The 115,343-nt window shown below is 31.7% G+C and carries 116 protein-coding genes (2 of these 116 running past the window's edge); 47 read left to right on the top strand and 69 right to left on the bottom strand.

What is annotated here, in order from left to right; translation table 11 throughout:
• The 4 genes in view from ACXAG4_RS05960 to ACXAG4_RS05945 are tightly spaced (at most 57 nt apart) and all read left to right on the top strand, a layout consistent with a single transcriptional unit that may run on beyond the window.
• A protein-coding gene (locus ACXAG4_RS05960) for an MORN repeat-containing protein (RefSeq protein ID WP_475295159.1) crosses the window boundary here: on the top strand, positions 1-445 show its 3' portion. 2,000 nt of this gene lie to the left of the window's left edge; 445 of the gene's 2,445 nt are visible here — the last part of the coding sequence; its start codon lies beyond the left edge, outside the window; the stop codon is at positions 443-445.
• 37 nt (positions 446-482) lie between these two features.
• Complete coding sequence (locus ACXAG4_RS05955; protein ID WP_475295158.1) at positions 483-1,442, top strand: hypothetical protein; 960 nt, start codon at positions 483-485, stop codon at positions 1,440-1,442.
• A gap of 10 nt (positions 1,443-1,452) precedes the next feature.
• Positions 1,453-2,454, top strand: a complete 1,002-nt coding sequence (locus ACXAG4_RS05950) for a hypothetical protein (protein ID WP_475295157.1) — start codon at positions 1,453-1,455, stop codon at positions 2,452-2,454.
• 57 nt (positions 2,455-2,511) lie between these two features.
• Entirely contained in the window at positions 2,512-3,132 is a 621-nt protein-coding gene (locus tag ACXAG4_RS05945) for a hypothetical protein (RefSeq protein WP_475295156.1), read from the top strand.
• Positions 3,133-3,196: 64 nt separating this feature from the next.
• On the opposite strand, the gene ACXAG4_RS05940 is transcribed toward ACXAG4_RS05945, so the two are convergent.
• From ACXAG4_RS05940 to ACXAG4_RS05930, 3 genes are all read right to left on the bottom strand, one after another.
• Positions 3,197-3,373, bottom strand: coding sequence for a hypothetical protein (locus ACXAG4_RS05940; RefSeq protein WP_186826852.1), 177 nt, complete (start codon positions 3,371-3,373; stop codon positions 3,197-3,199).
• A gap of 143 nt (positions 3,374-3,516) precedes the next feature.
• Positions 3,517-4,212: a YiaD family glycine zipper/OmpA-like lipoprotein gene (locus ACXAG4_RS05935; protein WP_475295155.1), complete on the bottom strand. Its 696-nt coding sequence runs from the start codon at positions 4,210-4,212 to the stop codon at positions 3,517-3,519.
• A gap of 13 nt (positions 4,213-4,225) precedes the next feature.
• Complete coding sequence (locus tag ACXAG4_RS05930; RefSeq protein WP_475295154.1) at positions 4,226-4,696, bottom strand: lipocalin family protein; 471 nt, start codon at positions 4,694-4,696, stop codon at positions 4,226-4,228.
• A gap of 481 nt (positions 4,697-5,177) precedes the next feature.
• Here ACXAG4_RS05930 and ACXAG4_RS05925 point away from each other — a divergent pair, with 481 nt between their 5' ends.
• Positions 5,178-5,405 carry a T9SS type A sorting domain-containing protein gene (locus ACXAG4_RS05925; RefSeq protein WP_475295153.1) on the top strand — a complete coding sequence of 76 codons (228 nt, stop codon included), beginning with the start codon at positions 5,178-5,180 and terminating at the stop codon, positions 5,403-5,405.
• Between the two features lie 5 nt (positions 5,406-5,410).
• Here ACXAG4_RS05925 and ACXAG4_RS05920 read toward each other — a convergent pair whose 3' ends face one another.
• Together ACXAG4_RS05920 and metG are read right to left on the bottom strand one after the other, a co-directional pair.
• On the bottom strand, positions 5,411-6,874 hold the full coding sequence (locus ACXAG4_RS05920) for a hypothetical protein (RefSeq protein ID WP_475295152.1): 1,464 nt from the start codon (positions 6,872-6,874) through the stop codon (positions 5,411-5,413).
• 83 nt (positions 6,875-6,957) lie between these two features.
• A complete protein-coding gene (gene metG / locus ACXAG4_RS05915; protein WP_475295151.1) occupies positions 6,958-9,024 on the bottom strand; it encodes a methionine--tRNA ligase in 2,067 nt (688 codons plus the stop codon).
• Between the two features lie 205 nt (positions 9,025-9,229).
• Between metG and ACXAG4_RS05910 the strand changes: the two genes are divergently transcribed.
• Positions 9,230-10,255, top strand: coding sequence for a S66 peptidase family protein (locus tag ACXAG4_RS05910; RefSeq protein WP_475295150.1), 1,026 nt, complete (start codon positions 9,230-9,232; stop codon positions 10,253-10,255).
• A gap of 45 nt (positions 10,256-10,300) precedes the next feature.
• Complete coding sequence (locus ACXAG4_RS05905; RefSeq protein ID WP_475295149.1) at positions 10,301-10,555, top strand: hypothetical protein; 255 nt, start codon at positions 10,301-10,303, stop codon at positions 10,553-10,555.
• Between the two features lie 78 nt (positions 10,556-10,633).
• Here the strand turns inward: ACXAG4_RS05905 and ACXAG4_RS05900 are convergent, their stop codons facing one another.
• The gene (locus tag ACXAG4_RS05900; protein ID WP_475295148.1) at positions 10,634-11,401 is read right to left on the bottom strand and encodes a TerB family tellurite resistance protein; all 768 of its coding nucleotides are present in this window, start codon (positions 11,399-11,401) and stop codon (positions 10,634-10,636) included.
• A gap of 141 nt (positions 11,402-11,542) precedes the next feature.
• Between ACXAG4_RS05900 and ACXAG4_RS05895 the strand changes: the two genes are divergently transcribed.
• From ACXAG4_RS05895 to ACXAG4_RS05875, 5 genes are all read left to right on the top strand, one after another.
• A complete protein-coding gene (locus tag ACXAG4_RS05895; protein WP_475295147.1) occupies positions 11,543-11,953 on the top strand; it encodes a BrxA/BrxB family bacilliredoxin in 411 nt (136 codons plus the stop codon).
• A gap of 101 nt (positions 11,954-12,054) precedes the next feature.
• Complete coding sequence (locus ACXAG4_RS05890) at positions 12,055-12,465, top strand: hypothetical protein (protein WP_475295146.1); 411 nt, start codon at positions 12,055-12,057, stop codon at positions 12,463-12,465.
• A gap of 48 nt (positions 12,466-12,513) precedes the next feature.
• Complete coding sequence (locus ACXAG4_RS05885) at positions 12,514-13,251, top strand: lysophospholipid acyltransferase family protein (RefSeq protein WP_475295145.1); 738 nt, start codon at positions 12,514-12,516, stop codon at positions 13,249-13,251.
• A gap of 10 nt (positions 13,252-13,261) precedes the next feature.
• On the top strand, positions 13,262-14,254 hold the full coding sequence (locus ACXAG4_RS05880; protein ID WP_475295144.1) for an acyl-ACP desaturase: 993 nt from the start codon (positions 13,262-13,264) through the stop codon (positions 14,252-14,254).
• Positions 14,255-14,266: 12 nt separating this feature from the next.
• The gene (locus tag ACXAG4_RS05875) at positions 14,267-14,920 is read left to right on the top strand and encodes an HD domain-containing protein (RefSeq protein WP_475295143.1); all 654 of its coding nucleotides are present in this window, start codon (positions 14,267-14,269) and stop codon (positions 14,918-14,920) included.
• A 1-nt stretch (position 14,921) separates the two neighbouring features.
• Here the strand turns inward: ACXAG4_RS05875 and ACXAG4_RS05870 are convergent, their stop codons facing one another.
• Entirely contained in the window at positions 14,922-15,797 is an 876-nt protein-coding gene (locus ACXAG4_RS05870) for an AraC family transcriptional regulator (RefSeq protein WP_475295140.1), read from the bottom strand.
• Between the two features lie 205 nt (positions 15,798-16,002).
• On the opposite strand from ACXAG4_RS05870, the gene ACXAG4_RS05865 reads away from it, so the two are divergent.
• The 3 genes from ACXAG4_RS05865 (at position 16,003) to ACXAG4_RS05855 (ending at position 18,628) form a co-directional block, all read left to right on the top strand.
• Positions 16,003-16,587: a hypothetical protein gene (locus tag ACXAG4_RS05865; RefSeq protein WP_475295139.1), complete on the top strand. Its 585-nt coding sequence runs from the start codon at positions 16,003-16,005 to the stop codon at positions 16,585-16,587.
• 449 nt (positions 16,588-17,036) lie between these two features.
• Positions 17,037-17,633 (top strand): hypothetical protein, encoded by a 597-nt coding sequence (locus ACXAG4_RS05860; RefSeq protein WP_475295138.1) that lies wholly within the window; start codon positions 17,037-17,039, stop codon positions 17,631-17,633.
• 395 nt (positions 17,634-18,028) lie between these two features.
• Entirely contained in the window at positions 18,029-18,628 is a 600-nt protein-coding gene (locus ACXAG4_RS05855; RefSeq protein WP_475295137.1) for a hypothetical protein, read from the top strand.
• A 68-nt stretch (positions 18,629-18,696) separates the two neighbouring features.
• Here the strand turns inward: ACXAG4_RS05855 and ACXAG4_RS05850 are convergent, their stop codons facing one another.
• Positions 18,697-19,770 carry a PA0069 family radical SAM protein gene (locus ACXAG4_RS05850; RefSeq protein WP_475295136.1) on the bottom strand — a complete coding sequence of 358 codons (1,074 nt, stop codon included), beginning with the start codon at positions 19,768-19,770 and terminating at the stop codon, positions 18,697-18,699.
• 143 nt (positions 19,771-19,913) lie between these two features.
• On the opposite strand from ACXAG4_RS05850, the gene ACXAG4_RS05845 reads away from it, so the two are divergent.
• Together ACXAG4_RS05845 and ACXAG4_RS05840 are read left to right on the top strand one after the other, a co-directional pair.
• On the top strand, positions 19,914-20,498 hold the full coding sequence (locus tag ACXAG4_RS05845) for a Crp/Fnr family transcriptional regulator (RefSeq protein WP_475295135.1): 585 nt from the start codon (positions 19,914-19,916) through the stop codon (positions 20,496-20,498).
• Between the two features lie 67 nt (positions 20,499-20,565).
• The gene (locus tag ACXAG4_RS05840) at positions 20,566-21,366 is read left to right on the top strand and encodes a type 1 glutamine amidotransferase domain-containing protein (protein ID WP_475295134.1); all 801 of its coding nucleotides are present in this window, start codon (positions 20,566-20,568) and stop codon (positions 21,364-21,366) included.
• A gap of 75 nt (positions 21,367-21,441) precedes the next feature.
• Here the strand turns inward: ACXAG4_RS05840 and ACXAG4_RS05835 are convergent, their stop codons facing one another.
• From ACXAG4_RS05835 to ACXAG4_RS05805, 7 genes are all read right to left on the bottom strand, one after another.
• On the bottom strand, positions 21,442-22,224 hold the full coding sequence (locus ACXAG4_RS05835; RefSeq protein ID WP_475295133.1) for an enoyl-CoA hydratase/isomerase family protein: 783 nt from the start codon (positions 22,222-22,224) through the stop codon (positions 21,442-21,444).
• Positions 22,225-22,229: 5 nt separating this feature from the next.
• Positions 22,230-22,649, bottom strand: a complete 420-nt coding sequence (locus ACXAG4_RS05830) for a hypothetical protein (protein WP_475295132.1) — start codon at positions 22,647-22,649, stop codon at positions 22,230-22,232.
• Positions 22,650-24,137 (bottom strand): sensor histidine kinase, encoded by a 1,488-nt coding sequence (locus ACXAG4_RS05825; RefSeq protein ID WP_475295131.1) that lies wholly within the window; start codon positions 24,135-24,137, stop codon positions 22,650-22,652.
• A 188-nt stretch (positions 24,138-24,325) separates the two neighbouring features.
• Entirely contained in the window at positions 24,326-24,874 is a 549-nt protein-coding gene (locus ACXAG4_RS05820) for a CopD family protein (RefSeq protein WP_475295130.1), read from the bottom strand.
• 5 nt (positions 24,875-24,879) lie between these two features.
• The gene (gene hemH, locus ACXAG4_RS05815) at positions 24,880-25,899 is read right to left on the bottom strand and encodes a ferrochelatase (RefSeq protein ID WP_475295129.1); all 1,020 of its coding nucleotides are present in this window, start codon (positions 25,897-25,899) and stop codon (positions 24,880-24,882) included.
• A gap of 61 nt (positions 25,900-25,960) precedes the next feature.
• Positions 25,961-26,122: a hypothetical protein gene (locus ACXAG4_RS05810; RefSeq protein WP_475295128.1), complete on the bottom strand. Its 162-nt coding sequence runs from the start codon at positions 26,120-26,122 to the stop codon at positions 25,961-25,963.
• Positions 26,123-26,337: 215 nt separating this feature from the next.
• Positions 26,338-27,234, bottom strand: a complete 897-nt coding sequence (locus ACXAG4_RS05805; protein WP_475295127.1) for a helix-turn-helix transcriptional regulator — start codon at positions 27,232-27,234, stop codon at positions 26,338-26,340.
• Positions 27,235-27,425: 191 nt separating this feature from the next.
• Between ACXAG4_RS05805 and hemA the strand changes: the two genes are divergently transcribed.
• The 15 genes from hemA to ACXAG4_RS05730 all read left to right on the top strand — a co-directional run bounded on the left by hemA (position 27,426) and on the right by ACXAG4_RS05730 (position 43,613).
• Positions 27,426-28,688, top strand: a complete 1,263-nt coding sequence (gene hemA / locus ACXAG4_RS05800) for a glutamyl-tRNA reductase (protein ID WP_475295126.1) — start codon at positions 27,426-27,428, stop codon at positions 28,686-28,688.
• Entirely contained in the window at positions 28,681-30,255 is a 1,575-nt protein-coding gene (gene hemC, locus ACXAG4_RS05795; RefSeq protein WP_475295125.1) for a hydroxymethylbilane synthase, read from the top strand. The genes hemA and hemC overlap by 8 nt, the downstream gene beginning before the upstream one ends.
• A gap of 83 nt (positions 30,256-30,338) precedes the next feature.
• Positions 30,339-31,364 carry a uroporphyrinogen decarboxylase gene (gene hemE, locus ACXAG4_RS05790; protein WP_475295242.1) on the top strand — a complete coding sequence of 342 codons (1,026 nt, stop codon included), beginning with the start codon at positions 30,339-30,341 and terminating at the stop codon, positions 31,362-31,364.
• A 149-nt stretch (positions 31,365-31,513) separates the two neighbouring features.
• Positions 31,514-32,272 (top strand): EI24 domain-containing protein, encoded by a 759-nt coding sequence (locus tag ACXAG4_RS05785; RefSeq protein ID WP_475295124.1) that lies wholly within the window; start codon positions 31,514-31,516, stop codon positions 32,270-32,272.
• Complete coding sequence (locus ACXAG4_RS05780) at positions 32,262-32,798, top strand: GNAT family N-acetyltransferase (RefSeq protein ID WP_475295123.1); 537 nt, start codon at positions 32,262-32,264, stop codon at positions 32,796-32,798. The genes ACXAG4_RS05785 and ACXAG4_RS05780 overlap by 11 nt, the downstream gene beginning before the upstream one ends.
• A gap of 5 nt (positions 32,799-32,803) precedes the next feature.
• Positions 32,804-33,487 (top strand): hypothetical protein, encoded by a 684-nt coding sequence (locus ACXAG4_RS05775; RefSeq protein WP_475295122.1) that lies wholly within the window; start codon positions 32,804-32,806, stop codon positions 33,485-33,487.
• A complete protein-coding gene (gene hemF / locus ACXAG4_RS05770; protein WP_475295121.1) occupies positions 33,487-34,389 on the top strand; it encodes an oxygen-dependent coproporphyrinogen oxidase in 903 nt (300 codons plus the stop codon). The genes ACXAG4_RS05775 and hemF overlap by 1 nt, the downstream gene beginning before the upstream one ends.
• Before the next feature lie 52 nt (positions 34,390-34,441).
• Positions 34,442-35,431, top strand: a complete 990-nt coding sequence (hemB, locus tag ACXAG4_RS05765) for a porphobilinogen synthase (RefSeq protein ID WP_475295120.1) — start codon at positions 34,442-34,444, stop codon at positions 35,429-35,431.
• A 78-nt stretch (positions 35,432-35,509) separates the two neighbouring features.
• A complete protein-coding gene (locus ACXAG4_RS05760) occupies positions 35,510-36,622 on the top strand; it encodes a CNNM domain-containing protein (protein WP_475295119.1) in 1,113 nt (370 codons plus the stop codon).
• 7 nt (positions 36,623-36,629) lie between these two features.
• Positions 36,630-37,103, top strand: coding sequence for a methylated-DNA--[protein]-cysteine S-methyltransferase (locus ACXAG4_RS05755; protein ID WP_475295118.1), 474 nt, complete (start codon positions 36,630-36,632; stop codon positions 37,101-37,103).
• A complete protein-coding gene (locus ACXAG4_RS05750) occupies positions 37,104-37,625 on the top strand; it encodes a DUF4442 domain-containing protein (RefSeq protein WP_475295117.1) in 522 nt (173 codons plus the stop codon).
• A 61-nt stretch (positions 37,626-37,686) separates the two neighbouring features.
• Positions 37,687-38,838, top strand: coding sequence for a serine hydrolase domain-containing protein (locus tag ACXAG4_RS05745; protein ID WP_475295116.1), 1,152 nt, complete (start codon positions 37,687-37,689; stop codon positions 38,836-38,838).
• Positions 38,835-39,548 (top strand): 3'-5' exonuclease, encoded by a 714-nt coding sequence (locus tag ACXAG4_RS05740; protein ID WP_475295115.1) that lies wholly within the window; start codon positions 38,835-38,837, stop codon positions 39,546-39,548. The genes ACXAG4_RS05745 and ACXAG4_RS05740 overlap by 4 nt, the downstream gene beginning before the upstream one ends.
• Before the next feature lie 36 nt (positions 39,549-39,584).
• The gene (locus ACXAG4_RS05735; protein ID WP_475295114.1) at positions 39,585-41,264 is read left to right on the top strand and encodes an ABC transporter ATP-binding protein; all 1,680 of its coding nucleotides are present in this window, start codon (positions 39,585-39,587) and stop codon (positions 41,262-41,264) included.
• Between the two features lie 390 nt (positions 41,265-41,654).
• Positions 41,655-43,613 (top strand): acetoacetate--CoA ligase, encoded by a 1,959-nt coding sequence (locus ACXAG4_RS05730; protein WP_475295113.1) that lies wholly within the window; start codon positions 41,655-41,657, stop codon positions 43,611-43,613.
• 30 nt (positions 43,614-43,643) lie between these two features.
• Here the strand turns inward: ACXAG4_RS05730 and ACXAG4_RS05725 are convergent, their stop codons facing one another.
• From ACXAG4_RS05725 to trhO, 6 genes are all read right to left on the bottom strand, one after another.
• Positions 43,644-46,004, bottom strand: coding sequence for a penicillin-binding protein 1A (locus tag ACXAG4_RS05725; protein WP_475295112.1), 2,361 nt, complete (start codon positions 46,002-46,004; stop codon positions 43,644-43,646).
• A gap of 43 nt (positions 46,005-46,047) precedes the next feature.
• Entirely contained in the window at positions 46,048-46,542 is a 495-nt protein-coding gene (locus ACXAG4_RS05720) for a gliding motility lipoprotein GldH (protein WP_475295111.1), read from the bottom strand.
• Positions 46,529-47,806, bottom strand: a complete 1,278-nt coding sequence (locus ACXAG4_RS05715; protein ID WP_475295110.1) for a PSP1 domain-containing protein — start codon at positions 47,804-47,806, stop codon at positions 46,529-46,531. The genes ACXAG4_RS05720 and ACXAG4_RS05715 overlap by 14 nt, the downstream gene beginning before the upstream one ends.
• Positions 47,807-47,994: 188 nt before the next feature.
• On the bottom strand, positions 47,995-48,225 hold the full coding sequence (locus ACXAG4_RS05710) for a ferredoxin (RefSeq protein WP_475295109.1): 231 nt from the start codon (positions 48,223-48,225) through the stop codon (positions 47,995-47,997).
• A complete protein-coding gene (locus tag ACXAG4_RS05705; RefSeq protein WP_475295108.1) occupies positions 48,225-49,469 on the bottom strand; it encodes a peptidase U32 family protein in 1,245 nt (414 codons plus the stop codon). The genes ACXAG4_RS05710 and ACXAG4_RS05705 overlap by 1 nt, the downstream gene beginning before the upstream one ends.
• 4 nt (positions 49,470-49,473) lie before the next feature.
• A complete protein-coding gene (gene trhO / locus ACXAG4_RS05700; protein ID WP_475295107.1) occupies positions 49,474-50,547 on the bottom strand; it encodes an oxygen-dependent tRNA uridine(34) hydroxylase TrhO in 1,074 nt (357 codons plus the stop codon).
• Between the two features lie 303 nt (positions 50,548-50,850).
• Between trhO and recA the strand changes: the two genes are divergently transcribed.
• From recA to ACXAG4_RS05680, 4 genes are all read left to right on the top strand, one after another.
• Entirely contained in the window at positions 50,851-51,849 is a 999-nt protein-coding gene (recA, locus tag ACXAG4_RS05695) for a recombinase RecA (RefSeq protein WP_475295106.1), read from the top strand.
• A 116-nt stretch (positions 51,850-51,965) separates the two neighbouring features.
• Positions 51,966-52,379, top strand: coding sequence for a hypothetical protein (locus ACXAG4_RS05690; RefSeq protein WP_475295105.1), 414 nt, complete (start codon positions 51,966-51,968; stop codon positions 52,377-52,379).
• A 30-nt stretch (positions 52,380-52,409) separates the two neighbouring features.
• A complete protein-coding gene (locus ACXAG4_RS05685; protein ID WP_475295104.1) occupies positions 52,410-52,952 on the top strand; it encodes an RNA polymerase sigma factor in 543 nt (180 codons plus the stop codon).
• Between the two features lie 3 nt (positions 52,953-52,955).
• Positions 52,956-54,437 (top strand): hypothetical protein, encoded by a 1,482-nt coding sequence (locus ACXAG4_RS05680; protein ID WP_475295103.1) that lies wholly within the window; start codon positions 52,956-52,958, stop codon positions 54,435-54,437.
• A 96-nt stretch (positions 54,438-54,533) separates the two neighbouring features.
• Here the strand turns inward: ACXAG4_RS05680 and ACXAG4_RS05675 are convergent, their stop codons facing one another.
• The gene (locus ACXAG4_RS05675; RefSeq protein WP_475295102.1) at positions 54,534-55,277 is read right to left on the bottom strand and encodes a lysophospholipid acyltransferase family protein; all 744 of its coding nucleotides are present in this window, start codon (positions 55,275-55,277) and stop codon (positions 54,534-54,536) included.
• Positions 55,278-55,353: 76 nt separating this feature from the next.
• Here ACXAG4_RS05675 and trpS point away from each other — a divergent pair, with 76 nt between their 5' ends.
• Positions 55,354-56,322 carry a tryptophan--tRNA ligase gene (gene trpS / locus ACXAG4_RS05670; RefSeq protein WP_475295101.1) on the top strand — a complete coding sequence of 323 codons (969 nt, stop codon included), beginning with the start codon at positions 55,354-55,356 and terminating at the stop codon, positions 56,320-56,322.
• Here the strand turns inward: trpS and dprA are convergent.
• On the bottom strand, positions 56,319-57,425 hold the full coding sequence (gene dprA, locus ACXAG4_RS05665) for a DNA-processing protein DprA (RefSeq protein ID WP_475295100.1): 1,107 nt from the start codon (positions 57,423-57,425) through the stop codon (positions 56,319-56,321). The genes trpS and dprA overlap by 4 nt on opposite strands.
• A 104-nt stretch (positions 57,426-57,529) precedes the next feature.
• Here dprA and ACXAG4_RS05660 point away from each other — a divergent pair, with 104 nt between their 5' ends.
• From ACXAG4_RS05660 to ACXAG4_RS05650, 3 genes are all read left to right on the top strand, one after another.
• Positions 57,530-58,474, top strand: coding sequence for an HU domain-containing protein (locus tag ACXAG4_RS05660; protein WP_475295099.1), 945 nt, complete (start codon positions 57,530-57,532; stop codon positions 58,472-58,474).
• 106 nt (positions 58,475-58,580) lie between these two features.
• The gene (locus tag ACXAG4_RS05655) at positions 58,581-59,090 is read left to right on the top strand and encodes an acyl-CoA thioesterase (RefSeq protein ID WP_475295098.1); all 510 of its coding nucleotides are present in this window, start codon (positions 58,581-58,583) and stop codon (positions 59,088-59,090) included.
• Between the two features lie 323 nt (positions 59,091-59,413).
• Positions 59,414-59,632, top strand: a complete 219-nt coding sequence (locus ACXAG4_RS05650; protein ID WP_475295097.1) for a DUF6515 family protein — start codon at positions 59,414-59,416, stop codon at positions 59,630-59,632.
• Positions 59,633-59,634: 2 nt separating this feature from the next.
• Here the strand turns inward: ACXAG4_RS05650 and ACXAG4_RS05645 are convergent, their stop codons facing one another.
• The 22 genes from ACXAG4_RS05645 to ACXAG4_RS05540 form a co-directional block, all read right to left on the bottom strand.
• A complete protein-coding gene (locus tag ACXAG4_RS05645) occupies positions 59,635-60,864 on the bottom strand; it encodes a murein hydrolase activator EnvC family protein (protein ID WP_475295096.1) in 1,230 nt (409 codons plus the stop codon).
• Positions 60,864-61,631: a lipoprotein insertase outer membrane protein LolB1 gene (lolB1, locus tag ACXAG4_RS05640; RefSeq protein WP_475295095.1), complete on the bottom strand. Its 768-nt coding sequence runs from the start codon at positions 61,629-61,631 to the stop codon at positions 60,864-60,866. Before lolB1 ends, ACXAG4_RS05645 begins: the two co-directional genes overlap by 1 nt.
• Positions 61,631-62,929, bottom strand: coding sequence for a tetratricopeptide repeat protein (locus tag ACXAG4_RS05635; protein ID WP_475295094.1), 1,299 nt, complete (start codon positions 62,927-62,929; stop codon positions 61,631-61,633). Before ACXAG4_RS05635 ends, lolB1 begins: the two co-directional genes overlap by 1 nt.
• A 58-nt stretch (positions 62,930-62,987) precedes the next feature.
• Positions 62,988-63,302 (bottom strand): antibiotic biosynthesis monooxygenase family protein, encoded by a 315-nt coding sequence (locus ACXAG4_RS05630; protein WP_475295093.1) that lies wholly within the window; start codon positions 63,300-63,302, stop codon positions 62,988-62,990.
• 9 nt (positions 63,303-63,311) lie between these two features.
• Positions 63,312-64,331 (bottom strand): sugar nucleotidyltransferase, encoded by a 1,020-nt coding sequence (locus ACXAG4_RS05625; RefSeq protein WP_475295092.1) that lies wholly within the window; start codon positions 64,329-64,331, stop codon positions 63,312-63,314.
• Between the two features lie 40 nt (positions 64,332-64,371).
• Positions 64,372-64,686 (bottom strand): GIY-YIG nuclease family protein, encoded by a 315-nt coding sequence (locus ACXAG4_RS05620; RefSeq protein WP_475295091.1) that lies wholly within the window; start codon positions 64,684-64,686, stop codon positions 64,372-64,374.
• Positions 64,687-64,837: 151 nt separating this feature from the next.
• Positions 64,838-65,272, bottom strand: coding sequence for a dUTP diphosphatase (gene dut / locus ACXAG4_RS05615; protein ID WP_475295090.1), 435 nt, complete (start codon positions 65,270-65,272; stop codon positions 64,838-64,840).
• 1 nt (position 65,273) lies between these two features.
• Complete coding sequence (locus tag ACXAG4_RS05610) at positions 65,274-66,731, bottom strand: lipopolysaccharide biosynthesis protein (RefSeq protein WP_475295089.1); 1,458 nt, start codon at positions 66,729-66,731, stop codon at positions 65,274-65,276.
• 64 nt (positions 66,732-66,795) lie between these two features.
• Positions 66,796-67,293, bottom strand: a complete 498-nt coding sequence (locus ACXAG4_RS05605) for a hypothetical protein (RefSeq protein WP_475295088.1) — start codon at positions 67,291-67,293, stop codon at positions 66,796-66,798.
• 143 nt (positions 67,294-67,436) lie between these two features.
• A complete protein-coding gene (atpG, locus tag ACXAG4_RS05600) occupies positions 67,437-68,303 on the bottom strand; it encodes an ATP synthase F1 subunit gamma (protein WP_475295087.1) in 867 nt (288 codons plus the stop codon).
• 96 nt (positions 68,304-68,399) lie between these two features.
• A complete protein-coding gene (atpA, locus tag ACXAG4_RS05595; RefSeq protein ID WP_475295086.1) occupies positions 68,400-69,980 on the bottom strand; it encodes a F0F1 ATP synthase subunit alpha in 1,581 nt (526 codons plus the stop codon).
• 42 nt (positions 69,981-70,022) lie between these two features.
• Positions 70,023-70,553: an ATP synthase F1 subunit delta gene (gene atpH, locus ACXAG4_RS05590; RefSeq protein WP_475295085.1), complete on the bottom strand. Its 531-nt coding sequence runs from the start codon at positions 70,551-70,553 to the stop codon at positions 70,023-70,025.
• Between the two features lie 52 nt (positions 70,554-70,605).
• Entirely contained in the window at positions 70,606-71,106 is a 501-nt protein-coding gene (locus tag ACXAG4_RS05585) for a F0F1 ATP synthase subunit B (RefSeq protein WP_475295084.1), read from the bottom strand.
• Between the two features lie 104 nt (positions 71,107-71,210).
• Positions 71,211-71,399 carry an ATP synthase F0 subunit C gene (atpE, locus tag ACXAG4_RS05580; protein WP_004569351.1) on the bottom strand — a complete coding sequence of 63 codons (189 nt, stop codon included), beginning with the start codon at positions 71,397-71,399 and terminating at the stop codon, positions 71,211-71,213.
• Between the two features lie 40 nt (positions 71,400-71,439).
• Entirely contained in the window at positions 71,440-72,573 is a 1,134-nt protein-coding gene (gene atpB / locus ACXAG4_RS05575; protein ID WP_475295083.1) for a F0F1 ATP synthase subunit A, read from the bottom strand.
• Positions 72,574-72,676: 103 nt separating this feature from the next.
• Positions 72,677-73,057 carry a DUF6168 family protein gene (locus ACXAG4_RS05570; protein ID WP_475295082.1) on the bottom strand — a complete coding sequence of 127 codons (381 nt, stop codon included), beginning with the start codon at positions 73,055-73,057 and terminating at the stop codon, positions 72,677-72,679.
• Positions 73,050-73,289: an AtpZ/AtpI family protein gene (locus tag ACXAG4_RS05565; protein WP_475295081.1), complete on the bottom strand. Its 240-nt coding sequence runs from the start codon at positions 73,287-73,289 to the stop codon at positions 73,050-73,052. Before ACXAG4_RS05565 ends, ACXAG4_RS05570 begins: the two co-directional genes overlap by 8 nt.
• Positions 73,252-73,659, bottom strand: coding sequence for a bactofilin family protein (locus tag ACXAG4_RS05560; RefSeq protein ID WP_475295080.1), 408 nt, complete (start codon positions 73,657-73,659; stop codon positions 73,252-73,254). The genes ACXAG4_RS05565 and ACXAG4_RS05560 overlap by 38 nt, the downstream gene beginning before the upstream one ends.
• Positions 73,660-73,669: 10 nt before the next feature.
• The gene (gene porW, locus ACXAG4_RS05555; protein WP_475295079.1) at positions 73,670-76,198 is read right to left on the bottom strand and encodes a type IX secretion system periplasmic lipoprotein PorW/SprE; all 2,529 of its coding nucleotides are present in this window, start codon (positions 76,196-76,198) and stop codon (positions 73,670-73,672) included.
• A gap of 144 nt (positions 76,199-76,342) precedes the next feature.
• Positions 76,343-77,038 (bottom strand): ABC transporter ATP-binding protein, encoded by a 696-nt coding sequence (locus ACXAG4_RS05550; protein ID WP_475295078.1) that lies wholly within the window; start codon positions 77,036-77,038, stop codon positions 76,343-76,345.
• 12 nt (positions 77,039-77,050) lie between these two features.
• The gene (locus tag ACXAG4_RS05545; RefSeq protein ID WP_475295077.1) at positions 77,051-78,532 is read right to left on the bottom strand and encodes a DUF5687 family protein; all 1,482 of its coding nucleotides are present in this window, start codon (positions 78,530-78,532) and stop codon (positions 77,051-77,053) included.
• Between the two features lie 3 nt (positions 78,533-78,535).
• Positions 78,536-78,943 carry a DUF2059 domain-containing protein gene (locus ACXAG4_RS05540; RefSeq protein ID WP_475295076.1) on the bottom strand — a complete coding sequence of 136 codons (408 nt, stop codon included), beginning with the start codon at positions 78,941-78,943 and terminating at the stop codon, positions 78,536-78,538.
• Positions 78,944-79,060: 117 nt separating this feature from the next.
• On the opposite strand from ACXAG4_RS05540, the gene ACXAG4_RS05535 reads away from it, so the two are divergent.
• The 4 genes from ACXAG4_RS05535 to ACXAG4_RS05520 all read left to right on the top strand — a co-directional run bounded on the left by ACXAG4_RS05535 (position 79,061) and on the right by ACXAG4_RS05520 (position 88,720).
• Positions 79,061-80,116, top strand: coding sequence for a 2Fe-2S iron-sulfur cluster-binding protein (locus ACXAG4_RS05535; protein ID WP_475295075.1), 1,056 nt, complete (start codon positions 79,061-79,063; stop codon positions 80,114-80,116).
• A gap of 585 nt (positions 80,117-80,701) precedes the next feature.
• Entirely contained in the window at positions 80,702-83,710 is a 3,009-nt protein-coding gene (locus tag ACXAG4_RS05530; RefSeq protein WP_475295074.1) for a SusC/RagA family TonB-linked outer membrane protein, read from the top strand.
• 35 nt (positions 83,711-83,745) lie between these two features.
• The gene (locus ACXAG4_RS05525; RefSeq protein WP_475295073.1) at positions 83,746-85,260 is read left to right on the top strand and encodes a RagB/SusD family nutrient uptake outer membrane protein; all 1,515 of its coding nucleotides are present in this window, start codon (positions 83,746-83,748) and stop codon (positions 85,258-85,260) included.
• 133 nt (positions 85,261-85,393) lie between these two features.
• Positions 85,394-88,720, top strand: coding sequence for a VCBS repeat-containing protein (locus tag ACXAG4_RS05520; protein WP_475295072.1), 3,327 nt, complete (start codon positions 85,394-85,396; stop codon positions 88,718-88,720).
• Here the strand turns inward: ACXAG4_RS05520 and ACXAG4_RS05515 are convergent.
• The 3 genes from ACXAG4_RS05515 to ACXAG4_RS05505 are packed head-to-tail and all read right to left on the bottom strand — an operon-like array spanning position 88,717 to position 90,983.
• Complete coding sequence (locus tag ACXAG4_RS05515; protein WP_475295071.1) at positions 88,717-89,313, bottom strand: transglycosylase domain-containing protein; 597 nt, start codon at positions 89,311-89,313, stop codon at positions 88,717-88,719. The two genes, ACXAG4_RS05520 and ACXAG4_RS05515, sit on opposite strands and share 4 nt — an antisense overlap.
• A 6-nt stretch (positions 89,314-89,319) precedes the next feature.
• Positions 89,320-90,336, bottom strand: coding sequence for a glycosyltransferase family 9 protein (locus ACXAG4_RS05510; protein ID WP_475295070.1), 1,017 nt, complete (start codon positions 90,334-90,336; stop codon positions 89,320-89,322).
• A gap of 41 nt (positions 90,337-90,377) precedes the next feature.
• Positions 90,378-90,983: a DUF4254 domain-containing protein gene (locus ACXAG4_RS05505; RefSeq protein WP_475295069.1), complete on the bottom strand. Its 606-nt coding sequence runs from the start codon at positions 90,981-90,983 to the stop codon at positions 90,378-90,380.
• Between the two features lie 69 nt (positions 90,984-91,052).
• On the opposite strand from ACXAG4_RS05505, the gene upp reads away from it, so the two are divergent.
• The gene (upp, locus tag ACXAG4_RS05500; protein ID WP_475295068.1) at positions 91,053-91,712 is read left to right on the top strand and encodes a uracil phosphoribosyltransferase; all 660 of its coding nucleotides are present in this window, start codon (positions 91,053-91,055) and stop codon (positions 91,710-91,712) included.
• Here the strand turns inward: upp and ACXAG4_RS05495 are convergent.
• Positions 91,683-92,624, bottom strand: a complete 942-nt coding sequence (locus tag ACXAG4_RS05495) for a DUF6427 family protein (protein WP_475295067.1) — start codon at positions 92,622-92,624, stop codon at positions 91,683-91,685. The two genes, upp and ACXAG4_RS05495, sit on opposite strands and share 30 nt — an antisense overlap.
• A 71-nt stretch (positions 92,625-92,695) precedes the next feature.
• Between ACXAG4_RS05495 and ACXAG4_RS05490 the strand changes: the two genes are divergently transcribed.
• Positions 92,696-92,923 (top strand): DUF6341 family protein, encoded by a 228-nt coding sequence (locus ACXAG4_RS05490; protein ID WP_475295066.1) that lies wholly within the window; start codon positions 92,696-92,698, stop codon positions 92,921-92,923.
• Here ACXAG4_RS05490 and purD read toward each other — a convergent pair.
• On the bottom strand, positions 92,918-94,192 hold the full coding sequence (gene purD / locus ACXAG4_RS05485; RefSeq protein WP_475295065.1) for a phosphoribosylamine--glycine ligase: 1,275 nt from the start codon (positions 94,190-94,192) through the stop codon (positions 92,918-92,920). The two genes, ACXAG4_RS05490 and purD, sit on opposite strands and share 6 nt — an antisense overlap.
• An 84-nt stretch (positions 94,193-94,276) precedes the next feature.
• On the opposite strand from purD, the gene ACXAG4_RS05480 reads away from it, so the two are divergent.
• Positions 94,277-95,587, top strand: a complete 1,311-nt coding sequence (locus ACXAG4_RS05480) for a phenylacetate--CoA ligase family protein (RefSeq protein WP_475295064.1) — start codon at positions 94,277-94,279, stop codon at positions 95,585-95,587.
• On the opposite strand, the gene ACXAG4_RS05475 is transcribed toward ACXAG4_RS05480, so the two are convergent.
• The 19 genes from ACXAG4_RS05475 to ACXAG4_RS05385 all read right to left on the bottom strand — a co-directional run.
• The gene (locus ACXAG4_RS05475; protein WP_475295063.1) at positions 95,568-96,350 is read right to left on the bottom strand and encodes a glycosyltransferase family 2 protein; all 783 of its coding nucleotides are present in this window, start codon (positions 96,348-96,350) and stop codon (positions 95,568-95,570) included. The two genes, ACXAG4_RS05480 and ACXAG4_RS05475, sit on opposite strands and share 20 nt — an antisense overlap.
• A gap of 1 nt (position 96,351) precedes the next feature.
• Positions 96,352-97,707 (bottom strand): undecaprenyl-phosphate glucose phosphotransferase, encoded by a 1,356-nt coding sequence (locus tag ACXAG4_RS05470; RefSeq protein ID WP_475295062.1) that lies wholly within the window; start codon positions 97,705-97,707, stop codon positions 96,352-96,354.
• Positions 97,708-97,772: 65 nt separating this feature from the next.
• Positions 97,773-98,738 carry an NAD-dependent epimerase/dehydratase family protein gene (locus ACXAG4_RS05465; protein ID WP_475295061.1) on the bottom strand — a complete coding sequence of 322 codons (966 nt, stop codon included), beginning with the start codon at positions 98,736-98,738 and terminating at the stop codon, positions 97,773-97,775.
• A gap of 3 nt (positions 98,739-98,741) precedes the next feature.
• Positions 98,742-99,902 (bottom strand): glycosyltransferase family 4 protein, encoded by a 1,161-nt coding sequence (locus tag ACXAG4_RS05460; RefSeq protein WP_475295060.1) that lies wholly within the window; start codon positions 99,900-99,902, stop codon positions 98,742-98,744.
• A gap of 228 nt (positions 99,903-100,130) precedes the next feature.
• A complete protein-coding gene (locus tag ACXAG4_RS05455) occupies positions 100,131-101,207 on the bottom strand; it encodes a glycosyltransferase family 4 protein (RefSeq protein ID WP_475295059.1) in 1,077 nt (358 codons plus the stop codon).
• Positions 101,197-102,423, bottom strand: a complete 1,227-nt coding sequence (locus tag ACXAG4_RS05450; RefSeq protein ID WP_475295058.1) for an O-antigen ligase family protein — start codon at positions 102,421-102,423, stop codon at positions 101,197-101,199. Before ACXAG4_RS05450 ends, ACXAG4_RS05455 begins: the two co-directional genes overlap by 11 nt.
• Positions 102,411-103,829: an O-antigen polysaccharide polymerase Wzy gene (wzy, locus tag ACXAG4_RS05445; protein ID WP_475295057.1), complete on the bottom strand. Its 1,419-nt coding sequence runs from the start codon at positions 103,827-103,829 to the stop codon at positions 102,411-102,413. The genes ACXAG4_RS05450 and wzy overlap by 13 nt, the downstream gene beginning before the upstream one ends.
• Complete coding sequence (locus ACXAG4_RS05440) at positions 103,826-104,899, bottom strand: glycosyltransferase family 4 protein (protein ID WP_475295056.1); 1,074 nt, start codon at positions 104,897-104,899, stop codon at positions 103,826-103,828. Before ACXAG4_RS05440 ends, wzy begins: the two co-directional genes overlap by 4 nt.
• Complete coding sequence (locus tag ACXAG4_RS05435) at positions 104,896-106,059, bottom strand: CapA family protein (protein ID WP_475295055.1); 1,164 nt, start codon at positions 106,057-106,059, stop codon at positions 104,896-104,898. The genes ACXAG4_RS05440 and ACXAG4_RS05435 overlap by 4 nt, the downstream gene beginning before the upstream one ends.
• An 11-nt stretch (positions 106,060-106,070) precedes the next feature.
• Entirely contained in the window at positions 106,071-107,405 is a 1,335-nt protein-coding gene (locus tag ACXAG4_RS05430; protein ID WP_475295054.1) for a phenylacetate--CoA ligase family protein, read from the bottom strand.
• 22 nt (positions 107,406-107,427) lie between these two features.
• The gene (locus ACXAG4_RS05425) at positions 107,428-108,750 is read right to left on the bottom strand and encodes a flippase (RefSeq protein ID WP_475295053.1); all 1,323 of its coding nucleotides are present in this window, start codon (positions 108,748-108,750) and stop codon (positions 107,428-107,430) included.
• Entirely contained in the window at positions 108,740-109,828 is a 1,089-nt protein-coding gene (locus tag ACXAG4_RS05420) for a GDP-L-fucose synthase family protein (RefSeq protein ID WP_475295052.1), read from the bottom strand. The genes ACXAG4_RS05425 and ACXAG4_RS05420 overlap by 11 nt, the downstream gene beginning before the upstream one ends.
• A gap of 4 nt (positions 109,829-109,832) precedes the next feature.
• Positions 109,833-110,951, bottom strand: a complete 1,119-nt coding sequence (gmd, locus tag ACXAG4_RS05415) for a GDP-mannose 4,6-dehydratase (protein WP_475295051.1) — start codon at positions 110,949-110,951, stop codon at positions 109,833-109,835.
• The gene (gene rfbD / locus ACXAG4_RS05410; protein WP_475295050.1) at positions 110,944-111,747 is read right to left on the bottom strand and encodes a dTDP-4-dehydrorhamnose reductase; all 804 of its coding nucleotides are present in this window, start codon (positions 111,745-111,747) and stop codon (positions 110,944-110,946) included. Before rfbD ends, gmd begins: the two co-directional genes overlap by 8 nt.
• Complete coding sequence (rfbC, locus tag ACXAG4_RS05405) at positions 111,744-112,292, bottom strand: dTDP-4-dehydrorhamnose 3,5-epimerase (RefSeq protein WP_475295049.1); 549 nt, start codon at positions 112,290-112,292, stop codon at positions 111,744-111,746. The genes rfbD and rfbC overlap by 4 nt, the downstream gene beginning before the upstream one ends.
• A 5-nt stretch (positions 112,293-112,297) precedes the next feature.
• Positions 112,298-113,155, bottom strand: coding sequence for a glucose-1-phosphate thymidylyltransferase RfbA (gene rfbA / locus ACXAG4_RS05400; protein WP_475295048.1), 858 nt, complete (start codon positions 113,153-113,155; stop codon positions 112,298-112,300).
• 1 nt (position 113,156) lies between these two features.
• A complete protein-coding gene (gene rfbB, locus ACXAG4_RS05395; protein ID WP_475295047.1) occupies positions 113,157-114,164 on the bottom strand; it encodes a dTDP-glucose 4,6-dehydratase in 1,008 nt (335 codons plus the stop codon).
• Between the two features lies 1 nt (position 114,165).
• Complete coding sequence (locus ACXAG4_RS05390) at positions 114,166-115,248, bottom strand: hypothetical protein (RefSeq protein WP_475295046.1); 1,083 nt, start codon at positions 115,246-115,248, stop codon at positions 114,166-114,168.
• Positions 115,249-115,250: 2 nt separating this feature from the next.
• Positions 115,251-115,343 carry the final stretch of a DUF6909 family protein gene (locus ACXAG4_RS05385; protein ID WP_475295045.1) on the bottom strand. 1,605 nt of this gene lie beyond the right edge of the window, so only the last 93 of its 1,698 coding nucleotides appear in the window; the start codon falls outside the window, past its right edge; its stop codon occupies positions 115,251-115,253.

Here is a 115,343-nt window from a genome sequence, read left to right as displayed (position 1 = left end):
AAGCTACGGAGAGTTTAAAGAAGGTAAATTAGTGCTTGATTATGCCAATGGACATACATCCGAAGCCACTACAACAAATAACAGTACTGCCTCAAAACAAGCAGAAGAAGCTATGTTAACCGCAGCAAATTCATTAATAAGCTTATACTACAAAAGTAATTCTGAGTTTAAGAAAATTGTAGTTAAACAACATAATAATAACACACAAACAATGAGCATTGATAAATTAAATAAACTACACGCATTATTTTTTAAACACCTATTTCAATTAGATAAAGTAGTCGCTCATAGATATTTATTATACTTACCAAACCCTTATGCAAATGCGAATACAGGAAAAATATTAGTCGAATTAAGTAATGAAGAACAAACTTTCATAAGAGAAGAATCTAAGAGGTTTTCTAGTCAATATAAATTAAAAAAACAATATGTACCTAAAAATTAAAATCCTTTCAGCTAGCTTATTTTTAAGCTTAAATGCAATGGCTCAATCCTTACCACAAATAAATGTTAAGGATTATGGATTTGAACCAAACACCAATCAAGTTGAAATTACCACCTACAATGTTAAAAATGATAGTGCAGTGGCGTTAGAAATTAGTAGCTACAGCTTTAACAATGAAGGTGCTATGAAAAGCTATGAGTACCGAAATAAGCAAAACAAGTCTTGGAAAAAAGAAAAAAACACTTATAAAAAAGGGAGATTACACAAAAGAAACTTTAAGTATAGCAATTCTACTTTAAACACAAACCATAATTACACCTACGATAGTAATGGTAACTTAATCAATGAGCAAATTCATTTAAATAACGGAAATACCAATACTGTAAAATTCGAATATAAAGACAATTTGCTTTACAAAATTAGCAGTAATGTAGATGAAACTGTAATCACACATCACTATACCCAAAAAGGACATTTATTTAAAAAAGTAGTTTCAAAAAAACAAGTAGACAAACCCAATGTTATTTCCAATCATTTTTATTTAGAAAATGAAGAAATTTTCTTTTACACAGCACCAAAAAACCATTATAAAGCACATATCTATAATGAAAACGTGTACATTGGTTTTAAGCTTATAGACGATGAGCGTATTAAAAGCAAACTAGATAGAGGTATACAACGATTTAATAAAGAAGCCCCAAAGGACAACCTTCCGTTTAATTTACAAAAACATTGTAACCAAACTTGGCAGTTTTACGATAAAAATTTAGATAAAGTAATCCCTTTCGAAATAAAAATTTACAAGTATAAAAAAGATGCTTCGGGTAATAAAATAAAATATGCTGAAGCCATAATTGATATAAAAACTAAAACCATTTCTAGCGTTAGTTTTTATAAAACAACTTTTAAAAATAATACTATTGTAGGTAGTACAGCTTTTGATAGTAAAGCATTTTCAGAAATTAAAGAAGATATTAAGTTTATAAATATTCCATAACATTTATAAAATGACAACTACCAATTTTGAAATAAAACCACTATCCTCTCAAGACAGAAATAAACTTAGAAAACAGTACTTATTTGCTGTTTTCTTCATACTTGTTGCAAGTGCTATATTTTCTTTTATCTATTTTTTTGTTATAAAACCAGATAACTTTAGTACTATTCCTATAGTAATGTTTTCAATATTTCTGTTATTCTTTGTGGGTATTTTTTCTTACATATTTTGGAATACCTATATCGATTTAAAACAAGGTATTAAGCACTGTTACACTGGTATTATTACCGATAAGCGTGTAGACAAACACACTACCAAATCAAGAAGTTATAATACCAGAATGGGCACAAATACAAGACACAAGTCTAGTAGAACCTATTATTATATAAGTATTGATAATAAAGAGCACAGCGTGCCTTATTCAAAATACGCAAAAGTAAGAGTAAACGATAAAGTATATTTAGAATCTAGCCCTAAAAGCAAAGAAGTTTTATTGTTTACTGTTTTAGAAAAACATTTAAATTTAGCTACTAATACTACCAATTCCTCCCATTTTATTCCTTTTAAAAGTAAAAGTATTACCAAGCCTATGCGCCAACAAGACATTGAATTAGTGAGAAAAATAGTCTTCAAAAAAATTAGAAAAAACACAATCTATTTTCTGCTAAGTGCTATGTTACTTTTTGTGCTTTGGACGGGTTTTATTTTGTTCCAAATTCCATTAATAATTGCATTTATTTATTATGCCATTAAAGCACTGATTTTGCTAAACCAATATGCTAAATTTAAACGGAATGGATGTTTAAAAACAATTAGTAAAGTACAGGTATTAGATAAATTAAAAACAACCTCAAACAGACATTCTACGGGTTTTCAAATTAAAACTAATAACGGCACTATTGATGTTACAGCACTTATTTATAATAAAATACAAACCTCACAATATATAAATTTACATAAAGCATCTATTATAAATATTTTATATGATGTAAGTTTTGATAAACATATATAGATAGAAAACAGTACAAAAACAGCATTTTAAATTTTACCAACAGAAAATTTTAACCTTATGAATAGTTTTTTTTCTCTGATAAATAAGCCATTAAAACATTATGCTCAATGGGATTTTTTAGTGTTTATACTACTTACTGCTTTATCAATTGGAAACGGACAAACCACTGTGTTTTATGTTATTTTCTTTTTTTGGTGGAATGAACTTATTAGATTAATAATTGATAGAATACTTTATAAAACAAACAAAAACGCTGTAATTATAAGTAACAAAACATCTATTATAAGTTCATTATTTCAAATGGGTGTTTATTTTGTTTTTATTGTAGTTTTCTTTGCGTTTATGGCTAATTGGAATAACGAAGTACTTATTTTCACTAATATGAAAATATTATTTTTCAGAAATTGGTTCTTTAATATTAATCTTTTATTTCTTCTTGCAGAACGTATTACACTTCACCGTACGCAACAACCTTTAAAAATAAGTTTTGGAGTTTTTACACCAAACATGTTAGTTTTACATGCTTCCATAATTTTAGGTGTAATTATTATGTTGTTTGTGGTTCGTAATTTTCCTGAAACATTTACACCAACAAATTTATTGGGTTCAGTACTTATAATTTTACCTTTTTTATTTATTAGAGGTATGGTTCAATATTTTAAATCAAGGTATAGTTAAGTGTCATTTTCTTGAACATAGGAAATAAAAACTGTTTCAGAAAACGAAGTCCTCTATATACTTTTTAAGCTACTTTTTTAAGCAAATCAAAACAAGGGCATTTGCCACAACGCTTTTTCTCGCTTTTTTTATACTTTTCGCAGCACTTACTTTTTACTTTTTTGGCATTAATAATACCAGCTTCATGCAAACTTTTAAGTGCTTTTTTTTGTTGCTTCTTGTCTAATTTATTTTTACCCAAAACTTATATTGTTAAAATACAAACCATTGCAAAGATATATTGTTTTTAATAAATCTAAATAAGATTAATTGTTAAAATTACATTTAAGCAAAAAAGAGGTGTTATTTAACACCTCCCTTTTCATAATAAATCAATTAAATCTATTACCCCTTAACCTGATTTTCTGCTTCTTTAATCATTTTTTCATTTGGCAAAATAGCCACATTAACTCTACGGTTTTTTGCTCTACCTTCGGCTGTACTGTTATCATGTACTGGTTGCGTTTCTCCAAACCAATTGGTTGTTAAACGCCCATTGCTAATACCATTTCCAGCTAAATAATTTGTTACTGCGTAGGCTCTGTTTTTTGAAAGTATCATGTTATAATCTTCAGCACCTTGGCTATCAGTATGTCCAACTACTAAAATATTTGTATCTGGATATTCTTTAAAAACACCAATTAACTTATTTAAAGTAGCTTGAGATGCTGTGTTAATATTATACTTATTAGTATCAAAATATACACCACTTGATTCATCAAAAGTTACAACAATACCATTATCTACACGTTCAACCTCAGCACCAGGTATTTCTTCTTCAATTTTTTGAGCTTGCTTATCCATTTTGTTACCAATAAGCACGCCTGCACCACCACCAATAACACCACCAATAACAGCACCCAACTCGCCGTTACCGCCTTTACCAACATTATTACCTATTATGGCTCCTAAAATAGCGCCACCGGTAGCACCAATTACAGCGCCTTTTTGTTTATTATTTGCATTTTGAACCGATTTACAGTTTGTTAAACCAAAGGTTAACACTACTGTAAACAGAAGTATTGATATTTTCTTAATCATAATTTTTTAGTTTTTATTGTTTAGTAAAATTCATTGAAATTGTAAACGGCTCACCTTTTACATTAACCGTTTGCTGCCACTGCATCATAGTATCAGACAATGCTGTTAAACTTAACCTAAAACCTGTGTTAGTTTCAGATTTATACTTTTCTGAAGTTGGTTTTAAAAGAAAATCATACAAACCAGTTTCTTCATTTACCTCATCAATTGTAAACACAAAGTATCGCTCACCAGATGCACAACTTAAACCGTTAATTGAATATATACCTGTATTATTATTTGGTACAAATTGCCATGTACTACCCTCAAAACATGTCTTTGATACATCATTTAAAAGTGTAACATTATAAGAGCCTGTTTTACTGTAATTTATGCTGTTTAAGACCCAATTTCCTTTAACTGCTCTTTTTGAAGTTCTAACTGTTTTTGAGGTCCCGCAAGAAAGCACAGTTATTGAAAGACATAGTAAAATTAGTTTTTTCATTATACTATTTTGTTTTTGGTTATATAATTATATACGCTAATAGCTTAATTACAGATTGTAATTTTTAATACTTTGCGTTTTAACATTATTTTTAGAAATGTATTTAAAGCAATACATTACAATCTCTTACAACAAAAAACAACTGTATTTTAATTTCAATATTTAACAAACATTAACAAAAAGTGTTTTATAAATAATTTAAAGTAGGAAAGACTCGAGATGAGTCTGAAAAAACGAAAAAGTAGGCTTTAATTGATATAGAGTTTATTCCTTCTGGAGAATTGACTCCGTTACTATTTATACACACATTCGGAATTAAATAGAGGGTCCGTTAGAGCCCAACCTGAATAGCTAAAGAGGCTTTCTAATAAGTAATTTTTATACAGCCTCTTTTTATATAACATTTCTATAAGCTATTTTCTTTTATAATACCGCATATACTAAACAAAATAACAATAGTTTAGTTTTAGCAATCTCTTAGGTGTTTAAGTACCATCCTAATCCGGCGGAAAATGATTTTATTTATTGTAGTACTCTCAAAATTAAAAGTGCAGAACTCATTGATGTTTTAGGGAAACGAGCTGCCATTTACCTTTTTAATAAAAGCATTATTAAACTAGATGTACCTTACCTTAAAAGTGGCATTTATTTAATTCTGGTTGTAGATGAATATGGTAAGGTTAAGACTAAGAAACTGGTTGTGAAGTAATAAACTTAATCATCAAACTTGCTTAAAACATATATTTTATATTGTGGTAAATAACTACCTAAGATATAGTATTCTTTATATTTAAAAATTGTTTTACCATCCTCAAGATTATTGTTCGAATCGAAATCCATGAGTTTGTCAAAAGCATTGTTTTTAATTTTGCCCTTTATGTGGTTAAAGTTGTTATCCATTAAAGATTTGAAATAGGTAGATTTAGAGTATGAATAAATATCATACATTAAATTTGTAGGATTAAAATATATATTGAATGCACCTCCAGATGGGGAAAATGAAACCCCCATATTTATAACATCACTTACGGACAAAACATCCTTAACAGAACCTATTGATATTACGTATTTTTCCTTTTCCGAATAGGCTGAAACACCAATTCTCCCAGACATTATCTTTCTTAAAAATTTATTATTATCCTCTAATTCTCTGTACTTGTCAATCTTTCCAATTCCAATAGAATTATTCAATGATTCTTTTTCTTGTATAAAAGAGGTATTCTTAAAAAGAATAGGTTCATTCTCTTTACTAAAAAATTCTTTAATCAAATCTCCAGATTCTAAATGATGAATGCGGAGCTTTATGCCTCCATTTGTAGCCCCCACCAGCAAAAGCTTATCTTCCAGAATAAATGAATTGCTCTTCTTTTGGAGGTAATCAACTTCAAAAAATGGTTTGTTAAAATGCTTAATATCATAGCTGTAGTCCAACAAGTCAATGGTTAGCATTAATAACGTATTTCTGTTTTGATCAAAGGTAAAAATTAGCCTATTCTCTTTAATATAAAATTTTAAATTTTCAGATGTTACATCTATTGGTGTGTGTGAATTTTCTTCAATCTTTACAACTTCTTGTCCAGTTGATGATTTAGACAGAATTCCAGATAAGGTTACTATTTGACCATAAGAACCTTTAAGTTGTTCTTTAAAGTCGATGTGCTTTACTATTTGATGTCCTTCGGAATCAAAATTATAAATATTCAAAACTGAAGAACCACTATTTACCGTTAGTAAATAAAATGAATTATTTACAACGGCAGTTTGAACAAGCTCTTCTTCCTTGTTAACAAGCTCAAACTCGTTTAATATTGAAGTATTTGTTTTAAAATTAAAATGCTCAGATGCAAATTTATTTTTTTCTAAATTGGTTAAATACAAAGTAATACAATCTTTGTTATTTATTGAATATCCAACTACCTTCTTGTATTTTCTACTTCTAGTATTCGATGCTAGTTTACTAATTACCTCAAATTTATCACTTAGTAAATATCCATAAATTTTCTTTGCCTCTAATAAAAACAACGCAATGTCTCCCGTATTTTTATTTACCACAGGAAATACATCTTTTAAAACCGAAGAACTAGTTTTTAAGTCATTATTAAATTGTACTAATTTTTCTTGAGAAAAACAATTAAACCCCATCAAAAGGGCAATTATAAGGCATAAAATCCTATTCATAATATACTATTTTTCTTAGCGAGAAAATTAAGAAAAAAAGTATTAAATAAAGGCCTTCTTAAACGTTTTTTAAATGAAAAAGTCTAACTTATTTGCAACCCATTATTTACCGAAGCATCATCAGGGTTTACAAACACTAATTTACCTTCGGGCGTTTCAGTCATTAAAATCATGCCTTGGCTTTCAACACCACGTAAAGCTCTTGGTGCTAAATTTACCAAAACGGTTACTTTTTTACCTATAACCTCTTCAGCAGTAAAACTTTCTGCAATACCTGATACTATAGTACGAGTATCAATACCGGTATCTACTTTTAACTTTAAAAGCTTTTTGGTTTTAGGCATTTTTTCTGCTTCTAAAATTGTACCAACACGTATATCAAGTTTTGTAAAATCTTCAAAAGTAATGGTATCTTTTTGTGGTTCTACTTTTTTATTGGCAGCTTCATTTGCTTTTTTACTAGCTTCTAGTTTATCTAACTGTTCTTGTATGGTTTTATCTTCAATTTTAGAGAATAACAATTCTGCTTTTCCTATTTTATGACCTGCTGGTAATAACACATCTTTATTAGGGATATCATTCCATTGTGATTCTGAATCAAGTTCAGAATGACAAAGTATATTTTTAAGTTTTTCAGCAGTAAATGGTAAAAACGGCTCGCATAAAGTAGCCAAAGCACTTGCAATTTGAAGCGCAACGTACATTACGGTTTGTGTTCTAGCCTCATCTACCTTAATTGTTTTCCAAGGTTCTTCATCAGCTAAATACTTATTTCCTAAGCGTGCTAAATTCATTAACTCTTGGCCCGCTTCTCTAAAACGGTAACGTTCAATAGAACTTGCAATTACATTAGGATACGCTTTAACAGCAGCCAGAGTTTCTTTATCTACAATATTAAACTCACTTGGTGTTGGTGTAACGCCTTCGTAATATTTATTAGTTAATACTACCACACGGTTAATAAAGTTACCAAAAATGGCAACTAACTCATTATTATTTCTTGCTTGAAAATCTTTCCAAGTAAAATCGTTATCCTTTGTTTCTGGTGCATTTGCCGTTAACACATAACGCAAAACATCTTGTTGGCCAGGGAAATCTTTTAAATATTCTGGTAACCAAACCGCCCAATTTTTTGAGGTTGATAGTTTATTACCTTCTAAATTTAAAAATTCATTAGCAGGCACATTTTCGGGTAAAATATAACTTCCTTCTGCCTTTAGCATACTTGGAAAAATAATACAGTGAAACACAATATTATCTTTACCAATAAAATGTACTAGTTTAGTATCTTCATCTTTCCAATACGGTTCCCAATTCTTCCCTTCGCGTTCTGCCCACTCAATAGTTGATGATATGTAACCAATTGGCGCATCAAACCAAACGTAAAGCACTTTGCCTTCGCCACCTTCAACAGGTACCGGAATGCCCCAATCTAAATCGCGTGTTACGGCTCTTGGACGCAAACCATCATCTATCCAAGATTTTACTTGTCCGTATACATTTGATTTCCAATCTTTTTTATGACCTTTTAAAATCCATTCTTTTAAAAAATCTTCATGCTTATCTAGCGGTAAAAACCAGTGTTTTGTTTGTTTTAAGGTTGGCGTATTTCCGGTTATTGCAGACTTTGGGTTAATTAAATCGGTGGCATTATGGCTTGTTCCACAATTTTCACATTGATCTCCGTAGCTTTCTTCATTTCCACATTTAGGGCATGTTCCAATTACAAACCTATCGGCTAAAAATTGTTTAGCTTCTTCGTCATATAACTGCTCTGTAGTTTCTTCAATAAATTTGCCTTTATCATATAAGGTTTTAAAAAATTCTGATGCTGTTTTATGATGAATTGGTGCCGATGTTCTAGAATAATTATCATAGGTAATTCCAAAATCTTCAAAAGATTGCTTTATAATAGCATGATATTTATCTACAATATCTTGTGGTGTAACACCTTCATTTTTAGCTTTAATAGTAATAGGAACACCATGTTCATCACTACCACCTATAAAGGCTACATCATTACCAGTTAAGCGTAAATAACGCACATAAATATCGGCTGGCACGTAAACACCCGCTAAATGTCCAATATGTATTGGCCCATTGGTGTATGGTAATGCAGTTGTAACTGTATATCTTTTTGGTTTATTCATAATTCCTATTGTAAATCTATCACTAAGGCGCAAAAGTACACATTTTAAGGGCTTTTTACGAAAAAAAGTGCGTAATAAATACATATTGAAAGCCATCAGAAAATCATGTAAATTTGATAAATTATGGTATTTCAACAGATTTAATTCAATTAACAATTTTTAAGTTTTTTGAGAGAGTTCTTCAAAATTATGTTTCATTAAAAAAATGTACATTTACATTATGTCTAGAAACCTACTATTATACGTGTTTTGTATATTTTTTTTCTTCGGAAGGATTAGTGCAAACACCCAAAACAAACCAATAAAACACCAAGTTAATTTGATACAACCACCTTATTTAAAAGCTGGTGATACGGTTGCCATTGTTGCACCTGCCGGCATTCTAAAAAACAGAACCGCTGAAATTGAAAGCGCTAAAAAACTACTTAAAAGTTGGGGGTTACACGCTAAAGTTGGTAAGCATGTTTTTAACCAAGGACGCCATTTTGCTGGAACTGATGATGAACGTTGTGAAGATTTTCAAAACGCATTAAACAACCTAAACATTAAAGCTATTTGGTGCGCCAGAGGCGGTTATGGTTCTGTTAGAATTTTAGACAAATTAAATTGGTTTAACTTTAAAGAAAACCCTAAATGGATAATTGGCTATAGTGATATTACGGCCATTCACAACCAAGTACATACTTTAGGTGTACAATCTATACACGCCATGATGTGTACAAGCTTACAAGATGCACCAGAAACCCTTAAAGAAACTATAAAAACTTTTAAAGACGCGCTTTTTGGCCAACCGCTAAGCTACACTTTAAAAGGTACAAATTATAACAAAACAGGTAATGTAACGGCGCCAATTGTTGGTGGAAATTTAACTATTTTACATACTATGTTAGGCTCTAAAACTAGTATTAATACAGCCGGAAAAATTCTTTTTATTGAAGAAATTGGCGAATATAAATACCATATAGACCGTATGTTGCAAAGTTTAAAACGTGCTGGGTATTTTAATAATTGTGAAGGTGTTATTATTGGCGATATGACAAAAATTAAACGTAACACAACACCTTGGGGAAGCTCTATTGAACAACTTATTTTAGATGTACTTTCAGAATACAATTTCCCAATTGCCTTTAATATGCCCGCTGGCCATGAAAAGGATAATAGAGCATTAATTTTAGGAAAAACAGCTACATTAACGGTTAAAAAAGAACATTCAACCATTATTTTTAACTAGAAATTAATTTTATCATAGCATTGTGCAGAATTTAAACCCTTATCTATGATGAAAAAATTACAATTATTACTTACAGTTATTATGTTAAGCGCTGTTTTTACAGCAAAAGCAGACACTATTAAAATTGCAAATTTAAACTTAAACAACCCCGATGTTAGAAAATGTTTATTAGAATCTACACAAAGTGAAGGTTGGAAATTAGCATCGGTTTATTTAAACGATGACAACAAATTAGTATATGTTTTTGATAAAAACGATTCAACAAAAATTTATACAAGTAAAGAAGTTTTTACTAAATAAAAACCGTTTTTAAACCACATAAAAAAATCCGTGTAAATGCTTTTACACGGATTTTTTATTTTTTCTAAATATGTGGCGTTAAAACTTCAATTCTTTTTGCAAATGCTCATAAGCATCTTGTACTTGCCTAAACTTTTCTTCGGCACCTGCTTGATGTTCTTTTCCTAAATGAATTACCCTATCTGGATGATATTTTTTTGCCATTTTTCGGTAAGCGCGTTTAATATCATCAACACTAGCATCTTTTTCAATTTCTAAAACTTTATAAGCATTATCACTACTGTTATAAAACATGGCTTTTATACTTTCATAATCTCTAACACTAATACCCAAATATCCTGCTATTATTTGTATTTGTCGTTCTTCATCTTTAGTAACAACACCATCGGCTTTTGCAATTCCAAATAAAAAATGCATCAATTGCAAACGAGACGGATGATCCATCATTTGCTTTATTTGCAAACACACTTGCCTTGTAGATATGTTTTGCTTGCTTATATTTTTAAACAATTGAAACGCATGGTTTGCGCGTTCTTTACCATACATGGTAGAAAACTGTTGGCGTACATAATCTAATTCTCTTTGGTCTTGTTTGCCATCTGCCTTTATAACTATTGATGCTAAAATAAGCAGGCTAACTTCAAAATCGCCCGATTGTGTTTGGGGGCGTTCTGCCCTACCACTGTAGTTTGGTCTTTTACGTTGTTTTCCTTCACCTAAAAAAGTATCTTTACTACCGTTAGACATGGCATCAACAATACTACCTAAAGCAATACCTATAATAGCGCCAATGGGGCCACCAAAAGACCACCCAAGCGCACCACCAATCCATTTTGAAACACTCATAATAATTATAAATTTTATTTATTGGTAAATATAATATTAGTTAGTTGATTGCAGGCGTATTTTGTTACACAATTGATATCTTTGCAATCCAAAAAGTAATTTTTGGCAACTAATAAATTGTTAATTAAAAAATTTTAAAATATGTATCCAGCAGAATTAGTAAAACCAATGCGCGAAGACTTAACAAATGTTGGTTTTGAAGAATTACAAACGGTTGAAGCAGTTGATGCTGCTATAGCTAAAGAAGGTACAACATTGGTAGTTGTAAACTCTGTATGTGGTTGTGCTGCAGCTAACGCACGCCCAGGTGCTAAAATGAGTTTAGAAAACAGCAAAAAACCAGACCACATTGTTACTGTTTTTGCAGGTGTTGATAAAGACGCTGTAACAAAAGCTAGAGAATATATGGTACCGTTTCCTCCAAGTTCACCAAGTATGGCTTTATTTAAAAATGGCGAATTAGTACACATGCTAGAACGTCATCATATTGAAGGAAGACCTGCTGAACTTATTGCAGACAACCTAAAAGACGCTTATAACGAGTTTTGCTAATAACACCTCAAGCTTATAAATTACAAACCGCGAAAATAATCGCGGTTTTTTTATGCTTAAAACGCAACCTTTTTATTAATACATCATCTTCAAAATAAAAAATGATTGCTAATAATACGTTTAAATTTATAAGCTTAATAATTGTTTTATCAATTGTATTTTTTGCTGGGTGTTTAAGTGATGATGATAATCAAGCATCATCATACAACAGTGAATTAGAAACCCTAACGCAATTAAAAAACGATATTGAAACATTAGCTGCAAGCTCTGTTTGTAATGAAACTTCAACATGTAAAATAATTGCCTTTGGCAGTAAACCTTGTGGTGGCCCATGGAGTTATTTGGTGTACTCTACATCAATAGATGTACAAGATTTTGAAACCAAGGTTGAACAATACAACCAACTTGAAAGCATATTTAATGCTAAATGGGGTGTGGTTTCAGATTGCGCCGTTACCCTACAACCCAATGATGTTATTTGTAAAGACAATGTTTGTACTGCCGTGTATTAAATACCTTAGTTTTATTTTACTTCTTTAAAAAATCATGTACTTTTGGGCATGGTAAAAATTTTATCGTACCCAATAACCGTTATTTACTACTTGTGTTTTTTTTTAACACTAGTAATATTTCACCCTATACAATGGTTTTGCTTTAATGTATTTGGGTACAAAGCACATAAATTAAGTGTAGATGCACTTCAGTTTTTTTTAATTAAATGTACACATATTTTAGGCACACGCTTTACATTTATTAATAAGCACAATATACCAACCAATACCCCAATTATTATTGTTGCAAACCACCAAAGCATGTATGATATATCGCCCATAATGTGGTATATGCGCAAACATCATGTAAAATTTATAAGTAAAAAGGAACTTGGTAAAGGTATACCTAGCGTATCATACAATTTACGTCATGGCGGTTCTGCTTTAATTGATAGAAAAAACCCCAGACAATCTTTACCTGCTATTATGAAATTTGGCGAATATATTGAAACCACTAAACGAGCAGCCGCTATTTTTCCAGAAGGCACTAGAAGCAAAACAGGGCAACCAAAACCCTTTCAAACTAAAGGTTTAGAAATATTATTTAAAAAAATACCATCGGCACTTATTGTGCCTATTTCAATAAATAACTCATGGAAAATGTTTAAATACGGAAAATTTCCTATGGGTTTGGGTACACACATAACATTTAAAGTGCATACTCCTTTAAAATTGGCTAATTACCAAGATAAGCACGCACTTATAAATGAAATTGAAACTACCATAAAACAAGATATTCACCATTAAAAAACATAAAATGTCGTTAAAAAATGTACGTTTAGAAGTAATGCAGTTTTTAGAAAAAGATGTTGACGCATTAATTCAGAAATACTTAATTCCCATAGATAAAATTTGGCAACCAACAGATTTTTTACCAAACTCTGAAAGTGATACGTTTTTTGATGAAATAACCGAAATACGAGAACTATCAAAAGAATTACCTTATGATTTTTGGGTAGTTTTAGTTGGTGATATGATTACTGAAGAAGCTTTACCAACCTATGAGTCTTGGTTAATGGATGTTGAAGGTATTGACCAAGTAAATAACCCCGGAGGATGGTCTAGATGGATTAAACATTGGACGGGTGAGGAAAACAGACACGGTGATGTACTAAATAAATACCTTTACCTTTCTGGTAGAGTTAACATGCGCGAAATTGAAGTAACCACACAACATTTAATTTCTGACGGTTTTGATATTGGTACAGATAGAGACCCTTACAAAAACTTTGTATACACCAGTTTCCAAGAACTTGCCACATACATATCTCATAACAGAGTAGCAAAAATTGCAAAAAAATATGGAAATAAACGATTAGCTAGAATGTGCCAAATGGTTTCTGGTGACGAAATGAGACACCACAACGCCTACTCTGAATTTGTGGAGCGTATTTTTAAAATAGATCCTAGCCAAATGATGATGGCATTTCATTACATGATGAAACAAAAAATTACCATGCCAGCACATTTTTTAAGAGAATCTGGTGATAAAATAAGTACTGCTTTTGAAGAGTTTTCAAACACGGCACAACGTATTGGCGTATACACCTCAACCGATTATGTTGATATTCTTAAAAAATTAATTGACCGTTGGGAAATTGATAAAATAACAAACCTAACAGATGAAGCTGAAAAAGCTAGAGATTATTTAATGAAATTACCAGACAGAATGTACCGTTTAGCAGATAGAATGAAAATTCCTGAAAATTCATTTGAATTTAAATGGGTACAACCTGCTATTGCTAAATAATGTTAAGTTTTTATGACTTCAGAAACCATAATACAAAAAACAAAAATCTTTGTAGAAAAAACCCTTTCTGGAGCCGAAGGTGGCCATGATTGGTTTCACACACTTAGAGTTTATAACAACGCCCTTTTAATTGCAAAAAACGAAACTGTAAACACATTTGTTGTTGCATTGGGCGCGTTGCTACATGATATTGCAGATAGTAAATTTCACAACGGCAATGAAACTATTGGCCCTAAAATAGCACGCGAATTTTTATTTAAACTAAATGTAGACTCGGCAGTTATAGAACATGTTGTAAATATTATTGAAAACATATCATTTAAAGGTGGTAATGAAGCACAAAAATTTACATCGGCAGAATTAAATGTAGTACAAGATGCTGATAGGCTAGATGCCATTGGCGCTATTGGCATTGCCCGTACTTTTAATTATGGTGGCTTTAAAAACAGGCAACTTTACAACCCAAATATTCCACCTAATTTAAACATGACCAAAGCCGAGTATAAAAAATCTACAGCGCCAACTATAAACCATTTTTACGAAAAGTTACTGCTTTTAAAAGACCGTATGAATACAAAAACAGGTAAAAAACTTGCGATTGAAAGACATCAGTTTATGGAACTGTACTTAAAACAGTTTTATAACGAATGGAATGGCAAGGTTTAGCTTAACCTATTATTTGTTTAATTTCTTTTCTGTAGTTAGAGGCACTTTTACCAATTATTTCATTAAACTGCTTATTAAAATGCGAAAAGTTATTAAAACCACACTCAAAACAAATATCTGCAATACTCATTTGGCTTTCATTTAAAAGTTTTGTGGCATGCACTATGCGTATTTCATTTACTACTTGTGTAAATGTTTTACCAGTTGTTTTCTTAAAATAACGGCAAAAAGCGGGCACTGTCATACTAACTTTATCTGCAATATCTTCTAAAGCAATATGTTCTTTAAAATTAGCATTTACAAACTTATAAATAGTTTTAATTTTATCTGTGTCTTGTGGTTCAGCTTCAAACACAAAACCATCGGCATTTAAAATGGTATAATCATCGGTAGTTGCTAAATATTGTAAAATTTCTAACAATTTTAAAATTCTATTAAAACCATTATAGTTTTCTAAATCTTCAATTTTAGAGCCCACAACATCTTTAGTTGCTCTATTAAATAGAATACCGTTTTTAGCTTTTTCAAAAAGCGTACCTATTGCATTTGCCTCGGGCACTGCGTTAAAAAAGTCTTCACCTAAAAAATCTGGTCTAAACTGTATGGTTGTTTCAATACCAGCAGCAGTAAGCCTGTCGGTAAATCCGTTATGCGGTAAATTTGATCCTATTAATATAAGCTGACTATTATTAAAGTATGACAAATGGTTTCCAATATGTGTTTTACCTTGGCCTCTATTCACATAAATTAATTCTAACTCTGGGTGAAAGTGCCAAAACATTTCACCTCTATCTAGCTTGTCGTTATGTTGCTTTACAAGCACCGATTCTCCAAATGATGGTGAAAGCTTTTTAAATGTAGGTTTCTTTGTAATCATAGTAGGATGATTTTTATGCAAAATTAATATATATTATGCATACATTATATATTTTATTACCCCAAATATATGCAAAATTAACTTAACAGTGATTTAACATATCCTTAACGGTTAAAATAGCATATAAATAAGCTAAAATTGATGTTTTCCACCCTTTATAACTGCCATATCTTTGTACCGTTATCAAAAAGTAACACCCCAAAACATGAATACATTTTTAAAACATACTAAAAAAGGACTTATAATGGTAGCCATGGCAGCTACGGTTGTAGGTTATGCTTCAGATGATAATACTATAATTAAAGATGCTGCCAAAACAGCTATTACTTTAAATAATGTAAAGGAAGGAAACTTACTTACTATTAAAGACGCTTACGGTATTACATTATATAAAGAAGTTATTGAACAAACTGGTATTTATAATAAAGGTTTTGATTTAACTGCTTTACCTGAAGGAAACTACTTTTTTGAATTAGAAAAAGATGTTGAAATTAAAACAATTCCTTTTTCAGTACAAAACAACAAAGTAAATTTTAAAAGTGAAGATGAAACCATTTATTACAAGCCAGTAACAGTAGTTAAAAATAATTTAGTTTATATAACTAAGCTTGCACTAAAAGGTGAAACTGTAACAATTAGTTTTTATGATACCGTTACAGATGATTTATTACATACAGAAACAATAAAAGGTACTCAAGCTATTGAAAAAGCATACAAGCTTGAGACTGGTAATTATAAAATAGTCTTTAATTCAAATAATAAAGATTTTACAAAATTCATTAATAATTAGTTTAATGTCTTATTTAGTTTAGTTGGTAAAAGTGGGCTGTGGTGGCCCACTTTTTTTTGCTCTATATTTTTTATTCCTCTACTTTTATTAGAGCAAGCATTTTAATTACTGCATTAAAATTTTATTATTTAATAACCTGACCCTGACTTTTATTAATAAAAAAAATCAGTATAAATATTTACTTCGCCAACGCCGAGAGTTAAAATCAATTATTTTTAAAACAAACTATACACACTACCACCAATAAATTTTAAAAAAGAAGGAGTTCACTAAAACAAAAATTTACCACTAAATATATGCTTAATTAACATGCCAATATTCTATATTAACACATGTAGAAAATCAAAATAAAAACAGGGTTAAAATAGCATATAAATTAGTCAAAATCAATGTTTTACCCACTTAAAAACCACCATATATTTGCAGTGTAAACGTTAATAAAACAGATTATGAAAAACGTATTATCACACACAAAAACAGTAATTGTAATGGTAGCAATGTTAGCTGCGGTTATGGCAAATGCAAATGAAATTTCTTTAATTAAATTTGGTAAAGATTTAAGAGGAACTGCATTAACAATTGAAAATGTAAAAGAAGGAAACCTTTTATCTATTAAAGATAATTATGGTATTACTTTATATAAAGAAGTTATTGAACAAAGCGGTTTATACACGAAAGGTTTTGATTTAACAGATTTACCTAACGGAAACTACTTTTTTGAATTAGAAAAAGACATGGAAATTAAAACCATTCCTTTTAACGTAAATGCTGCAAAAGTTACTTTTAATAAAGCTGAAGAAACTACAACTTTCAAACCTTTTGTTAGAGAAAGTAACGGTTTAGTTTATGTAACTAAATTAGCTTTAAACGCTGAACCAATGGAAATTAGCGTATACGGCTTAAATGAAAATGATGCTGAACTTTTATTAGATGAAACTATTGAAAACACAAAAAACATTGAGCGTGTTTATAAATTAGAGTCTGGTAAATACAAAATGGTTTTCAACTTCAACGGTAAAGAATACACCAAATATATCAATAATTAATATAAAGTTTATTAGTTCTTATTTTGTTTAGTTTTGTTAAAGCGAGCCATTTGGCTCGCTTTCTTTGTTTTATATAACCATTATTGTTATAAAAGCTTACTTAGTATAATACTTGGTTAACTTATCACTTTATAAATTGAAAACTATTAAGCAGTAATAAAATGTTTGTAATACTTCAAAAAACAAAACCAATAGCGTATTATTTTAAATTATACCAATGTTTAATTCACAACATAAATATATGCGTTTTTAACACCAAGATGTGGCATATTGACTTAACATAAACTTAGCATACATTTAACAGATAATATAGCATATAAATTAGTCAAAATCAATGTTTTACACACTTAAAAGCCACCCTATATTTGCAGTGTAAACGTTAAATTATCCAAATCATGAAAAACGTATTATCACACACAAAAACAGTAATTATAATGGTAGCAATGATGGCTACGGTTATAGGTTATGCAAATGAGATTTCTCTAATTAAATTTGGTAAAGATTTAAGAGGAACTGCATTAACAATTAACAATGTAAAGGAAGGTAACCTATTATCTATTAAAGATATATATGGCGTGACATTATATAAAGAAGTAATTGAGCAGACAGGTATGTACTCAAAAGGTTTTGATTTAACCGATTTACCTGACGGAAACTACTTTTTTGAATTAGAAAAAGACATGGAAATTAAAACCATTCCTTTTAACGTAAAAGACACTGTGGTTTCTTTTGACAAAAATGCCGAAACTACTAGTTTCAAACCTTTTGTAAGACAAAAAGATAATTTAGTATTAGTTACTAAACTAGCTTTAAAAGGTGAACCATTAAAAGTTAGTATTTATGGTGTTTACAATACAGTAACAGATCTTTTATTTAAAGAAACTATTGAAGATGAAAAAACTATTGAACGTGTTTACCAATTAGAATCTGGTAAATACAAAATTGTTTTCAACTTTGATGGCAAAGAATACACAAAGTACATTAACAAGTTATAATAAGTAATTAAAATTCTTATTTAGTTTAGTTTTGCAAAACGGGTCTTTTTTTAAGACCCGTTTTTTTATTAAAACAGCTTTAACTGTGCACTTTTATTAGCTTCATGCAAATTAACATTCAACTTAGGCATACCTTTATTTTTAAAGTATTTTAACCTAGCTAGTTTAACTAAATTATTAATTTGTTCGGCTATTTTACCTTCTCCATGCATACGCGTTTCGTACCTACTATCATTTAAACTTCCGCCATGGCAACTTTCAATTTGGTGCAACACTTTATCTGCTCTATCGGGCATTGTTTTCTTAATCCAATCTGTAAAAATAGCCCCAATAGCGCCGTTTAACCTAACAATTGTATGCCCAATTGAAAGCGCACCATTTTCTGCAGCTGCTTTTGCCAGTGGTAATATTTCATGACTGTTAATTGACGGAATAATGGGTGCAATCATTACATTAACAGGTATACCATTATCACTTAAAATTTTAACGGTTTCTAATCGTTTTTTTATAGTGGCTGTTCGTGGTTCTAAAACACGCCTTATATCTTCAGATAATGAGGTTATTGACATGTTTACACTAATTAAATTATCTTTTGCAAGTGCCTTCACAACATCTAAATCTCTTAAAATTAGTGTGTTTTTTGTAATAATTCCAACAGGGTGTTTATATTTTAAAAACACCTGTAAACATTGGCGTGTTATTTCAAATTGCTTTTCGGCAGGTTGATAGCAATCTGTATTTCCAGACATTACAATGGTTTTTGCTTGCCAACTTTTCTTTTTTAAAAGAGCCTCTAAAAGCTTAGGCGCATCTTTTTTAACTAAAATGCGTCTTTCAAAATCTAAACCAGCACTGTAACCCCAATATTCATGAGAATTTCTAGCATAGCAATAAATACAACCATGTTCACAACCTTGGTACGCATTCATTGAATAGGCCATACCAACATCTGTACTTTCAACCTTGTTTACAATGGTTTTAGGGAAAACCTCTAAATATTTGGTTTTATTTTTATCGGCTATTTCACCTTCTTTTTGGCAATATTCTAAGAAATCATTACGGGTTTCATGACTAAATTCAAAAAAACGATTAGAGACGTTAAGCTGTGCGCCACGTCCTTTTATAACAGACTTGGGGTTCATTTAAATAATTTATAAAATTGTTGGGAATACCTATATTTTATAAAATTACATATTATTTAAACTTATAAATGTTAAAGAAAAATTGGTTTATTAACAACTATGTATTTTGGTAAGCTTTAACTAACTTACACTAAAAATTAAACATGTGTAATACCAAACAAATAGTACAAAACATATTTAAAAACGTTACACTAACAAATAATGAATTACAAATAATTTCAAACACTTTTGAAAAAGTTTATTTAAAAAAAGATGAAACACTTTTAAAAATAAACACAACGGTAAAAAATCAATATTATGTTTACAGTGGTTGTTTAAGAACTTTTTATATTGATAAAACTGGTAAAGAACACACACTACAATTTGCTATTGAAGATTGGTGGATAAGTGATTATACCGCTTTTTTTACTTCAGAAAAAGCCATAATGAACATAGAATGCATACAAGACGCCACTTTATTTAAATTATCAAGAGTCCAAATGGAGCATTTATTACACAGCATTCCTGCCTTAGAAACATTTTTTAGAAAAAAAATGGAGCGTGCTTTTTCAAGTTTTCAAAAACGTATTTTATCAAACTTGGCATTATCTGCTCAAGAACGCTACGTTGCATTTGTAAACACATACCCAAATATTGAGCAAAATGTAAAAAATTATCATATAGCTTCATATTTAGGCATAACCACCGAAAGTTTAAGCAGAATTAGAAAAGCGTTAGCCAACAATTAATTTATTACCATACATCAATTTTTTTGTGTTCACTGCTTATTAATTTTGTTTAAAATTTAATATAGAAATGAAAAAAGCTCTTTTAATTTTTACAACGGTTGGTGTATTGTTTGCTTGTAATAACAAGTCTGAAAAAAATACAACTACCAAAGAAAAAGAACATAATAACACAGAAAAACACACAAAAATGAAACAAGTATTATTTGTATTAACTAGTCATGATGAACTAGGAGACACAGGACATAAAACAGGTTTTTGGATTGAAGAATTTGCAGCACCATACTATTTACTTAAAGATAACGGTGTACAAATAACTATTGCATCACCAAAAGGTGGGCAACCACCAATAGACCCAAAAAGTAATGAAAAAGATTTTCAAACACCAGCAACTGTTAGGTTTAATAATGATAAAGAAACACAAGCTATTTTAGCTGAAACGGTGAAATTAGAAACAGTAAACCAAACCAATTTTGATGCTGTTTTTTACCCTGGAGGTCATGGTCCATTATGGGATTTAGCCGAAGACAAAAATAGCATTGCCCTTATTGAAGCTTTTTACAATAACAATAAGCCAGTAGCTGCTGTTTGTCATGCCCCTGCGGTATTTAAAAACACCAAAAACACTAATGGAGAGCCTTTAGTTAAAAATAAAAAAGTAACTGGTTTTACAAACACCGAAGAAGAAGCTGTACAGTTAACCAATGTTGTACCATTTTTGGTTGAAGATATGCTTAAAAATAATGGTGGTGTATACTCAAAGAAAGATGATTGGAGCGCTTATGCCGTTGAAGATGGTTTATTAATTACAGGACAAAACCCTGCATCATCTGAACTGGTTGCAGAACTACTTTTAGAAAGATTAAAATAAAAAAACACTATTAAAAAGAAAAACAAAGGCTTTAGTTAAACTAAAGCCTTTATTTTTTTGTAATGTTTTATACAATTATTTACCTGGAAAGTTAGCTTTACGCTTTTCTAAAAAGGCTGTTGTACCTTCAGTAAAATCTTCAGTGCCAAAACATGCGCCAAAAGCTTTAATTTCTATATCAAAACCGTTTACGCCATCTTTATAACTTGCATTAACAGCACTAATTGCCTCAGCAATAGCCACTGAAGAATTATTGGTTATTTTACCTGCTATTTTTTCGCAAAGAGGTAATAAATCTTCTTGGGTAGTTACATGGTTTACTAAACCGTAATTTTGTGCTGTATTAGCATCAATCATACCTGCTGTCATAATCATTTCCATGGCGCGCCCTTTGCCAACCAATTGTGTTAAGCGCTGTGTGCCGCCATAACCAGGAATAACACCAAGAGACACTTCGGGTAAGCCCATTTTTGCATTATCGCTAGCTACTCTAAAATGGCAAGCCATGGCTAACTCTAAACCGCCACCAAGAGCAAAACCATTAACAGCAGCAATAACTGGCGTAGTTAAATTTTCAACAAAATCAAATAATATTTTTTGCCCTTTTGCTGCTAACGCTTCACCTTGCTCTACACTAAAATCTGCGAACTCACTAATATCTGCACCAGCAACAAAAGCTTTTTCGCCACTACCTGTAACTATTATAACCTTAGTTTTAACGTCTAAATTTGCTGCTTTAAAAGCTTCATGCAGCTCTTGTATAGTTTCTTGGTTTAAGGCGTTTAACTTTTTGGGCCTGTTAATAGTAATAGTTGTAATGTTATTACTAGTTTCAGTTAGTACATTATTAAAATTCATGTTGTTTATTGTTTAAATAATTTTAATCCTTTAATATGAAAAGTTTCAGATTCATAAAAAAGTAATGCTGTTTTTACTTTTTCATTTGATTTATCTCGTGATGATTTTGTTATGTATCTCGCTTTTGAATTGTTTAAATTTACAGAGTAGGCTGAATTTACGTCACTAGGGTTGTTTTTAAAACACACCGTTTTGTCTTGTAAAACCCATGAACCCTTACCGTAAAAATTCTCTTTTTTGTTTTTAGGAGAAATTGCCGATATATCTCTAAAAAAGTGATACAAAAAACTACCATCAGAATTCAAGTTTAGTGTCCACTTTATTTTTGTTCCATCACTAAGTTTGGGCTCATAAATATAAATACCGTTTTGTGCGTTACCACAAAGTACAGCTAAATAAACCAAAATTGTAAAAAGATGTCTCATTTATATATTTTCAGGAAATGTTACTTTAAACGTGGTTCCTCTATTTTTTTTAGTTGTAAATGTTATAGAGCCATTATAGTTTTCTACTATATTTTTAACCATAGCCAAACCAAGCCCCATACCGCTTGTTTTGGTGGTAAATTTGGGTTCAAATACTTTATCTATATTTTCTTCGGCAATACCAGTGCCGTTGTCTTCTATTGTTAAAACAATATTATTTTGGTGTGTTGAAACATTTATGGCAATTTTTGGTGTTCTGCCTTCAGGTATTGCCTGTATGCCATTTTTAACCAAATTTGTAACTACACGTATAAGCTGTGTTCTATCAAATTTAGCAATAATTTCTTCGGAATTTGATGAAAAAGCAATGTAATCTTCATTAAAAATATCGAGTGCTAATTTTATAATTTTAACTACGTTAAGTGTTTCATTTTGTTGCGCAGGCATTTTAGCAAAGTTTGAAAATGCCGATGCTATTGAACTCATGGTATCTATTTGTTGAATGAGCGTTTTACTAAATTCATCAACTTTTAAATGAATAGTTTCATCTTCAGGATCAAACTTGCGTTGAAAATTTTGCACCGTTAAACGCATGGGTGTTAAGGGGTTTTTAATTTCATGCGCTACTTGTTTTGCCATTTCTCTCCAAGCTTGTTCTCGCTCGCTTTTAGCTAGTTGTACGGCACTTTCTTCAAGCTCATCAATCATGCTATTATACGAGTTTACTAGTATTGAAATTTCATCACTTGTATCATCTATTTCAATTTTTTTATTGCGCTTTTCTAAACGGGTTGATATAATTTTATCACTAATGGCTTTTAATGATTTTGTTATAAATTTTGAAAGTAAAAATGCAATGGCAATGGCTGTTAAAAATATAACTATAAAGGCAAATGCTAAACGTTTTAAAAACTCTTCTAATTCTTTATTTAAAAAATCGTCGTTTTCTAAATATGGTAGGTTTAAAATAGCAATGGGTTTAGACTGGTTATCTGTTAAAAAGGTGTAAGATGATTGAAATGTTTCACCGTTTTCTACATGTTTATTAACATAGCGGTGTTCTGCTATTTGAGACTCGTTGTTTATTTGTACGGTGTTAAAAATGGCGTTTAGTATTTCGGCATCAATACACGTTGTTTGAGCGTCTTGCAGTAAACCTGCTTTTGATGACATTAGCAAATTCCCTTCTAAATCGTATAAATTTATTTGTAGTTTATGAATATCTGAAACGTTATAAATTTCATATTTGTAGATATAGGGTATGTTTTCGGTTTTAATTTCCCATGTGTTTTGGCGGCCGTTTAAAACGCGCTTTAAGTGGGTTTGTATGTTTTTTTCTTTACGCTCTAAACGCCCTTTATGATAGTCTTCACTTTGTTCTTTATACTGGTAAATTGCTACCGCCGATATTAATACTGATGCCAATAGCACTAGCAATATCATGGCTAAAAATATACGGGTGCGTAATGATAGTTTTTTGAAATTCATTTTAGTTTTGATGTTGCATAAATATAGCAATTATCGCACCAAACAGGCTAAGCCTAATTTAAAAAAACAAAACGGCTTTTGGTTTGTGTTAGGGATTGAGCTATTTGTTTGAAATCCTTTTTGCTTTTTAAAAAAAGTAAAAAGATTAAGTAGCGAAAGCCCGACCCGATAGGGGAACACCCAAATTATTAGGCTTCTGGGTTTTTCTCGCGTATGCGTTTGTAAATTTTAAAGCCTAACATAATTAAAATGCCTAAAATTAGCATACCTACAATGCCCCAAACCCAGTTTATACTGCTTTTTAAAATGACTAGAAATATTACGGCAAAGAGTATAAATGTGGCGCCTTCGTTCCAAATACGCATGTAACTTGATGTTTTTTTTACTACATCATTTTGCAATTGCTTGTAGTAAACATGTGTAAACCAATGATATACAAACAAAAGCAATACAAAAGTTAGTTTTACGTGCATCCAGGGTTGTTGTAACCACGCCGGATTTATTATGAGCAACCATACGGCAAAAATGGTACACAATATTGCTGATGGCCACGTTATTATGTACCACAGCCTTTTGGCCATTAGTTTTAATTGTTTGCCTAGTATTTCTTTTTCGGGCGATGGTTTGTGAAATGCTTCTATTTGGTAAACAAACAGCCTTGGTATGTAAAACAAGCCAGCAAACCATGTGATTACAAATATTAGGTGAAAGGATTTTATGTAGTTATAATAATCCATTTACATTAGTTTTTATACCAATTTGTTATCCATTTTGATAATAGATTTACAAAAGCATCATCGTCATTTAAACATGGTATGGTTGTGAATTGATTGCCGCCTACTTCATGAAAAATTTCTTCGCCTTCCATGGCAATTTCTTCAAGTGTTTCTAGGCAATCGCTCACAAATGCAGGTGTTACAATGGCCATATTTTTTACGCCTTGTTTACCTAAACGCTCAATGGTTCTATCTGTATAAGGTTGTAACCAAGGATCAAACCCTAAACGCGATTGAAATGATGTTGAATATGTACCGTCTTTTAACTGTAATTTTTCGGCAACCAAACGGGTTACTTCTAGGCATTGGTGTCGGTAACAAAACTCATGGGCTTTACTTGGTGTTGCACAACAACTACCATCTATTTTACAATGTGAATTTGTTACATCGCTTTTACGTATATGGCGCTCTGGCACCCCATGATATGAAAACAACAAATGCTCATAAGGTTTGTTTTTTAAATGATTACTTATTGAGTTTGATAACACTTCAATATAATCTGTTTTATTATAAAATGCAGGAACCGATGTTATTTTTAGGTTTGGAAAATGCAGCTCTTTAAGTTCTTCAGCTTTTACTAAAATAGTTTCGGTGGTTGCCATAGCAAATTGTGGGTATAACGGAAACAGCAAAACCTCATCAACACCTTTATCAACTAATTCTTGCAAGCCTTTTTCAATTGTCATACTACCGTAACGCATAGCTAAAGCTACAGGTATATCAACTTGTTTTTTAATTTTATTTTGAAGTCTTTCAGAAATTACAATTAGTGGCGAACCTTCATCCCACCAGATTTTTTTATAGGCTGCAGCCGATGCTTTTGGACGTGTTTTTAAAATAATGCCTCTTACAAGAAGCGCTCTAGCAACGTAAGGAATATCTATAACGCGCTCATCCATTAAAAATTCACCTAAATATTTTTTTACATCTTTAGGTTCTGGGCTATCTGGCGAGCCTAAATTTACAAGTAAAACACCTTTTTTCATGTTGTAAAAATACAACACAAATTATAAAAATGCACTTAGAATTATAGATTTAAATTATGCTTTATTTCTGTTTACTATGGTAATAAACGCTTGGTCTGTTGTCATTATAATCACAATCTTGAAAAATACCACAAGATGTGCTTTGTCTAGCTAATGATTTTGTTTGCGTGTTTTTGTTATGATATTTGTATAACGCTTCAATTTCAGGTGATAAAAACTTCATAATACTTGGGGTTTTGTATTTAAATTTATTGCAAAGTAACTTCAATTTAAAAAAATATTAAAGCTAACACCAAAATAGCTTACAAATTGTAATATTTTAACGTTAAAACACATACTGTTGTAAAGCAAAACACAAAAAAAGGTTAATGTATACATTAACAAATACAACAAAAACCCCTAATTATCAAACAAGTAACCTGTAATTTATTACACTATTTATGATAAAGACATAATGTATTTTTTAGGTGTTGTGCCGTATTTCTTTTTAAAAGCAGCAATAAAATGGCTTGAAGTGCTGTACCCTACTTTTAAACCAACTTCGTTAACGTTGTTTTCACCAGATTCTAAAAGTTTTCGGGCAAATTCCATTTTATAGTCAAAAAGAAAGCTAAAAACCGAATCGCCATAAATTTGTTTAAAACCTTCTTTAAGTTTTTTAATATTTAAGCCTATTTCATCGGCCAATTCTTGTAAAGTTGGTGGCTCTGCCATACGAGATACTATAATATCTTTTGCTTTTCTAATTTTTACAACATTAGCTTCATCAATTAAAAATGGGCACTGCTCAATATTAGCATCTTCACTTCTATTAAAATATAAACTTAAAAGCTCGTAAGCTTTTCCTTTAAAATATATGTGCTTAATAGAACTGTTTAAACTGTAGTTAATTAATTGGTTTAAAACTATGGCCATTGATGGCGAAATTACACCATCTTTATAATATTTTTTATCTCTGTTTTCTTCATTTAAAAACGAAATATAATCGGCTTCTTGAGAAAACAAACCGTGAAATTTTTTTATTGATATAAGTATTGAAACTATCCATGAATTTGGTTCAACCTGCAAGTCTATAGGTAATTCGCGTTGCGGATTGTAAAGCAACAATGAGTTTTCTTCATGAATATCTAAAACATATCTACCCTGATTAAAAACAAACTTAGTGGCACCCTTAATGCAAAAGTGAAATTGTATGTAACTGCTATCTATATCTTTAGCTACATTTTGTATTGTTGCGCCGTCATTTTTATAGGTTAAAACCAAAACACCATCATCTACAATTGTTTCGTTAAAAGTACCTGTAGCGATATTTTTTTCATCTATTTGACTATTCATAATGCAATATTATTTAGATTCATTCTACATTAAAAGCTTTTAAACCCGCTATTTCACTTCAAAAATATGACATTTATCATATTTTGCCTCAAAATAGCTTTAAAAAACTTTTAACGATACTAAAAGTTCTTTGAGCGTTATTTTTTTTTGAGCGATGCTTTTATTTTTGCTCCCCATAGTTAGGTAATTAAATGCAAAAGTATAACATATCAAAAAGTAAAAACTTTTACGCCATTGGTTTAAGTTACAAAAAAGCCGATGCCGTTATACGTGGTCACTTTAGTTTAAGTGATGAATCTAGGCTTAATTTACTTCAACAAGCTAAAGATAATGATATTGAAAGTTTGGTAGTAACATCAACCTGTAACCGTACTGAAATTTATGGTTTTGCAGAACACCCTTTTCAACTTATAAAATTACTTTGCGATAATACCGAAGGCACTGTTGATGAGTTTCAAAAAGTAGCATATGTGTATAAAAACAAAGATGCTATTAGCCACATGTTTAGAGTGGGCTCTGGTTTAGATAGCCAAATTTTAGGCGATTTTGAAATTATAAGTCAGTTAAAATCTAGCGCCATTTTATCTAAAAATAATGCACTTTTAAATCCGTTTTTAGAGCGTTTGGTAAATGCCGTTATACAAGCTAGCAAACGTATTAAAACTGAAACCGAAATTTCATCGGGCGCTACATCAGTTTCATTTGCATCTGTTCAATATATTTTAAAAAATATTGAAAACGTTTCAACTAAAAACATATTACTTTTTGGAACGGGCAAAATTGGCCGAAACACTTGCGAAAACTTGGTTAAACACACCAAAAATGAGCATATAACACTAATTAACAGAACTAAAGATAAAGCCGAAAAAATTGCAGGCAAGTTTAACTTAGTTGTTAAAGATTATGCTAATTTACAAGAAGAAATATCAAATTCTGATATTTTAATTGTTGCCACAGGTGCACACAGGCCAACTATTGATAAGCTTATTATTCAATCTAAAAAACCATTACTTATTTTAGATTTATCTATACCAAAAAACGTTAATGAAAACGTAACCGATTTAGATAATGTTACATTGGTACATTTAGATTATTTATCGCAAATGACTGATGAAACTTTAGAAAAACGCAAAGCGCACATACCGCATGCCGAAGCTATAATTAGCCAAGTTAATACAGAGTTTAATAGCTGGTTAGAAACGCGCAAGTTTGCGCCTACCATTAAAGCGCTAAAATTAAAACTAGCAGATTTTGCAACTGCTGAACTTGATACCCAACGCAAAAAATTATCAGACTTTAATGAAGAACAGGCGGCTTTAATTAGTAAAAATATTATTCAGAAAATAACCAATCATTTTGCGCATCATTTGAAAGACGATAGCAACGCAACTAATGATAGTTTAGAGCTTATTAAAAAAGTGTTTCAGCTAGAAGAACAATCTCAAAATGTCTAAAACCATAAAAATTGGCACACGCGATAGCGAATTAGCGCTGTGGCAAGCCAAAACCGTACAACAACAACTTGAAAATTTAGGGTATAAAACAATATTAGTTCCTGTAAAATCTACTGGAGATATTGTACTAGACAAACCACTTTATGAGCTTGGTATTACTGGTATTTTTACAAAAACCTTAGACATTGCCCTAATAAATAACGATATAGATATTGCCGTACATTCATTAAAAGATGTACCAACCATTTTACCAAAAAGCATTACGCAAGTAGCCGTTTTAAAACGCGGTAACGTTAATGACACGCTTGTTTTTAAAGACAACGAAGAGTTTTTGGGTGCACCAACAGCCACCATTGCTACAGGCAGCTTACGCAGGCGTGCACAATGGTTAAACCGCTACCCAACACACACCGTGGTAGATTTAAGAGGTAACGTAAATTCACGTTTAGAGAAATTAAAAAACAACAACTGGAACGGTGCCATTTTTGCAGCCGCTGGTATTGGCAGAATTGGCATAAGACCAACCGAAGCTATTAATTTAGACTGGATGATTCCTGCACCAGCGCAAGGTGCTATAATGATTGCCGCTTTAAAAGAAAACACTTTTGCTATTGAAGCTTGCCAACAATTAAACCACGAAGAAACCGAAATTTGCACCACTATTGAACGTAAGTTTTTAAATAAACTTGAAGGTGGTTGTACAGCGCCAATAGGTGCTCTAGCAAGAATTAAAGATGACGAAGTAACATTTAAAGGCATACTTTTAAGTAAAGACGGTAGTAAAAAAATTGAAGTAAAGCGTGTTGAAAAACTAGGCAACCATAACGATATTGCAACTTATGCATCAAACTATATTATTGAACGCGGTGGCAAACGTTTAATGGATGATATAAAAAACGAAGACAAAAAAACCAACGTATATTCCACAAAAGCATTAACCGAAGATCAGCGCTTACTTTTAAATGATAAAATAAAAGTAGAAAGCTCAGATTTTATAAAAACCAACCCCAACCGCATACCAAAACACGTAGTAAAAAACAGTATAGACAACGTTATAATTACCAGTAAAAATGCCGTTGATGCGCTGTTAACCAATTTTTCAAAAGAAGAATTACAGTTTAAAAATATTTATTGTGTAGGCCGAAGAACAAAGCGTTTAATTGAAAATAAAATAGGCACCGTAAAACATACCGAAAAAAACGCCAAAGCTTTAGCTAATTATTTAGTGGAATATATTGAAGGTACCACAATTACATACTTTTGTAGTAATTTAAGGTTAGATGATTTACCATCAATTTTAGAAAACAATCATATTAAAGTAAATGAAGTTGAAGCATATCAAACAAAATATGATGCAACAGAGCTTGATGACACCGTAGAAAGCGTTATGTTTTACAGCCCTTCAACAGTACAAAGTTTCAAACAAAAAAACAGCAATAACGTAATAGCATTTTGCATTGGTGAAACCACCGCTAAAGAAGCAAAAAAACATTTTACCGATGTTAGAATAGCCAAAGTACCAACCGTAGAAAGCGTTATAGAGTTGGTTAATGAGCATTATGTCTAAAGTGTCATTATAAAGTATAACAAAGTAATCACATTAAAAAAATTACCACACCGTTACTTCTAACAATGACTAGAAAAAATCATATGATAAAAAACGATTTATTTTTAAGAGCATTAAAAGGTGAAACCGTAGAACGCCCACCAGTTTGGATGATGCGTCAAGCAGGTCGTTACCTTCCAGAATTCATGGAAATTAAAGCCAAATACGATTTCTTTACACGTTGCCAAACACCAGAATTAGCCAGTGAAATTACAGTACAACCAATACGCCGTTACGGTATGGATGCTGCCATTCTATTCAGCGATATTTTGGTAATTCCGCAAGCTATGAATATTGAGGTGCAAATGAAACCAAATTTTGGACCGTATTTACCAAATCCAATTCGTACACAAAAAGATGTCGATAATGTTATTGTACCAGATGTTACCGAAGCTTTAGACTACGTTTACCAAGCCATAAAAGCCACCAAAGAAAAACTTAACAACGAAATACCATTAATTGGTTTCGCAGGTTCACCATGGACAATTCTTTGCTATTGCGTGCAAGGTCAAGGCAGTAAAAACTTCGATAAAGCCAAAAAGTTCTGTTTTACAAATCCGGTGGCAGCGCATCAAATGCTTCAAAAAATAACTGATACAACCATTGCATACCTTAAGGAAAAAGTAAAAGCAGGTTGTAACGCCGTACAAGTATTCGATTCTTGGGGCGGAATGCTTTCTCCTGAAGATTATCAAGAATTTTCATGGAAATACATTCAGCAAATTATACATGCTTTAAAAGACGATGCTCCAGTAATTGCCTTTGGTAAAGGCTGTTGGTTTGCTTTAGATGTTATGGCAAAATCTGGCGCATCTGCTTTAGGTGTAGACTGGACTTGCTCACCAAGAAACGCGCGTTATTTAACCGGTAATAACATTACGCTTCAAGGAAATTTTGACCCAACACGACTGTATTCTTCACCAGAAAAAATTAAAACTATGGTGACAGATATGATTAACCAATTTGGTAAAGACAAATACATTGTAAATCTAGGGCACGGTATTTTACCAGACATACCTCTAGAAAACGCAGAAGCCTTTATAAACGCTGTAAAAAGCTATAAAGCCTAAAATAAATTGGGCGTTACCTACTTTTTTAAGTAACAATTAGTAAAAAAATTCAACTAATAGGCATAAAAAAGTAGGTCGCGCTTTCACTACTCGCTCTCTGCGAGGAGCTCAAACAGACCGTTCAATCGCTAACGCAAAACGAAGAACGCATGCTAAAAAATATCATTTCAGGAATAAAAGCATACTTCGGTGCTTTTGGTTTAATTTCCAAACTAAAACTCTGGAAATACTTTGCTATTCCCATGCTAATTAGTTTTGTAACTGCAATATTAGTTTTTAGTACAGCCTATTCACTATCAGATAATATTGGAGCATTCATTTCCAAAATATGGATTTGGGATTGGGGACACGAAACCTTCACAACAATTAGTAGTTTTATTGGAGGCTTAATCATTATCGTTATTGGTCTTATTCTATTCAAGCACATCATAATGGCACTTTCTGCACCATTTATGAGTCCTGTTTCAGAAAAAATTGAAGCGTATATTACAGGAAAAACCATTCATTACCACCGCAATACCACGTTTAAAGAACAATTGTGGCGAGGTATTCGAGTAAATGTTAGAAATTTAGGCATGGAACTACTCTACACCATTCCTATTTTACTTTTAAAATTAATACCAATAGTTAATATATTTTCAACCATTTTACTCTTTTTAATGCAAGCCTATTATGCGGGTTTTGGTAATATGGATTACACACTAGAACGCCATTTTAAATACAAAGAAAGCATTCAATTTGTGCGTAAAAACCGTGGTTTAGCTATTGGCAACGGCATTGTATTTTTACTGTGTTTATTTGTTCCTGTTGTTGGTGTTATTTTGGTGCTACCACTATCTGTTACAGCTGCTTCTGTTAGAACCACGCAAGCATTAAACCTAAACAATACACCAGAACATGCTGTTTAGTTTTAATAACTTCGAAATACACACGATAAATAAAAAAGATGCTTGGTCTTTATGTGATTTTGCTGTTACAAACGAAGATCGATTAAAACGCTTTTTTCCTATAACCCTTCAACAGAATTTAACCCCAGAACTCTCTGAAATTTTCGCAAATAAAAAGGAAAAAGACTTTTTAAAAAAAGAAGAATTCTTATTCACCATAAAGCCTAATAATTCCCGTAAAATAATAGGCCTTATCTACTTAAAAGAATTAAATTGGAAAACAAAACAAGGTGAATTTGCTTATGCTATAGATTATAATTTTGAAGGCAAAGGCATCATTTCAAAATCTATAAAATTCTTATCTCAATATGCTTTTCAAGAATTTAAGTTAGAAACCCTTCAAATAATAGTTCATAAAACCAATTTAGCTAGTATTAAAGTGGCAAAAAACTGTAATTTTAGTTGGACTAAAACTTTAGAAAAAGCATACACACCTCCTTGTGAAAACCCTCTAAACATGGAGCTTTATCAATTACAAAAGCTATAACCTAAATGAATATTATTGAAAAATATGATAAACCTTTTCAATACGGCGCACTAGCATTAAACCTTATTATGGTCTATCAGTTTTTTATGCTTTGGTACCAACCAACACCAAATGATATAGAAAAAATAAGCTCTTTTATAACCCTTATACTTTTTGAGTTTGTATTGCTACACTCTGGAATTTTTATGGCTGCAATGCCAAAAAAATTATCACTACTCATATTCATACCTTTTTATGGTATTTTTGCTCTGGCTTTTAATAATTTCTCAAAAGACAATACAATTTTAATCCTTTATTGCTTTGTTATTTTAAACCGCATGCGTTTTGCCTTTTCCAATGTATCATCGCATATAAAAGCAAGAGTTCTATTTAATGCCATTATATCAATGATGGTTTATTTTGTTTTAATTTTTGTTGTTTTAATTTTTGAATCATTTATACCTAAACTTGGTTTAACAACCCAATTTATAAACGAAACTAACTTTTATAAAAGCATTGATGCTACTGGCGAGTTTATAGAAAAACCTCATATCTCTATGTGTTTTGGTTTTTTATATTACATTGGTCTTTCTTTTGTTGAAGCCTATTTTTTAAGTAAAAAACCTTCACAACAAACCATTAAAAAATTAAAAACAATAAAAAGTTTCAATGCTTATAAAGCTTTTAAAAACAAAGAACGTATAAGATAATGAAAAAGAAATTCTACCAATATATACAAAATTTACAAGATCGTATTACCGGAAAACTAGGAACCATTGACGGTAAAGCCAAATTTCAAGAAGATATCTGGAAACGACCAGAAGGTGGCGGCGGAAGAACCAGAGTAATTGAAAACGGAAAAGTTTTTGAAAAAGGCGGTGTAAACATTTCTGGAGTTCATGGAAAACTCCCCGACTCTATGCAGAAATATTTTGGCGTAGAAGATGCCGATTTTTTTGCTTGCGGACTAAGTTTAGTTCTGCACCCAAAAAACCCAATGGCACCAACCGTTCATGCTAATTGGCGCTATTTTGAAATGTATGACCAAAAAGGCAATATTGTTGACCAATGGTTTGGTGGCGGTCAAGATTTAACACCCTACTATCTGTTTGATGAAGATGCGAAACATTTTCATCAAGTGTGTAAAACGGCTTGCGACAACCATAATCCAGAATTTTACCCAAAATACAAAGCACGTTGCGACGAGTATTTTTACAACACACACCGTAACGAAGGTCGTGGTTTAGGCGGTTTATTTTTCGATTATTGCAAAGCAACAGAAGAAATGACCATGGAAAACTGGTACAATTTTGTTACCGAAGTTGGTGATAGTTTCCTTAATGCCTACGTTCCTATTATTGAAAAACGCAAAGATTTACCATACACCAAAGCACAACGCGACTGGCAAGAAATACGTCGTGGCCGTTATGTGGAATTTAATTTAGTACATGATAAAGGCACTTTGTTTGGTTTAAAAACAAATGGTAGAATAGAAAGTATTTTAATGAGTTTGCCTCCGCATGTTCAATGGGTTTACAATCATCAACCTGAAGCTGGAAGCGAAGAAGAAAAATTAATTAAAGTATTAAAAAATCCTGTAGATTGGGTGTAGAGTTTAAGTAAGCAACGTTTAACTTTACACTTTTAACTTTTAACTTAAAAGTATGTATCCATTAAGAAGAAATAGACGATTAAGAACTAACGAGGCAATAAGAAGTTTAGTTAGAGAAACCATTATATCTCCAAACGATTTTTTAGTACCACTTTTTGTGGTTGAAGGCAAAGGTGTTAAAGACGAAATTGCTTCTATGCCAAATTACTACCGTTATAGCTTAGATTTATTAGAAAATGAAGTAAAAGAATTGTGGCGATTAGGATTAAAATCGGTATTATTATTTGTAAAAGTGCCCGATAATTTAAAAGATAACAAAGGTGCTGAAGCTTTAAACCCAAACGGATTAATGCAACGCGCCATAAAAACCGTTAAAAATGCTTGTCCAGATATGTTAGTCATGACCGATGTGGCTTTAGACCCTTACTCGGTTTACGGACATGATGGTATTATTGAAAACGGACAAATAATAAACGATGAAACTGCCGAATTTCTTGCAGAAATGAGCGTATCTCACGCACAAGCTGGTGCTAATTTTGTGGCGCCAAGCGATATGATGGATGGACGCATTCTTACCATTCGCGAAGCTTTAGAAGATGAAGGTTTTATAAACACTGGTATTATGAGCTATTCTGCTAAATATGCATCGGCTTTTTATGGGCCATTTCGTGATGCTTTAGATTCCGCACCAGTTGATTTGGTTGATATTCCAAAGGATAAAAAAACCTACCAAATGGATTTTGGCAACCGTTTTGAAGCCATACGTGAAACCGAAATGGATATTGATGAAGGTGCCGATATTGTTATGGTAAAACCAGGTTTATCGTATTTAGATATTCTGCGTGAGATAAAAAATGAAGTCGATGTTCCAGTGGCTGTTTATCAAGTTTCTGGTGAATACGCCATGATTAAAGCCGCTGCTGAAAAAGGTTGGCTTAACCACGACCAAGTAATGCTAGAAACCACAATGGCATTTAAACGCGCTGGTGCTGATATTATAGCGAGTTATTTTGCAAAAGATGTAGTAAAATTAATAAGTTAATAAAAAAATTAAACCACTGTAAAATTTTTTAAGGTTATAAATTTGATTTTGTAAATTAGCCACAAACAAATCAAATTCATGGCCTTACTTATTTTTTACGGCGTTATATCCATTTTCTTTTCCTTTTTATGCTCTATTTTAGAAGCTGTTTTATTAAGCGTAACCCCAACATTCATAAATGTTAAAAAAAAAGAAGGCAAAGCCTATGCAACAGCATTAGAAGCCTTAAAAAAAGATGTAGACCGTCCGCTAATTGCAATATTAACTCTAAATACTATTGCGCACACAGTTGGTGCTATTCTAGTTGGTGTACAAGCTAAAGTAGCTTATGTTGAAATGTACGGAAGCAAAACAACATCTATTTTTGGTATAAAATTTACCGAAGATTTAATGGTGGGTGTGGTATCATCAATAATGACAATTTTAATTTTAATTGCTTCTGAAATTATACCCAAAACCATTGGCGCCACCTACTGGAAAGGACTTGCTAACTTCACATCAAAAGCATTAAAAGTGCTTATTTTTCCATTAAAATGGACAGGTATTTTGTGGCTTTTACAACTTACAACAAAGTTAATTGGTGGTAAAGGACATCACGGAAGCGTTTTAAGTAGAGAAGATTTTCATGCCATGGCAGATATGGCTCACGAAGAAGGTGTTTTTCAAGAATCTGAAAGCAAGGTAATTAAAAACCTCTTAACCTTTAAAGAGGTAAAAGCCAAAGATGTAATGACGCCTAGAACGGTAATGAAAACTGAAAGTGAAACCACAACCGTTGAAGATTTTTTCAATAGAAACTTAAATTTAAGATTTTCTAGAATACCCGTTTATATTGATAATGAAGACAACATTAAAGGCCTTGTTTTAAAAGATGAAGTTTTTAAAGAAATGGCACTCAATAATGGTTCCAAAAAGTTAGGTGAAATTAAAAGAGACATTATTATTGTAGACCGTGATATGCCCATACCAAAACTGTTTGAAAACCTGGTTGAAACAAGAAACCACATGGCATTAGTTGTAGATGAATACGGTACTGTAAGCGGTTTGGTTACCATGGAAGATGTTATTGAAACATTGCTTGGTCTTGAAATTATGGATGAAAGTGATAACGTATCAGATTTACAAGTACAAGCCCGTAAAAACTGGGAAGCAAGAGCTAAAAAACTGGGTATTTTAAAAGACGAAGAATAGAAACATAATGGAGAGTTGTATCATCAAATCGCCTTTAGGTTTCATAAAAATTATTGGCAATATTAATGGTATTTCGTCTGTTACAATTTTAAATTCTAAAGAAAGTATTACTGATGTAATTCCTGAAACTCTTGAAGATTGTGCAATACAATTACATGAGTATTTTAGTGGCAGCCGTAAAAAATTTAGTGTAAAACTAAACCTTGAAGGCACACCGTTTCAAAAAAACGTTTGGCAGGCTTTACAAAATATTCCGTACGGTAAAACCGTTTCATATTTAGAGTTATCTAAACATTTAGGTGATGTTAAAGCCATAAGAGCCGTTGCCAGCGCCAACGGAAAAAACCCTATTTGGATAATTGTACCATGCCACAGGGTTATTGGTACTAACGGGAGTTTAACTGGGTATGCAGGCGGATTACACAGAAAACAATGGCTTTTAAATAATGAAAGCCCGTTTAAACAACAAACACTATTTTAAATGTATCAAAAACTAGTAAAAATATTAAGACGCTTTTTTACTGATGCGCAAATTTACAAGTATGGCTTTAATTGGTCATCAATGTATAAGCGTTCAACCGGAAAAGTTATTCGGGTTTCTGATGATTTAAGGCGTGTAACCGTAAAAATACCTATTAGTTATAAAAACCGAAATTACGTAGGTTCTATTTTTGGTGGAAGTTTGTTTTCAGCAACAGATCCTATTTTCATGATTCAACTTATAAATATTTTAGGTGATGATTATGTGGTTTGGGATAAAGACGCTACCATAAAATACAAAAGACCTGCAAGAGAAGATGTGTTTGCTAAATTTTTAATTTCTGAAAGTGACATAACACAAATAATTAAAAACGTTGCCATAAATAACGAAACAGACTTTGTAAAAAACCTAAATTTAGTTACTGAAGATGGGGTTATTATTGCAGAACTTACCAAAACACTTTACATAGCAAACAAAAAATACTACAAGGCCAAACGCAAACAAAAAACACAAAAAAAATAGCTTAATATTATGCATGCATAATTTTTTAGTATATTTAGTTATTCCTAAACTATAAACTAAAATGAGATTTATAAAAAAACTAATTAAATGGCTTCTAGCTCTTTTAGGTGTTTTAATAATTGTGCTTTATGCTACAGATACAGATTACTTAATAAAAGCTGTTAGAACTATTTATTTAACAGGGCATTCAACGGCTTATTTAGAAGACTATAAAAAGTTTGACAACCAACCCATAGCCATTGGCACACCACAGCCCTGGCCAAATCATAAAAACTACAACACGGTTAAAGAAACAAGCACACTAAACAAAATAAATAAAGCAAACGGCACCATTGCCTATGTAATTATTAAAAATGATAGTGTTTGGTTTGAAAACTATTATGATGGTTTTAGCGCCAACTCAAAATCAAACTCATTTTCAATGGCCAAAAGTTACGTTTCGGGTCTTTTGGGCAAAGCTATACAAGATGGTTATATAAAAAGTTTAAACCAACCTGTAAGTGATTTTTTACCAACCTTTAATGAAGGTTTGGCAGCAAAAATGACGGTAGGTCATTTATCTAGTATGGCATCAGGCACCACCTGGGATGAGCAATATTACTCACCGCTTTCAATTGTAACACGCGCCTATTTTGATGATAACTTAGAAAAAGTAATGTTGAGCCTTAAAATGGAAAAAGAACCTGGTAAAAGTTTTAAATATTCTAGTGGCGATACTCAAATGCTAGCCATGGTTATAGAAAAAGCCACAGGTAAAAAACTATATAATTATTTAACCGAAAGCTTTTGGAAACCACTTAACTGCGAAAACCAAGCCCTTTGGCAAGTAGATAGTGAAAACCATGATTTAGTAAAAGCCTACTGTTGCATTGCCAGTAATGCCAAAGATTTTGCACGTTTTGGTAAACTTTATAAAGACAACGGTAAATGGAATGGCAAACAGGTTTTAGACTCTGCTTTTGTAGCAAAATCACTAAAACCCGTGTATCCTGATGGTGCAATGTACGGCTATGGTTGGTGGTTAAAAACTATTGGCAATAAAAACTTTTTTATGATGCGTGGCCACTTGGGCCAATACGTAATTGTAGAGCCTAATGACAATGTTATTATTGTAAGACTTGGCCACTCAAAAGGCGTAAATAATGTTGTAGGACATTTCACTTCAGATATAAATACGTATATTGAAGAAGCTTACAAAATGCTTGGTGAATGATTAGTAAAATTAACCTTGAAAACATACTATTTTTAGACATTGAAACCGTACCCGAACATGAATGTTTTTCTTCTTTAACCGAAGAAAAACAAGCCCTTTGGGAACAAAAATCAAAATACCAAAGAAAGGATGAGTTCACAGCCCAAGAATTCTATGAGCGTGCTGGTATTTGGGCAGAATTTGGTAAAATTGTGTGTATTTCAGTTGGGTACTTTAAAATGCAAGGCGACCTTAGAAAATTTAGAGTAACCTCTTTTTTTGGAGATGAGCTCAAAATACTTCAAGATTTTAAAAACTTAATTACAACTCATTTTAGCCAAAACAAACATTTACTTTGCGCCCATAACGGTAAAGAATTTGACTTCCCTTACATTGCTCGCCGTATGATAATACATGGCATTGAATTACCTAATAAACTTAATTTATTTGGCAAAAAACCATGGGAAGTTCCGCATTTAGACACTTTAGAACTCTGGAAATTTGGCGATTATAAAACCTATACATCATTAAAACTATTAACCAATGTTTTAGGTATTCCGTCACCAAAAGACGATATTGATGGTAGCGAAGTTAGAGGTGTTTATTACGAAGAAAAAAATATTGATAGAATAATTACCTATTGTGAAAAAGACACTATAGCAGTTGCGCAAATTTTCTTAAAATTTCAAGGCGCTAGTATATTAACCGATGATGAAATTATTCATATTTAAAACTTATTAAATATAAGAAGTTAGTAATTTCACATTATGAAAAAAACACCTGTTTTATCAATTAAAAACCTGTCTATTTCCTTTGGAAAAAATAACGTAATTCATAACATTTCGTATAATTTATTTGAAAATGAAATTTTAGGTATAGTTGGTGAGTCTGGTTCAGGCAAATCGGTATCATCATTAGCTATTTTAGGCTTGTTACCTAAAGCTATTTCAAAAATAACATCGGGTAACATTTTTTATAATGAAACTGATGTAACAACACTTTCAAACAAAGCTTTTCAAAAAATTAGAGGCCAAAAAATAGCCATGATTTTTCAAGAACCTATGAGTTCTTTAAATCCGTCAATGACCTGCGGAAAACAAGTAGAAGAAATTTTACTTCAACATACCAAATTATCAAAATCTGACATTAAAACCGAGGTTATGTCGCTTTTTGAAAAAGTAAAGTTACCAACACCTCAACGCGTATTTACATCATATCCTCATGAAATATCTGGCGGACAAAAACAACGTGTTATGATTGCTATGGCTATTGCCTGCAAACCCGATGTTTTAATTGCCGATGAACCTACCACAGCTCTTGATGTTACTGTACAAAAAGATATTATAAAGCTGCTTAAAAACCTTCAAAAAGAAACAAAAATGAGCGTTATTTTTATAACGCACGATTTGGCTTTAATATCTGAAATTGCAAATAGGGTCTTGGTAATGTATAAAGGTAATATTGTTGAAGAAGGCCATGTTGCAAGTATTTTTAAGAACCCGCAACACAATTATACAAAAGCGCTAATAAATTCGCGCCCATCGTTACAAACACGTTTAAAAAAATTACCAACTATTCAAGATTATTTGAATAATACTATTGTAAAAACCGAAATTACAACCGAACAACGCAAACTTCAGCATAAAAAACTATACAACAAACCTCCGCTTTTAGAGGTTATTAATGTTGAAAAGGCATACGTTTCAAAATCTGGATGGTTTTCAAAACCTTCAACATTTAAAGCGGTAAATAATGTAAGTTTTAAATTGTATGAAGGTGAAACTTTAGGGTTGGTTGGCGAGTCTGGTTGCGGAAAATCTACTTTAGGCAACGCCATTTTACAATTAGACAAAGCCACTGCCGGCCAAATAATTTATAAAGGCACAGATATTACAAAACTATCTAAAAGCGCCATTAAAACACTTCGAAAAGATATACAAATAATATTTCAAGATCCGTATTCATCATTAAACCCAAGAATACCAGTTGGTGAAGCTATTTTAGAACCTATGAAAGTTCATAAACTTTACAACTCTAATATAGAACGAAAAGAAAAAGTTATTGAAATTTTAAATAATGTTGGGTTAAATGAAACACATTTTAACCGTTACCCGCATGAGTTTTCTGGTGGGCAAAGGCAACGCATTGGTATTGCACGCACAATTGCACTGCAACCCAAACTTATAGTTTGCGATGAGTCTGTATCTGCATTAGATATTTCGGTACAAGCCCAAGTTTTAAATTTATTAAATAACTTAAAAGAAACTTTTGGTTTTACTTATATTTTTATTTCGCATGATTTAGCGGTTGTAAAATATATGAGCGACCAGCTTTTGGTAATGAATAAAGGTAAAATTGAAGAGCTTGATGATGCCGATGTTATTTACAACAATCCGCAAACAGCTTACACTAAAAAATTAATTCATGCTATACCCAAAGGGTTATAGCATGAATATCTTTTTTGTTAAGTAAAACAAACTTTTAAAAAACCTCAAGTTTTCTTGAAGTGTCTCTTTTATTTTACTTTCGTGAAATGAAGACGACTCCAGTGAAGCCGCCTCTGCCGTTGGCAGTTCAGGTAGATTTGGTTCCATATTTTTGTAGGTTAAGTTCATGGTAGATTTAGGAACAAATTCAAATATTTATAATGGTTGATTTGGTTTTGCTAATATCAAACTTTTTTTCAAAAACATAGCTAAAAAACATATTTTTTCGATGAAATGCATTAATATTATTTTTTTAATGTAATACTGGTAACATAAATACATATTTAAATAGTTATCTTTGAGTTATTCAAATAAACTTCTTATACCAACTAAAAATATTAAACTAACCTTATGAAAAAACTTTGGGAACCATCAAAAGCGTTTAAAAATCATAGTCATTTAAAAGCATATTGTAATTGGTTAGAACAGCACCAAAATTTAAAGTTTGATAATTATGAGGAGCTATGGCAATGGTCTGTTTCTAACACCGAAGCTTTTTGGGAAAGCCTTTGGTTTTATTTCAAAATAACATCACATACGCCTTATAAAAAAGTGTTATCTGGCTATAATATGCCAAATTGTAAATGGTTTGAAGGTGCCACTTTAAATTACAGTGAGCATATTTTTAAACAAATGCAACCTAACAAAACAGCTATACTTTTTAAAAATGAATTAGGTAAACAAACAAAAATCACATGGGCACAATTAAAAGAAAAAGTTGCCGCCATGGCAAGCTATTTAAAAGCCTTAGGTGTTAAAAAAAACGATTGTATAGTGGCCTTTTTGCCAAATGTACCCGAAGCAACCATAGCATTTTTAGCCGTTAATGCTTTAGGTGCTGTATGGTCTAGCACGTCTCCAGATTTTGGTACAGAAAGCGTTGTAAATAGGTTTTCTCAAATTAAACCCAAAGTACTTATTGCTACAGATGGTTACACATATAACAGTAAGCCTTTTGATAAAACCAGTACCGTTAAAGCTATTATTGCAGCATTACCAACACTTAAAAAAGTAATAATTCAGCCTTATTTAAATGAAAATGCTTTAAATAATTTTGATGATGATTGTGAAGACATAAATGCTATACTTAACAAAAAAGGCGAAAAATTAACCTTTACACCCGTAGATTTTAACCATCCTATGTGGGTTTTATATTCATCTGGCACCACTGGATTACCAAAAGCCATTGTACACTCTCACGGAGGCATTTTACTTGAGCATTATAAATACATGGCATTTCATAACAATGTACATGAAGACGAACGCTTTTTTTGGTTTACAACTACAGGTTGGATGATGTGGAATTTTTTACAATCGGCATTATTAATGGGCGCATCTATTGTGTTGTATGATGGCTCACCAACTTACCCAAATTTTGATGCACTATGGACGCTTACTGACGATTTAAATATCAACCATTTTGGTACCAGCGCACCTTATTTAGTTGCCAACATGAAAAAAGCATTAAACCCAAAAAACACACACAAATTACACTCTTTAAAATCTATTAGCTCAACAGGCGCACCATTGCCAACAGAGGCTTTTGAATATGTTTACACCAATATTAAAGATGATGTTTGGTTATGCTCAATGGCCGGAGGTACCGATGTTTGTACGGCATTTGTTGGCGGCACTCCATTTTTTGCTGTACATGCCGGAGAAATTCAATGTAGAGCCTTAGGTGTTTCGTTATTTGCCTTAAATGATTTAGGCGAACCTATTAAAGACGATTTAGGCGAAATGGTAATAGATAAGCCTATGCCATCAATGCCCATTTACTTTTGGAATGATAAAGACAATGCCAGATACAAAGCCAGTTATTTTGAAGACTACCCAGGCAAATGGCGCCATGGCGATTTTATAAAAATTAATTCTGAAACCAACGGATTAGTAATTTACGGGCGCTCTGATGCAACATTAAACAGGCACGGAATTAGAATTGGCACTAGCGAAATTTACAGCGCCGTTAACAAAATAAACGCTGTAGAAGATGCTCTAATTATTAATCTTGAATTAGAGGGCGGTAAACACTATATGCCTCTATTTGTAAAGTTAAAACCAGGATTTGAATTAAATAATGCGGTTAAAAAGAATATTAATAGTCAATTAAAAAACGACTATTCTCCACGTCATGTTCCCGATGAAATAATTGAGGTTAAAGACATACCTTATACCATTAGTGGCAAAAAAATGGAAGCGCCTATAAAAAAGATTCTTTTAAAAATGCCCATAGAAAAATCAATAAACATTGATGCTATGCGTAACCCAGAGTGTGTAGATTTTTATATTGAATTTGCTAAAACCATATAAAAAAAGCGCTCTTAAAAAGAGCGCTTTTTTTTAAAACCCATCTAAATCATCGGGTATATCATCTTTTATATTATCTTCATCAGTAGTATTAGTATCTATTTTAGAACAATCAACTACTATTGATAAATCTTTAGGAGCTTCAAAAGCTTCTTTTGAAATATCTAAAGTTGTATCTTCATAACAACTTTTCATATATACACCCCAAATAGGCAATGCCATTGCTGCACCTTGCCCATAAGTAATACTGGCAAAATGTGCTGCTCTATCTTCTGCTCCAACCCAAACACCTGTTACAAGATTTGGTACCATACCCATAAACCAACCATCACTTTGGTTTTGCGTGGTTCCTGTTTTTCCTGCTATTGGGTTTTTAAACTCATAAGGATAACCCGTTACAACCTCTCTATAATCTGCCCTATACGAATCTGCACCTTTTGTTCTCAATCTTGCCCCAGAACCATGCTCTGTAACACCTTCCATAAGTTTAACAGCAACATAGGCTGTTTCGGCACTTAAAACGTCACGCGTTTCGGGTTTAAATTGGTATAGTATTGTTCCATTTTTGTCTTCAATAGTTGTTACCATTACCGGTTTTGTATAAACACCTTTATTAGCAAAGGTTGAATATGCGCCTACCATTTCATAAACACTTAAATCTGGTGTACCTAATGCAATAGAAGGTACTGCAGGAATATCAGATTTTATACCTAACTTTCTTGCTAAATCAACCACGGGTTGTGGGCCTACTTTATCAATTAACCTAGCTGTAATGGTATTAACCGAATTTGCCAGGGCGTTTTTTAGTGTTCTTGTACCACCATAATCATTTTCGCCACCTGAATTTCTAGGGCACCATTCTTCTGGATTTCCAAATTTGTTAGCTTCAATACAAAACGGTGTATCTGGAAATTCATCACAAGGCGAATAATGTAATTGATCTATAGCTGCTGTGTACACCAAAGGTTTAAAAGTAGAACCAATTTGGCGCTTACCTTGCATTACCATATCGTACTGAAAGTGTCTATAATTCATGCCACCAACCCATGCTTTAACGTGGCCTGTAGTAGGATCCATAGACATCATACCTGTTCTTAAAAACGATTTGTAATAACGCATAGAATCCCATGGTTTCATAATGGTATCAACCTCAGATGGGTTACCTTTATCCCATTTAAAAACCGTCATTTTTGTTGGTTTGTGAAATGAGGCTTCAATATCTTTATCAGATTTTTTTAAATCGTATTTTAAATGCCTCCAACGTTCAGATTGTTTCATGGAACGTTTCATTAAAGCTTCTATTTCACTTTTATCTAACTCTAAAAAAGGAGCTGTTGGGTTACGTTTTGGTGTATTTTGATGAAAAAACTCTACTTGTAACCTTGGCATGTGCTGTTGTACCGCATCTTCAGCATACTTTTGCATTCTAGAATCAATGGTTGTGTAAATTTTTAAACCATCGGTATATAAATTCCATTTTTTACCATCTGGTTGCGGATTTTCTTTTATCCATTCTTTCATAAAACCATCTAAATATCCTCTAAAATATGTTGCTAAACCTTCACGGTGTGACTCTGGTGAATAATTTAAATCTAATGCTGTTTTTTGAAGTGAATCTTTAACGGTTTCATCTATATAATCATACTTATACATTTGTGATAAGACCACATTACGTCTGTTTTTTACGCCTATTGGGTTTCTATGAGGTCTTGGGTTATAAAGCGATGAATTTTTAAACATACCCACCAACATAGCCGATTCTTTCAATGTTAATTCTTTTGGTTCTTTGCCAAAATAAATACGTGCGGCACTACGAATACCATCGGCATTGTTACCAAAATCGTAAATATTAAAATATTGTGCTATAATTTCTTCTTTGGTGTATTGTTTTTCTAAACGGATAGCAATAATCCATTCCTTAACTTTTTGTAAAATTCTTCCAACGGTATTTTTTGAACCTTCTCCGTGAAATAATTGTTTAGCTAATTGCTGCGAAATAGTACTGGCACCACCTCCACTACCCATTTTTACAACAGCGCGTAAAGTACCTCTGGCATCAACACCAGAGTGTTCTTTAAACCTAACATCTTCTGTAGCAATTAAGGCATCAACCAAATGTTTTGGCAGTTCATTGTAACCTATGGGTGTTCTGTTATCGTTAAAATAGAATTTACCAAGTGTTTGCCCATCAGCAGAAATAATTTCAGTAGCTAAATTGGTTCTTGGGTTTTCTAAAACGGTGTGATCTGGCATTTCACCAAATACACCCCAAGATGCTAATAAAAAAATTAGAATTACAGATAGTGCTCCGGCTGAAAACAGCATCCAAAACCAACGTATATATTTTGAAAAATCTGGTGGAGCTGCTTCTTTATTTTGATTTTTTGTTGCCATAACTTAAGTACGAAAAAAATTATAAGTGCCTAAATATTGATAGTTAATTTGTGTTTGGGTGTTCAATTCTAAATCCAACATCGGTAATACCATCTAAACTTACCACGCCATTTACTTTACCATTTTCTCTCATAGCGTGTTGTATGTTTACCGTGTAAGTGCCGGTTTCTTTAAATATAACGTTTTCTTTATACCAAAGTTTGTTTTCTTTAACATCAGTATAACCAGTGCCCAAAAACTTACCGCTGGGATCTGCCATTCTATACTCTAAAGTATCTTTTATGGTTTTTCCGTGCGGAAAAATCATCTCAACAATTACATGTAAATTACTGTATTTGTATGCGTTGGTGTTTCTTAAGTTTACAAATAGGTTATATTTATTTGTGGTATCTGGTGGTGTAATTTTAAAACTTACAATAGAATCTTTGTGCCATGTATTTGGAATAGGTTTATAGCTATCAAAAACACGATTTGTATCACATGAAACCATTACAATTGAAACTATCAATAAAAATAACCAACTATTACTTTGCTGCATTTTTAGTGTTTTGGTTTTGAGGTTTTCGGTTGTTTTTGTTTCTATTTCGGTTACTATTTCCTTTATTGCCTCTGTTAGTGCTTTTAACTTGGTTACTATTATTGGTTTTATTAGTATTGTTTCTGTTATTGTTATTTTTTCTATTCCTATTATTTTTACGTTTTCTTTTGGGTTTTGGATTATCAAAACGCGTTAAACTATCTTGCCCAACAACATTTTCAAATTCTGTTTTCGTTTCTTCAGGAATATCGGCAGCGTATTCTTCAAGGCTTGCAACCTTATCGTTTTTCTTGTTTAGGGCAATTATTTCTTGTACTTGGTCTGTAGTTAATTTATGCCATGTTGCCCATTCGCCTTCATAGGCAAACCACATGTGTTTTTTAAAAATATCGGTTTTTTGGCAAACGGCTAAACCTTTTTCGGTTTTTAGTTTAACATCGGTTTTTGGGAAATCTTTTAAAGCATCTAAATAGGTATCTAACTCATAATTTAAGCAGCATTTAAGCTTACCGCATTGGCCTGCCAACTTTTGCGGGTTTAATGATAATTGTTGATAACGTGCCGCCGATGTGCTTACCGAACGAAAATCTGTTAACCAAGTTGAACAACACAGCTCGCGCCCACAAGAGCCTATACCGCCAAGTCTTGCTGCTTCTTGCCTAAAGCCTACTTGTTTCATTTCAATACGTGTACGAAACTCTCTGGCAAATACTTTAATTAGCTCTCTAAAATCTACACGCTCTTCGGCAGTGTAGTAAAATGTGGCTTTACTGGCATCACCTTGAAATTCAATATCAGAAATTTTCATTTCTAACTTTAAATCTATAGCAAACTGGCGTGCTTTTACTTTCATAGGCTCTTCTCTATCGCGTGCCTTTTGCCAAATATCAATATCTTTTTGTGATGCTTTTCGGTATATTTTTAGGCCTTCTTTTGCATTCTCAGGTATGTTTTTACGCTTCATTTGCACGCGTACCAACTCACCTGTAAGTGTAACCATACCAATATCATGCCCTGCTTTTGCTTGTGTTGCCACAATATCGCCAATGCTTAATGTTATATTTTCTGGGTTATGGTAATACTCTTTACGGCCGTTTTTAAAACGTACCTCAACCCAATTAAATGGTTTTTCGCCATTGGGTAGTGTCATATTTGAAAGCCAATCAAAAACCGTTAGTTTATTACAACTATCGGTTCCGCAGGTACCATTATTTTTACAGCCTTTAGGTTGGCCATCTTTAGTAGAACAGCTTGTACAAGCCATAAGTTTTTATATTGAATTCGTTAATAATTAATTTATTACGAATGATGGGTTTATAATTTATTTGTTTTATGCTGAAGCACTTATGATAATTTAAACGTATTTTTTAAAGTAATATTTCAAAACTACGCTATTACCGATGTAAAGATAAGATTATTATACTTACTTAAAAATTAGGTTGTGTAATATATTTAAACTGTTTTTACACTAATAATTTTTACTGGGCATGCTTTTGATGCACTATCACAATCTTCAAAAATAAATTGGTCTGGAGATTTAAATGTATAAAATCCTTTTTTTTCTTTTGAATGAAGCAGTACACTTTTGCCGTCTTTTTTTGACATTTGAAACTGATTTGGTGCTAACTCCACACAATAATTGCAACCAATACACTTATTACGTTGCAAGGTAACTACAACCATTATGCCTCTACTTTACTTTTTACAATTTTATATAATTTATCTGAAGGCCTAATTCTAAATCCTAACGGAATAGTAACAGAATCTCCTTTTTTAGCTATGTTTAATTTTTCATCATTAACCAACATATTTTCAATTTTTAGCTCTTTTACACCAGTTGTTGGGCCTGTAATTAAAATGGTGTCTTCAGTTTGCAAATCAAATGCTTCAATTTTAAACTCTCCTATTTCTGGTTTTGGAAAATAATGCACACCCTTACCAATGTATACTTTCTTTTGTGTTGCGTGTGATCCTGATCCTTTACTCCATTCTCCAAGTTTTTGGCCTAAGTAATAGCCACTCCAAAAACCTCTGTTATAAACTGTTTCTAAAGTTTGCATCCAGGAAATAACTTCCTTTTTACTATAAGTTCCTTCTTGTATTGCATTAATGGCTTCTCTGTAACATTTAATAACTTTTGCAACGTATTCTGGTGCTCTTCCTCTACCTTCAATTTTCAAAACTTTTATACCAGCATCAACAACTTGGTCTAAAAAATCTATAGTGCACAAATCTTTAGGAGACATGATATATTCATTATCTAGCTCCATTTCAAAACCAGAATCTTGATCTATAACCGTGTATTTTTTTCTGCAGTTTTGTTTACAGGCGCCTCTATTGGCTGATGAGTTACTTGAATGCAGACTCATGTAACATTTACCAGAAACCGCCATACAAAGTGCACCATGTCCAAAAATTTCAATTTCAACTAATTTACCCGATGGCCCTTTTATTTGTTCATTTTCAATTTGCTCGGTTATTTTTTTTACTTGGCGTAAACTTAACTCTCTGCTTAGCACCATAGTATCTGCAAACATGGCATAGAATTTTACCGTTTCAATATTGGTAATATTTATTTGGGTTGAAATGTGCACTTCCATATCAACCTCTCTAGCCATAGCTATAACAGCTTGATCCATGGCTATAACTGCAGTTATATTTGCTTCTTTAGCTTTTTTTACTAATGTTTTTACAATAGACAAATCATGATCATAAACAATGGTATTTAGTGTAAGGTAAGTACGTACATTTTTTTCTTTACATCTTCTAGATATTTCTTCAAGATCATCTATAGTGAAATTAATAGACGCTCTAGCGCGCATGTTTAATTGCTCAACTCCAAAATAAATAGAGTCTGCACCATTATCTAAAGCCGCTTGCAGAGATTCAAAATTCCCTGCAGGCGCCATTAATTCAATATGCTGCATAATGCTAGGCTTTGTTAGATTTAAAATTATCGCTAATGTTTCTCAAGTCTTTTTTAAAAGGCAGGTGGTCTGCACGTCCTTTTTTAAATATATCGTTACTATTACCTTGGCCTTTGCGTAGTGCTTTTTGCTCTTCATAAGGTAATGCGTGTATTTCTTTGCATGTGGTAGAGCAGCAATTGTTCATTTCGGCTTTACAATCGTCACATTGAATAAATAGCAAGTGGCAGGCATCATTAGCGCAATTGGTATGCACATCGGCAGGTTTACCACATTGGTGGCATTGTGCAATTACATCATCACTTATTTTTTCGGCTCTACGCTCATCAAACACAAAATTTTTACCTATAAATTTATTTTCTAAATTGTCTTCTTTTACTTGCCTAGTATATTCTATAATGCCGCCTTCTAACTGAAATACGTTTTTAAAACCTTTGTGTTTAAAATAGGCACTGGCTTTTTCACAACGAATACCACCTGTACAATACATTACTAAGTTTTTGTCTTCTTTGTGTGCTTTTAAATCGTCTTCAATAATGTCTAAAGATTCTCTAAAGGTATCAACATCAGGTGTTACGGCATTTTTAAAATGGCCAATTTCACTTTCGTAATGGTTACGCATATCAACCAAAACAGTGTTATCATCTTCAATAAGTTCATTAAATTTTTCGGCACCAACGTGTACACCTTTGTTGGTTACATCAAAGGTATCATCGTTTAAACCATCGGCAACAATTTTATTACGCACTTTTACTTTTAATTTTAAAAAAGACATGTTGTCTTGCTCAACAGCAATATTTAATCTAATATCTTTTAAAAAATCAATAGTGTCTAAATGTGCTTTAAATTCATTAAACCTATCTGCAGGTAATGATAATTGGCCGTTTATGCCTTCGGTTGCTACGTAAATTCTACCTAAAACATCAAGTTCATTCCAAGCTATAAAAAGCTGATCTCTAAATTCTTGTGGGTTTTCAATTTTGGCGTACTGATAGAAAGAAAGCGTTAAGCGGTCTTTACCGGCTTGTTCTATTAACGCTGCTCTTTCTTTAGCACTTAATGTATTGTACAGTTGCATGCTATACTAATTTTTAAGGTTAAAGTCGCAATATTGCGATATAAAGATTTTTTCTGAGCCACAAAGGTACATTTTTTAGGCAAAACTGTTTGTTTTCAGAAAAAAAGCACCTTAGAAATGTACCAAAGTGCTTTTTTAAATTTAGAATAGCGTTAGTTTTGTTAGTAAAAAAACATGTTTTTCATAGCATTGTTTTTCCCGCTTTTAAAGTAGATGCAAATTGTGTAAAAAGGTTGCGTTATAAAATTGTATTGTGACAAAAGATGTAGTATTTTAGCATACAATTTTTTAGATTTAAAAGAAATGAGCAGCGAAAAAGAAGCAAAATTAAAAGCACTAAAACTTACACTAGATAAATTAGATAAAGCCTACGGAAAAGGAACCGTAATGAAAATGAGTGATTCTGCCATTGTTGATGTTGAAGCTATTCCCTCAGGTTCTTTAGGCTTAGATATTGCATTAGGTGTAGGCGGTTACCCGCGCGGGCGTGTTATAGAAATTTACGGGCCAGAATCATCGGGTAAAACCACATTAACCTTACACGCCATTGCCGAAGCACAAAAAGCTGGTGGCATTGCAGCATTTATTGATGCAGAACATGCTTTTGATAGGTTTTATGCTGAAAAACTAAACGTTGATATTGATAACCTAATTATATCGCAACCTGATAACGGTGAGCAAGCTTTAGAAATTGCCGATAATTTAATACGCTCTGGTGCAATTGATATTGTAGTGGTAGATTCTGTAGCAGCATTAACGCCAAAAAGCGAAATTGAAGGCGAAATGGGCGACTCAAAAATGGGTTTACATGCACGATTAATGTCTCAAGCATTAAGAAAACTAACAGCATCAATTAGTAAAACCAATTGTACTGTTATTTTTATTAACCAATTACGTGAAAAAATTGGTGTTATGTTTGGTAACCCAGAAACCACAACAGGTGGTAATGCATTAAAATTTTACGCATCGGTTAGGTTAGATATTCGTCGTTCAACACAAATAAAAGATAGTGCAGGCGAAGTTTCGGGTAACAAAACCCGCGTTAAAGTTGTTAAAAACAAAGTAGCACCACCATTTAAAATGGCCGAGTTTGATATTATGTATGGCGAAGGCGTAAGTAAAGTTGGCGAAATTTTAGATATTGCTGTTGATAATGAAGTTATAAAGAAAAGCGGTTCTTGGTTTAGCTACGGCGATACCAAATTAGGCCAAGGTAGAGATGCTGTAAAAGCCTTAATAAAAGATAATCCTGAACTTATGGATGAACTTGAAGCTAAAGTTAGAGAAATTGTAGCCTCATAAAAATTTTTTTTCTAAATCCCGATTAATTCGGGATTTTTTGTTTCTTACACGCAACCATTCAATATTACCAGCATCTAAAGGGTATAAACATGTATTTAACCCTAATATTATTTGCTATGAAAAGAGTTATTATGCTATGTTTAACACTCGTGCTTTTAGCATCGTGTAGTGTTAACGATGACGATAATTTAAACTTTAGTTTTGAAATTTTACCTGTTGAAAGTGTAGACATACCTGATGAGTTTGTTCTAGGCGAAACATACCCTATTACAATTTCATATTACAAACCCACTACATGCTATGCTTTTAACGATTTTTATTATTTAAAAGAACTTAATGAACGTACTGTTGCACCAATAAATTACGTGTTTGACCGCAATAACTGCGAACCATTAGAAAATGAACTTGTTGAAGCCACCTTTAACTTTATTGTAACAAGCAATGGCTCATACATTTTTAAGTTTTGGCAAGGTGAAGATGATAACGGCGAAAGCCAATACTTAACCATAGAAGTACCTGTTGCAGAGTAAAAATAAGTACTAACTAATACGTGTTTAAAGTTGAGTTTAAAACAACTCATAGAAAATTGTAAACGCAATGATACTAAAGCACAAGGAGAATTATACAAACTTTTTGCAAGTAAGTTATTCTCTTTGTGCTTAAAGTATTCACGTAATTATGCCGAAGCTGAAGATAATTTGCAAGATGCATTTCTAACAATTTTTAATAAAATAGAACAATATAAAGGTAAAGGTTCTTTTGAAGGTTGGTTAAAAAGAATTACAGTAAACACGGCATTACAACGCTACAGAAACGAAAAAGTTTTTGATATTGTGAATGAAAATACCATTGAAGATGCTGAAGTTGATATTGAAGAAAGCAACTATTCAATAGATTATTTACTGCAAATAATACAAGAATTACCCGATAGATACAGGCTGGTTTTTAACCTTTACGTACTAGACGGCTATTCACACAAAGACATTGCTGAGATGCTTAAAATAAATGTAGGCACCTCAAAATCTAATTTAGCACGTGCTAGACAGATTTTAAAAAAGAATATTGAAGATTATAAAATATCTGAAAGTTTACAATCATTATAAAAAATGAGTGATAAAAAACATATAGACAGGTTGTTTCAAGAGCGCTTTAAAGATTTTGAAGTGGCACCAAGTGATGCCGTTTGGAAAAATATTGAAGCCAATTTAAACAAGAAAAAGAAAAAGCGTGTTATTCCTATTTGGTGGCGTTACGCCAGTGCTGCAGCCATTTTGCTACTGTTGCTTACCGTTGGTTTTTTTATGAATACTAACAAAAAAGAAACGCCCATAAAAGTTGTAGACACTGAAAAAACTAAAAACAGTAATACAATTAAAACCAAAACACCAGTAACAAAAAACCCCAACACTAGTATAGCAAATACGAATACAAATGAAACAAATGAGGTTTATAAAACCGCTTCAAAAACACCAAAAAAAGCCGTAAAAAATAATTTTAATAAAAACAACGGCACAAAAAATAGTATTGCCATAAACAAAAGCAGTGCTAATAAAACAAGTAATTCAAATAAAAACAAGCAAGAAATTGTAAATAACGCTACTTTAAAAAGCGCTCAAAACAAAACACTTGTTGCTCATAATAATTCTAAAGAAAACAACACTAAAACACTTCAAAATAATACTTCAGAAAAACAAAAAACAAGTAACAAAAACATCGCTAAAGCTGAAAAAATTTCCGAAGAAAATAATACAAAAACTATTGCTAAAAATACTTCAGAAAACAAAAATGAAGCATTAACTATTGAAGACGCTTTAGAAAAAAATAAAGACCTTATAACCGAAGAAAACAACAAAAAAAGATGGCAAGTAGCCGCCAATGCAGCGCCTGTTTATTTTAATACTTTAGGCGAAGGCTCATCAATAGACCCACAATTTACTAACAACGCAAAAAGTGGCGAAATTAATATGAGTTACGGTGTTACAGCTAGTTATGCCCTTAATGATAAAATTAAAATTCGTTCAGGTATTAATAAAGTAAATTTAGGCTATAATACTAATGATGTTGTGTTGTTTCAAACCGCCGGTATTAGCGCCCAACGTTCGTTTGCAAATATTAGTTCAAACAATACTAATACCAGTTCAGATGTTGCTAATGCAGCCTCAAGTAGCGTATCTGTAATTAGCGAAACTACTTTAAAAAGTGTGCCAGAATCTTTTATAGCTTCTGAAACAACACTAAACCAATCATTGGGTTACATTGAAGTGCCTTTAGAAATTCAATATGCTTTACTAAATAAAAAATTTGGTGTTAATGTTATTGGCGGATTTAGTTCGTTTTTTTTAAATGATAACAGCATGTATTCTGAGTCTAATACCGGGCAACGTGTACTTTTAGGCGAGGCTACCAACCTTAATAAAATAAGCTACAGTGCCAATTTTGGTTTGGGTTTAAATTATAAATTTTCAGAAACTTTTGATTTGAATTTAGAACCTATGTTTAAATATCAAATAAACACGTTTAACAATACTTCTGGTAACTTTACACCATTTATTATTGGTGTTTATACTGGATTCGCCATTAAATTCTAGGTTTTTGGTTAGATCTAGGTAATGGTTTATTAAGCTCAAACTATTACCTAAAAAGCTGCTTCATTTTTGTGATGCAGCTTTTTTTATTAAGTAATGTTAATGTTTTTCATTAAACACTTCTAACTGTTTTAAAATAACATTTCTGGCCTTGGCGTTAAGCGCTTTAGTATTTTCAATTGTTAAGCCTTTTGTTTTCATAAACTTATGAATTTTTACGCGCATTCTGCCGGGGCTTCCGCTAAAAAAAGTATATGAAAATCGTTTTTTGTTATCGGCAAACGTTAGTGGCACAATAGGTATTTGGTGGTTAATGGCTAGCCTAAAAGCGCCGTCTTTAAAATCATCTAAAACAATATGCTCTTCGGGCACGCCACCTTCAGGAAAAATGCAAATACTTAAACCTTGTTTTAACCTGCGTTGCGCCCTTAAAAACACGGCTTTTCTGCTTTCAGGAGAGCTTCTATCTACTAAAATACAGGTGCGTTTATAAAAGAAACCAAACAACGGAATTTTAGCCAATTCTTTTTTACCTACAAACACAAACGGGTTTTTTACTGCTGCAAGCATTAGCATAATATCGGCCATAGATGTATGGTTGGCTATAAACATATAACTTTTACCTTTTTGGGGTGTTTCTTCAGCTCTAAAACTATAATTAAAACCCATACCTATTAAAATAAACTTTGCCCAAAACCTAGCAAGTTTAAAAAAAAACGGATACCACGATTCTTTACTGATAGATAATAATAAAAAAGGGAACAATACCACTATGGGTAAAGCCACCAAAATATAAAACCAAATACGGTAAAATGTCCAAAAAATGTATTTAAATAACTTCATAAGTTTCAAAAGTACATAATTGTATTGAGCAATTCTATTAAAAAATTTACCTTTGCTGCCTGATAAAAAATAAACCATGGCAAGAATACTAACTGGCATACAAAGTACAGGAACACCACATTTAGGTAATATTTTAGGAGCTATACTACCGGCAATTGAAATGGCGCAAAAGCCTGAAAACGATTCGTTTTTATTTATTGCAAACTTGCATACTTTAACACAAATTAAAGATGCTGAAACGTTACGCACTAACACCTACTCTGTTGCCGCTACTTGGTTAGCTTTTGGTTTAGATATTGAAAAAACGGTATTTTACAGACAAAGTGATATACCACAAGTAACAGAATTATCATGGTATTTAAGCTGCTTTTTCCCTTACCAACGCTTAACATTGGCTCATAGTTTTAAAGATAAAGCCGATAGGTTAGAAGATGTAAACTCTGGGTTATTTACTTATCCAATGCTTATGGCTGCAGATATATTATTATACGATGCCGAAATTATTCCGGTTGGTAAAGACCAATTACAACATATTGAAATGACCAGAGACGTTGCCTCTAGGTTTCATAGTAAAGTAGGTGATGTTTTTGTTTTACCCGAAGGAAAAATACAGGAACAAACCAAACTTATTCCTGGTACAGATGGTGAAAAAATGAGCAAAAGTAGAAACAACACCATCAATATATTTTTAAATGATAAAAAGCTACGCAAGCAAATAATGAGTATTCAAACAGATAGTACGCCTTTAGAAGAACCTAAAGATTGGAGTACTTGTAATTGTTTTGCTATTTACAGTTTACTTGCTAATGAAGACCAAATAAATACCATGAAGGCCAATTACGAGAATGGCAATTATGGCTACGGACATGCAAAACAGGCATTATTTGAGCTTATTGTTGAGAAATTTGCCACCCAACGCGAAACATACCATTACTACATGGAAAATATTGATGAATTAGAAAAAGCACTAAACGTTGGTGCCGAAAAAGCAAAAGTTGTAGCTAATGCCGTTTTAAGTAAAGTTAGAAAAAAAGTAGGGTATTAAATAACCTCAAATAGTTTTCCTGGTAGCGGCCTAATAACCCCTTTTAATTCCATATTTAAAAGTGTACTTGATACTTTAAAAATAGGTAAATTGCAGTTAAGTGCAATTATATCCAATTGCTCTTTATTGTTGGTTTTTAGGTAATTATATATTATTTTTTCGGTAGCATCAAGCTCCACAAAAAGCTGTTTTTGTATAGGTGCTGGTTTTTGCTCATTTTCAAGTTGCCAGTTTAATAAATACGGCACATCTAAAGGGCTGGTAAGCATGTGTGCTTTTTGGTATTTTATTAGGTTGTTGCAACCTATACTTTGGGCATCGGTAATTCTGCCCGGTACTGCAAAAACATCTCGGTTGTATGAGTTTGCAATATCGGCAGTTACAAGGCTTCCACCTTTTTCGGCAGATTCTATAACTATAGTAGCCTCACTTAAGCCTGCAATAACTCTGTTACGTTTTAAAAAGTTATTTCTATCAAAAGTATCGGTGCTCCAAAAATCTGAAAAAAAACCACCGTTTTTTTCAACTTCAGCCATATATTTTTTGTGTACTTTGGGGTAAATTTGATTAAAACCATGTGCTAAACACGCTACTGTTTGTAAATTGTTTTTAATGGCTGCTTTATGTGCTGTAATATCGGTTCCGTAAGCAAAACCAGAAACAATTATTGGGTTGTATGGTTGGAGAGTTTCAACTAAACGCTCGCAGAATTCTATGCCTTTTGTAGTTATTTTTCGGGTGCCAACAATACTAATTAACCGTTGGTTTTTTAGGTTTACATTGCCCGCTTGAAATAGTATAATTGGGCCATCAATACAATGCTTTAATTTTTCAGGATAATCATTATCTTCAAAATAAAGCACACGTACATTATTGTTTTTTATAAAGTGTATTTCCTTTTCAGCTTCTATTAGGTGTTTAGAGTCATGAATACTTGCAATTGTAACGCTTCCTATACCATCAATTTTAAGTAAATTTTGCTTTTTTTCTTTTAAAACCGCCTCTGCAGAACCACAAATTGAAATGAGTTTTTTGGCTGTTACATCGCCTATATTAGGCACATGTTGTAAGGCTAACGTGTAAAGCAAATTATTTTGAGTCATTGTATGTGTTTGATTATGAATTCAAAATAAAATAATTTTTTTAATGTTAATAAATAGTTAACCCTAAATTTTAAATAGCGGCATATTTTTTTAATTTTGTTACCATGCAACTTGAAACCTACATAAGCGATTTACTTTACAGATATGAGTGTGTTACAGTGCCAAATTTTGGAGCATTTTTAACACAACGCGTATCTGCACAAATAGATGACACTACTCACACGTTTATTGCACCAAGTAAACGTATTTCATTTAATGAGCAAATTCAAAATAATGATGGACTACTAGCGCATTACATTGCCGATGTAGAAAAAATACCGTTTGAAGAAGCGAATAAAAAGGTTGAAAAACGTGTTAAATTTTTAAAATCGAATTTAACACAAGGCCAAACACTTACTTTTAAAAATATTGGTGATATTGTTTTAAATAACGAAGGTAAATTAATGTTTGAGCCAACTTATAAGCTTAACTATTTAACTGATGCCTTTGGTTTATCTGAATTTGAATCAGGTGAAATAAGCAGAGAAGTTTATAAAAAAGAAGCTGAAGCTATTGAAAACATAGTGCCAATTACAGTAACTACTGAAAAACGTAAATCTAGGCCTTATTTAAAATATGCTGCGGTTGTTTTAATAGCGTTAACATTAGGTGGTTTTGGTGTTTACAATAACTACAACCAAATTAATAACCACAATAAAATAGCCCAAGAAGACGCTATTGATAAGCTTGAAAACAAAATACAAAAAGCCACTTTTAACCTAAACACCTTACCCGCTATAAACTTAAATGTAAGCAAACAAACTGGTGGCTACCACATTATTGCTGGTGCGTTTAGAGTTGAAGAAAACTGCAATAAAAAAATAAAACAACTTAAAGCTGCTGGCTTTAAAGCCCGTAAAATAGGTGTAAACAAATATGGTTTACATGAAGTTGTTTATGGTAGCTATGAAGACAGGTTAGAAGCTTTAAAAGCTTTAAGAAACATTAAAGCTAACCACAACAAAGACGCTTGGTTAAAAGTAGACCCAAGTGTTAGCACCTTAAAATAGCCACAAATTTTTGAGGCTTACAGCCAATAATATGTTTTAGTTTCGTTTTAATTGTTTTATAAATTATTAAAATGATAGTACCTTTGCAGGCATTAAAATGAGAGCAATGAACGCAAAAACGCCTGAACAATCTAAAACCATACTCACAGATTTAGTTTTACCAAGTGAAACAAACCCTTTAAACAACTTGTTTGGTGGCGAACTTTTAGCTAGAATGGATAGAGCCGCTAGTATTGCTGCAAGACGCCACAGTAGGCGTATTGTAGTAACAGCATCGGTTAACCATGTAGCGTTTAATAGAGCGGTTCCGGTGGGTAGTGTTGTTACGGTTGAAGCTAAGGTATCTAGAGCCTTTACATCATCAATGGAAATTTATATTGATGTTTGGACTGAAGACCGCGAATCTGGCGAGAAAACAAAAGCCAATGAAGCTATTTATACCTTTGTAGCGGTTGATGAAACAGGACGCCCAGTAAAAATTCCTGAGATAAACCCTGAAACTAAGCTTGAAAAACAACGTTTTGATGCTGCTTTACGCCGTAAACAGCTAAGTTTATTATTAGCAGGCAAAATGAAACCTAATGATGCTACCGAGCTAAAAGCATTATTTGTTTAGTGTGAAGTTTGAAATAAGGTTTTAATTATTCTTTAAATTGTTTCTTATGTTTAAAGAAATTTCTTTTTACTTTCATTTTTAAAATGTTGTTGCCTTAACTGCGTTAGGGATTGCAGTGGTATCCTTTTTAAAACATTGGCTATTTGCCTTTACTTTTATTATTTAAATACAATTTTAATGTAATAAAGTAAAATTTTAAAATGTATTTTAAAAAGATTTAACGTAAAGCCCGACCCCTTGAGGGTAACGCCCAAATACTTATATTTTAAACTTTTTTGTATAACTATAGTCTTATTAGCAGTATAACCAAAATACTTTTTGCTATGAGATTTTTTGTTATTTTAATTACTACTGTTTTAACATTTGGTGCTACATCTTGCGCTACGCATGTACAAACACGCCGACCAATTACTAAGGTTACGGTTGTTAAAACACCGCCTAAGCATTATAAAATTGTAACGGTTAGAGGTAAACATTATTATTTTTGGAACGGAAACCATTATATAAAAACGAGAAGAGGCTACGTTTTTACAAGGGTGTAATGTTACATGGCGTTAATCCAGTGTGCGGGGTTTTCTTTGGTTAAACCTTTTGAAATGATGAAACCTAAAATGGTTTCGCCGTTACTTGGGTTTGTAAACACCTCGCCTATGGCTTGTTTTGTAGTTACCTTATCGCCTTTTTTAACGTATATTTTAGAGAGGTTTTTATAGTAAGTCCAATAGTTACCATGACGTATTATTAAAATGGGGTTTACGTTACGCATTTTAAGTATTTCATAAACCTCGCCGTTAAAAACGGCACGTGCCGTGGCACCTTTTTGGGTTGAAATACGCACGCCGTTACTGTTTATTGTTAATGACCTATCTATTGGTGATGGTTGGCTACCGTAACGCAGGCTAACTACACCACGCTCTACAGGCCATGGTAGTTTGCCTTTATTGGCTACAAAATTTGATGCTAGTACTTTTTCATCGGGTGTGAGTGCAAAACTTTTTGAACTGGCTGCTTTACCAGCTGCTTTATTAGATTTTGCTATGGCTGCTTTAATAATTTTGTCTATTTCGGCATCAATGCGTGCGGCTTCACGTTGTTTTTGGCGTATTTGTGCGGTGTATTTTGATAGGTTTTTTCTAATAGATTGCATTAAATTTTCATGCAATTTACGCTCTGCTTCTAATGTTTTTTGAGTAACTCTATTTTCGGCAATTAGTTTATTTTTTTCTTCTTTTTGCTTTATTAGGTTGTTGTTTAAGCTTTGTAACTCTTCTGTTTTAGCTTTTATTTCTTCGCCTTGTTGCTTTTGGTGATTGGTGTACTGTTTTAAGTATTGTAACCTTTTATAAGCTTGTTTAAAGTTTGTTGAAGACAGTAAAAACATAATACGGCTGTGTTGGTTTTTACTTTTGTATGACTTAACAATCATGGCTGCATAGTCTTCTTTTAATTGTTTTAACTCGTCTCTTAAATTGGTTATTTTTTTTTGGTTTGTATTTATTTCGCGGGTTATGTAATTAGCTTGTTGGTTGGTTACTTTTATTAAATTATCTAACACGCTAATTTTATAACTGAAAGCCTCAATTTGCGACAGTTCAGATTTTTCTTTTGATTTGTTTTGGGCTCTTAATTGGGTTATTTTTTGAATTTCGCGACGCAGTTCTTGACGTCTACTTTCAAGTTCTTTGCGTTTGTTATTTTGTGAAAATGCTCCTATACCGCACAACAAAATGCTTAGTAAAATAACTAATTTATAAAACGAAAGTTGGTTGCCCATTAAAACTCTATTTCTTTATATCCTGATGGTATTTTAAACGGAAAACGTAAATCTTCGTTTAAAGTTACATTTTTAAACTCCAAATTTACAATAAGTTCTTGGTCTTTTTCTAAAGCTATTACTTTTACTTTTTCTGGTAGAATTTGATTATTTACTTTTTGGTAGGCTAAGTAATCTATTTGCAAATGCCTAAACTTTTCTGGTTGTGATATTTGTTGAGATTTTAATTTGAATAACGCCGGATCTAACAAATAAAAAATTTCGAATAAACTACGTTGGTTTTTAGGCTGTAAAACATAGGCACTATCTTGCACCGATACTTTGTAATTATCTTCTTTTAAATTGTAAATAGCATTGCCCAAAAGTAGGTTTTGTACTTTTTCAAAGTTTAATTCTGTGCCTAACAATTTGCTTAAATAGGCATAATCTCCTTCAAAATACGTTTTATCTAACTTATTATAAAAGCTAACTTTTTGCGGTGTTACCATAGCTTTTACTACAGAAAAGGTAGCGCTTAACCATAACACTTCATCTTTTTTACTTCTAAAACTAACCGTATGTGTTTGCGATTTTGAACCTTCAATATATGTTATTTTTAAATTAGATTTTAATGTTTTATAAGCAGCATGTTGCTTGTAATGAGCTTTAATTAGTTGTTTTGCTGATAAATTATAATTAGCCTCACCACCACTTACTGTTCGGGCAGATTTACAACTAAATAACATTACCATAACTATGGCAACAACTATTGGGGTACGTAATTGCATTAATTTGTGTTTTGTAATTGTTTTGCTTTATCACTAAACGTTTTTGCTTTAGCTGTATTGTTTAAAAGTGTGTAGGCTTTACTTATCTGGGTATAAAAATCGGCTTCCATTTTAGCATCATCAATAATATAATCTAAACCAATTTCTAAAGTATCAATAGCATTTTGCGGTTTGTTAAGCGCATTAAATGACACCCCATTAATGAGGTATAATATAGGCTGCGATGGATAATTATTTAACGCCTGCGTACTTTTTATATTTGCTGTATCAAATTTATTTTCATCTAAATACAAAAGCAATACGCTTTTTAAAACAGTAAAATTATTAGGTTGAAGTTTTAAAGCACTTTCAAAGTTTTGTAAAGCGGCAGCTTTATTGTTATTTGTCAAAAAATATTGCCCTAACTCAATTAAAGTTTTGCTATTATTTACACTTTCAACTAAGGCAGTAGCTTCAACTAAATCAGATTCATATTCCGGATTTTTACTTACAAAGTTTATAAAATCTGTAAGCACTTTTAGTTTAGCATCAGGCTTTATTAGTGTGCTTTTAACCACTGTTTTCATGGATGCTATAGCTTTTTCGGCATTGTTTTCATCTAAATAAAACTTGTATAAAGCCAAATGTACTAACTGAGATTCTGGTTTTATTTTTAATAGCTCTTTAGCTGTTTCAAAAGCCTTTTCTTTTTGGTTGTTTTCACTATACCTGTAAATGAGTGCTAGGTAATTAGCTTCTTTATTAGGGTTGCTATCAACACGTTGCTCAAGATTTTCAATTTGATCTTGTTTGCGGCCTGTAAGCTGGTAAATTTTATTACGCATAACATCTCTAGACATGGCTATACCATGTTTAGCATCAAGTTCATCAAGAATTTTTAAAGCATCGTCGTATTTTTTCATTCTTAGGTAAAGTGATGCTAAATCTTCTTTATAATCTGGGTGATATTCTACTAATTGCTTTACCGTTTTAATTGCACTATCGTATTCATTTTGACTTATGTAAAACCCATACAACTCATCTAAAAACCACTCGTTGTCAGGGTCTTTATCTACGGCCTTTTTAAGTGCTTCTTCAGCACTACCAAAATTTTTAACTTTGTTGTAGCATTTACCAAGTTCAAAATACAAAACTGGCACAGAGGCATCTAAATCTATACATTTTAAAAGTGCTTGTACGGCTCTGTCATAGTTTTCAATGCCTTTTTGTTTCATAGCCTCATAAAACTGCTCCTGAAATGCATCTTCAACATTACCCAAATCATCATCAGGTGTTTTATTGAAATCTACTTGTGCCATTGAAAAATTTGGTACAGCAAAGACTACAAAAAGAATAATGACAATATGTTTAAATCTACTAACCATAAACGTTTTTCATTAACAAGTCATCAGTTACTTCTAATTTGTCAAGAACTTCAATACTTTCGCACGCATTTCTCATAGCATCCCTATAGGTATTAGCTTCTACGGGAAGGTTTTTTCCTGCGTTTTCAAAGGTGTTTTTACTAGGCCACTGCGCATAAGCAATGTAAAGTAAAGGCTCTTTTTTATGCAATCTAGAGCCTAAACTTCCTTCATAATGATATATTAATTTAGTTAATGCACGCCAAGACTCTAAAAAAGACAACTCTTTATTAGACTTTACTTTAAAAGCGTATATAACTATATACATATAAAAAATTTATTCTAAAACGGAATAATCTCCAATACTAATATTAGTAAAGTTTCCGTTGTACTTTACGTTATTACCAATCATGGCATTGTCTAAATTAGCATTTTTTATTGATGTATTGGTTTGAATTAAGCTGTTTTTAACAGTTGAATCTTCAATAACAGTACCATTTCCAATTGATACGTGTGGGCCAACTGTGGTATTTTTTAACACCACGTTTTCACCAATAAAACAAGGTTCTATTATGTTAGAGTTTTCTAGAGTTACTGATGAGGCTACTAGTTGCTCTTCGCCATCGGCCTTTAAAAAATTAAGCATTTTACCATTAGTTTCAACAGTAATAGCTTTATTTCCGCAGTCCATCCACTCATCAACGGTACCTGTTTTGAATACTTTGCCATCGGCCATCATGCGTTTAATACCATCATTAATTTGGTATTCTCCACCATTCATAACATTTTCATCTAAAACTTCTTGTAGTTTATTTTTTAAAACTTCAACATCTTTAAAGTAATATATACCAATAACAGCTTGGTCACTTACAAAGGTTTCAGGTTTTTCAACAAGCTCAACAATTTCGTTGTTATCATTAAGTTTTACTACACCGTAAGCTTCAGGGTTTTCAACTTGTTTTGTCCAGATAACACTATCTGCTTCAGCATCTAAATCAAATTCAGCTCTAATTAAAGTATCTGCATAAGCAATTACTGCTGGCCCTGATAGTGATGGTTTTGCGCACATAATGGCATGCCCTGTACCAAGTGGTTTATCTTGACGGTAAATAGAGGCTTTGGCTCCTAAACCTTGGGCTAATGCTTCTAAACTTTTAACAACATCATCACCAAACCAAGCCGGATCACCTAATACAAAAGCAACCTCTTCAATGGGTTGTTTTAAAACTTTTGCAATATCTTTTACCAAACGGTGTACAATTGGCTGGCCTGCAACCGGAATTAAAGGTTTTGGTACTGTTAAACTATGTGGTCTTAAACGCGAGCCACGACCCGCCATTGGAACTATAATTTTCATGATTCATGCCTGCGTAAGCAGGTATCTTTTAGGTTAATATTTATATTCTTAATTTATTAAAATTCAGATTCCAATTTTCAGTTAAATCTATCCAATTGGGATTCATTTCTTCTATTAGTTCTATTTTCCAATCTCTTTTCCATTTTTTGAATTGTCTTTCCCTTATTTCGGCTTCACTTCCGTCTTCAAACTCTTCAAAATAAACTAGTTTATCACAGTTATATCTTGCAGTAAAGGCTTTTGGATACACTTTTAGCTTATGTTCTTTAACTCTTTCATCTATATTATTGGTAACACCTATGTATAAAACACCATTAGGTTTATTTGTCATGATATAGATATACCAATATTTCATGCTTGAATACCTGCAAAAGCTAGTATCTCTTTTTAAGTTCTACTTCTTTTATAGATTTGATAAAATTCATCTAAGCTTATTTGCTTGGGTACAGACACCCCATTGTCTCACGTTTATTTATTATAAGATTCCTGCTTTCGCAGGAATTGATTTACTTTGTTCCGGTACTTCCAAAACCACCAGCACCTCTTGAGGTTTCAGATAGCGCCTCTACTTCTTCCCATTCAGCACGCTCATGTTTGGCTATTACCAATTGTGCAATACGTTCTCCGTTTTCAATGATAAAATCTTCATTTGAAAGATTAACCAAAATAACACCTATTTCGCCTCTATAATCTGCATCTACAGTTCCTGGTGCATTTAATACTGTAACACCTTTTTTTGCTGCTAAGCCGCTTCTTGGGCGCACTTGTGCTTCAAAACCAATAGGTAACTCAATAAACAGTCCTGTTTTTACAATGGTTCTTTCTAAAGGTTTTAACGTTATGGCTTCATTTATATTTGCTCTTAAATCCATGCCCGCTGAAGCAATGGTTTCATAGTGTGGCAAATTATGACTTGATTTATTAATAATTTTTATTTGCATGTTATCTTTTTAATAATTGTTGGATTTGATTTTTTTCTGAAAACCAAATAACACCCAAAAATACAATTAACAACGAAACTCCCACAATATAATTGCTGCGAAATTGATAGAATGACAATACTGAAAACACTATTGATAGTATTAAATACAAACTAATTTTTTTGAGGTTATATGGTATTGGGTAATATTTTCTTCCGAAGTAAAAAGATAATAACATCATTATGGCATAAGCTGCCAAGGTAGCTACTGCCGATGCTTTGTAACCGTAACTTGGAATAAAAACAACGTTAATTATTAATGTTACCAAAGCTCCTACAATAGAAATATAGGCTCCAAATTTAGTTCTATCGGTTATTTTGTACCATACAGATAGGTTATGGTAAATACCTAGGCAAAAGCTAGCTATTAATAAAAGAGGCACTATCCACATGGCCTCCCAATAAGCGGAATCACCAATAAAAATGACCTTTAAAACATCAGCAAAAACTACAACACATAACAAAATTAGCGCTCCTAAAGCCACAAAAAACTCTAAAATTTTAGCATAGTTTTTCTGTGGATTTTCAGATTTAGCGTGACTAAAAAAGAAAGGTTCAATACCCAACCTGAAAGCTGTTGCAAAAAGCGTCATAAACAACGCCAATTTATAACATGCTGAATACATACCTATTTGTGTTTTTGCAATGCTTGCGGGTAATAAATTATTTAATAAAATTCTATCAAACGTTTCATTAATTGAAAAAGCAATGCCTGCAATTAAAACAGGAAATGCATATTTAAGCATATTTTTCCAGAGAAGTATGTTGAAGATATATTTAATTTTAAAATAAAAGGGCAACATTAAAATTAACGTTATGCCGCTTGCTATTAAATTAGCTATGAAAATATAATTAACCTCAAAATTAGTATTATAAATACTAGCAAAGAAATTACTTTTTCCAGCTAAATTTTCTAACCAAAGTAAAAAGAAAAGATTTAGCCCAAGATTAATTGCAACATTTAATATTTTAATTAATGCATACCTTATAGGTCTTGCGTTAGCACGTAACCAAGCAAAAGGTATTATTACTAAGGCATCAAATAGCAAAATCCAAATAACAAGGTTAATGTACTCAACTTTTATAGCAACCAATGCACTTATTTGGTTTTGAAACAAAAAAGCTGTTACAAAAAAAACTAAGGAACTTAGTATTAAAGATATTGCAGATGTACCAATTACTGTATTTTTATCCTCTTTATTAAAATACCTAAAAAAAGCAGTTTCCATGCCATATGCCAAAATAACATTGAATAAAACGAAATAGGAATAAATCAATGACACATCACCGTAATCTGCTACAGTTTTAAGCACATCAGCATCTGTATGTAATCTTACTAGTAAAAAACTTAACATTCTAGGAAGCACAGTTGCTAAACCATAAATAAATGTTTGTTTGAATAATGTTTTTAATCCGCCCAAAAAATTGTTCTTTAATATGCCAAAATTACGTTTTTAACAACTGCTAAGCAAAGATAAACTATTGTTACATACGTTGGTTTAATGAACTTTTTGTTTCCCTTTTTTTAACCGTTATTTTAAAGTATTTAACTTTATTATCTTGTTTATAGCTTACAACACATTCATTGATTTTTAAATTAAAAGGGAATAATTTTTTTGTACACGATTTTGGTAATGTATTGCCGTATTCTGCCATAGGTTCTGCACTCATTACAATATCTAAAGGTTTATTATTACCTGTTTTAAAGGTTGCTTTGTATGTGTTATTTGTTTGTTTTAATGGTGCTACTTTATTTTGAAAATAAACACTATCTAATTGTATTGCGTTATTGCTTTTAGTGGTAATATATAAATGGATGCCAGAGCCCGTAAACCTTGCTGGGTTAGACCACGTTTTATAATAAGCTTCTTTAATTTCTATTGGTACTTTGTTATCAATATGTTTTGTTGTTGAGCATTGAGAAAAACTCATTATTGTTATTGTAATTAAAAAAAAACTTAATATATATTTTAACGTTTTCATGATGTAGATTATATGTTTAAATATAATAATTACAAAATGGATGCCATAAAAAAAGCCCTACCAAATTTGGTAAGGTTCTTTATGTTGTTTATTCTTTTTTTTGCTTCGATTACTCAAATTAACCGCAGCAAAATGATATATTATTAATTATTCAAAGCTTCTGCACCACCAACAATTTCTAAAATTTCATTAGTAATGGCTGCCTGACGCGCTTTGTTATACGTTAATTTAAGTTGATCTCTTAATTCTGTAGCATTATCTGTTGCTTTATGCATTGCAGTCATACGTGCACCATGCTCACTTGCAAAAGAATCTCTAATACCTTTGTAAAGTTGAGTTTTTAAAGACTTTGGTATTAACTCTTCAACTATTTCAACTTTTGAAGGTTCAAATACGTAATCTAAATTAGTATTAGCATCTGCTTCTGAAGCCATAGGAACTATTGGCAAAAACTGCTCTGTAGTTACTATTTGCGTAGCTGCATTTTTAAATCTGTTATAAACTATTTCAATTTTATCAAATTGTCCTGCAACAAATTTATCCATTAAAGTTTGTGCTATTTCAGCAACATTATCAAAGGTTAAATCGTCAAAAACTTCACTGTGGTTAGCTATTATTTTATCTGATCTTTTAAATGCATCATTAGCTTTTTTACCAACCACAACATATGAAACTTCTTGGTTTGCATAAGTGTCGTTGGTTAATCTTGTAACTTCTTTTACAATATTTGAATTAAAAGCACCACATAAGCCTCTGTTAGATGTTATAGCTACAATAAGTACTTTTTTTACATCACGTTGTTCAGCAAATTTGCTTCCAGAATCTGCATCTAAAGTAGCACTTAGTCCTTGCAAAAGCTCGGTTAATTTATCAGCATATGGACGCATTGCTGTAATAGCATCTTGCGCTTTCTTTAACTTAGCAGCCGATACCATTTTCATGGCACTGGTAATCTGCATTGTTGAAGATACCGATGATATTCTGTTACGTATTTCTTTTAAGTTTGCCATATTTTCCTCTCCTAACCTCTCCAAGGGAGAGGGATTGATTAGTTAAAATAAACTTCCTTTCTTATTTCTCCCGTTAGGGAGATTAAGAGGGGATTATTAAGCTTTATATTTTGCTGATAAATCTTTACAAACGCTTGTTAAAGTATCTGTAACTTCATCAGTTAATTTACCTGCTTTTAAAGTATCTAACACATTTCTATGTTTTGTGTTTAAGAATTCAATAAAATCTTTTTCAAATTCTTTTACTTTTTCAACAGGAACATCTTTTAATAAGTTTTTAGATCCAGCATAAATTATTGCTACCTGATCTTCAACAGTAAACGGATCGTTTTGTGCTTGCTTTAAGATTTCCACATTACGCTTACCTTTTTCAATTACGTTAAGTGTAGCCGCATCTAAATCTGAACCAAATTTAGCAAATGCTTCTAACTCACGGAACTGAGCCTGGTCTAACTTTAACGTACCAGATACTTTCTTCATTGATTTAATCTGAGCCGAACCACCTACACGAGATACTGAAATACCTACGTTAATTGCAGGACGCACACCAGAGTTGAATAAATCTGACTCTAAGAAAATCTGCCCATCAGTAATAGAAATTACGTTTGTTGGAATATAAGCTGATACATCTCCCGCTTGTGTTTCAATAATTGGTAAAGCAGTTAAAGAACCGCCACCTTTTACTATTGGTTTTAACGACTCAGGAAGATCGTTCATTTCTTTAGCAATATTATCATCAGCAATTACTTTTGCAGCACGCTCTAATAATCTAGAGTGTAAGTAGAAAACGTCACCTGGGTAGGCCTCACGTCCTGGTGGGCGACGTAATAATAAAGATACCTCACGGTAAGCAACGGCTTGTTTTGATAAATCATCATAAACAATTAAAGCTGGTCTACCAGTATCTCTAAAATACTCACCAATTGCAGCACCTGCAAATGGAGCATATACTTGCATTGGAGCAGGATCTGATGCGTTTGCTGCAACAATTACTGTATAAGCTAAAGCTCCTTTTTCTTCTAAAGTTTTAGCTATACCAGCTACTGTAGATGCTTTTTGACCTACTGCAACATATACACAAAATACAGGTTCACCTGCATCATAAAATTCTTTTTGATTTAAGATGGTATCTATACAAACTGTAGTTTTACCAGTTTGTCTATCTCCAATTACTAGCTCACGTTGCCCTCTACCAACAGGAATCATAGCATCAATAGATTTGATACCAGTTTGCATTGGCTCATCAACTGGCTGACGGTAAATAACACCAGGTGCTTTACGCTCTAATGGCATTTCGTAAAGATCACCTCCAATAGGGCCTTTACCATCAATTGGGTTACCTAATGTATCAACAACACGACCTACCATTTCTTCTCCTACTTTAATAGAAGCAATTCTTTCAGTACGTTTTACTGTTGCACCTTCTTTAATTTCTTTTGAAGGACCTAATAATACTACACCAACGTTGTCTTCTTCAAGGTTTAATACAATACCTTCAAGACCGTTTTCAAACTCTACTAACTCGCCATACTGCGCATTAGATAATCCGTAAACACGTGCAATACCATCACCAACAGTTAACACAGTTCCTACTTCTTCTAATGAAGCAGATGCTTCAAATCCTGCTAGTTGTTGCTTTAAGATTGCTGATACTTCAGCTGGTTTTACTTCTGCCATCTTTTTATTTGTTTTGACCCTTTGACGTTGCTTTGGGCAAGTTTAATTTAATGTAAATTCTCTTTTTAATTTGTTTAATTTGTTTAGAACACTAGCGTTAAATTGCTTATCTCCTATACGTAATATAAAACCCCCAATAATATTTTCATCAACTATGTTTTCTACTTCAACAGCTTTATTGGTTAGTTCTTTAATTTTTGCTAATACTTTAATTTCAAGATCTTTAGTCATTGGTACAGCCGTTGTTACTTGTGCAACTTCTTTACCATTAAGCTCGTCAAACAATAAGGTGTATTTTTGAGCTACGTTTTCTAAAATATCTATGCGTTTATTAGCTATTAAAATGTTAAATAGCTCTGAGCTTATGTTATTTATGCCGGAGAAAATTTGAGTTAAAGCAGCTTTTTTAACTTCAGATTTTATTACTGAACTTTTTAGTACAAGGCTTAACTCTTCGCTTTCTGAAATTGTTTTAGCTATTGCAACCATATCATTATTTACAGCATCGGCTGCTTTTTGATCGTTGGCTAAACTAAGTGCCGCTTTTGCGTATCTTACTGCTGCTCTAGACATATCCTATCATAAATCTTTTCCAAAGGATAAAGACTTTCTTTTTAATTAATAATTAGTTTAAAGTTGCTTCGCCTAACATAGACTCAACTAATTTTACTTGCTTGTCTTTGTTAGATAATTCTTCGCGCACTACTTTTTCTGCAATTTCTATTGATAAGTTTGCTACTTGAGATTTTAATTCTGAAATAGCCGCTTTCTTTTCTGTTTGAATAGTAGCTTGCGCCTGCTCCATTAGTTTTGCAGCTGCAGCATTGGCTTCTTCTTTTGCGTCTTCAATCATTTTATTTTTCATCTCACGTGCTTCTTTAAGCATTTCATCACGCTCTGCTCTAGCTTCGTTTAATAACCTTTGGTTATCTGCTTGAAGGTTTTGCATTTCTTTTCTAGCATTATCTGCTTCATCTAATGCATTTTGTATACCTTCTTCACGCTCATTTAATGAGTTTAAAATTGGTTTCCAAGCAAATTTGAACATTAGGAAAAGTATAATTCCTAAAATTAAAACTTGCATAAAAAATAAGCCTGGTGAAAAATCGTTTAATAACTGCTCCATTATCTATGAATTAAATCTTTGTTCTTTTTTGTTGTTTAATTTTTTAAACATTTCCTGCAACCAACCGTTACAGGAAAATGTTTTTTGATTTGTTTACCGAAAAATTATTTTCCTAAGATTAAAGCACCAAATGCTAAACCTTCTAATAATGCTCCGATGATGATCATCGCTGTTTGGATTTTACCAGCAGCCTCTGGTTGACGAGCAATACCTTCCATTGCTTTACCACCAATTTGACCTAAACCGATTCCTCCACCGATTACGATTAATCCTGCTCCAATTAAATTGTACATACTAATTGATTTATATAATTAAACAAATTCTTATTAAATATTAATGTGCATGTTCGTGATCATGCTCTTCTACCGCCATACCAATAAATAGAGCCGATAACATTGTAAAAATAAATGCTTGTAAAAAGGCTACTAAAATTTCTATAACAGATATAAATAATGTTAACAATAACGACATACCTGTTGAGGCTACTGGCCCAAATTGGTTTTTTAAAGTTATCATTAAAGCAATTAAGCTCATTACCACAAAGTGGCCTGCTGTTATGTTTGCAAACAAACGCACTAATAATGAAAATGGCTTAATTAACACAAAACCAACAAGCTCTATTAAAGCTAATACTGGTCTTAATATTTTTGGTACACCAGGCATCCAAAGTGTGTGTGCCCAAAAGTCTTTACTTCCGTTGGTTAAATAAATTACAGCTGTAAATATTGCTAAACACGCTGTTACTGCAATTTGCCCTGTAACGTTAAAACCAAGCGGTGTTAAGCCTAATAAGTTCAATATCCAAATAAAAAAGAAAACCGTTAACAAGTAAGGCATGAATTTTTTGTACTTTTTCTCGCCAATGTTTGGTCTTGCAATATCATCTCTAACATAAAGCACTAACGGCTCTAATAAACGCCCCACACCAGTTGGTATTGCTCCTTTTTTGTAACCTCTTGCTAATGAGCTAAAGCCAAGCAACATTAATAAACCAGCTAACAACATACCAAATACACTTTTAGTAATAGAAAAATCTAAAACTTTGTGCGCATTTGTTGCGTGATGATGATCATCAAAAACAACATGATCTGCACCTTCGTTTAACTCATAAATTTTACTGTGAATTTTTACCAGTTTTACATCTCCTTTTTCAACAATAACATGGCCATCATCATTATGATGAAACTCTGAAGACATGAAAGTTTTCAAACCTTTGCTCGTCCAAACAATTACAGGTAACGGAAAACCAACATGTTTACGCTCACCTGCATCATTTGTATAAGAATACAATGCAAAATCGTGCGAATCTGCTAAGTGATGTTTAATGTAAGCGTTAATGGATTCTGGTGTGTTTACCTGCCCTTCTTTGTTGTCTGTTGAACCACCTGAAGTGGCAAAAGATGTTAATGAAGTCAATACTACAGCTAGTACTGTAAAAAATTTGATAGATTTTGTTGCTATCATCATACCTTTAGTTATGGTCCTTAAATTTTCGTGCAAAGGTACACAATTAATTATAACTACAAACCCTTTTTAATCTTTGTTTTCTTTTGGTTAAATTTTTCTGAATCTATTTGTTATTTAATAGTTTAGAAATAGCAACAGTTTCAGCAATTAAAAAAAGAAACAATGGAATTACTAATGAAAATCTTTCGGGTTTAGTTAAAGACACATCAGTAAAAATTGTAGATTGAAAAATAAGTACAAAAAAGCCTATTTTTAAAAATATTGAAGCTAAAAATGCATATCCTGCTTGGTTTGGTAGTTTTGCTGATACAATTTCAACAATAGTATATACTAAAATTGCAGATACTGCATAATATAAATACACGCTAAATAATGAAAACACCAATGCCATTTCATTGGTATTTAAAACATAATTATGTAAAAAGTAAAATACAATAAAAAGCACTACTATGGCTGTAGCAAAAAATGCTATACGCTTAATCATTATTTTTATTTGATATGTTGGTTACTTGTATTATTACAGATACCATGGCAAAAAAAACGGCCACTAGTGTAGTAATTTTTGTGTACAGTGCGTTATTGTTTTCAAATTTAACATCTAGCCACGCGCCTAATTTTGAGCCTAAATAAATTGTTAAGCCCATTTGAATGGCCATTGTGGTAAACCTTAAATAAACATTAAGCTGTTTTTTCGGTTTTCGATTTTTGTCCTCCATTCATTTCTTTAACAGCACCTTTCATAGCACATGTTACATTAAATGTTGCACCAGGTTCAACGGCAAGTTTACCTGCTATAACTTCGCCTTCAATATGTGCTGTAGATTTTAATGTTAATGTACCAGACAAGGCTAATTTTCCAGAAAACTTACCTTCAAAATAAGCATCTGTTCCTTGTAATGTACCTTTAATAAAACCAGCTTTACCAACCACTATTTTACCGGTGGTTTTAACATTACCTTCAATAAGGCCATCAATTCTAAAATCTCCTTCACTGGTTAAATCTCCAACAATTTTTGTGCCTTGAGCAATAATATTCTGACTCGATGAACTTTCTACCATTTTGTTTTTTTTATTTTCTGAAAACATAAAACTGCATTTAGTTATTATATACGCTTAAATAAGTATTTAAGTTTTTATGAATTTGTATTATTTGATAATTTGTTGATGCCATTGCAATATAAGGCTCTTTAATTTTTTTAGCATCTTCTTTAGTTAACAACTGGTTAAATGTTTTTGCTACTTGCCCGTTTTTTAAACCATGAACTACTACAAAAGTTGTATTTGTATTGTAAACATCAATTGACGATGTTAAAGTATAATATTTTATGTTTTTAAGCACCTCATTTAATGTTTTTTGAAATGTTTGCAAAGTTTGTGGGGTGCTGTCTTCAAACTTAAAAACCACCTTGTAATGCCCAGATAAGTCTGCAGTTTCATCAACAAACTCGTTACTTGCCATTTTGGGTAATACTTTGTTTTCTATGTCTTGTGCATGTAAACCTTCGGGCGTGTTGGCATATGTAACTGCTATGTAATTTATAGCTTTTTTGTAAGCCTCATAACCGTTAAGCCTACCTAAAGCGGTTGCTTTTAAAAGCTCAAATTTTGGCACTATAGCTTCTCCATCATACAAATTAATATATTCTTTAGCTTTTGAAATAACGGTTGCGTATTCTTGGTTTTGATGTTTTTCATACAAATTTTCATATAAACTTTCTGGGCTATTTTCATCTTTTCCCGATAGTAAATCGGGGTTATTTAAAATAGTAGCATACCTAGACTCTGGGTAATTTGTAGTAATATCGTTTTTAGCAATTTTGGCTTCATCATTTTCACCTAACGCTTCATAAATTTTATATAAATTATATTTTGAAGGAAGCACCAAACGTTCTTCAGGATTGCTTTGTAATAAATTTTGAAACTTACTTTTTGCGAGTTCAAACTCTTTAAATTTTTCCTTGTAAATTAAACCCAGTTGGTAGTAAGCATAATTGCGTTCTTTTGAAATGCTATCAATTTCTTTAGCTTCCGAAGGTATTTGAGCTATATAAAACTCTGGTTTGTAACGCTCCTCATTATTTGCTGCCAAAGCATCATTACCAACAGCAGTATTTACAGCGCCTCCAGTGCTACTTTTTTTAGACCAACGCCAATTATCACCTAAAGCTCTATTGCCCCAAATTTTTACAAACTCGTTTTTACCAAAAGCCACCGTTGTTGGATTGTAAAAATAAAATACCGCTGCTTGCCCAGGCAAACCACCAGCACCACTAGTACGAATACTATTATTTGATGTTATTAAACCACTATTGCGTTGTAAGGCTTCCTGTTTTTTAAGCGCTTCTTTTTCGGCTTCGGCTTGTTGTTTTAATGTTTCAATGTAAGCTTCAAAATAGGCTGTTTTTTCGGCTTCGGGTAAGTGAACCAAGTGTAAAATACTATCATTCACTTGGGCAATGGCTTCATAGTGAATAACATCATCTAAATTATCTCTTTTACGTTTTATTACGCGATATGGTTTAGAGTTTAAAACCAAATTAGCCATGGTGCTATCATAATACAAACCAGCATCTCTATATAAAGATTTTTCAAAATGCATATCGCCTAAAATTTGATAATTTCTGGCGTTTAATATCTTGTCTTTTGATTTTTCTTGTAAAGACTTATTAAAGTATTTAGACGCAATAGAATCTGATTGATGTTGTAAATGAAATGCGCCTATTTGGTGATATATTTTATCTAGAAATGGGCGGTTTTCTCTATTTTTTTCTAAATCTGAAAGTAATTCTAAGGTTTCAAATTTATTATCGGTTTCGGAATTAAAGTTTTTTACTTTTTCTAAGTGCGCCGAAATCATATAAATCCTAGGTGTTTTTCGGTTAAGCTCAATAACTTTATTAAAAGCTATGTTTGCACTGTCTTTATAACCTAACTGATTGTATAATTGGCCTTGTATAAACCTGTAGCGCCCACGCTCATCATTACTTTTTGTGGCCTTTGCTGCAATTTCTAGTTGTGTTATAGCGCTATCAACAGATTTTGTGTTAATGTAGGCTTGTGCCAACATTGATGTGGCATCGGCTAAATCTTGCCCTTCTAATTCTTGCTGATATAAAAGGCGTTTAAGGTTTGTTATTGCAAGTTCATTATTATCTAGCCTAATGTTTGTTTTTTCTCTCCAAACTTTGGCTTGATTTATTTTATCACTAGCCGGGTATTTGTAGAGTATATAATTAAAGGCTTCTATGGCTGGTATAAAACGCTGATCAAAATAACGTGCTTTACCTAAAAGTAAATAGGCTTCATCCATTTGAGGGTTTTTTTCTTTACCCTCAATGTTCATACTGTGTTTTTGTATAGCTTTTACTGCTTTTTCTTCGGCTCTTGTAAAGTCTTGATTTTTAGATTGCCCTGGCAGAATAACCTCATCAGAAACTTGCATACGCTCAATGGGTAGTACACTCCAATAATCATCAAAATACCCTTGGTTTAAACTATTTCTACCTTGCTCTAAAGCATTGTATCCATTATAAAGCGCGTTAAACTCTGCTGTTACAGCATGAAAGTTTCTACTAATAAATTTGTCTTTTTTTCTGGAGCAACTCACTATTAAAAATGTTGCCAAAAAAAAGACAGATGTAACTTTATAAGATGTGTTCACCGTTGGTTATTTTAGTCTAAATACATAACTAATTTACATAGCTATTATTATATGATAGACGTAAAAATAAACATCTTTTCTAATAAACCTATAAATTATACCAAAGTTCTAGCCTGCAAAGTGCGCTTCTAGCTCTTTTAAGGTGGCTTCACTTGTTTTTATATCCTTTACAATTGCACCTTTTTCTAATACTACTATACGCTCGCAAACATCGGTTACGTGAAGTAAATCATGACTAGAAATTAATACGGTTACGCCTTTAGTTTCAGCTAAATTTTTAACGATGCCTTTTAAGCGTATTTGCGTTGTGGGATCTAGGTTTGCAAAAGGTTCATCTAAAATAATAACTTCAGGGTTACCAATTAAGGCAGCCACTATGCCTGCTTTTTTTTGGTTTCCTTTACTTAAATCTCTTAAATATTTTTTTTGCCCTAAAATTTCACCGTGAAAAAAATCCTCGTACTGTGCCACCAACGCATCAACATCGGCTTTATTTTGCCCGCGTAATTCACCAATAAAATAAAAATACTCTTCGGGTGTTAAATAGCCAATTAAGAAGCTTTCATCAATAAATGCCGATGTAAATGGTTTCCAATCTTCACTTTTATCAACTTGAATGTTGTTATTAACAATAAGCCCTGTTGTTGGTTGAATTAAATCTAACAACAGACTAAAATAGGTGGTTTTACCGGCACCATTATTACCTACTAGCCCAAAACTTTGGCCTTTTGGTATTTCTAAAGTTTCAATATTTAAAACCTGTTTATTATTATATTTTTTTGAAAGGTTTGATGTTGTTATCATAGTTAGTTTGTATTAACTTTCTTGATTAAAAGCAGCTATCATTTGGTATTTTGATGCTGTATATTTTTTTGTAATAAGTTTCATTAATTTTTGGTGTAGTACAATACCAATTACTCCCAAAACACCAATAACAGTGCAAGCAACTTCAAAATTTATTAAAAAATAAATAAGTGCAAATAAGCCCAATGGCAAAAGCAATAATGGTATGCCAATTAGCCATTGTACTGCACCTGTACCTTGATAATTAAATGCTGCTTTTTGATCTAAGTTTATTTTTTTTCTGTTAAAAGAACCGCCCCACATTATTACATGCGTATTAACGCCAATGTTATAAATAGCGGCCACAAAATGTGCTATTAACACCTTATAACCAAAGTAAACATAAGGTATGCCTAGTACAAAAAGTGCCACAACACTAAAAGCCATTAAAGTGAATTTAGATTTTAGGTATTGTTCATATTTTATATTTTGGCTCATTAACAGCTTGTAATAACCGCTATCCCAGGCAGGAATAAACTGCCCAAAGCTTATTAAAAATATACCTGTTGAAAACACACCTATAAGCATAAAAAACCAAGTGGCGTTTTGATATACTGGTTGCGGATAAAAAAACAAGCCATACAACAAGCCCATAACCAAAATCCAAACAGATGATTTTGTGCGTTTATTACGCAAAATCATTTTTAAATCTAATTGAAGAAAAGGCGCTATGTCACCAAAATTTTTAGTCCATTCTAAATTAGCTGCATTAACTTCTTTTACTTTTTCTTTTAAGCCGCTATCTAAAAACAATTTTTTGTGTAAAATATTAAAGTTGAAACCATACACAACGCCTAAAATTACAATGGGCGTAATTAAGTAAAGCGGGTTATGAGCAATACCCATAACTGCCGATGACAGCAAGCTAGATAAATTAATAATATTAAAATGGTTTAGGCCAAAAAGCACACCTGTTAATAATATTATTGGTAAAAAAGACAGTTCGGTTTGTGCCGATAAACTTTCTAAAATAAAATTTAAAAAATTGTTTATTAAAATAACAAGTATAAGCACTAACCACCAAATAATTACAGTTTGTACACTTTCATTTCCATTAATTATTAACGTTATACCAAAAGGAATTATGGTTAATAATGGTAAAAAATTAGCAAATGAAACTACTGATTTTTTTAAAACATAGTTTACAATACTACTGCGTTTTATTGGCAATGTTAGCAACGGTTTTACACTCATTACTGGTAGCTTTTGGAAAAAGAACCTAAATAATAAATCGGCTAAAATCCAGAAAAATATAAAACTATTAAATGCTACAAACGGACTTACATTAGGGTGTGTTTTACCAAGAATTTTAATCATAAAAAAACCAGCAAACGAAAATATAATTGCAAAATATAGCAGGAAAAAGCCCATTAATATTTTTACAGCAATGCTTTTACCCAAAGTAGCCGACCTAAAAAACGCCTTCCACTCTAGGTTTAAAAAATGCTTTATCATAGCTTAATTGTATTTTTGAGCAATAGCCTGTAAATCCATTCCCCATGATTGGCCAACCAACATAGCTTTTTGGGTTAAGCCTAATTGCTTTTCGGCAAGTTTTTTACCTAAGTTGGTTTTATAAAAAGCAGTAAGTTCTTGTATTTCCTCTTTAGTAAACTCTTCCATGTATAAATTGGCTAATTTTTCATACAAGCCTCCTAATGTTGCAGTAGCTTCTTTGGTATAATCGGCCTTTTTATCATCACTAACCATTACACCTATTTGGCTAATAGCGTTTTCAAACGCTGCACCGGCACCTGTTAGTTTTATAAATTCTATAGTTTCGTTTTTAAAAGTAGCAGCGTCTTGCGCATTAACCTGAACTGATAGTGCTAAAAAAAACAAGCAAATAAAAATAGATTTTTTCATAATATTATGTGTTAAAGTGTTAGTTACGTATGGTTAGTAAGTGTTTTTTAGTAATTGTTACAAGTTTAACTGTTATTTACAAATCTACTTAGTTATTTTTGTACAAAAATTTTACGCATGTCATCATTTCATTCACTAAGCATAAAAAACATAATTAAAGAAACCGCTAATGCTGTTAGTATTAGTTTTAATCTTCCTGAAAATTTAAAAGATACTTTTGCTTTTAAAGCAGGCCAATATATTACTTTAAAAACTACAATTAATGGCAAAGAAGTAAGACGTGATTATTCTTTATGTGTTGCACCAAATAGTAACGAATTAAAAGTTGCTGTAAAAGAAGTGAAAGATGGCACCTTTTCTGCCTTCGCAAACAACAAATTGCAAGCTGGTGACACGCTTGAAGTTGCACCACCAAACGGACGTTTTATTTTTGAACCCAACGATAAAAAAACTAAAAACATAGCCCTTTTTGCAGCAGGCAGCGGTATTACACCTATTTTAAGTATAATTAAATGTGCTTTACAAGAAGAAGTTAATAGTAAAGTTATTTTGGTTTATGGCAATAAAACCACGCAAGACACCATGTTTTTAAATGAATTGTTAGAACTTCAACACAAATATAAAGACCGTTTTTCTATACAATTTCTATTTAGCCAAAAAGATGAAGACAATGCCCTTTTTGGTAGAATAGAAAAAAGCACCGTTAACTACATTATTAAAAACAAACATAAAGATGTAGTTGTTGATGCCTTTTACCTGTGTGGACCCGAAGCTATGATAAACACTGTTAAAGATGTATTAACAGAAAATGGTATAGATACTAATAAAATTCATTTTGAATTATTTAAAGCTGCAAAACCCGAAACCAAAAGTGAAGAAGTTGTTTCTAACGGAAACACCAAAATAACAGTTATTGTTGATGATGAAGAATCTACTTTTGAAATGCCTCAAAAACAAACCATTTTAGAAGCTGCCTTAGATAATGATTTAGATGCACCTTACTCTTGCCAAGGTGGTATTTGCAGTAGCTGTTTAGCCAGAATAAAAGATGGCGAAGCTACCATGCGCCAAAACAATATTTTAACAGAAAACGAAGTTGCCGAAGGTTTAATTTTAACCTGTCAAGCACATCCAACCTCAACTTCTATTGTAGTTGATTATGATGATGTGTAAATTCAAAAAGAAACAATATAGCCTCCTTACTTATCTTTCAAAAAAACACTTCAATGTTAAAATAGTATAATATTAGGGTAATATAGTTTATGTTTTAGCGTATTCTATACTCTAGTTTAGTGATTGTATTTTTTTATTAGAAACAGATTTCATAAATATATTTATATTTTACAATTTCAAAGAAGAAACCCGTTTCAAATTTGAACTCTATGTAGTGATTTGCTTTTAAATAAAAAGTAAATTATATTTTAATAAATTAAATTCACAAAAAAAACCATTTATTAAAACTACATTCTTATATTTACGTTAATATTATTTGTAATTACACAATCTTTTAAGTGTATTATTAAATTTTAAACAAAAACTTAAACTAAACTATTATGACACTGAAATTAATTGCGCTTTTAAAAGTAAGCCAAAACCACAAAAAGAAAACCTAGTTAATAGCGTTTTACCTTTAACAAACACTTAAGTGTTTGAAATTTTTACCACATATTAAGTATTACCAATACTTTAAAAAAATACACACTACCGTTCTTATGGTTGTTTGTGTGTATAACTAATTCAACTTAAACTAAAATAATTATGAAAAAACAATTAACTAAGCTATTTAGGATTAGTCTGTTCTGTGGACTTGTACTAGCCCTTATGAGCTTTCAGGAAATTTCAGCCCAACAAACAGTTCAAGGAACCGTTGTTGATGAAGCTGGAGTTGGTATACCTGGAGCCAATGTAATAATTAAAGGTACCACCAAAGGCACCGTAACAGATTTTGATGGTAATTTTAGCCTCAGCGCTTCATCAACTGATGTGCTTGTGGTATCATTTTTAGGCTACATTACACAAAATGTAACTGTAGGCAATAAAACATCTATTAAAATTACATTAGCCGAAGATGCTGCTCAACTTGATGAAGTTGTAGTTATTGGTTATGGTACCGCTAAAAAAAGTGATTTAACAGGAGCTGTTTCACAGGTTAGTGCAAAATCGTTTGAAAAACAACCCTTAACCCGTGTTGAAGACGCCTTAGGAGGTAGAGCAGCAGGTGTTACTGTTGCAAGACAAGGCGGTGCGCCTGGTGCAGCTGTAAAAGTTCGTATTCGTGGTGTTAACTCTATAAACGGAGATAATAGTCCGCTTGTTGTTATTGATGGTATTATTGGTGGAGATTTAAGCACCTTAAACCCAAATGATATTGCCAGTATGGACGTATTAAAAGATGCTTCGGCTACTGCAATTTATGGTTCAAGAGGATCTAACGGTGTTATTATAGTTAGTACAAAAAAAGGTAGAGGTAAAGCTAAAATTGATGTAGATTATTTCACAACCGTAGCATCTGTTCCAGAATATTTACCAACACTTGGCGCTGCAGATTTTGCACGCTTAGAAAATGCTAGAAGAACACGTGTAAACGGAACACCTATATTCTCTGATGGTGAAATTGAAGCTTTTGGTATTGTTGGTGGTACTAATTATCAAAGAGAATTATTCCAAACAGGAATTTCAAACAACGCACAAATTTCGGTAAGTGGTTCTGAAGGAAATATAGATTACTTCCTTTCTGGTAACTACGTAGACCAAGAAGGTATTGTAAAAAATACAGGATATGAAAGATATTCTTTAAGAGCTAACATTAATGCAAAAATTAATGACAAGTTAAAAGTTGGTTTAAACACTTTTGCTACAAGAGCTTCTATTTTAAATGATTTAACAACTTTAAATCGTTTTCAAGGAAGTTTAATAGTAAAAGCACTTTCTTGGGACCCAACTACACCAATTTTTGATCAAAATGGTAGTTATAACAGGTTTTCATCACAATCATTAGCATCATTAAGTGCTAATCCTATTGAAGACATTAACACTACCAATGTAGAAGGTATTAATGATAGGCTAAACGTAAACATTAATATTAGTTATGATATTACAGATAATTTAAACTATACATTACTAGCCGGTGTTTCAACAATAAATAATGATACTGAAACATATAGGTTAGATCATCCTTTAAACGATGTTGGTTTTGGTTCTTCAAAAAACACAAACCACCAAGTTAGTAACATTTTAACATGGCAAAAAGTGTTTGATGATAAACATGATGTTAAAGTTACGGGGGTTTATGAATTTTCAGGAAACGAATCTAGGTTTAATAGCTATAGTGCCAATGACTTATCTATTCCTCTAGGTTTTTACTTTGCTGAATTAGCAGCTGCTACCAATATAAATAATGGCTTTGGTAATGCTTCAATAGAATCTGTAATGGGTAGGTTAGAATATATTTTTAACAATAACTTTTATATTACAGGTACTATTAGAGCAGATTCTTCTTCAAAATTCCGCGAAGGTAACAGAACGGGATACTTCCCATCGGTTTCTGCACGCTATAGCCTAAACAACTTACTTCAAAACAATAGTGTATTTACTGGTTTAAGTTTAAGAGCTGGTTGGGGTCAAGTTGGTAATCAAAATATAGCAAACTATTCAACATATCCATCAGTAGAGGTTACAAATGCTAGCCGCTATGCCTTTGATGGGTCTACAGTATCAGCAGGTTCAGCACCTGGTAGTTACGGAAATCCAGATTTAACTTGGGAAACAACAACGCAAACTAACATTGGTATTGATCTTGGTTTATTTAACGGTAGAGCCAATTTAACACTTGATGGTTATGTTAAAAACACTACTGATTTACTTTTAGATGTTCCTGTGCCAGATACTAATGGCGGTGGTTTTATTCGTCAAAATATAGGTGAAGTTGAAAACAAAGGTATAGATGTTACTTTATCTGGATCTATTATCCAAAATGAAGATTTTGTTTGGGATTCATCATTCAATCTTTCTTATTCTAAAAACGAAGTAATAGATTTAGGTGGCGTTGATGATATACAAGGCACTTTTGATAGTGTTGATGGTAAAAGTAGAACTTGGAATAGAATACAAGTAGGCGAACCTTTAGGACAATTCTGGGGAGCAACTTTTCTTGGTACATGGAAAACATCTGAAGCTGCAGAAGCTGCCGAACTTGGCTTATTGCCTGGTGATGCTAAATATGCTACTGATGAAGATGGTAATATTACATTTGGTGCCATAGGTAACGGTACACCAACTACTACGTGGGGTTTCAACAATACATTAACTTATAAAAACTGGGATTTAAACATATTATTTCAAGGTGTAGCTGGTTTTGAGGTGTTAAATGCTGTTCAAGGTATTTTGGTTGGTAACACTGGTAACCAAAGAAGCTTTTTAGCTACTGAACAATTAAACCAATGGACCGCAACAAATGAAACAAATATTCCTGCCGGTGGTGAAAACGAAATTGGCTCTACAAGATTTGTTGAAAAGGGAGATTTTGTTAGACTTAGCAACTTGTCTTTAGGCTATACTTTTAACGATATTATAGAAGGAGTAAATTATTTAAAAGTTTATGCTTCTGGTCAAAACTTATTCCTAATAACAGATTATAGTGGTTATGATCCTGAACACACCTCTAGACCCGCCAATAATGCAGGAAATGTAGACGTTGCTGCTGGTATAAACGTAGGTGCCTACCCTAACCCAAGAACATTTTCATTTGGTGTTAAAATAGGACTATAATATCGGTTTAATTAAAATTAAAAAAAGTATATATCATGAATAAAAAAGAAATATTAAAATGGCTAAAGCCCACATCAATACTTATGGCATTTGCCATGGTATTTACGGGTTGTGCCGATTTAGAAGAAGATCCAACCATAGACTACTCTTTGGCCCCTGGAACCTACAGCCAAATAGCTGAGCTTGAACTTGGTGTAACAGGTATTTATGGACGCTTAAGAAACGCATCACAATGGTCTACATTTTTTGTACACGGTTGGGCCGGTGATGATATTACCACACACAAAGTGAGTAATAAAGCAGATTTTAGAGAATTTGACCAAAGACAAGTATCTGCAACAAATGGTCGTATAGCAAACAATTGGCGTGATATTTACGCCATGGTTAGGGCTGCAAACGCTGTATTAGAAAGTATTGAAGGTGTTGAATTTACAGATTCTGATAAACAAGACAGGTTAATTGGTGAAATTTACTTTTTAAGAGGCGCTATGTTTTTTCATTTAACACGCATGCACGGTAGAATACCACTACCATTAACTTCTGTTCCTGATTTTGAAATAGGGCTAGCAACTCAAGAAGAAGTGTACCAACAAATTGAGTCTGATTTACTGCAAGCAGAAATTTTACTACCAGAAATATATCCTGGTGTTTTAGATGGTGCACCAAGACCAAACTCTGGTTCAGCAAGAGCATTTTTAGCACGATTATATTTAGATTGGGCTGGTTTTCCTGCAAAAGACAACTCTAAATACGCACTTGCAGCTTCAAGCGCCAAACAAGTAATAGATAACGCAGCAAGTCATGGTTTTGGTTTGGTTGAAGACTTAGAAAACTTATGGTTGTTAAATAATAGATTTAATGACGAAAGTATTTGGACTATAGCATACAACAGAGCCTCAGGTTTAAATAACCGTAAATTCGGAAAGTTAGGAAACCCCTCAGATTTAGGTGGTTGGCAAGAAACATTTGCTGAAATTAGATATTATGAAGACTTCCCTGAAGGCCCCAGAAAAGAAGCAACCTATAGAACTGAACATGATTGGGAAAACTTTACAGACCAACAAACACCAGTTTTCAAAAAAATTGCTGGTCCTGCAGGCGATATTCCTTTAGCTGATTTTAATACTGATAGAAACGACTTCATTATGCGCTACGCCGAAGTACTTTTAATTTATGCGGAAGCCTCTGGTCGTTCAGGAAATGTAACTCCTGCTGCTTGGGAAGCTTTAAATAAAATTAGAAGAAGAGCCGAAGGTTTACCATTTAATACACCAAATCCATCGGTTGATGTTACAAGTGGCGATATAGCTGAACTAGCTTTTACAGAACGTAAATGGGAATTTGCAGGAGAGTGGCTACGTTGGAATGACCTTGTGAGAATGGAACGTGTACAAGATGCACTATCTAATAGAAACCCACAAAGTTCATTTAATAGTCAAGGGCAATTATTACCTGTACAAAATGCCATTTTAGGCTCATTAGGTACGGATAATTATTTTGCGCCTGTACCTGCTAATGAGGTGTTGCTAAACCCTAATTTAGGTAACTAAATTTTAATTATCATATCAAAAAAAGCGGTAGGTGAAACTTATCGCTTTTTTTATTCTTTTTAAACAATATTCACTTCGTTTTCAGCATTAAAAAAAGTATATTCGTTATTAAGCTCTAACTTAATACTTCATCATGTTTACAATTAAAAATAAAGCTTTTAAATCTTCATTAACCGTACTATTATTTATTTTATTACTTACTACTTGTAAGGAAAATAAAGAACCATTAAAAGCAAGTACAACAAACAAAAAACTATTTTCAACTTTAACATCTAAACAAACAGGTATAACATTTGTAAACAAACTAACTGAAACTTTAAATCACAATTACTACCAATACAACTACTTGTACATAGGTGGCGGTGTTGCTGCTGCAGATTTTAATAATGATGGGTTACAAGATTTATTTTTCATTTCTAACAGTAATGAAAACAAATTATACTTAAACAAAGGTGATTTGGCATTTGAAGATATTACCACTAAAGCAGGTATTATTAAAACCGAAGGATTTAATACTGGTGTTTCTGTGGCCGATGTTAATAATGATGGTTTTCTTGATATTTATATTGCTAGAGGCGGTTATGAAGATGATAATAATAAATTTGAAAATTTACTTTACATAAACAACGGTAACTTAACCTTTACTGAAAGAGCTGAAGAACTTGGGTTAAACGATGCTAACAGAACAATACAAGCTACATTTTTTGATTATGACAATGATAATGACCTTGACGTTTATGTTTCAAATACACCCGATATTACTGGTAAAACCCAAATATTAGACTTACAAAAAGTACTTGCAGACCCCAAAACAAAGTTACTTAAGGGTTCAGATAGGCTCTATGAAAATGATGGCACAGGCCATTATACTGATGTCTCAGAAAAAGCAGGCCTATTATTCGATATTGGCTTTGGCTTAAACCCTCAAGTTGGTGACATTAACAACGATGGCTTTTTAGATATTTATATATGTAACGATTTCAATTTTCCAGACTTAGTTTACATAAACAATAAAAATGGCACATTTACAGAAGCGCGCAACAACGTTGTAAAACACATGTCTTTTAACAGTATGGGTAGTGATATTGCCGATATAAATAACGATGGCTTATTAGATATTATGACTTTAGATATGAATCCGCAAGATTATGTAAGATCTAAAACCACTATGGCCATGACATCTATTAGCACTTTTGAAGAAATGGTTGCCAACAACTACCATTACCAATACATGCATAACATGTTGCAATTAAACAACGCTAATGGTACTTTTTCTGAAATAGCTAAAATGGCTGGTATTGCTGATACTGACTGGAGTTGGTCTATACTCTCTGCAGATTTTGATTTAGACGGCTACAATGACGTTTATGTAACAAACGGTGTTTTTAGAGATGTTATGGATAGAGACGCTTTAGGAAATACCATGAAAGAATTAAGAGCCAACAACAGAAAACCTACAAAAGAAGATTTTTTACGTTATACCAAAATGCTTCCGCAACAAAAATTAAACAACTATTTTTATAAAAACAACGGTAATTTAACCTTTGAAGACACCTCGTTTAAATGGGCAGACTCTTTATCTACCTTTTCAAACGGCGCTGTATATACAGATTTAGACAATGATGGAGATTTAGACATTGTGGTAAACAACATAAATGATGAAGCAACCATATTACAAAATAATGCCATAGAATTAAATAGCGGAAACTTTTTAAAATTTAATTTAAAGGGCCCAAAAACCAACACGTACGGCTTAGGCGCTACAGTAAGTATACATCAAAAAGATGGTAAAATACAAACAAGACAATTGGTAAATACTAAAGGCTTTTTATCATCTGTTTCAAACACGCTTCACTTTGGTATTTCAAAAGAAAAAAGTATTGAAAAAATAATTGTAAAATGGTTAGACGGAAAAGAACAAACCCTAAAAAACATTAAATTAAATAGTCTAAACATCATTTCCTATCAAAACGCTAAAACACCCAATAATTCAAACAATGAAAAAACACCTTTGCTTACAAAAGTAGATACCAAATATAAACACACCGACCCATATTTTAACGATTTTGATTTGCAAGTATTACTTCCTCATAAATTATCACAAACAGGGCCTGCACTTTGTAAAGGCGATATAAATAATGATGGTTTAGAAGATGTTTTTATCGGCGGTGGAAAAAATCAATCAGCCAAAATTTTACTGAGTACAAAAGCGGGAACTTTTAAAGAAATTTCGAGTGCTTTTAATGTTGATAAAACTTTTGAAGACCAAAATGCCTGTTTTTTTGATGCCGACAATGATGGTGATTTAGACCTTTATGTAGTTAGTGGTAGTTATGAATTTTTTAGAACACCAAGCTTGTTACAAGACAGGTTGTATATCAACAACGGCAATGGCAATTTTAAAAGAGATGTAAATGCACTTCCAAGTTTTAACATATCTGGAAGCGTGGTTACTGCTGCCGATTTTGATAATGATGGTGATACCGATTTATTTGTTGGAGGCAGAGTTATTCCTGGTAAATACCCAAACCCACCAACAAGCACCATTCTTATTAATAACAATGGTAAATTCACTATTGAAACTAATAATGTTGCACCTCAGCTTAAAAGAATTGGTATGGTAACTAGTGCTGTTTGGGAAGACATAAATAATGATAACACCCTAGATTTAATTGTAACCGGTGAGTGGATGGGTATTGAAGTATTTTTAAATAAAAACAACATTTTAACTAAAAGTGAAAACTATTCATTATTAGCCAAACATGTTGGTTGGTGGAATAAAATAGTAGTTACTGACATTAATGGTGACGGCCTTAAAGATATAATTGCTGGTAATTTAGGTTTAAACTATAAGTTTCATGCTTCAAAAGAAAAACCTTTTAAAATTTATGCAACAGATTTTGATTTTAATGGTACCGAAGATGTAATACTTGCTAAAGAGTACAATGGGCAAGAGGTACCAGTAAGAGGGAAGACATGCATGACGCAGCAATTACCACATTTAGCTAAAAAAATTCCTAATTACAATGACTTTGCAAGCAGAAATCTTGAGGGTATTTTAGGCAAGCGTTTAAATAGCGCCTTAAATTATGAAGCTACAGAATTTAGATCGGGTATATTTATTAATAATGGTACTAACGGATTTTCTTTTGAACCCTTTGAAAATTTGATACAAACATCACCCATTAATAGTATCATTTTGCATGATTTTAATAAAGATAAAAGTATTGATATCTTACTAGCTGGAAATAATTATCAATCTGAAGTTGAAACAACCAGAGCCGATGCTGGAACAGGTAATATTTTAATAAACGATGGCCAAGGAAACTTAGCTCCTTTAAACATTAAAACCAGTGGTTTATTTGTTGATGGTGATGTTAGAAACGCTGTTTTATTAAACAACTCATTATTATTTATTGTAAATAATAACAGCAATCATAGCGTCTTTAAACTAAACTAAGGTTTGGCTTTTTTTATGTAATGCTCTCTAGGTGTTAACCTTACTAAACTTGGCTTTTTTATAAGTGTTATTAATAATTTAAAATCATTATTTGTAAATTCTGTGATATCTTTTGCAAAATAATAGTCTTCAATATCCTTTATACCTTTGAATTCTTTGGTAAACTGAAAGTTTTTCAATGCCCAGTTTAAACATTGCTTTTGCGTGGTTTCTTCTTCTAGCTTCCAAGCTAAAACATAGGCTTTTTTATTTGAAATTTTGGTAGTATCATTATCTTTCCGGCTATATTTTGATACAATTGAAGCTAGAATACTTGGACTTTTTATAAAGCCTTCAGTAGAAAAGTAACTCTTAACTATTTGTTTGTTTAAACTTGTTGTTAAAGTATTTGGGTATTCTTCTTCGTATAATTTATAAAACGTATTAGGCAAATCTTCAGCATTAATAATTTCTGTAATAAGTGTATTTAATTCTTCTTCTTTTAATACATCTTCCCAAGTACTTTTTAAGTAAAAATAAGATATTACTGCGCCCAAAATAGCAATTACAATAGCATAACAAATACCTTTAAATAGTTTTTTTAAATGTTTCATAGTAAATTATAATATACTTTTAAGTGTGTTTACAACTGCACTAGGCGTTATGGTAGCTGCTGCCTTTTCATAACCCTCAGGAAATTTATTACCGTAAATTGATGTTGGTATTTTAGGGTATTTATTTCTATCAGGGATTAACGCATAATCCTCTGGTTGGTTAAACGGTGCAAAACCTGCATACGGATGGGTTACACCCCAAATTGTTACCACTTTAACACCCAACATAGCAGCAATGTGCGCGTTTCCAGAATCCATTGAAAGCATAACATCTAAATTTGAAATAACATCTAACTCTTCATTTAGGGTTAATTTACCAGCCAAATTTACAATGTTATCTAAACCATTTTCCATGGTATTTAAAGCATCAATCTCTTTTTTTCCACCACCAAACAAATACACTTTATAATCTTTTGCCAGCGCTTTTATAACTTCTTCCATTAAGGTTAAAGGATACATTTTACCTTCATGTGCTGCAAATGGCGCAACACCTATTTGTTTTTGTTTAAAAGCGCCTAAAAGTGCTTTGCAGTTTTTGTTTAAAATGGGTTTTTCAGGAAAATTAGGATTACTTAAGTCTATTGTAAAACCTAAAGTTTCAAACACATCGGTATATCGCTGGTGTGTTGTTTTTAAGGGTTGAAAAACTTTACCAGTAGTTAATGCCTTTTTTTCGGGGCGACCTTTATTAATTTGCTTAAATGGTTTTCCTATTAAAAAAAATTTCAGAATGTTACTGCGTAAAACATTATGCAAATCGGCCACAGCATCAATTTTAAGGGCTTTAATTTCTTTTGAAAGTTTATAAAGCCCTAGAATGCCCTTATGCCTATTCTTCAAATCAGCCGAAAGTACTTCAACCTGTTTTAAATCTCTAAAAAAAGGTGTAAAAAAACCCCGAGTTAAAACAGTAATTTTAAGCTCGGGATATGTTTGGGTTAATGCTCTTAAAACCGGCACTGTCATAGCAACATCGCCCATAGCTGAAAGACGAATAACTAATATGTGTTTAGGATTTGGCATTTTAGTTTATGAAATGCTGAATAACATTTAGTGTAACAACTCTATTTTTGAGAGCGTAAAACAGGGTTTAACTCATCATCATTATACATTTTCATTTGTTTATACACCTTCATGTACTTATCGCCCTTTTCAATATCGCTTAAAAGCGTATCTATAGCCGTTGACAAATCTATACGTTGTTCAAGCAAAACGTCTAACTTTTTTTGGCAAGCTGCTCTATGTTCTTCTGTAGCATTGGTGCGTGTTGCTTCTTCATTCATATGATAAATTTTCAAAGCTAAAATAGACAACCTATCTACACCCCAAGCAGGACTTTCAGTATTTATTGTTGCATTATCTTTTGGTGTTACATGGCTATATTTTTCTAAAAAATAACTATCAATATACTCCACCATATCTGTTCTATCTTGGTTTGATGCATCAATTTGTCTTTTCAATTTTAATGCAGCAACAGGGTCTATTTGTGGGTCTCTAATTATATCTTCATAATGCCATTGTACTGTATCAATCCAACATTTTCTGTACAATAAATGCTCTAGTAAATTATCTTTACTATACTTGTTTTTAAATGGCTGATCTACGGTATCAATTTTATGATATTCTTCAATAACTTCTTGAAAAATTTTATTGGCTTTATCTGTAAACATAATGTATTAATTTAATGCGCAAATATACTTTAATTTAATAACTTTACTTACTAAACAATACACGGGTTTATGCAGCTTCATAACATTTCAAAAGAAAACTCTATATTAAACACTTTTATTGCAGAAATTAGAGATAAAAACATACAAAATGACCGCATGCGTTTTAGAAGAAATATTGAACGTATTGGTGAAATTTTAGGTTATGAATTAAGCAAAACTTTTAACTACAAGCCTAAAATTGTTGAAACGCCTTTAGGCAAAAGCACTGTTAATTTAACTACCAATAATGTTGTTGTTTGTTCAATTTTAAGAGCCGGAGTACCGTTACATAACGGTTTATTAAATTATTTTGATGATGCTGAAAATGCTTTTATTTCTGCCTATAGGCATCATAAAGAAAATCCTGAAAGTTTTGAAATTGTAGTAGAATATTTGGCTTGTCCTAATTTAGAAGGTAAAACGCTTATTTTGGCAGACCCTATGCTGGCCACAGGGCAATCTATGGTTGCAACTTTTGAAGCCTTGAAACCTTTTGGAACCCCAGAGCAAATTCACTTAGTAAGTGTAATTGGATCTAAAATAGGGGTTGATTTTGTAAATGATAATTTTGATGATAACGCGCATTTATGGATTGCCACGGTTGATGATACATTGAATGATAAAGGCTATATTATACCGGGTTTGGGTGATGCTGGCGATTTAGCTTTTGGCGAAAAACTGCAACGCTAATAACACCAAAGGCACCACAATTAAAATGCCCAAAAACAACTCTTTAAACCATTTTTCTTTAACGGTTTCTAAGTAATTGGTAATAATTATAGTTAGCGGCGCAAACATAAATAAAAACTCGCTACCCGTTTTGTTGGGCGCTAAAAACACAATTAAAAAGGCTATAACATAAGCTATTATAATCACCTTAAACAACGCTCTGTGTGCTTTCTTTTTCTTTTTAATATTTTGTAAATAAAATAACGAAGACCACAAACCAAACGACAATAAAACGGTTATTGCAATTATAAAATGTGCCGCGTTGTAAGGGTTAAAATTATAACTAACTTGCCAATTAATATTTACTACACTAAAAAAAGAATTATACAAAACTATTGATGCGCCAACAGCTACCGTAAAAACTGTAGAAACAGCTACAAAAGGTATTACCCAATGCCTAATATTTTTGTTTGCGTATAATGCAAGTGTTGCCAAAATAAGCACAAAAAATATTATGGCCCAAAAATAAAATAATGAGGCTATGGCTATCCAAACAGCGGCATCAAAAAGTTTTTGTTTTTCATTTTTTTCTGAGCGTAAACTCATAATACGTCTAAGCGATAAAAGAACAAAAAAATTAGAAAATACAATATTTACGTTTAAAGTTGTGTTTGGAATAAGTAGTAAAAACAAACTAAAAAGTAATATATCATAATTACTAAGCTTGGTTAAACTGTTTTTACCAACTATAAAACTTAGCATAAAAATTGATAAAAATATAACCAATAACAAACCCAATTGCTTAAAAATATACCATGTTGAAATGGGTGTGTTTGCAACACCAAACCTAGCAGAAAAAAAGGCTAAAAGCGTTACAAAAAAAACAATAAAGAAATTTATTGATTTAGATTTACTAAAAATACTTGTAATCATTAACTGTTTTTGTATTTTTGCTTTGTAAATATACTAACTATAAAACGGTTAGAAAACTTTAAAACACACTCATGAAAGATTTCTTTTACGCTATTAGAGATTTATTTGTTGACGTTCTTTTTGTGCCTTTTGATGCTTTAAAAGAATTAGAACTAGAAAACTGGTGGGCAGCCAATACAATATCATGGATTTTTATGATTATTTGTATGGTAGCCATTGTTTACTGGATTAAACAACTTAAAATATTTAATGATAATAACGAAGAGGATAAAAGTATTTCTTCGCACTCATTTTTATAAGTCGAAACCAATATCCTTTCTAAAATACATCTTATCAAAGTTTAGTTTATCTATACTTTGGTAAGATTTTTTTATGGCCTCTTGGTATGTTTTACCATAAGATGTAATAGAAATTACTCTACCGCCCGAGGTTACAATTTTATCGTCTTTTAATTGCGCGCCAGCGTGAAATGGTATAGAATCCTCAATAGTATCAATACCTGTTATTTCTTTTCCTTTTTCATAAGCTTCAGGATACCCACCAGAAACTACCATAATGGTTGTAGCTGCACGCTCATCAATTTTAATATCAACAGTATTTAAAGTACCGCTAGCCATAGCTTGTAGTACTTCAACCAAGTCATTTTTCATTCTAGGGAAAACCACTTCGGTTTCGGGGTCGCCCATACGCACATTGTACTCAATAACTTTTGGGTCGTCATTTTCAACCTTAATTAGTCCAATAAACACAAAACCTACGTATGGTAATTTATCTTTTTTAAAGCCTTCAATAGTTGGTTTTACTATGCGTTCTTCAATTTTATTTAAAAACTCATCAGTAGCAAATGGCACTGGAGAAACGGCTCCCATGCCACCTGTGTTTAAACCTGTGTCTCCTTCGCCAATGCGCTTATAATCTTTCGCCGTAGGCAAAATTTTATAATGTTCGCCATCGGTTAAAACAAAGCAGCTTAATTCAATACCATCTAAAAACTCTTCAATAACCACTTTGGTACTTGCATTACCAAATTTGGCATCAACTAGCATGCTTTTTAATTCGGCCTTAGCTTCTTCCAAATCATTTAAAATAACAACACCTTTACCAGCAGCTAAACCATCAGCTTTTAGCACGTATGGTGGTTTTAATGTTTCTAAAAAAGCATAACCTTTTTCAACGGTTTCTTTTGTGAAACTCTCATAAGCTGCTGTTGGAATATTATGACGCATCATAAACTCTTTGGCAAACTCTTTACTACCTTCAAGCTCTGCTGCTACTTTTTGCGGACCAATAACTGGTATGTGTTTTAAAGTGCTATCATTCAAGAAAAAATCATGTACACCTTGTACCAAAGGATCTTCTGGCCCTACAACAACCATGTTTATTTGTTTATCTAAGGCTAGGTTTTTAATGGCTTCAAAATCTGTAACACCAATATTTATATTGGTGGCAACTTGTGCTGTACCAGAGTTTCCTGGGGCAACATATAAATTTTTACATAACGGACTTTGAGCTATTTTCCAAGCAAAAGTATGTTCTCTTCCGCCTGAACCTAAAATTAGAATATTCATAGTTAATTAAGTTTGCGCAAAAATAGAATTAATGCCTCTAAAACACGAATATTTTTTATTTACTTTACAAATATTTATAAGCTTGTGAATTTATTTGATGTTTCTTTAAAACTTAAAGGCTTTCCTTTGGAAAAAGCTAAAGAACACCTCATTGATATTCAAAATATTGATGAAAAAAAGTATTTTGAACATGTTGAAAGTAAAAAAAGAGAAATAATTTCTTATCACTTAAAACACAATGCTTTTTACCAAGAATTCGGAAAAAATATAGATATTAATGATTGGAATTCTGTACCTGTTACTACTAAAAGAGATTTACAACAGCCTTTAAAAAACAGACTTTCACAGGCTTTTAATGCTAAAAATGTATATATAAACAAAACTTCGGGTTCATCGGGTACACCACTTATTTTTGCCAAAGACAAATTTTGTCATGCCCTTACTTGGGCTAATTTTATGGATAGATATGGCTGGTTCAATATTAATTTAAACACCTCAAAACAAGCTAGGTTTTATGGTATTCCACTTAACAAAACGGGGTATTATAAAGAGCGCTTTAAAGATTTTTTAGGGAACAGATTTCGGTTTTCGGTATTTGATATGAGTGATGAAGCTCTAGAAACAGTTCTAAAAAAATTCAGCAATACAAAATTCAACTACATAAACGGCTACACCAGTGCTATTGTACAGTTTGCTAAATTTCTTCAGAAAAAAGATATTATTTTAAAAAACGCTTGTCCATCTTTAAATGTTTGTATTGTAACTGCCGAAATGCTTTTTGAAAGCGATAAAAACCTGTTAGAAACACAATTAGGAATTCCGGTGGTAAACGAATATGGCTGCGCCGAATTAGGTTTGATTGCTTTTAACAATAAACAAGGTGAATGGGTTGTGAACAATGAAGATGTATTTGTTGAAATTTTAGATGAAAATAACAAGCCATTACCTTACGGAAAAAAAGGCAAAATAGTTGTAACGGCTCTTTACAATAAGGCACACCCATTTATTCGTTATGAACTTGGTGATTATGGCGTTCTATCAGAAAAAAGCACTTTAAAAAAACCTATTCTTAAAAATGTATTAGGAAGAACTAATGATTTTGCCATTTTGCCTAGCGGAAAAAAAGCTGCTGGCTTAACTTTTTATTACGTTACCAAAACTGTTATTGAAGATAATAACAATGTAAAAGAGTTTGTAATTGAGCAACTAAAAATAGATACCTTCAAAATTATTTATTCTAGCACAGAAAAGCTTTCTCAAAGTAAAATAAAGGCTATTAATGATGCCATAGAAAAATATTTAGAATCTGGTTTAAAAATTATTTTTGAACAAAAAGAAACCCTAAAAAGAACTAAAGCGGGTAAATTAAAGCAGTTTACTTCTTTGGTAAAGTGATTTTTTGTTTAGACTTTACAAAAAAGTGTTCAAATAAAAAGACTATTAAATAATACACCGATTTTACTACTGAAAACTCCAAGCCTTTTTTATAAACCCAATAATTATATTTTACCAAGTTTAGTTTATTTGATGAAATAGAAGTTTCTCTAACTCTGTAAACCGCCAAAGGTTCTTGAATACCTAAAGCTGGTTTACCACTTTTTTTTACAGCTGCCAACCACAATAACCAATCTTGACGTTTACGTAAGTTTTTAGACGTTATTTTTCCTAAAGTTTTAACCTTATAAACACCTGTTAAATTGCCAATATAGTTGCTTTTTAAAAGCTTTTGGTAGCTAACACTTGGTAGCGCTTTTATTTGTTTGTTTAGCGGTTTTCCAACTTCGTTCATTAAATTGTAACTTGAAAAACAGACATCGCAATTGTTTTTTCGCATAAATTCAACTTGTTTTTCAAGCTTGTTGGGTAGCCAAACATCATCAGCATCTAAAAAAGCTATAAAATCGCCTTTAGCGGCTTCTATGCCTTTATTTCTGGAAATAGCCGCTCCCCTATTTTTTAAATTCTGAAGTAAATAAATCTGAGGATTAGTTTTAAGAAACTGATTAATAGTTTCAACCGTTTTATCTGTTGAAGCATCATCAACTAAAATAAGTTCCCAATTAGTATAGGTTTGCTTTAAAACACTTGTAATAGCTTGCTCAATAAACGCCTGTGAGTTGTAAGTTGGAGTTATTACAGAAACTTTAAAAGCACTCATGTTAATATGCTTTTTCTTCGCCTTTTAACGCATTTAAAAACGTTTGTATAATTACTTTCAAATCTAATAAAATAGACCAGTTTTCAACGTAAAAAATATCGTATTTAACTCTGTTAATAATATCTTTATCTGTTTCAATTTCGCCTCTGTAGCCACTAGTTTGTGCCAAACCAGTAATACCTGGTTTTACAAAATGCCTTACCATGAATTTATCTACACTACGGGCATATTTGTTTGTGTGGCTTACCATGTGTGGTCTTGGGCCAACAACAGACATGTCGCCAAACAATACATTAAAGAATTGTGGCAGCTCATCTATACTGGTTTTTCTTATAAAGGCCCCAACTTTTGTTATTCTTAAATCGCCTTTAGTGGCTTGTTGTGAGTTTGCATCTTTGTTAGGAGTCATTGACCTAAACTTGTAGCAATCGAATTCTTTATAGTTAAATCCGTTTCGGGTTTGTTTAAAAAATATGGGGCCTTTAGATTCTAGCCTTATAATAATGGCCAAAATGGGTGTTAACCATGATAAAATAAACACAATTACCGCTGATGCAAAAACAATATCAAAAAAGCGTTTTGCAAATTTGTTTACTGGTTCTTCTAGAGGAATGCTTCTTAGAGATAAAACAGGAATATAATCGTAATATTCATACTTCAGCTTTTTAGAAAAAATATCTTTATTATCTGGTATGAATTTTAACTCTCTTAGGTTGTTATCTGCAAAATCAATGAGTTGATTTATTTGTTTGTTTGATAGTTCAGCAACCGAAAAATATATTTCATGAATATCGTTTTCAATAACAAAATTAAAACAGTCTTGAAGTGAGAAATTAGTTTCTTTTACATTAAACTGTGCTTTAAATTTATATCCAAAATCTAAACGATTTTTAAATGTGTTTATTAATTGTCTAGTTTTTTCGTTATCACCAATTACAACTATCTTTCTAAGATTACCACCAAAGGCACTTCTATATTTATTAAGTAAAAAGAATAATAAAAATTTGAAAAAAGTTATTAATCCAAAAACTGTTATTAAATAATTACCTAGATTAAGTCTACTTAAATGAGGTTGTTTAAAAAACCCAATGAATGCATATAAAATAACAGCAAAAAGAATTATTTGCTTTATTAAAAGCGTAATGACTTGAATTATTCTAGTATTCCTATATACTTCATAAAATTTATTATAAAAAGATAATACGAACCATAAAAGTGTTATATAAATATGGAAAGGATAAGTGTTAATAAGATTTACTTGAAATAAATAAACTACCGCATTGATTATAATTAAATCAATGAAATATGATATGGGTTTTATTAAACCTGCAAATCTACCCTTTTTAAATTTGTTCAACTAAACTTATTTATTAACTTTTAATAGATATTATTTATATTTTATTTCATAAAAATATTTAAAAATTAAAAAATTTCCTTTCGAAATTTGGTTGTTTCCATCCAATCTTTAATACCATGCTCCAATCCATAACTTACCTTGTATTTTTTATTTACCTTTTCACCACTTATATTATTAGAGATCATTAACTTTTTAACTCTATCCGGATGTAAGCCCCTTATTTTAAAGATACCAAAGGCAAATTTTGCAACCAACAACAAAATTCTGGGACTAATAACAAGATTTGGTTTTGTTAATTTACCTTGCTCACTAATAAAATCACAAATAGTTTCAACTCTTGGCGAAGGCTCATAAGTTAAATTATAAGTGTTTACACCTGCACTTTCATTTTCTAACATTTGAATCATTAACTCCACCATATCCTTAACATATATACAGGCTTTTTTTGTATCCTTTCTTCCTGGATAAAAAAATCGTCTACGACTAATTGCATTAATAAGTCTGGTGAAATTTCCATTTTCATACTGCCCAAAAACAACACCTGGTCTCAAAATTATTAGCCTTCTATTCTCCGGATCTTCTTTTTGCCAAAGTTTGTGAATGTATTCTGCATTTAATTTAGAAATCCCATAAGGGATATTTGGAGTAGCAATCGTTTTCTCATTCTTTTGCTTCTCATAAGTGCCGTAAGTAGCTATTGAGCTAGTAAAAACAATGGTATTTATGTTAAATTTTCTTGCGTAGTTACAAATATTCTCTGCCCCCAAAATATTGGTCTCGAAATATTCGTTAGAAAAGTGACCTGGTGTTCTATGTACAGCAGCTAAATTAAAAATGACGTCTTCTTTACTCGCTTGATAATCGATATTTATATCACACCTAACATCAACATTTTCAAACATATATGATTCTGATCTAGGTTTTTTAATATCAAATATAATTGCGTTCGAACGTTTTGTTTCAGTTATAAAATTAGCTGTATGATAGCCTATAAAACCACTACCCCCAAATAATAAATAATTTCCATCCATTTCTTAAACTATTTTCTCAATCATAGATTCAATACTAAACATTTTTTTTGCTAGTTCAATTTGATTCATTCTTTGTTGTTTATTATTCAATAATTCCTTAACACCAGTAAGCAATTCTTCATTTTCCCAAGAAGTAACTATTTTTTCCAATTCATAAGTATTAAACAATGATTCCATCTCACTACCTACATCTGTCACAAAAAGAATTTTACAACCCGATACCAATAAATTTGGAAGCTTTGAAGGCAATGAACCTTTGGACGTCCCTGATTGTTGTGGTATAATTTGAACAGTACTTTTCGCATATAATTCCTCAATATTCTCCCTAGGAACTAAATCGTGAAACCTTATAGCAGTATTATTATTTTCTTTTTTTAACTCTTCAAATACTAAACCTTGAGAAAAAAAATGAAATTCAGAGTTTGTTATCCTTTGGGAGGCATACTCAAAAAAATCATAAACCCCTTTTGGATTTTGTTTTTCCCCTAAAGCTCCAGAATAAACAATATGGATTCTATCTTTTGGTAGAACTGCTTCTAAATCGTCTGTTTTAGCGGTATCTTCAATGGTCACAAAAGGATACTGCACCAAAAGTTCCTTATTTTCCAGATTATATAACTCCTGAGCGGTCGATTTCATTTCTTCTGACAGGAATATTAACTTATGGCATTTTCTAAAAGTAGTACCTTCAATCCTATTTATTAATAAACTAACTATCTTACTAACTATCCCCTTTTTTTTGTTGGAGTACACTTCTTGAAGATCGTGTACCATACCTACCTTTTTAGTTTTCTTCTTTAGAAAATTCGACATCACATAAAAAGCTAAACTAGGTGGAAATACAGGTATTATAATATCTATGCTTTTTCTAAGTGTAAAAATATTTCTAAAAACATAAAAAGCATACCACAATTCTAAAATTAATCTTCTCAAAAATGTTTTTTTAGAATACCGTATATTCTTTCCTCCTCTTATAATCTTTATTCCCGGTATTTCTTCATCACTCTTCTCAGGAACCCATTTAGGGTACAATGGATGCGAGCACAAAACAGTAACATTATACCCTTTATCTCTCAGTGCAATCGCAATGTCTGTATTAAACCTCCCCGTAGAAATGGGTTCAGGAAAAAAAAAGGGAGACAATATTAAAACATTTTTTTTCAATCTATTTAACTTTTCTATTGTTTAAAATAAATTAGGAAACACTTTTATTATTAATTGTATATCCAATACAAAGTTAAGATTTTTGACCAATTACCATAGTATATCTTTCTTGTTTTTGAAAGAATACAAGTGAGATTACTCATCGCAAATAAATCCTATCATTATAAATACTTAATGATTTTTTGCTTTTCTAATAGCGAAACAAGAAAATTTCAAAATTTTCACACTTTAATTATCAAAATTCTTTAGCAAATTTTGAAAAAAGACATCTTCTCCACCTACTGACTTAATAAATCGATAGTTTTTTAAAGCTGATTTTTTTAGATATTCTTTATCCTCAAAAAAAGTAGTTATTTTTAAGAAGATATCTTCAGCAGACTTCTTTTCAATATAAACTAATCCTGTTTGATCCAGAATATCTTCTAATGATGCATGTTTTGTGGTAAAAATCACATTACCACAGGCCATGTTTTCTAAAATTGATAATGGTAATCCTTCAGTTAAAAACGAAGGAAAAACAAAAATATTCCCCCATCTCAATAACTCTTTTTTAGCTTCTCCTTTAAGCACTCCCTCGTATTTGATTTCACTCATATTTATTTGAGATAATACTTTTCCCTCAATGGTTTTATCTATATTTCCGGCCAATCTTGCTTCATAGGGGATCTGCCTTTCTGTCATTAATTGCAATGCATCCAACAAATAGAAAACTCCTTTTTGAGTCATTAAATTACTTAAATAAACTAGTTTTATTTTATCATATTTCTTAAACGAAACTTCTTCTTCTGACAGAAAAAATTCCTTTTCAACAAAATTGAAGAGTACCTTTATTTTATCTTTAGCTAAAAAAGGTGCTAAGTTTCTTATTAAGGATTGTGAAAGTACTATACCAACTGAAGCTTTGGAGATGATAAATTTCATTATCATTCTTTTCAGCTTATTACTTTTATTATACTCATTTACCAATGTGTTACTATGAACATGTAAAATTATTTTTTTTCTTAATAAATCCCCTATTAATATAAATGATGAGTATTTTATTATCCCTAAAAAAGTATGTCCAGGAGTAATGTAAATAATTTTATTATTGAAGACTTTAAAAAATAAAAAATAAAACCTTAAAAAATACAATACCTTTTTAATTGACAACTCTCCTACATTTTCATCAAACCTATTTAAAGATGTATTCAAATGATCTACTCTATATCCATTTTCTCTAAATTTCCTTAGAATCAAATCATTGCAAACTGAAACTCCAGTTATTGGCTTCCCAAATGGACCGATCATCAAAATTTTATCCTTCATAGTAATCTTTATCCCTAGTATTTTTTTTATATACCTGTAACAAACCAACAAAGAAAGAATAAAAAATAACACCATCTTGCCTTTCAAGAATGTTTTCAGTAAGCATCTCGATTAAATAAAAACAAAAAATCATTAAGAATAAATAATTACGACTTTTTAGCCCTTTTTTAAAAAGTATAAAATACGATCCCAAAACCACAATTAAACCTATTAAACCTATTTGCAATAAAAAACTCAAATATTGGTTATGAGAATTATACTTACTTTCAAATAAGATAGGTGATACTTCTTTATATTTTTCCTTTAATTCATTATTTGCATCTCCAATTCCATAACCAAGAAATGGTTCTTTTTTAAAGATATTTAATCCACATTTGTAAATTGTATATCTCATATTTGACGAGGTAGCTTCTCCCTCTCTAATATCTTTTACACTTAAAATTTCAAAAAAATGATTTCGACTTGTTTGATTATTAAAAAGAATAGAAAAAAAGATAATTATTGAAAAAACAAATAAAAGTTTATTTTTCAACTTAGTTTTAAGTAAAACATAACCAGTTAATATTAGTGCTAAAGATATAATGGGCCCTTTTTTACTTAAAAGTAAAAGGAAAGGAGCTAAAAGTAGTACCATTAAAACCGAAGGAACAATGATTTTTCTAGAACTCCTAGTAGTTATAAGAAATACGCAAAACATTATAGCTACACATATATGCATAGACATATAGATTGGATGAATGTTATAATCCCCTAACTTATTATCTATTAAATATGTATAATGCCTTAAGGTGTCGCTAAATGTAAATTCACCTAGCCAAAAAAACAAAAAGAAGCCAATATTTATAACTATTACAGATAAAATAAATGAAAATAAATAGGTTTCAATTTTCTTAGAAAACATTAAAGTCAATCCCGACTCAGAGAAAAAAGAAAAAAGTAGAGGAAATAAAAATAAAGAAAACATCGTCTCTACCTTTCTTAAGGCATCTTTCAGGTCCTCGGAGTATGAAATACTTATTGAAATTAAGACAAATAGTATAGCGTTTAGGAAGAAATATTCTTTGTTGAATTTGGCTTCAGAATTTTTAATATTTGACAGTACAATAATTAAAGAAAATGATATGATTACCAAAGGCTTTATATTTGACGGGAATAACACCAATATAAACATCAAAAAAAGCCCTATATTTATAACTTTTATTTTTAGCTTTTCCATCTTCTTTTTAGAAAACAAAAATTAAACACTCTGGATATTAATTTCGGTAAAATAACAACTCCAATTAATGGGCCTATAAAATATGCAAACCCATTAGTAAAATCTCCTCTCAATAGAAATATGAGGTGTACAGCAAAATAAAAAGCAATAAATTTTTTCAAAGGATCTTCTGATAGCCTCAACCATTTCGAAAATTTAATAATAAAAAACGAAAGAGCTATAGCCATTATTACAACACCAAAAAGGCCAAAATTAATATACCCCTCAGAAACTAATGGATTGGATAAATTATTATATACGAAACCGTGCTCGTCAATAAGATGATTACCCACTAACAGCCCTGTAGATAACGGTTTCGAAGTCCATAAACTTCTTGGAACAAAGAACAAAAACGCACTTAGTAACTGATAACCGAAAGAATATCCTTTAAGCTGTACATAATCTATCGTAGCTAATATATTAGCATAGGCATCATAATGTAAACTATTAAAAACACTAAATAGTCCTTCATTATTGAAGTGAACAAATAAAAGTTTGGGCTTTTTAACAATCTCATCAATTGAGACATTAATATGCGTTAATATAGAAATTAAAGGAAAAAACACCACAAGGGAAAGAAACATAAAAAGAAACATTTTTGAATTCCTATTAATGATTTTCGGAAAAAAAAGGTAGATTAAAGAAATATAAATAGGCCCTAATGCATTCCGCTTTTCAATTAGAGGGTTTTTAAGAATTAAAAGAAAAATTAGCAAAAAAAGTAGAGCTATACCTATTATTATCTTATTTGAATCAATTTTGTTTTTTGATTTCAAGTAACTATAAGTAACCACTACCGCCCCCAAAGGAATAAAAAAAAGTGTTTTCTTTTTAATTAACAAACTGGGTACCGACAAACCGGAATCCATCCAATTAGCCCTGTTAATTTCACTGACTATAAAATCGAAGTTTACAACAATCAATATTAGGCTCAGGGTAAATAAACACAATATTATAAAAGGTTGTAAAGGCGATTTTTTTTTAACCTCTGAAACGCTACTCTTTATCTTTTTGAAAAGTACATACGATAAGAAAAAGAAAATATTAAAAAGTAATATCAAAAAATTAGCAAAAATAACATCTCCCTTTACAAAAGGATAATTATTAGGAAAAAGAGATTCTGAATTTTTGAAAGAAGCAATTTGAATTATCGGAGCAACAAGAAAAAAAAGGAATGTAAAAACAATATAGCAGGATATAAAAGGAGAGAATGTTTTCTCTATTTTTAAATGGTAGTATGTAATAACGGTTATAATTGTATAATTAAGAAAAAACGAAATCCATAGATCAAAATCCGCCTTGAAAAATAAGAATAAAGGAAAACTTATTGATAAATATAAAAAAATTAAGATCGTATTAAGTTTCATTCATATTTTGTTAAAGTCTTGATAAAATTTTCTGCCATCGATTCTATTGAATAATTCTTTTTACAAAAATCGCAAATTTTTTCTCTTTTTCCAATCCAACTTTCTTTTTCCTCATAAGCTTTGACTATTTTCTCCTCTAAAGACTTTGTGTTATCAGTTGTAAAAAAAACAGCGTTTTCCCCTTCAATAACTGCTTCAATCTCTGGAGAGTGATTCTCATCCTTAGAAACTATCATTGGAACACCAAAACTAAAACTTTGAGTCACAGATAAGCCTATATACCCTGGAGAAACACTCATTAGGGCATTATTATAAAGTTGTTTTAACTTTTCAGCATCAGATATATGACCTAATAATTTTATTCTATTTTCAAGTTTATTCTCTTTAATATAATCTTTAATGACTGCATTGTCTTCTCCATCCCCTACAACTATTAAATTAGATTCCTCCGGAATTCTACCTATAGCCATACCAAAAGCTTTAACTAACAAAAGTACTTTTTTGTCTTTAGCCAACCTACCGACATATATAATGTTTTTAATTAAACTTTTATTATCTCCTACTTTCATTTCTCCTTTTAAAAAAACAGCATTGGGAGCAGCTTTAACTTCCTTCTTAGGCATTTTCTGCTTAAGTTCTTTTGCTTGGCTTAAGGTATAAACAATAACTTCATCTGCTAAACTCCTCATCAAGTTCCTAAGCATATCACTTTTACTATTAACCCCTCCTCTAGGCCACGCATGACCCCACAATATTGTCTTTCTTTTAGAAAAAAATCTAATATATAAAATGAGCCAATTTGAAACAATTCGAGGATTCAACTCTAAAACGACAATGTTCTTACTTAAAGCGGAAGCCCACATTCCGGTTTGGAATAAAAACCTTCTACCAAAAAAATATAAATTTTTAACCGGAGTTCTAAACTTTATTCCTTGGTCACTTCTAATAGATGTTTGAAAATAATATTCTCCGCCAAAAAGAATAAAATTTTCTTTGAATCTATTTTTTAAATAAGAGAAAAAGGGACTTCTATAATCCGGTGTTACGGTTTGTAGTATTATAAGCTTCATTTCTTTTTGTCCTTTTTAATTTTTTTCTCAAATAATTTTGATAAAGCTCTTTGTACAACAAAACGATGAGATTCTATTCTTATATTATGAAGAAGCATTAATTTTTTTTTGCTGTTAAATCGTTTCCGTAAAAACAAATTGATTATAAAAAACTTTAATTTTTCTTTTAAGCTTCCCTTTAATGGAAAAGAAGAAAGTGCATACAAGTAAAACGGTATATATCTTTCATTATATAACATAGACACTACCTTATCCACTTCATGAAAATAAGTATTTTTGTCCAATAGCATATTAAGATTTTCTATCGAAAACCCCACATCTGTCGGATCAACCACAGTTGTTTGATCGTTTATTATTTTATGATAAATTAATCTAAACTCCTTAATTCCATCCTTAGTAATATCCAATAAAACACTAAAACTCTCACTTCGCTTTGTATTTTGCTCATTCCAATCAAAATAAAAGTTTCCTAAACTATAAAAAATGAGTGATTTATTATGATTTTCATAGCCCTGGGGCACGTGTGGATGATGCCCCAAAACAACATCAACTCCCAAATCACAAAATCTTTTATATTTTTCCCTCCATTCAGGCAAAGGGATATCAACATCTTCTACTCCAGAATGGCAATTGAAAATAATAAAATCAACCTTTTTTTTCAATTTCCGAATATTATCCTCAATAATATGATGATTTATCCAAGCATACCCCCCTCGATCCTCTTCTTCCATTAAACAGCCAAATTCGGCTTCACATGCCGAAATCAAACCTATTTTAAAACCATTGGCATCTAAAACCTTAATTTCATAGGCATCTATGAAACTCATTCCGGCCCCTACATATGTCAATTTGTTTTGATCAATAAGTTTGATTGTTTGTTCTAGACCATGATCTCCATAATCATAAATATGATTATTTGCTAATGATAGGACATTAATCCCTGCTGATTTAATTGCCTCTAAGCTCTCCCTTGTCTGATATAGTTTCTCCCCTACTTTATCAATTCCGTAACTAAAATCATCTGCCAATGGGGCTTCAAAATTACAAATAGCAATATCTGTTTGTTTTATTAATTTTTCGAGTTTGCTGTCAACAATGTATTTTCTTCCTTTACTATTTACAATGTCTCCACAAGCGAAAATGCTGAATTCGTTACCCATAAGCCAAAATACTATTTTACATTTTGAATTACAAATGGTCTTTTACCCGACTTGGTTAGCTCAAACCTATCACCATAAATAACATTAACGGTGATTTTTTTATCACAACTAATCGTTTTATTTATTTCCTCTTCCAATTCCAAATTCCATTTATTATTTGGATTTATTGTTATGTTTACCTCGCCTTTAACGTCTTGTTTAATTTGCCAACTTATAATGGCTTCAAAACTTTTTAAATGAGCACCAAATATCAAGCCAACTAACATTATTCGTTTCCCATCAATATCCACAATGTAATCTTGCCTTCTGCCAAATAACTCGTTTAAAACAACAAATCCTCTATAAACACCTCCATATTCTGCAATATCACCTGTTTTATAACGGATAAACGGTTGATAACTATTTCCAAAACCTGTAACTACTAGCTCTCCTGTCTCTCCAATTTCACAATGGTTTCCATCTTCTTTTAAAACCTCTGTTATACCATAAAATGGAGAGCAATAGTATTTTAAACTATTAGGTTCAGTAAACGCAAAAACAGAAGCTTCTGTCATTCCATATTGAGGGAAAATAGAACAGTTAAAAGCTAAAGAACAGGTTTCAATTTGTTCTTTTGTTATATTTTCAGATGTTAGCATTATTCCCTTGATAAAAGTAAAACTACTTTCTAAATTTTCCTGCAAGATATAAGATGCCAAAAGGCTTACTCCCGATGGATAACCTCTTATAAATGCAGGCTTATCATCTAATATTTTATCAATATAATATTTTGCTGTGGATTTATCCAGAACGGTTGTTGTAAAATGAATTAAGCCATATGGGAAATTTTTAAATTTATAAACGTTCCAAAAGCAATTCTTGTCTAATTTTTCTTTATTAAGTCTCGTTCCGTCAATCGTATAGATTAAATCGCCTCTTTTATAACCTATTCTTTCATAAAAAAATAATTGATGAGCAAACTCTAACTCTCTTACTTTAGGTGATGTATAGAAATAAAGGGGAGACCCTGTACTTCCTCCTGTATTCATTTTATTATGAGGTAATAATGGATTACTTGAACTTAATTTATTGTTTCTTATAACAGATTTATCAATAATAGGGAAATCTTCAATCTCTGAATCTAATAATAATTCACCTAGCTTTAATTTATTTTTGTAATAAGAAACTTTATAAGCTCTCTTTTTTATTTTTTGAAAATTCTTTTTTTGAAAATCCAAATAGTTTTCCTTATTTGCAAACCAATCTTCATGTAACTTTTTCACAATTTTTTTTTGAAAGAATCTAGAATATGGTAATCTAAAAGCTACTATTAATAAATAATACAGCCTTGCTATAAAATTTTTCATTTAATATTATTGTCTTATAGATTCAATTTTTAAAGCCTAATAATTTCCAAAATTGTTTAATAACATGAAACATAATCATTGATTTAAGCATCATATATGTAGACATTCTAGTTTTAGGAATAAAGAAAGGTATTAGAAAAACGGATGAAAACTGTGATAATAAACTAGCCATAGCCGCTCCTTTAATACCATAAATCGGGATCATTATTATGTTTAAGCATATATTAATCAAGCACCCCCCAACAAGGTAATACATTGTATAGTTTTGAAGGTTTTCTGCTAATATCCATTTTCCTCTAGCAACTCCCAAACTTATAAATATTCCAGACCAAATGTGAATAATTAAAACACCTGCAGAATCACTATATTCTACACCATAAAAAACATGAATTATGTCTGATCCAAATAAGTTCATAATAATAGCAACAGAAAGCGATACGACGAACATAAAATCGTACAAAGTTTGAAGCCTCTTTAAATAAACCTCCCTTGAACTTTTCTTATATTCCAAAATTGCGGGGAAAAATGAACTGCAAATAATTACAGGAATAAAATACCAAGCTTCACTTATTCTAACCGCAGCCGCATAATGTCCAACAGATTGATTATCTATCATACTTTTAATCATTACTTGATCAATTTTCATGTATATAGAAATGAACAATCCGCTTAAAATTAATGGCCAACTCTGATACAATAGTTCTTTACATTTCTTTGGACTAAATTTCCAATTAAAAACTGAGTTTATTTTTTTTTGATAGAAATAAACAAGCCCCAACATTATTAATACACTTTCAACTATGTAAACTATAGCAAAGTAAATAAGACTTAATTCAAAATAAACAAATATTAGGTTTAGAAGAGCAACAAGACTTAAGGCTATTATGTAAGAAATTGCAATATACTTACTTTGCGTCTTAGAAATAAAAAAGTATTCTATTACCTTAAACGAATGAAATACAGTTGCAAATGCAATTATCATTATAATCATTCTGTTATCAAAGTTTTCGTTTGTAACCTCTAAAATTATTAATAGAACTAATAACAGTAATAGCGATCCCAAAAACTTCATAATTAACGACGATCCAAGAATACTGTTTTCTGCCGAATCTTTTTCAACTATTTCTTTTACAATTATATCGTTCAATCCTAGTGTAGTGAAAACGGTCAAAATTCCAACTAAACTCAATGCATAATTGAGCTCACCAAATGCGGAGGAACCTAAACACCTGGCTAATAGGATATTTATTAGAAAAACAATTATTAAACGAAAAACCTTCTCTCCTATGAGCCAAGAAGTACTTTTTGAATATTTAGACGTAAAAAGAACACTCTTAATATTCATTTACTACCCTTTTTAAATACCATTTATAAGTTTTCTTGATTCCTTCTTTTAATTCAACTTTATGTTCCCAACCTAAATCATTAAGTTTGGTAACATCTGTTAACTTTCTCATAGTTCCATCGGGTTTATTTATATTGAAAATTAAATCACCTCTAAAACCAATTATTTTTTTTATTAATTCGGCCAATTCTCTTATAGAAATATCCTCTCCTGTACCAATATTAATATGTGTATTTCTTATTTCTTTTTTTTGGGATTCCGAAACAAGTTCGGAATGACGAGATGTAATGACATCACTAAAATTTCGATTTTCCATAATAAACACACAAGCATCTGCCATATCCTCACTCCACAAAAACTCTCTTTTTGGTTTCCCTGTTCCCCAAATTTCTACATTATCCTTAGACACTCCAAACTTCTTAAGATATAAGTTTGCCTCATCAATCGAATTCAAGCCTAAATCACTTAAAACTTCTTCAAAATTACCCTCAGACAGCAATTTAGCTAAATGCATTTTACGAATTAATGCAGGTAATACATGAGACTTCTCTAAATCAAAATTATCATTAGGCCCATATAAATTAGTAGGCATCACAGAGATAAAATTCGTATTATATTGCAAATTATAACTTTCACACATTTTTATACCTGCTATTTTTGCAATAGCATAGGGTTCATTGGTATATTCTAAGGTATCCGTTAAAAGAGAATTCTCTTTCATTGGTTGTTCAGCGTTTTTAGGATAAATACATGTACTACCCAAGAATAATAGTTTTTTTACACCATGAACATAACTTTGATGAATCACATTATTTTGAATCATCATATTTTCATAAATAAAATCAGCTCTATACGTATTATTGGCAACTATTCCCCCAACTTTTGCAGCCGCTAAAAAAACATACTCAGGTTTTACATTTTTAAAAAAATTAGAAACATCTTCTTGAACTGTTAAATCTAATTCTTTATGTGTTTTTGTTATTAAGTTAGTATAACCTTTGCTTTTTAAATTATCTAATATAGCACTACCAACTAACCCTCTATGTCCAGCTATGTAAATTTTGGCGCTTTTCTCCATAATACTATTCAAAGTAGTTATTAATTCTATAACCACCTTCTTTAAGATATTGATCCTTTTTCATAAGTTTAATGTCACTAATCATCATATCTTCAACTAAAGCCTCTAAATCATATTCAGGAACCCAACCTAATTTATCCTTTGCTTTTGTCGCATCACCTATTAATAAATCTACTTCTGTAGGTCTATAGTATTTAGGATCTACGGCAATTACTTCTTTACCAATTTCTAATTGGTAATCTGGGTTAGAACAAGATTTAATATATCCTTTTTCTTCTTCGGCAGTTCCTGTAAACTTTAATTCAATACCAACATGAGCAAAACTCATTTTCACAAAATCTCTAACAGTAGTTGTTTTATTAGTTGCAATCACCCAGTCTTCAGCTTTATCGGCCTGAAGTATTAACCACATCATTCTCACATAATCTTTTGCATGCCCCCAATCTCTTTTCGCATCTAAATTACCTAGATACATTTTATCTTGTAACCCTAATGATATTCTAGATGCTGCCCTAGTTATTTTTCTTGTTACAAACGTCTCTCCTCTAATTGGCGATTCATGGTTAAATAAAATACCGTTACACGCATAAATACCATAAGCCTCTCGATAATTTACAGTAATCCAATAGGCATACATTTTAGCTACAGCATATGGACTTCTTGGATAAAAAGGCGTTGTTTCTGTTTGCGGCACTTCTTGTACTTTACCATATAATTCTGATGTAGAAGCTTGATATATGCGTGTTTTTTTCTCTAAACCTAAAAACCTGATAGCTTCCAAAAGTCTTAAAGTACCTATTCCATCTGCATTAGCAGTATATTCTGGCATTTCAAAAGATACATGCACATGGCTCATTGCTGCTAAATTGTATATCTCATCTGGTTGTACTTCTTGAATAATACGTGTTAGATTTGTACTATCTGTTAAATCTCCATAATGTAAAAAGAAATTTCTATTTTCAATATGTGGGTCTTGATACAAATGATCTATTCTATCTGTATTGAATAATGAAGATCTTCTTTTTATTCCATGAACCTCATATCCCTTTTTAAGTAAAAATTCACTTAAATACGCTCCATCCTGCCCCGTTACACCTGTTATCAATGCTATTTTTTTAGCCATTTATTTTATACTTTTTATTTAAAATAGAATTTTTAGGTCTCACTGCAAAAGTAGTATATTTCTCTACCTTTTCAAGACTTATTATATTAATAAGCTTATTTTCTTCTAAAATTTTTCGAGCAAAGTCATACCAAGTCATAGCTTGCTCATCACAAAAATGATAAAGACCAAAACTTAAGCTCTGTTTATTAATTAAATTTATTACAAATCTGCTTAAATTAATAGTGTCTGTAGGGCACCCAACTTGCTCGGTAGTAATTTTTAAATCTCTTCCTTCATTGGCCCACTTAACTACGCTTTTGTAAAAATTGTGTCCATGTTTTTTACTATACAACCATGAAGTTCTCACAATAAAATAGTTTGTTAGTATTTCTTGAATATGCTTTTCTCCTAGCAGCTTTGATGCACCATACTCATTTATAGGATTCGTTTTATCATTTACTGTATAACCATCTTGCTTTTTACCATCAAAAACATAATCTGTTGAAATATGTATTAAAACCGTTTGATGTTGCTTGCATACCTCAGCCAAATTTTTAACGCCTTCAGCATTTACTTTAAAAGCAATATCTGGTGTTTTTTCAGCTTGTTCAACATTTGTATATGCAGCACAATTAATGCAGTAATCTATAGCATGTTTACTAAAAAATGTTTGTAAATTGGCTTTATTTGTAACATCTAATTGTTCTTTAGTAACAAATACAAAATGAAGGTTTAAATTATTACTTGCATATAATTCTTCAATTGTTTTGGCTAATTGCCCATTGGCACCGGTAACTAAAATATGCTTTTTCATTTTAACTGCGTATAAGTTTTAAATGAAGGCAATATTTTATCTTTTTCAGACATAATGATATCTTCTGAAATAAGCCAATCAATATTAAGCTGCTCATCATTATAAATAATGCCAGATTCAGCTTCTTTATTATAAAAATTATCACATTTATATGAAAATAATGTGTCATCTTCTAAAACATGAAAACCATGTGCAAATCCTCTTGGAACAAATAATTGTTGATGTTTTTCGGCATCTAAAACAATTGAAAAATGTTTACCAAAGGTTTCAGAGTCTGGTCTTAAATCTACACAAACATCTAATACTTTTCCTTTAACAACTTTCACCAATTTAGCTTGCGCAAAAGTGCCTGTTTGAAAGTGCAAGCCTCTCAAAACGCCTTTGGATGATTTTGACAAATTATCTTGAACAAAGTTTGGCCTTAAACCTGTAAGCTCTTCAAACTTTTTAGCATTAAAACTTTCGTAGAAATAACCTCTATCATCACCAAATACTTTTGGTGTTATTACAAAACAGCCTTTTAAATATGTTTCTTCTACCTGCATTACTATTATAATAATTGTTGAAGATATTCACCATAACCACTTTTTAATAGCGGTTGTGCTAATTTATTTAACTGATCTTTGTTTATAAATCCCATTTTATAGGCTTCTTCTTCAATACAACCAATTTTTAATCCTTGTCTTTCTTCTATTACTTGAACAAACTGTGATGCCTGCATTAAAGATGCAAAGGTACCTGTATCTAACCATGCTGTGCCTTTATCTAAAATTTGAACATTTAGTTTTCCTTGCTCTAAATATACTTTGTTAACATCGGTTATTTCTAATTCACCTCTATCGCTCGGTGTAATGTTTTTTGCTATTTCAATTACTGAATTGTCGTAAAAATAAATACCCGGAACGGCATAGTTTGATTTTGGTTTTAGAGGTTTCTCTTCTATAGAAATTGCCTTATTATTTTCATTAAATTCTACAACACCGTAACGCTGTGGATCTTGAACGTGATATGCAAAAATAACACCTCCGTTGGGGTTTGAACTTTGTTTTAGAGTTTCACTTAAACCCGAACCATAAAAAATATTATCACCTAAAACCAAAGCTACGGCATCATTACCTATGAACTTCTCTCCAATTAAAAACGCTTCTGCTAATCCTTTTGGAGCTTCTTGAATGGCGTATTCAAATACACAACCATAGCTACTACCATCTCCTAAAAGCTCTTTAAAACGCTCTATATCTTTTGGGGTTGTGATGATTAAAATCTCATTAATTCCGGCAGAAATAAGGGTAGTTAATGGGTAATAAATCATTGGCTTATCATAAACCGGCATTAACTGTTTACTAAACACTTTTGTTAATGGATATAAACGTGTACCTGAACCGCCTGCTAATATTATACCTTTCATACTATCCTGTATATTTTTTAATGTACCAATGAATTGTTTTTAGAATACCCGATTCAAAATTTTCTTGGGCCTTCCAGTTAAGTTCATTTTCAATTTTAGTAGCATCAATAGCATATCTAAAATCATGTCCTGGTCTATCTGTTACAAACGTAATTTGATTTTTATATGATGTATTTTTTGGCTTAATTTCATCTAAAATACTGCAAATGGTATTAGCTATGTAAAGGTTATTACGCTCGTTTCTTCCACCAATATTGTAGGTTTCACCTGAAACACCTTTACTAAATGCTAAACTTATACCTTTACAATGATCTTCTACATACAACCAATCTCTTATATTTTGCCCATCGCCATAAATTGGGATGTTTTCACCATTCAAAGCTTTTCTTATTATGGTTGGTATTAACTTTTCATCATGCTGTTTTGGACCGTAATTGTTTGAACAATTTGTTGTAACCACATTTAAGCCATATGTATGATGATAACTTCTTATTATAAAATCTGATGATGCTTTTGAAGCACTATACGGACTGTTAGGTGCATATGGTGTTTGTTCTGTAAACAACCCTTCTTTACCTAATGTTCCATAAACCTCATCTGTTGAAATATGTAAAAACCTTGAGTTTTTATGATGTTTTTTTACATTGAAAGGAGATGCCATCCAATGGTTTTTAGCTACATCAACCAAATTAAATGTACCAACTATATTGGTATCAATAAAAGCATTTGGTGCTGCAATTGAATTATCTACATGCGATTCGGCAGCAAAATGAATAACACCTGAAAAGTTATATTCATTAAACAATTGTTCTATTAATTGCCTATTACAAATATCGCCTTCAACAAACGTATAATTACTGTTAGTTTCAACCTCTTTTAAATTATCTAACGAACCTGCATAGGTTAATTTATCAAGATTAACAACCTTTATTTGAGGGTTTTCTTGTAGAAAATGAACTATAAAGTTAGAACCAATAAAACCCGCACCACCTGTAATTAATACAGTCATTTTATTGAATTTTGTCTTTAAACTTGTCTATATATTTTACAAACTGTAAAAACGCTAATACTAAAAAAGTTAATGTACTTAAAAGTAAACCATAATAGAGTTTGTAACCTATTCTAAATCCAAATACGTCTTTTTTGTCATCTACAGAACCTGTGGTTTCTTGCTTGGTAGATACAATTTCTAAAATTTGCTTTTTTTCCTCAATTGATCTTTCAATACTAACAATTTCTCTTTGTAATTCTAAATCGTTTAAAAACAACTCATACTCTTTAGTTTTGTTAACATCTTCGGCATTTTTTATAGTAACACTTGTTTGAGAACCACTTTGTTCCTTAGTTTGCATTTCTATAACGCGTTTATAAACGTTTTGTAAAGAATCAGATTTTGTTAAAGCATTTTGAAGTACTAATTTTCTGTTATGAAGCTCTAGAGTATCTCTTTTTTGTGCTCCAATAAAATAATCATTTGTATTTATGTTTGTTATAATTTTATCAAATAATGTTTTAAAGTTATTTCTTGTAGTTGATTTAATAGTTATTTGCTGAAACTGATGATTATGTTCTTTTTCATTTTTAACATAATCTTCATAATTAACTTTAGAAGCCAAAACAGTATCTAAAGTTTTTATATAGCCATCAAAATTTTTAAGCCTATCGTTTTCATCAATTACAGATTTTATTTCTAACTCTTTAATTGACGCTGCGCTTAAAGAATCAATGCCTAGTATTTCTGATAAAGCACTAACATCATTATGCGCTACCAAATCATTATAATACGCAATTGAATTATACAAACCTTCACCTGTTGGGTAGTTTTGCTTTACCAACATAGACGATTTATATAGAGGATCGGATGTTTTTTTTATCGTATAACCATAAACAACACCTATAACACCCGCTATTACAATTTTTAAAAAATGTTGTTTCACAAAAAATATACACCATACAAATGCTAAGAATATTTTATTGAAAATACTTCCAATAAAATTAAAAAGCCTTTCAAACATTTTACCAATTAGTTTAAATAATTGGCCTAAATCAACCTCTTCAGAGTTTTGCTGTTGTTGTGGTAACTCTTTACTCATTATTAAATAGTGTTAAATATTTGTTCTAAAATAGTTCTGGTTATTAAATATGTTGGTTTTACACCTGTAGTACCTAAACCGCCTGAGGCTAATGT

Source organism: Seonamhaeicola sp. ABD4_175 (assembly GCF_056160885.1).
This window is presented reverse-complemented; position numbering and strand designations above follow the sequence as displayed.

Coding starts and splice junctions, on each gene's coding strand:
- ACXAG4_RS05955 (WP_475295158.1), top strand. CDS start 483: ATGGCTCAATCCTTACCACAAATAAATGTTAAGGATTATGGATTTGAA.
- ACXAG4_RS05950 (WP_475295157.1), top strand. CDS start 1,453: ATGACAACTACCAATTTTGAAATAAAACCACTATCCTCTCAAGACAGA.
- ACXAG4_RS05945 (WP_475295156.1), top strand. CDS start 2,512: ATGAATAGTTTTTTTTCTCTGATAAATAAGCCATTAAAACATTATGCT.
- ACXAG4_RS05935 (WP_475295155.1), bottom strand. CDS start 4,212: ATGATTAAGAAAATATCAATACTTCTGTTTACAGTAGTGTTAACCTTT.
- ACXAG4_RS05930 (WP_475295154.1), bottom strand. CDS start 4,696: ATGAAAAAACTAATTTTACTATGTCTTTCAATAACTGTGCTTTCTTGC.
- ACXAG4_RS05920 (WP_475295152.1), bottom strand. CDS start 6,874: ATGAATAGGATTTTATGCCTTATAATTGCCCTTTTGATGGGGTTTAAT.
- metG (WP_475295151.1), bottom strand. CDS start 9,024: ATGAATAAACCAAAAAGATATACAGTTACAACTGCATTACCATACACC.
- ACXAG4_RS05910 (WP_475295150.1), top strand. CDS start 9,230: ATGTACATTTACATTATGTCTAGAAACCTACTATTATACGTGTTTTGT.
- ACXAG4_RS05905 (WP_475295149.1), top strand. CDS start 10,301: ATGATGAAAAAATTACAATTATTACTTACAGTTATTATGTTAAGCGCT.
- ACXAG4_RS05900 (WP_475295148.1), bottom strand. CDS start 11,401: ATGAGTGTTTCAAAATGGATTGGTGGTGCGCTTGGGTGGTCTTTTGGT.
- ACXAG4_RS05895 (WP_475295147.1), top strand. CDS start 11,543: ATGTATCCAGCAGAATTAGTAAAACCAATGCGCGAAGACTTAACAAAT.
- ACXAG4_RS05890 (WP_475295146.1), top strand. CDS start 12,055: ATGATTGCTAATAATACGTTTAAATTTATAAGCTTAATAATTGTTTTA.
- ACXAG4_RS05885 (WP_475295145.1), top strand. CDS start 12,514: ATGGTAAAAATTTTATCGTACCCAATAACCGTTATTTACTACTTGTGT.
- ACXAG4_RS05880 (WP_475295144.1), top strand. CDS start 13,262: ATGTCGTTAAAAAATGTACGTTTAGAAGTAATGCAGTTTTTAGAAAAA.
- ACXAG4_RS05875 (WP_475295143.1), top strand. CDS start 14,267: ATGACTTCAGAAACCATAATACAAAAAACAAAAATCTTTGTAGAAAAA.
- ACXAG4_RS05870 (WP_475295140.1), bottom strand. CDS start 15,797: ATGATTACAAAGAAACCTACATTTAAAAAGCTTTCACCATCATTTGGA.
- ACXAG4_RS05865 (WP_475295139.1), top strand. CDS start 16,003: ATGAATACATTTTTAAAACATACTAAAAAAGGACTTATAATGGTAGCC.
- ACXAG4_RS05860 (WP_475295138.1), top strand. CDS start 17,037: ATGAAAAACGTATTATCACACACAAAAACAGTAATTGTAATGGTAGCA.
- ACXAG4_RS05855 (WP_475295137.1), top strand. CDS start 18,029: ATGAAAAACGTATTATCACACACAAAAACAGTAATTATAATGGTAGCA.
- ACXAG4_RS05850 (WP_475295136.1), bottom strand. CDS start 19,770: ATGAACCCCAAGTCTGTTATAAAAGGACGTGGCGCACAGCTTAACGTC.
- ACXAG4_RS05845 (WP_475295135.1), top strand. CDS start 19,914: ATGTGTAATACCAAACAAATAGTACAAAACATATTTAAAAACGTTACA.
- ACXAG4_RS05840 (WP_475295134.1), top strand. CDS start 20,566: ATGAAAAAAGCTCTTTTAATTTTTACAACGGTTGGTGTATTGTTTGCT.
- ACXAG4_RS05835 (WP_475295133.1), bottom strand. CDS start 22,224: ATGAATTTTAATAATGTACTAACTGAAACTAGTAATAACATTACAACT.
- ACXAG4_RS05830 (WP_475295132.1), bottom strand. CDS start 22,649: ATGAGACATCTTTTTACAATTTTGGTTTATTTAGCTGTACTTTGTGGT.
- ACXAG4_RS05825 (WP_475295131.1), bottom strand. CDS start 24,137: ATGAATTTCAAAAAACTATCATTACGCACCCGTATATTTTTAGCCATG.
- ACXAG4_RS05820 (WP_475295130.1), bottom strand. CDS start 24,874: ATGGATTATTATAACTACATAAAATCCTTTCACCTAATATTTGTAATC.
- hemH (WP_475295129.1), bottom strand. CDS start 25,899: ATGAAAAAAGGTGTTTTACTTGTAAATTTAGGCTCGCCAGATAGCCCA.
- ACXAG4_RS05810 (WP_475295128.1), bottom strand. CDS start 26,122: ATGAAGTTTTTATCACCTGAAATTGAAGCGTTATACAAATATCATAAC.
- ACXAG4_RS05805 (WP_475295127.1), bottom strand. CDS start 27,234: ATGAATAGTCAAATAGATGAAAAAAATATCGCTACAGGTACTTTTAAC.
- hemA (WP_475295126.1), top strand. CDS start 27,426: ATGCAAAAGTATAACATATCAAAAAGTAAAAACTTTTACGCCATTGGT.
- hemC (WP_475295125.1), top strand. CDS start 28,681: ATGTCTAAAACCATAAAAATTGGCACACGCGATAGCGAATTAGCGCTG.
- hemE (WP_475295242.1), top strand. CDS start 30,339: ATGATAAAAAACGATTTATTTTTAAGAGCATTAAAAGGTGAAACCGTA.
- ACXAG4_RS05785 (WP_475295124.1), top strand. CDS start 31,514: ATGCTAAAAAATATCATTTCAGGAATAAAAGCATACTTCGGTGCTTTT.
- ACXAG4_RS05780 (WP_475295123.1), top strand. CDS start 32,262: ATGCTGTTTAGTTTTAATAACTTCGAAATACACACGATAAATAAAAAA.
- ACXAG4_RS05775 (WP_475295122.1), top strand. CDS start 32,804: ATGAATATTATTGAAAAATATGATAAACCTTTTCAATACGGCGCACTA.
- hemF (WP_475295121.1), top strand. CDS start 33,487: ATGAAAAAGAAATTCTACCAATATATACAAAATTTACAAGATCGTATT.
- hemB (WP_475295120.1), top strand. CDS start 34,442: ATGTATCCATTAAGAAGAAATAGACGATTAAGAACTAACGAGGCAATA.
- ACXAG4_RS05760 (WP_475295119.1), top strand. CDS start 35,510: ATGGCCTTACTTATTTTTTACGGCGTTATATCCATTTTCTTTTCCTTT.
- ACXAG4_RS05755 (WP_475295118.1), top strand. CDS start 36,630: ATGGAGAGTTGTATCATCAAATCGCCTTTAGGTTTCATAAAAATTATT.
- ACXAG4_RS05750 (WP_475295117.1), top strand. CDS start 37,104: ATGTATCAAAAACTAGTAAAAATATTAAGACGCTTTTTTACTGATGCG.
- ACXAG4_RS05745 (WP_475295116.1), top strand. CDS start 37,687: ATGAGATTTATAAAAAAACTAATTAAATGGCTTCTAGCTCTTTTAGGT.
- ACXAG4_RS05740 (WP_475295115.1), top strand. CDS start 38,835: ATGATTAGTAAAATTAACCTTGAAAACATACTATTTTTAGACATTGAA.
- ACXAG4_RS05735 (WP_475295114.1), top strand. CDS start 39,585: ATGAAAAAAACACCTGTTTTATCAATTAAAAACCTGTCTATTTCCTTT.
- ACXAG4_RS05730 (WP_475295113.1), top strand. CDS start 41,655: ATGAAAAAACTTTGGGAACCATCAAAAGCGTTTAAAAATCATAGTCAT.
- ACXAG4_RS05725 (WP_475295112.1), bottom strand. CDS start 46,004: ATGGCAACAAAAAATCAAAATAAAGAAGCAGCTCCACCAGATTTTTCA.
- ACXAG4_RS05720 (WP_475295111.1), bottom strand. CDS start 46,542: ATGCAGCAAAGTAATAGTTGGTTATTTTTATTGATAGTTTCAATTGTA.
- ACXAG4_RS05715 (WP_475295110.1), bottom strand. CDS start 47,806: ATGGCTTGTACAAGCTGTTCTACTAAAGATGGCCAACCTAAAGGCTGT.
- ACXAG4_RS05710 (WP_475295109.1), bottom strand. CDS start 48,225: ATGGTTGTAGTTACCTTGCAACGTAATAAGTGTATTGGTTGCAATTAT.
- ACXAG4_RS05705 (WP_475295108.1), bottom strand. CDS start 49,469: ATGCAGCATATTGAATTAATGGCGCCTGCAGGGAATTTTGAATCTCTG.
- trhO (WP_475295107.1), bottom strand. CDS start 50,547: ATGCAACTGTACAATACATTAAGTGCTAAAGAAAGAGCAGCGTTAATA.
- recA (WP_475295106.1), top strand. CDS start 50,851: ATGAGCAGCGAAAAAGAAGCAAAATTAAAAGCACTAAAACTTACACTA.
- ACXAG4_RS05690 (WP_475295105.1), top strand. CDS start 51,966: ATGAAAAGAGTTATTATGCTATGTTTAACACTCGTGCTTTTAGCATCG.
- ACXAG4_RS05680 (WP_475295103.1), top strand. CDS start 52,956: ATGAGTGATAAAAAACATATAGACAGGTTGTTTCAAGAGCGCTTTAAA.
- ACXAG4_RS05675 (WP_475295102.1), bottom strand. CDS start 55,277: ATGAAGTTATTTAAATACATTTTTTGGACATTTTACCGTATTTGGTTT.
- trpS (WP_475295101.1), top strand. CDS start 55,354: ATGGCAAGAATACTAACTGGCATACAAAGTACAGGAACACCACATTTA.
- dprA (WP_475295100.1), bottom strand. CDS start 57,425: ATGACTCAAAATAATTTGCTTTACACGTTAGCCTTACAACATGTGCCT.
- ACXAG4_RS05660 (WP_475295099.1), top strand. CDS start 57,530: ATGCAACTTGAAACCTACATAAGCGATTTACTTTACAGATATGAGTGT.
- ACXAG4_RS05655 (WP_475295098.1), top strand. CDS start 58,581: ATGAACGCAAAAACGCCTGAACAATCTAAAACCATACTCACAGATTTA.
- ACXAG4_RS05650 (WP_475295097.1), top strand. CDS start 59,414: ATGAGATTTTTTGTTATTTTAATTACTACTGTTTTAACATTTGGTGCT.
- ACXAG4_RS05645 (WP_475295096.1), bottom strand. CDS start 60,864: ATGGGCAACCAACTTTCGTTTTATAAATTAGTTATTTTACTAAGCATT.
- lolB1 (WP_475295095.1), bottom strand. CDS start 61,631: ATGCAATTACGTACCCCAATAGTTGTTGCCATAGTTATGGTAATGTTA.
- ACXAG4_RS05635 (WP_475295094.1), bottom strand. CDS start 62,929: ATGGCACAAGTAGATTTCAATAAAACACCTGATGATGATTTGGGTAAT.
- ACXAG4_RS05630 (WP_475295093.1), bottom strand. CDS start 63,302: ATGTATATAGTTATATACGCTTTTAAAGTAAAGTCTAATAAAGAGTTG.
- ACXAG4_RS05625 (WP_475295092.1), bottom strand. CDS start 64,331: ATGAAAATTATAGTTCCAATGGCGGGTCGTGGCTCGCGTTTAAGACCA.
- ACXAG4_RS05620 (WP_475295091.1), bottom strand. CDS start 64,686: ATGAAATATTGGTATATCTATATCATGACAAATAAACCTAATGGTGTT.
- dut (WP_475295090.1), bottom strand. CDS start 65,272: ATGCAAATAAAAATTATTAATAAATCAAGTCATAATTTGCCACACTAT.
- ACXAG4_RS05605 (WP_475295088.1), bottom strand. CDS start 67,293: ATGAAAACGTTAAAATATATATTAAGTTTTTTTTTAATTACAATAACA.
- atpG (WP_475295087.1), bottom strand. CDS start 68,303: ATGGCAAACTTAAAAGAAATACGTAACAGAATATCATCGGTATCTTCA.
- atpA (WP_475295086.1), bottom strand. CDS start 69,980: ATGGCAGAAGTAAAACCAGCTGAAGTATCAGCAATCTTAAAGCAACAA.
- atpH (WP_475295085.1), bottom strand. CDS start 70,553: ATGTCTAGAGCAGCAGTAAGATACGCAAAAGCGGCACTTAGTTTAGCC.
- ACXAG4_RS05585 (WP_475295084.1), bottom strand. CDS start 71,106: ATGGAGCAGTTATTAAACGATTTTTCACCAGGCTTATTTTTTATGCAA.
- atpE (WP_004569351.1), bottom strand. CDS start 71,399: ATGTACAATTTAATTGGAGCAGGATTAATCGTAATCGGTGGAGGAATC.
- atpB (WP_475295083.1), bottom strand. CDS start 72,573: ATGATGATAGCAACAAAATCTATCAAATTTTTTACAGTACTAGCTGTA.
- ACXAG4_RS05570 (WP_475295082.1), bottom strand. CDS start 73,057: ATGATTAAGCGTATAGCATTTTTTGCTACAGCCATAGTAGTGCTTTTT.
- ACXAG4_RS05565 (WP_475295081.1), bottom strand. CDS start 73,289: ATGGAGGACAAAAATCGAAAACCGAAAAAACAGCTTAATGTTTATTTA.
- ACXAG4_RS05560 (WP_475295080.1), bottom strand. CDS start 73,659: ATGTTTTCAGAAAATAAAAAAAACAAAATGGTAGAAAGTTCATCGAGT.
- ACXAG4_RS05550 (WP_475295078.1), bottom strand. CDS start 77,038: ATGATAACAACATCAAACCTTTCAAAAAAATATAATAATAAACAGGTT.
- ACXAG4_RS05545 (WP_475295077.1), bottom strand. CDS start 78,532: ATGATAAAGCATTTTTTAAACCTAGAGTGGAAGGCGTTTTTTAGGTCG.
- ACXAG4_RS05540 (WP_475295076.1), bottom strand. CDS start 78,943: ATGAAAAAATCTATTTTTATTTGCTTGTTTTTTTTAGCACTATCAGTT.
- ACXAG4_RS05535 (WP_475295075.1), top strand. CDS start 79,061: ATGTCATCATTTCATTCACTAAGCATAAAAAACATAATTAAAGAAACC.
- ACXAG4_RS05530 (WP_475295074.1), top strand. CDS start 80,702: ATGAAAAAACAATTAACTAAGCTATTTAGGATTAGTCTGTTCTGTGGA.
- ACXAG4_RS05525 (WP_475295073.1), top strand. CDS start 83,746: ATGAATAAAAAAGAAATATTAAAATGGCTAAAGCCCACATCAATACTT.
- ACXAG4_RS05520 (WP_475295072.1), top strand. CDS start 85,394: ATGTTTACAATTAAAAATAAAGCTTTTAAATCTTCATTAACCGTACTA.
- ACXAG4_RS05515 (WP_475295071.1), bottom strand. CDS start 89,313: ATGAAACATTTAAAAAAACTATTTAAAGGTATTTGTTATGCTATTGTA.
- ACXAG4_RS05510 (WP_475295070.1), bottom strand. CDS start 90,336: ATGCCAAATCCTAAACACATATTAGTTATTCGTCTTTCAGCTATGGGC.
- ACXAG4_RS05505 (WP_475295069.1), bottom strand. CDS start 90,983: ATGTTTACAGATAAAGCCAATAAAATTTTTCAAGAAGTTATTGAAGAA.
- upp (WP_475295068.1), top strand. CDS start 91,053: ATGCAGCTTCATAACATTTCAAAAGAAAACTCTATATTAAACACTTTT.
- ACXAG4_RS05495 (WP_475295067.1), bottom strand. CDS start 92,624: ATGATTACAAGTATTTTTAGTAAATCTAAATCAATAAATTTCTTTATT.
- ACXAG4_RS05490 (WP_475295066.1), top strand. CDS start 92,696: ATGAAAGATTTCTTTTACGCTATTAGAGATTTATTTGTTGACGTTCTT.
- purD (WP_475295065.1), bottom strand. CDS start 94,192: ATGAATATTCTAATTTTAGGTTCAGGCGGAAGAGAACATACTTTTGCT.
- ACXAG4_RS05475 (WP_475295063.1), bottom strand. CDS start 96,350: ATGAGTGCTTTTAAAGTTTCTGTAATAACTCCAACTTACAACTCACAG.
- ACXAG4_RS05465 (WP_475295061.1), bottom strand. CDS start 98,738: ATGGATGGAAATTATTTATTATTTGGGGGTAGTGGTTTTATAGGCTAT.
- ACXAG4_RS05455 (WP_475295059.1), bottom strand. CDS start 101,207: ATGAAGGATAAAATTTTGATGATCGGTCCATTTGGGAAGCCAATAACT.
- ACXAG4_RS05450 (WP_475295058.1), bottom strand. CDS start 102,423: ATGGAAAAGCTAAAAATAAAAGTTATAAATATAGGGCTTTTTTTGATG.
- wzy (WP_475295057.1), bottom strand. CDS start 103,829: ATGAAACTTAATACGATCTTAATTTTTTTATATTTATCAATAAGTTTT.
- ACXAG4_RS05440 (WP_475295056.1), bottom strand. CDS start 104,899: ATGAAGCTTATAATACTACAAACCGTAACACCGGATTATAGAAGTCCC.
- ACXAG4_RS05435 (WP_475295055.1), bottom strand. CDS start 106,059: ATGGGTAACGAATTCAGCATTTTCGCTTGTGGAGACATTGTAAATAGT.
- ACXAG4_RS05430 (WP_475295054.1), bottom strand. CDS start 107,405: ATGAAAAATTTTATAGCAAGGCTGTATTATTTATTAATAGTAGCTTTT.
- ACXAG4_RS05425 (WP_475295053.1), bottom strand. CDS start 108,750: ATGAATATTAAGAGTGTTCTTTTTACGTCTAAATATTCAAAAAGTACT.
- ACXAG4_RS05420 (WP_475295052.1), bottom strand. CDS start 109,828: ATGGAGAAAAGCGCCAAAATTTACATAGCTGGACATAGAGGGTTAGTT.
- gmd (WP_475295051.1), bottom strand. CDS start 110,951: ATGGCTAAAAAAATAGCATTGATAACAGGTGTAACGGGGCAGGATGGA.
- rfbD (WP_475295050.1), bottom strand. CDS start 111,747: ATGAAAAAGCATATTTTAGTTACCGGTGCCAATGGGCAATTAGCCAAA.
- rfbC (WP_475295049.1), bottom strand. CDS start 112,292: ATGCAGGTAGAAGAAACATATTTAAAAGGCTGTTTTGTAATAACACCA.
- rfbA (WP_475295048.1), bottom strand. CDS start 113,155: ATGAAAGGTATAATATTAGCAGGCGGTTCAGGTACACGTTTATATCCA.
- rfbB (WP_475295047.1), bottom strand. CDS start 114,164: ATGACTGTATTAATTACAGGTGGTGCGGGTTTTATTGGTTCTAACTTT.
- ACXAG4_RS05390 (WP_475295046.1), bottom strand. CDS start 115,248: ATGAGTAAAGAGTTACCACAACAACAGCAAAACTCTGAAGAGGTTGAT.